The 109282-nt window shown below is 68.5% G+C and carries 105 protein-coding genes (2 of these 105 running past the window's edge); 56 read left to right on the top strand and 49 right to left on the bottom strand.

The features are described from left to right. The 17 genes from rsmH to AC1DSC_RS13360 all read left to right on the top strand — a co-directional run. Nucleotides 1-791: the 3' portion of a 16S rRNA (cytosine(1402)-N(4))-methyltransferase RsmH gene (rsmH, locus tag AC1DSC_RS13440; protein ID WP_018903640.1), read on the top strand. Its footprint begins 133 nt before the window's first position; the window shows 791 of its 924 coding nt (coding positions 134-924); its start codon lies off the left edge, out of view; its stop codon occupies nt 789-791. Between the two features lies 1 nt (nt 792). After that, nucleotides 793-1140: a cell division protein FtsL gene (gene ftsL, locus AC1DSC_RS13435; protein ID WP_012746062.1), complete on the top strand. Its 348-nt coding sequence runs from the start codon at nt 793-795 to the stop codon at nt 1138-1140. Then, nucleotides 1137-2885, top strand: a complete 1749-nt coding sequence (locus AC1DSC_RS13430) for a peptidoglycan D,D-transpeptidase FtsI family protein (protein WP_012746063.1) — start codon at nt 1137-1139, stop codon at nt 2883-2885. Before ftsL ends, AC1DSC_RS13430 begins: the two co-directional genes overlap by 4 nt. Before the next feature lie 2 nt (nt 2886-2887). Beyond that, nucleotides 2888-4450, top strand: a complete 1563-nt coding sequence (locus AC1DSC_RS13425) for a Mur ligase family protein (protein WP_018903639.1) — start codon at nt 2888-2890, stop codon at nt 4448-4450. Beyond that, nucleotides 4447-5877, top strand: coding sequence for a UDP-N-acetylmuramoyl-tripeptide--D-alanyl-D-alanine ligase (locus AC1DSC_RS13420; protein WP_028254045.1), 1431 nt, complete (start codon nt 4447-4449; stop codon nt 5875-5877). Before AC1DSC_RS13425 ends, AC1DSC_RS13420 begins: the two co-directional genes overlap by 4 nt. 15 nt (nt 5878-5892) lie before the next feature. Further along, nucleotides 5893-7071 (top strand): phospho-N-acetylmuramoyl-pentapeptide-transferase, encoded by a 1179-nt coding sequence (gene mraY, locus AC1DSC_RS13415; RefSeq protein ID WP_012746066.1) that lies wholly within the window; start codon nt 5893-5895, stop codon nt 7069-7071. A gap of 13 nt (nt 7072-7084) precedes the next feature. Further along, entirely contained in the window at nt 7085-9208 is a 2124-nt protein-coding gene (gene murD, locus AC1DSC_RS13410) for a UDP-N-acetylmuramoyl-L-alanine--D-glutamate ligase (RefSeq protein ID WP_012746067.1), read from the top strand. Next, nucleotides 9205-10503, top strand: a complete 1299-nt coding sequence (gene ftsW / locus AC1DSC_RS13405) for a putative lipid II flippase FtsW (RefSeq protein WP_012746068.1) — start codon at nt 9205-9207, stop codon at nt 10501-10503. Before murD ends, ftsW begins: the two co-directional genes overlap by 4 nt. Then, entirely contained in the window at nt 10500-11564 is a 1065-nt protein-coding gene (murG, locus tag AC1DSC_RS13400) for an undecaprenyldiphospho-muramoylpentapeptide beta-N-acetylglucosaminyltransferase (protein WP_018903637.1), read from the top strand. The genes ftsW and murG overlap by 4 nt, the downstream gene beginning before the upstream one ends. Beyond that, nucleotides 11561-13018, top strand: coding sequence for a UDP-N-acetylmuramate--L-alanine ligase (gene murC / locus AC1DSC_RS13395; RefSeq protein WP_436287286.1), 1458 nt, complete (start codon nt 11561-11563; stop codon nt 13016-13018). Before murG ends, murC begins: the two co-directional genes overlap by 4 nt. After that, nucleotides 13015-13986, top strand: coding sequence for a D-alanine--D-alanine ligase (locus AC1DSC_RS13390; protein WP_012746071.1), 972 nt, complete (start codon nt 13015-13017; stop codon nt 13984-13986). Before murC ends, AC1DSC_RS13390 begins: the two co-directional genes overlap by 4 nt. 2 nt (nt 13987-13988) lie before the next feature. Then, nucleotides 13989-14777 (top strand): cell division protein FtsQ/DivIB, encoded by a 789-nt coding sequence (locus AC1DSC_RS13385; protein WP_012746072.1) that lies wholly within the window; start codon nt 13989-13991, stop codon nt 14775-14777. A gap of 23 nt (nt 14778-14800) precedes the next feature. Then, nucleotides 14801-16030, top strand: coding sequence for a cell division protein FtsA (ftsA, locus tag AC1DSC_RS13380; RefSeq protein WP_007832444.1), 1230 nt, complete (start codon nt 14801-14803; stop codon nt 16028-16030). Nucleotides 16031-16198: 168 nt separating this feature from the next. Further along, nucleotides 16199-17419 (top strand): cell division protein FtsZ, encoded by a 1221-nt coding sequence (gene ftsZ, locus AC1DSC_RS13375; protein WP_012746073.1) that lies wholly within the window; start codon nt 16199-16201, stop codon nt 17417-17419. 205 nt (nt 17420-17624) lie between these two features. Further along, nucleotides 17625-18548 carry a UDP-3-O-acyl-N-acetylglucosamine deacetylase gene (gene lpxC, locus AC1DSC_RS13370; RefSeq protein WP_012746074.1) on the top strand — a complete coding sequence of 308 codons (924 nt, stop codon included), beginning with the start codon at nt 17625-17627 and terminating at the stop codon, nt 18546-18548. A 13-nt stretch (nt 18549-18561) separates the two neighbouring features. Then, nucleotides 18562-18738: a hypothetical protein gene (locus tag AC1DSC_RS13365; protein WP_018903635.1), complete on the top strand. Its 177-nt coding sequence runs from the start codon at nt 18562-18564 to the stop codon at nt 18736-18738. Nucleotides 18739-18809: 71 nt separating this feature from the next. Beyond that, a complete protein-coding gene (locus tag AC1DSC_RS13360) occupies nt 18810-19292 on the top strand; it encodes a hypothetical protein (protein ID WP_026283872.1) in 483 nt (160 codons plus the stop codon). Between the two features lie 12 nt (nt 19293-19304). Here the strand turns inward: AC1DSC_RS13360 and AC1DSC_RS13355 are convergent, their stop codons facing one another. After that, nucleotides 19305-20264 carry a LysR family transcriptional regulator gene (locus AC1DSC_RS13355; RefSeq protein ID WP_018903633.1) on the bottom strand — a complete coding sequence of 320 codons (960 nt, stop codon included), beginning with the start codon at nt 20262-20264 and terminating at the stop codon, nt 19305-19307. A 114-nt stretch (nt 20265-20378) separates the two neighbouring features. Here AC1DSC_RS13355 and AC1DSC_RS13350 point away from each other — a divergent pair, with 114 nt between their 5' ends. Continuing rightward, the gene (locus tag AC1DSC_RS13350; RefSeq protein ID WP_026283871.1) at nt 20379-21704 is read left to right on the top strand and encodes a serine hydroxymethyltransferase; all 1326 of its coding nucleotides are present in this window, start codon (nt 20379-20381) and stop codon (nt 21702-21704) included. Between the two features lies 1 nt (nt 21705). On the opposite strand, the gene ruvC is transcribed toward AC1DSC_RS13350, so the two are convergent. The 3 genes from ruvC to AC1DSC_RS13335 form a co-directional block, all read right to left on the bottom strand. Next, nucleotides 21706-22254, bottom strand: a complete 549-nt coding sequence (ruvC, locus tag AC1DSC_RS13345; RefSeq protein ID WP_018903631.1) for a crossover junction endodeoxyribonuclease RuvC — start codon at nt 22252-22254, stop codon at nt 21706-21708. Nucleotide 22255: 1 nt separating this feature from the next. Beyond that, nucleotides 22256-23245: a phosphatidate cytidylyltransferase gene (locus AC1DSC_RS13340; RefSeq protein WP_018903630.1), complete on the bottom strand. Its 990-nt coding sequence runs from the start codon at nt 23243-23245 to the stop codon at nt 22256-22258. 252 nt (nt 23246-23497) lie between these two features. After that, the gene (locus AC1DSC_RS13335) at nt 23498-24379 is read right to left on the bottom strand and encodes a 1-acyl-sn-glycerol-3-phosphate acyltransferase (RefSeq protein ID WP_026283870.1); all 882 of its coding nucleotides are present in this window, start codon (nt 24377-24379) and stop codon (nt 23498-23500) included. Between the two features lie 7 nt (nt 24380-24386). On the opposite strand from AC1DSC_RS13335, the gene AC1DSC_RS13330 reads away from it, so the two are divergent. Continuing rightward, complete coding sequence (locus tag AC1DSC_RS13330) at nt 24387-24824, top strand: ribosomal maturation YjgA family protein (protein WP_038106777.1); 438 nt, start codon at nt 24387-24389, stop codon at nt 24822-24824. On the opposite strand, the gene AC1DSC_RS13325 is transcribed toward AC1DSC_RS13330, so the two are convergent. From AC1DSC_RS13325 to AC1DSC_RS13305, 5 genes are all read right to left on the bottom strand, one after another. Continuing rightward, on the bottom strand, nt 24769-25512 hold the full coding sequence (locus AC1DSC_RS13325) for a transglycosylase domain-containing protein (RefSeq protein WP_012746083.1): 744 nt from the start codon (nt 25510-25512) through the stop codon (nt 24769-24771). The two genes, AC1DSC_RS13330 and AC1DSC_RS13325, sit on opposite strands and share 56 nt — an antisense overlap. Then, nucleotides 25509-26366 carry a shikimate dehydrogenase gene (gene aroE, locus AC1DSC_RS13320; RefSeq protein ID WP_012746084.1) on the bottom strand — a complete coding sequence of 286 codons (858 nt, stop codon included), beginning with the start codon at nt 26364-26366 and terminating at the stop codon, nt 25509-25511. Before aroE ends, AC1DSC_RS13325 begins: the two co-directional genes overlap by 4 nt. Before the next feature lie 21 nt (nt 26367-26387). Further along, on the bottom strand, nt 26388-27239 hold the full coding sequence (locus AC1DSC_RS13315) for an energy transducer TonB (protein ID WP_012746085.1): 852 nt from the start codon (nt 27237-27239) through the stop codon (nt 26388-26390). Between the two features lie 37 nt (nt 27240-27276). Next, entirely contained in the window at nt 27277-29337 is a 2061-nt protein-coding gene (locus AC1DSC_RS13310) for a ribonuclease catalytic domain-containing protein (RefSeq protein WP_012746086.1), read from the bottom strand. 64 nt (nt 29338-29401) lie between these two features. Continuing rightward, nucleotides 29402-29995, bottom strand: a complete 594-nt coding sequence (locus AC1DSC_RS13305; RefSeq protein WP_012746087.1) for a YqiA/YcfP family alpha/beta fold hydrolase — start codon at nt 29993-29995, stop codon at nt 29402-29404. Between the two features lie 299 nt (nt 29996-30294). Here AC1DSC_RS13305 and AC1DSC_RS13300 point away from each other — a divergent pair, with 299 nt between their 5' ends. The 6 genes from AC1DSC_RS13300 to AC1DSC_RS13275 all read left to right on the top strand — a co-directional run bounded on the left by AC1DSC_RS13300 (nt 30295) and on the right by AC1DSC_RS13275 (nt 37530). Beyond that, nucleotides 30295-31038 carry a response regulator transcription factor gene (locus tag AC1DSC_RS13300; RefSeq protein WP_012746088.1) on the top strand — a complete coding sequence of 248 codons (744 nt, stop codon included), beginning with the start codon at nt 30295-30297 and terminating at the stop codon, nt 31036-31038. Between the two features lie 5 nt (nt 31039-31043). Next, nucleotides 31044-32900, top strand: coding sequence for a sensor histidine kinase (locus AC1DSC_RS13295; RefSeq protein WP_230537743.1), 1857 nt, complete (start codon nt 31044-31046; stop codon nt 32898-32900). A gap of 32 nt (nt 32901-32932) precedes the next feature. Beyond that, a complete protein-coding gene (gene rodA, locus AC1DSC_RS13290; protein ID WP_012746090.1) occupies nt 32933-34087 on the top strand; it encodes a rod shape-determining protein RodA in 1155 nt (384 codons plus the stop codon). Between the two features lie 53 nt (nt 34088-34140). Then, nucleotides 34141-35601, top strand: a complete 1461-nt coding sequence (gene tldD, locus AC1DSC_RS13285) for a metalloprotease TldD (RefSeq protein WP_018903628.1) — start codon at nt 34141-34143, stop codon at nt 35599-35601. A 47-nt stretch (nt 35602-35648) separates the two neighbouring features. Next, entirely contained in the window at nt 35649-36185 is a 537-nt protein-coding gene (locus AC1DSC_RS13280) for a hypothetical protein (protein ID WP_012746092.1), read from the top strand. Nucleotides 36186-36411: 226 nt separating this feature from the next. Beyond that, the gene (locus tag AC1DSC_RS13275; protein ID WP_012746093.1) at nt 36412-37530 is read left to right on the top strand and encodes a 3-deoxy-7-phosphoheptulonate synthase; all 1119 of its coding nucleotides are present in this window, start codon (nt 36412-36414) and stop codon (nt 37528-37530) included. Between the two features lie 9 nt (nt 37531-37539). Here the strand turns inward: AC1DSC_RS13275 and AC1DSC_RS13270 are convergent, their stop codons facing one another. Together AC1DSC_RS13270 and mpl are read right to left on the bottom strand one after the other, a co-directional pair. Then, the gene (locus AC1DSC_RS13270) at nt 37540-38049 is read right to left on the bottom strand and encodes a cupin domain-containing protein (RefSeq protein WP_012746094.1); all 510 of its coding nucleotides are present in this window, start codon (nt 38047-38049) and stop codon (nt 37540-37542) included. Then, nucleotides 38046-39449 carry a UDP-N-acetylmuramate:L-alanyl-gamma-D-glutamyl-meso-diaminopimelate ligase gene (mpl, locus tag AC1DSC_RS13265; protein WP_018903627.1) on the bottom strand — a complete coding sequence of 468 codons (1404 nt, stop codon included), beginning with the start codon at nt 39447-39449 and terminating at the stop codon, nt 38046-38048. The genes AC1DSC_RS13270 and mpl overlap by 4 nt, the downstream gene beginning before the upstream one ends. 102 nt (nt 39450-39551) lie before the next feature. Here mpl and AC1DSC_RS13260 point away from each other — a divergent pair, with 102 nt between their 5' ends. The 7 genes from AC1DSC_RS13260 to AC1DSC_RS13230 all read left to right on the top strand — a co-directional run bounded on the left by AC1DSC_RS13260 (nt 39552) and on the right by AC1DSC_RS13230 (nt 45892). After that, nucleotides 39552-40151: a hypothetical protein gene (locus AC1DSC_RS13260; RefSeq protein ID WP_012746096.1), complete on the top strand. Its 600-nt coding sequence runs from the start codon at nt 39552-39554 to the stop codon at nt 40149-40151. Next, on the top strand, nt 40152-40700 hold the full coding sequence (locus AC1DSC_RS13255; RefSeq protein WP_012746097.1) for a TlpA family protein disulfide reductase: 549 nt from the start codon (nt 40152-40154) through the stop codon (nt 40698-40700). Between the two features lie 99 nt (nt 40701-40799). Next, on the top strand, nt 40800-41261 hold the full coding sequence (accB, locus tag AC1DSC_RS13250) for an acetyl-CoA carboxylase biotin carboxyl carrier protein (protein ID WP_012746098.1): 462 nt from the start codon (nt 40800-40802) through the stop codon (nt 41259-41261). Between the two features lie 2 nt (nt 41262-41263). Continuing rightward, the gene (gene accC, locus AC1DSC_RS13245) at nt 41264-42613 is read left to right on the top strand and encodes an acetyl-CoA carboxylase biotin carboxylase subunit (protein ID WP_012746099.1); all 1350 of its coding nucleotides are present in this window, start codon (nt 41264-41266) and stop codon (nt 42611-42613) included. A 16-nt stretch (nt 42614-42629) separates the two neighbouring features. After that, entirely contained in the window at nt 42630-43514 is an 885-nt protein-coding gene (prmA, locus tag AC1DSC_RS13240) for a 50S ribosomal protein L11 methyltransferase (protein ID WP_012746100.1), read from the top strand. Between the two features lie 73 nt (nt 43515-43587). Beyond that, nucleotides 43588-44931, top strand: a complete 1344-nt coding sequence (locus tag AC1DSC_RS13235; protein WP_012746101.1) for a zinc-ribbon and DUF3426 domain-containing protein — start codon at nt 43588-43590, stop codon at nt 44929-44931. A gap of 58 nt (nt 44932-44989) precedes the next feature. Continuing rightward, complete coding sequence (locus tag AC1DSC_RS13230) at nt 44990-45892, top strand: carbohydrate kinase family protein (RefSeq protein WP_012746102.1); 903 nt, start codon at nt 44990-44992, stop codon at nt 45890-45892. Between the two features lie 82 nt (nt 45893-45974). On the opposite strand, the gene AC1DSC_RS13225 is transcribed toward AC1DSC_RS13230, so the two are convergent. The 8 genes from AC1DSC_RS13225 to AC1DSC_RS13190 all read right to left on the bottom strand — a co-directional run bounded on the left by AC1DSC_RS13225 (nt 45975) and on the right by AC1DSC_RS13190 (nt 56293). Beyond that, nucleotides 45975-46499, bottom strand: a complete 525-nt coding sequence (locus AC1DSC_RS13225; RefSeq protein WP_012746103.1) for a histone H1-like DNA-binding protein — start codon at nt 46497-46499, stop codon at nt 45975-45977. Between the two features lie 200 nt (nt 46500-46699). Further along, nucleotides 46700-47875 carry a ribonucleotide-diphosphate reductase subunit beta gene (locus AC1DSC_RS13220; RefSeq protein WP_012746104.1) on the bottom strand — a complete coding sequence of 392 codons (1176 nt, stop codon included), beginning with the start codon at nt 47873-47875 and terminating at the stop codon, nt 46700-46702. Between the two features lie 178 nt (nt 47876-48053). Beyond that, nucleotides 48054-50969, bottom strand: coding sequence for a ribonucleoside-diphosphate reductase subunit alpha (locus AC1DSC_RS13215; protein WP_012746105.1), 2916 nt, complete (start codon nt 50967-50969; stop codon nt 48054-48056). Nucleotides 50970-51319: 350 nt separating this feature from the next. After that, nucleotides 51320-51928: a 1,6-anhydro-N-acetylmuramyl-L-alanine amidase AmpD gene (gene ampD, locus AC1DSC_RS13210; RefSeq protein WP_012746106.1), complete on the bottom strand. Its 609-nt coding sequence runs from the start codon at nt 51926-51928 to the stop codon at nt 51320-51322. Then, complete coding sequence (locus tag AC1DSC_RS13205) at nt 51915-53456, bottom strand: sigma-54-dependent transcriptional regulator (RefSeq protein ID WP_012746107.1); 1542 nt, start codon at nt 53454-53456, stop codon at nt 51915-51917. Before AC1DSC_RS13205 ends, ampD begins: the two co-directional genes overlap by 14 nt. A 25-nt stretch (nt 53457-53481) precedes the next feature. Further along, complete coding sequence (locus tag AC1DSC_RS13200) at nt 53482-55182, bottom strand: two-component system sensor histidine kinase NtrB (RefSeq protein ID WP_012746108.1); 1701 nt, start codon at nt 55180-55182, stop codon at nt 53482-53484. Nucleotides 55183-55223: 41 nt separating this feature from the next. Then, nucleotides 55224-55484, bottom strand: coding sequence for a PP0621 family protein (locus tag AC1DSC_RS13195; RefSeq protein WP_012746109.1), 261 nt, complete (start codon nt 55482-55484; stop codon nt 55224-55226). Further along, nucleotides 55481-56293, bottom strand: coding sequence for a cytochrome C assembly family protein (locus AC1DSC_RS13190; RefSeq protein WP_012746110.1), 813 nt, complete (start codon nt 56291-56293; stop codon nt 55481-55483). Before AC1DSC_RS13190 ends, AC1DSC_RS13195 begins: the two co-directional genes overlap by 4 nt. A gap of 98 nt (nt 56294-56391) precedes the next feature. On the opposite strand from AC1DSC_RS13190, the gene ffh reads away from it, so the two are divergent. Continuing rightward, nucleotides 56392-57780 (top strand): signal recognition particle protein, encoded by a 1389-nt coding sequence (gene ffh, locus AC1DSC_RS13185; RefSeq protein WP_012746111.1) that lies wholly within the window; start codon nt 56392-56394, stop codon nt 57778-57780. A 90-nt stretch (nt 57781-57870) separates the two neighbouring features. Here the strand turns inward: ffh and mdoH are convergent, their stop codons facing one another. From mdoH to AC1DSC_RS13150, 7 genes are all read right to left on the bottom strand, one after another. Beyond that, complete coding sequence (gene mdoH / locus AC1DSC_RS13180) at nt 57871-59886, bottom strand: glucans biosynthesis glucosyltransferase MdoH (RefSeq protein WP_012746112.1); 2016 nt, start codon at nt 59884-59886, stop codon at nt 57871-57873. Between the two features lie 7 nt (nt 59887-59893). Continuing rightward, a complete protein-coding gene (locus AC1DSC_RS13175; RefSeq protein ID WP_012746113.1) occupies nt 59894-60097 on the bottom strand; it encodes a hypothetical protein in 204 nt (67 codons plus the stop codon). Between the two features lie 193 nt (nt 60098-60290). Next, nucleotides 60291-61679: a sigma 54-interacting transcriptional regulator gene (locus AC1DSC_RS13170; protein WP_012746114.1), complete on the bottom strand. Its 1389-nt coding sequence runs from the start codon at nt 61677-61679 to the stop codon at nt 60291-60293. 34 nt (nt 61680-61713) lie between these two features. Then, complete coding sequence (locus AC1DSC_RS13165; RefSeq protein ID WP_230537741.1) at nt 61714-62325, bottom strand: hypothetical protein; 612 nt, start codon at nt 62323-62325, stop codon at nt 61714-61716. Nucleotides 62326-62443: 118 nt separating this feature from the next. After that, a complete protein-coding gene (locus AC1DSC_RS13160) occupies nt 62444-63871 on the bottom strand; it encodes a sensor histidine kinase (protein WP_012746116.1) in 1428 nt (475 codons plus the stop codon). Then, nucleotides 63871-65235 carry a tRNA (N6-isopentenyl adenosine(37)-C2)-methylthiotransferase MiaB gene (gene miaB / locus AC1DSC_RS13155; RefSeq protein WP_012746117.1) on the bottom strand — a complete coding sequence of 455 codons (1365 nt, stop codon included), beginning with the start codon at nt 65233-65235 and terminating at the stop codon, nt 63871-63873. The genes AC1DSC_RS13160 and miaB overlap by 1 nt, the downstream gene beginning before the upstream one ends. Nucleotides 65236-65329: 94 nt before the next feature. Then, nucleotides 65330-65725 carry a hypothetical protein gene (locus AC1DSC_RS13150; protein WP_230537739.1) on the bottom strand — a complete coding sequence of 132 codons (396 nt, stop codon included), beginning with the start codon at nt 65723-65725 and terminating at the stop codon, nt 65330-65332. Between the two features lie 324 nt (nt 65726-66049). On the opposite strand from AC1DSC_RS13150, the gene AC1DSC_RS13145 reads away from it, so the two are divergent. Together AC1DSC_RS13145 and AC1DSC_RS13140 are read left to right on the top strand one after the other, a co-directional pair. Beyond that, entirely contained in the window at nt 66050-67177 is a 1128-nt protein-coding gene (locus AC1DSC_RS13145) for an efflux RND transporter periplasmic adaptor subunit (RefSeq protein WP_018903624.1), read from the top strand. Then, the gene (locus tag AC1DSC_RS13140; RefSeq protein WP_012746120.1) at nt 67174-70344 is read left to right on the top strand and encodes an efflux RND transporter permease subunit; all 3171 of its coding nucleotides are present in this window, start codon (nt 67174-67176) and stop codon (nt 70342-70344) included. The genes AC1DSC_RS13145 and AC1DSC_RS13140 overlap by 4 nt, the downstream gene beginning before the upstream one ends. Here AC1DSC_RS13140 and AC1DSC_RS13135 read toward each other — a convergent pair. From AC1DSC_RS13135 to AC1DSC_RS13115, 5 genes are read right to left on the bottom strand one after another with little or no spacing between them, the layout of a single operon-like run. Next, complete coding sequence (locus tag AC1DSC_RS13135; RefSeq protein WP_018903623.1) at nt 70341-70988, bottom strand: histidine phosphatase family protein; 648 nt, start codon at nt 70986-70988, stop codon at nt 70341-70343. The genes AC1DSC_RS13140 and AC1DSC_RS13135 overlap by 4 nt on opposite strands. A 21-nt stretch (nt 70989-71009) precedes the next feature. Then, entirely contained in the window at nt 71010-71630 is a 621-nt protein-coding gene (locus AC1DSC_RS13130) for a DUF4136 domain-containing protein (protein WP_018903622.1), read from the bottom strand. A 46-nt stretch (nt 71631-71676) separates the two neighbouring features. Further along, nucleotides 71677-72606, bottom strand: a complete 930-nt coding sequence (gene ttcA / locus AC1DSC_RS13125; RefSeq protein WP_018903621.1) for a tRNA 2-thiocytidine(32) synthetase TtcA — start codon at nt 72604-72606, stop codon at nt 71677-71679. Nucleotides 72607-72663: 57 nt separating this feature from the next. Then, nucleotides 72664-73038 carry a dihydroneopterin aldolase gene (locus tag AC1DSC_RS13120; RefSeq protein WP_012746124.1) on the bottom strand — a complete coding sequence of 125 codons (375 nt, stop codon included), beginning with the start codon at nt 73036-73038 and terminating at the stop codon, nt 72664-72666. An 8-nt stretch (nt 73039-73046) separates the two neighbouring features. After that, nucleotides 73047-73835, bottom strand: coding sequence for an SDR family oxidoreductase (locus AC1DSC_RS13115; RefSeq protein ID WP_436287287.1), 789 nt, complete (start codon nt 73833-73835; stop codon nt 73047-73049). 59 nt (nt 73836-73894) lie between these two features. On the opposite strand from AC1DSC_RS13115, the gene AC1DSC_RS13110 reads away from it, so the two are divergent. Next, nucleotides 73895-74977 carry a class I SAM-dependent methyltransferase gene (locus tag AC1DSC_RS13110; RefSeq protein WP_012746126.1) on the top strand — a complete coding sequence of 361 codons (1083 nt, stop codon included), beginning with the start codon at nt 73895-73897 and terminating at the stop codon, nt 74975-74977. A gap of 59 nt (nt 74978-75036) precedes the next feature. Further along, entirely contained in the window at nt 75037-75900 is an 864-nt protein-coding gene (locus tag AC1DSC_RS13105; RefSeq protein ID WP_062363122.1) for a TauD/TfdA dioxygenase family protein, read from the top strand. A 30-nt stretch (nt 75901-75930) separates the two neighbouring features. Here AC1DSC_RS13105 and AC1DSC_RS13100 read toward each other — a convergent pair whose 3' ends face one another. Beyond that, a complete protein-coding gene (locus tag AC1DSC_RS13100) occupies nt 75931-76332 on the bottom strand; it encodes a DUF5329 family protein (RefSeq protein ID WP_018903616.1) in 402 nt (133 codons plus the stop codon). A gap of 105 nt (nt 76333-76437) precedes the next feature. Here AC1DSC_RS13100 and hisN point away from each other — a divergent pair, with 105 nt between their 5' ends. Genes hisN through AC1DSC_RS13085 form a run of 3 tightly spaced genes read left to right on the top strand, consistent with a single transcriptional unit; the run spans nt 76438 to nt 78410 of the window. Beyond that, a complete protein-coding gene (gene hisN, locus AC1DSC_RS13095) occupies nt 76438-77220 on the top strand; it encodes a histidinol-phosphatase (protein WP_278877402.1) in 783 nt (260 codons plus the stop codon). A 19-nt stretch (nt 77221-77239) separates the two neighbouring features. Further along, on the top strand, nt 77240-77434 hold the full coding sequence (locus AC1DSC_RS13090; RefSeq protein ID WP_012746130.1) for a DUF2905 domain-containing protein: 195 nt from the start codon (nt 77240-77242) through the stop codon (nt 77432-77434). 49 nt (nt 77435-77483) lie between these two features. Continuing rightward, complete coding sequence (locus tag AC1DSC_RS13085; protein WP_012746131.1) at nt 77484-78410, top strand: ROK family protein; 927 nt, start codon at nt 77484-77486, stop codon at nt 78408-78410. Here the strand turns inward: AC1DSC_RS13085 and AC1DSC_RS13080 are convergent. Beyond that, entirely contained in the window at nt 78383-79936 is a 1554-nt protein-coding gene (locus AC1DSC_RS13080; RefSeq protein WP_436287288.1) for an aminotransferase-like domain-containing protein, read from the bottom strand. The two genes, AC1DSC_RS13085 and AC1DSC_RS13080, sit on opposite strands and share 28 nt — an antisense overlap. A gap of 173 nt (nt 79937-80109) precedes the next feature. Here AC1DSC_RS13080 and AC1DSC_RS13075 point away from each other — a divergent pair, with 173 nt between their 5' ends. Further along, entirely contained in the window at nt 80110-80451 is a 342-nt protein-coding gene (locus AC1DSC_RS13075) for a hypothetical protein (RefSeq protein ID WP_018903613.1), read from the top strand. Nucleotides 80452-80463: 12 nt separating this feature from the next. Here AC1DSC_RS13075 and otsA read toward each other — a convergent pair whose 3' ends face one another. The 4 genes from otsA to AC1DSC_RS13055 form a co-directional block, all read right to left on the bottom strand. Then, nucleotides 80464-81849, bottom strand: a complete 1386-nt coding sequence (gene otsA / locus AC1DSC_RS13070) for an alpha,alpha-trehalose-phosphate synthase (UDP-forming) (RefSeq protein ID WP_018903612.1) — start codon at nt 81847-81849, stop codon at nt 80464-80466. Nucleotides 81850-81922: 73 nt separating this feature from the next. Next, entirely contained in the window at nt 81923-83845 is a 1923-nt protein-coding gene (locus tag AC1DSC_RS13065) for a glycoside hydrolase family 15 protein (RefSeq protein ID WP_307593759.1), read from the bottom strand. Then, complete coding sequence (gene otsB, locus AC1DSC_RS13060; protein WP_478131820.1) at nt 83842-84624, bottom strand: trehalose-phosphatase; 783 nt, start codon at nt 84622-84624, stop codon at nt 83842-83844. Before otsB ends, AC1DSC_RS13065 begins: the two co-directional genes overlap by 4 nt. Nucleotides 84625-84695: 71 nt before the next feature. Next, nucleotides 84696-85955 (bottom strand): multifunctional CCA addition/repair protein, encoded by a 1260-nt coding sequence (locus AC1DSC_RS13055; RefSeq protein ID WP_018903610.1) that lies wholly within the window; start codon nt 85953-85955, stop codon nt 84696-84698. A 161-nt stretch (nt 85956-86116) separates the two neighbouring features. Here AC1DSC_RS13055 and AC1DSC_RS13050 point away from each other — a divergent pair, with 161 nt between their 5' ends. Beyond that, the gene (locus AC1DSC_RS13050) at nt 86117-86842 is read left to right on the top strand and encodes an OmpW/AlkL family protein (RefSeq protein WP_012746138.1); all 726 of its coding nucleotides are present in this window, start codon (nt 86117-86119) and stop codon (nt 86840-86842) included. 24 nt (nt 86843-86866) lie between these two features. Here the strand turns inward: AC1DSC_RS13050 and AC1DSC_RS13045 are convergent, their stop codons facing one another. From AC1DSC_RS13045 to AC1DSC_RS13035, 3 genes are all read right to left on the bottom strand, one after another. Continuing rightward, nucleotides 86867-87550, bottom strand: coding sequence for a glutathione S-transferase family protein (locus AC1DSC_RS13045; protein ID WP_018903609.1), 684 nt, complete (start codon nt 87548-87550; stop codon nt 86867-86869). 95 nt (nt 87551-87645) lie between these two features. Next, nucleotides 87646-88215 carry an MgtC/SapB family protein gene (locus tag AC1DSC_RS13040; RefSeq protein WP_012746140.1) on the bottom strand — a complete coding sequence of 190 codons (570 nt, stop codon included), beginning with the start codon at nt 88213-88215 and terminating at the stop codon, nt 87646-87648. Nucleotide 88216: 1 nt separating this feature from the next. Then, nucleotides 88217-90220, bottom strand: a complete 2004-nt coding sequence (locus AC1DSC_RS13035) for a lytic transglycosylase domain-containing protein (protein WP_167313221.1) — start codon at nt 90218-90220, stop codon at nt 88217-88219. Nucleotides 90221-90256: 36 nt separating this feature from the next. On the opposite strand from AC1DSC_RS13035, the gene AC1DSC_RS13030 reads away from it, so the two are divergent. Further along, nucleotides 90257-90874 carry a 5-formyltetrahydrofolate cyclo-ligase gene (locus AC1DSC_RS13030; RefSeq protein WP_012746142.1) on the top strand — a complete coding sequence of 206 codons (618 nt, stop codon included), beginning with the start codon at nt 90257-90259 and terminating at the stop codon, nt 90872-90874. A 6-nt stretch (nt 90875-90880) separates the two neighbouring features. On the opposite strand, the gene AC1DSC_RS13025 is transcribed toward AC1DSC_RS13030, so the two are convergent. After that, a complete protein-coding gene (locus tag AC1DSC_RS13025) occupies nt 90881-91864 on the bottom strand; it encodes a LysR substrate-binding domain-containing protein (protein WP_012746143.1) in 984 nt (327 codons plus the stop codon). Nucleotides 91865-92029: 165 nt separating this feature from the next. On the opposite strand from AC1DSC_RS13025, the gene AC1DSC_RS13020 reads away from it, so the two are divergent. Further along, complete coding sequence (locus AC1DSC_RS13020) at nt 92030-92350, top strand: DUF2917 domain-containing protein (RefSeq protein WP_012746144.1); 321 nt, start codon at nt 92030-92032, stop codon at nt 92348-92350. Nucleotides 92351-92406: 56 nt separating this feature from the next. On the opposite strand, the gene AC1DSC_RS13015 is transcribed toward AC1DSC_RS13020, so the two are convergent. Then, nucleotides 92407-92811: a BLUF domain-containing protein gene (locus AC1DSC_RS13015; RefSeq protein ID WP_012746145.1), complete on the bottom strand. Its 405-nt coding sequence runs from the start codon at nt 92809-92811 to the stop codon at nt 92407-92409. Between the two features lie 168 nt (nt 92812-92979). On the opposite strand from AC1DSC_RS13015, the gene AC1DSC_RS13010 reads away from it, so the two are divergent. After that, nucleotides 92980-93672 carry a Crp/Fnr family transcriptional regulator gene (locus AC1DSC_RS13010; protein ID WP_012746146.1) on the top strand — a complete coding sequence of 231 codons (693 nt, stop codon included), beginning with the start codon at nt 92980-92982 and terminating at the stop codon, nt 93670-93672. A gap of 19 nt (nt 93673-93691) precedes the next feature. Here the strand turns inward: AC1DSC_RS13010 and AC1DSC_RS13005 are convergent, their stop codons facing one another. Next, nucleotides 93692-94546 carry a DUF6279 family lipoprotein gene (locus AC1DSC_RS13005; protein ID WP_230537737.1) on the bottom strand — a complete coding sequence of 285 codons (855 nt, stop codon included), beginning with the start codon at nt 94544-94546 and terminating at the stop codon, nt 93692-93694. 31 nt (nt 94547-94577) lie between these two features. Here AC1DSC_RS13005 and glmU point away from each other — a divergent pair, with 31 nt between their 5' ends. Further along, nucleotides 94578-96008: a bifunctional UDP-N-acetylglucosamine diphosphorylase/glucosamine-1-phosphate N-acetyltransferase GlmU gene (glmU, locus tag AC1DSC_RS13000; protein ID WP_369664227.1), complete on the top strand. Its 1431-nt coding sequence runs from the start codon at nt 94578-94580 to the stop codon at nt 96006-96008. Between the two features lie 24 nt (nt 96009-96032). Here glmU and AC1DSC_RS12995 read toward each other — a convergent pair whose 3' ends face one another. After that, entirely contained in the window at nt 96033-96518 is a 486-nt protein-coding gene (locus tag AC1DSC_RS12995) for an Lrp/AsnC family transcriptional regulator (protein WP_012746149.1), read from the bottom strand. 139 nt (nt 96519-96657) lie between these two features. On the opposite strand from AC1DSC_RS12995, the gene glmS reads away from it, so the two are divergent. The 6 genes from glmS (at nt 96658) to AC1DSC_RS12965 (ending at nt 102720) form a co-directional block, all read left to right on the top strand. Next, nucleotides 96658-98538: a glutamine--fructose-6-phosphate transaminase (isomerizing) gene (glmS, locus tag AC1DSC_RS12990; protein ID WP_018903607.1), complete on the top strand. Its 1881-nt coding sequence runs from the start codon at nt 96658-96660 to the stop codon at nt 98536-98538. 115 nt (nt 98539-98653) lie between these two features. Beyond that, nucleotides 98654-100249 (top strand): Fic family protein, encoded by a 1596-nt coding sequence (locus AC1DSC_RS12985; RefSeq protein ID WP_062363116.1) that lies wholly within the window; start codon nt 98654-98656, stop codon nt 100247-100249. A gap of 56 nt (nt 100250-100305) precedes the next feature. Beyond that, nucleotides 100306-101430, top strand: a complete 1125-nt coding sequence (locus tag AC1DSC_RS12980; RefSeq protein ID WP_012746152.1) for a 3-deoxy-7-phosphoheptulonate synthase — start codon at nt 100306-100308, stop codon at nt 101428-101430. 8 nt (nt 101431-101438) lie between these two features. Beyond that, nucleotides 101439-101795: a DUF2200 domain-containing protein gene (locus AC1DSC_RS12975; protein ID WP_062363113.1), complete on the top strand. Its 357-nt coding sequence runs from the start codon at nt 101439-101441 to the stop codon at nt 101793-101795. A gap of 60 nt (nt 101796-101855) precedes the next feature. Next, on the top strand, nt 101856-102341 hold the full coding sequence (locus AC1DSC_RS12970) for a GFA family protein (protein WP_012746154.1): 486 nt from the start codon (nt 101856-101858) through the stop codon (nt 102339-102341). A gap of 58 nt (nt 102342-102399) precedes the next feature. Further along, nucleotides 102400-102720: a DUF2845 domain-containing protein gene (locus AC1DSC_RS12965; protein WP_012746155.1), complete on the top strand. Its 321-nt coding sequence runs from the start codon at nt 102400-102402 to the stop codon at nt 102718-102720. Between the two features lie 47 nt (nt 102721-102767). On the opposite strand, the gene AC1DSC_RS12960 is transcribed toward AC1DSC_RS12965, so the two are convergent. Continuing rightward, nucleotides 102768-103058, bottom strand: a complete 291-nt coding sequence (locus AC1DSC_RS12960) for a DUF1330 domain-containing protein (protein ID WP_012746156.1) — start codon at nt 103056-103058, stop codon at nt 102768-102770. 56 nt (nt 103059-103114) lie between these two features. Beyond that, nucleotides 103115-103426 carry a hypothetical protein gene (locus AC1DSC_RS12955; protein WP_012746157.1) on the bottom strand — a complete coding sequence of 104 codons (312 nt, stop codon included), beginning with the start codon at nt 103424-103426 and terminating at the stop codon, nt 103115-103117. A 156-nt stretch (nt 103427-103582) separates the two neighbouring features. Here AC1DSC_RS12955 and AC1DSC_RS12950 point away from each other — a divergent pair, with 156 nt between their 5' ends. The 4 genes from AC1DSC_RS12950 (at nt 103583) to AC1DSC_RS12935 (ending at nt 107461) form a co-directional block, all read left to right on the top strand. Beyond that, entirely contained in the window at nt 103583-103861 is a 279-nt protein-coding gene (locus AC1DSC_RS12950; RefSeq protein ID WP_012746158.1) for a GIY-YIG nuclease family protein, read from the top strand. A gap of 101 nt (nt 103862-103962) precedes the next feature. Beyond that, a complete protein-coding gene (locus AC1DSC_RS12945) occupies nt 103963-105204 on the top strand; it encodes a 3-methyl-2-oxobutanoate dehydrogenase (2-methylpropanoyl-transferring) subunit alpha (RefSeq protein ID WP_012746159.1) in 1242 nt (413 codons plus the stop codon). Between the two features lie 4 nt (nt 105205-105208). After that, nucleotides 105209-106222 (top strand): alpha-ketoacid dehydrogenase subunit beta, encoded by a 1014-nt coding sequence (locus tag AC1DSC_RS12940; protein WP_012746160.1) that lies wholly within the window; start codon nt 105209-105211, stop codon nt 106220-106222. Continuing rightward, nucleotides 106223-107461 carry a dihydrolipoamide acetyltransferase family protein gene (locus tag AC1DSC_RS12935; RefSeq protein WP_012746161.1) on the top strand — a complete coding sequence of 413 codons (1239 nt, stop codon included), beginning with the start codon at nt 106223-106225 and terminating at the stop codon, nt 107459-107461. Between the two features lie 21 nt (nt 107462-107482). On the opposite strand, the gene AC1DSC_RS12930 is transcribed toward AC1DSC_RS12935, so the two are convergent. The 3 genes in view from AC1DSC_RS12930 to AC1DSC_RS12920 are tightly spaced (each overlapping or abutting the next) and all read right to left on the bottom strand, a layout consistent with a single transcriptional unit that may run on beyond the window. Continuing rightward, nucleotides 107483-107839: a (2Fe-2S) ferredoxin domain-containing protein gene (locus tag AC1DSC_RS12930; RefSeq protein ID WP_012746162.1), complete on the bottom strand. Its 357-nt coding sequence runs from the start codon at nt 107837-107839 to the stop codon at nt 107483-107485. Continuing rightward, a complete protein-coding gene (cobJ, locus tag AC1DSC_RS12925) occupies nt 107836-108819 on the bottom strand; it encodes a precorrin-3B C(17)-methyltransferase (RefSeq protein ID WP_012746163.1) in 984 nt (327 codons plus the stop codon). Before cobJ ends, AC1DSC_RS12930 begins: the two co-directional genes overlap by 4 nt. Next, nucleotides 108816-109282, bottom strand: partial view of a CbtA family protein gene (locus AC1DSC_RS12920; RefSeq protein WP_012746164.1) — the 3' portion only. The gene runs 325 nt beyond the window's last position; 467 of the gene's 792 nt are visible here — the last part of the coding sequence; the start codon falls outside the window, past its right edge — the gene reads right to left on this strand; the stop codon is at nt 108816-108818. Before AC1DSC_RS12920 ends, cobJ begins: the two co-directional genes overlap by 4 nt.

The following is a 109282-nucleotide window of genomic DNA, read 5'->3' as shown; positions in this document are numbered from 1 at the left end:
TCGCGCGGCTGGCACCGGAAGGCAGGCTGATCGCATTCGACAAGGATGCGGAAGCGGTGGCCGAAGCAGCGCGCATCTCGGATGCGCGTTTTTCCATCCGGCACCAGGGATTCCGTTCGCTGGGCGAATTGCCCGATGCCAGCGTGGCGGGTGTGCTGATGGACCTGGGCGTGAGTTCGCCGCAAATCGACAACCCGGTGCGCGGTTTCAGTTTTCGTTTCGACGGTCCGCTCGACATGCGCATGGACACCACGCGCGGCGAGAGCGTGGCCGATTGGCTGGCAACGGCCGAACTCCAGCAGATTGCAGAGGTGATCCGTGACTATGGCGAAGAACGGTTTGCTGTTCAGATTGCAAAGGCGATTGTTGCTCGCAGACAAGAACGGGGCGCAATTTCAACCACCACCGAACTGGCCGAGCTCGTGGCTGGCACGGTCAAAACCCGCGAGCCGGGCCAGAACCCTGCAACGCGCACATTTCAGGCTTTTCGGATTTTCATCAACGCCGAGCTTGAAGAGCTGCAACAGGCGCTAGAGGCGAGCCTTTCCGTGCTGCAACCCGGAGGCCGGCTCGCGGTGATCAGCTTCCATTCGCTGGAAGACCGCATCGTGAAGCAGTTCATCGCCAGGCACTCGAAGGAGGTGTACGACCGCCGTGCGCCCTTCGCCGCCCCGAAGGCCATGAAGCTGCGCGCGCTCGAGCGCATCAAGCCGTCCGACGCCGAAGTGCACGGCAACCCGCGCTCGCGCAGCGCGATCCTGCGCGTGGCCGAGCGCACCCAGGAAGTCTGACGTGGCGCGCCTGAACCTGCTCCTGCTGCTCGCGGTGGTCGCCTCCGCGCTCTACCTCGTGCACACGCAGTACCTGTCGCGCCAGCTCTACACCGAGCTCGACCGCACCCAGCAGGAAGCCCGGCGGCTCGAGCTCGACCACGACCGGCTGCAGGTGGAAAAGCGCGCGCAGGCCACGCCGCTGCGCGTGGAAAAGCTGGCCAAGGAGCAGCTGCAGATGCGCACCACCACGCCGGCCATCACGCAGTACGTGCGGCCCGACGGCACCGTGATTCCGGCCGTGGTGGCACCGCCGCCCGCGCCGCCCGCAACGCCGGCGCCCAAACCCGTCGCGAGGACCCAGCGATGAGCCGCCGCAGCGTCCGCTACACCACCAGCCCCTTGCTCGCGAGCAAGACGCCGGTCTGGCGCAGCAAGTTCATCGTCGCCGGCATCGCCTTCGGCTTCGTGGTGCTGGCGGGCCGGGCCGCCTACGTGCAGGTGTTCAACAACAGCTTCTTCCAGCGGCAGGGCGAAGTGCGCTTTGCGCGCACGCTCGAGCTGCCGGCCAACCGCGGGCGCATCCTCGACCGCAACGGCCTCATCCTGGCGTCCAGCGTGGTGGCGCCGAGCATCTGGGCCATTCCGGAAGACATCGAGCGCGACGACCCCGAGGTGCGCGCCAAGCTCAAGCAGGTGGCCAAGCTGCTCGAGATGCCGCAGAAGGACTTCGACAAGAAGCTCGAGGACGAGGACAAGACCTTCGTCTGGATCAAGCGCCAGGTCGACGAGCCGATTGCCAAGCAGATTGCCGCGCTCAACCTCAAGGGCATCTACCAGCGCAAGGAATACAAGCGCCAGTACCCCGAGGGCGAGGCCGCGGCGCACGTGGTGGGCTTCACCAACGTCGAGGACAACGGGCAGGAAGGCATCGAGCTTTCCTTCAACAAGGAACTGGCCGGCAAGGCCGGCTCGCGCCGCGTCATCAAGGACCGCCTGGGCCGCGTGGTCGAGGGCGTGGGCGAGCAGGTGCCGCCGGTCGACGGCAAGGACATCCAGCTCAGCGTCGACAGCAAGGTGCAGTTCTTCGCCTACCAGAAGCTGCGCGACGCCGTGACCGCGCGTCGTGCTAAGGCCGGCAGCGTGGTGGTGCTGGACGCGGTCACCGGCGAGGTGCTGGCACTGGCCAACTACCCGAGCTACGTGCCCGACAAGCGGCAGAACCTCACGGGCGAGCAGCTGCGCAACCGCGCGCTCACCGACACCTTCGAGCCCGGCTCGACCATGAAGCCGATCACCGTGGCCATGGCGCTGGAGGCCGGCCGCGTGAAGCCCTCGACGCTGATCGAGACCTCGCCCGGCCGCTTCCAGCTGGGCGGCTTCACCATCAGCGACACGCACAACTACGGCACGCTCACGGTCGAGGGCGTGATCCAGAAGTCCAGCAACGTGGGGGCGCTCAAGATCGCGCAGAAGATGACCCCGCACGAGATGTGGGACACCTACACCGCGCTCGGCTACGGCCAGAAGCCGCAGATCCAGTTCCCCGGCGCGGTCACGGGGCGCCTGCGCCCCTGGAAGACCTGGAAGCCCGTGGAGCAGGCCACCATGGCCTATGGCTACGGCCTGTCGGCGTCGCTCTTCCAGATGGCGCATTCGTACACCGCCTTCGCGCACGACGGCGCGATCATTCCGGTCACCATCCTCAAGAGCACCGAGTCGCCCGCGGGTGTGCGGGTGTTCTCGCCGTCGAACGCGCTGGCGGTGCGCAAGATGCTGCAGATGGCGGCAGGTCCGGGCGGCACCGGCACGCGCGCGCAGACCGTCGGCTATTCGGTCGGCGGCAAGTCGGGCACCGCGCACAAGCAGGTTGGCAAAGGTTACGCGAGCAACAAATATCGCGCGTGGTTCACCGGCATGGCACCGATCGAAAAGCCGCGCATCATCGTCGGCGTGATGATCGACGAGCCGAGCGACGGCCAGTACTTCGGCGGCGTGGCCGCCGCGCCCGTTTTCAGCGAGGTCGTGCAGCAGACCCTGCGCATGATGAACGTTCCGCCCGACCTCGCGGTCAAACCGCTGGTGGTGACGCAAGGCGTCGACGAGAGCTTCTGAGCATGCTGACACTCACTTCCCCTCAACTCGCCGCGCTCTGGCTCAAGGAGCGCGTGCAGGGTGCGCTGCATGCGGACAGCCGGCCGGTGGGCGCGGGCGACGGCTTCATTGCCTGGCCCGGCGCGGCCACCGACGGGCGCAGGCACGTGGCTTCGGCACTGGCGCAGGGCGCCGCGGCCTGCCTGGTCGAGCAGCAGGGCGCCGAGGCCTTCGGTTTCGATGGCGACGAGCGCATTGCAAGCTATCCGGGGCTCAAGGCCGCCACCGGCCCGATCGCATCGGCTTTCTACGACAACCCCTCGGCCGCGCTCGAAGTGCTGGCCGTGACCGGCACCAACGGCAAGACCTCCACCGCATGGTGGCTCGCCGAATCGCTTTCCACGCTGGCCGTGCCCGGCGGCGTTCGCGCGCCGCGGCTGGACGGCAGCGCCGAGCGCGGCGTGCCTTCGCCCTGTGCGGTGATGGGCACGCTGGGCATCGGCGTGCCGCCGGAGCTCGTCTACACCGGCCTCACCACGCCCGACCCGGTGATGATGCAGCGCGAGCTGCGCGCGCTGGTCGAGCGCGGCTTCGGCGCCTGCGCCATCGAGGCCTCGTCGATCGGCATCGCCGAACGCCGGCTCGACGGTGCGCGCATCGCGGTGGCGGTGTTCACCAATTTCACGCAGGACCATCTCGATTACCACGGCAGCATGGATGCCTACTGGCAGGCCAAGGCCGAGCTGTTCCGCTGGCCCGGGCTGCGCGCCGCGGTGATCAACATCGACGACGTGCATGGCGCGAGCCTGTGCGCGAACCTGCTCGAGGCCGGCATCGGTGCGCTCGACGTCTGGACCGTGTCGGCCGCCGGCGCGCCGGCGCGGCTCATGGCGCGCGACGTCGGCTACGACGCGCAGGGCCTGCGCTTCTCGGTGGCCGAGCACGACAACGATGCGGTGGAGCGCATGTCGACCGGCCTGATCGGCCAGTACAACGTGGCCAACCTGCTGGGCGTGCTCGGCACGCTGCGGGCCCTGGGGCTGTCGCTCGCGCAGGCCGTGGCGGCCTGCAGCAGGCTCACCAGCGTGCCGGGCCGCATGGAGCGCGTGGGCGCCGCCGATTCCAACGCGGCTGCGCCGCTGGCGGTGGTCGACTATGCCCACACGCCCGACGCCCTCGACAAGGCGCTGGCCGGCCTGCGCCCGCTTGCGCAGCAGCGCGGCGGCGCGCTCTGGTGCGTGTTCGGCTGCGGCGGCGACCGCGATCCGATCAAGCGCCCGATGATGGCCGCGGTGGCCGAGCGCCAGGCCGACCGCGTGGTCGTGACCAGCGACAACCCGCGCAGCGAGAACCCCGACGCGATCATCAGCCAGGTGCTGCTCGGCCTCGCGCGCCCCGAAGCGGCCCAGGTGCAGCCCGACCGCGCGGCCGCCATTGCCGACGCCATCGCGCAGGCCGCGCCGCAGGACGTGGTGCTGCTCGCCGGCAAGGGCCATGAAGCCTGGCAGGAAATCGCCGGCCAGCGCATACCGTTCTCGGACCGCATCCACGCGCTCGATGCGCTTTCGAAGCGGGGTGCCGCATGAGCCACTCGCCGATGATGTTCACGCTGGCCCAGGCGCAGCAATGGATTCCAGGCGCGCGCCTGGTGGGCGACGGCGCTACGGCCATTGCCCGCGTCCATACCGACACCCGCACGCTCGCGGATGGCGACCTGTTCGTGGCGCTCAAGGGCGAACGCTTCGACGCCAACGAATTCCTGGCCGATGCCAAGGCGCGCGGCGCCGTCGCCGCCATTGCACACGGCGGTCTCGAGGCGGCCGGCCTGGCGGGCCTCGAAGTGCCCGATTCGCTGGCCGCGCTCGGCGCGCTCGGCGCCGGCTGGCGCGCGCAGTTCGATCTGCCGCTGATCGCCGTGACCGGCAGCAACGGCAAGACCACCGTCACGCAGATGATCGCGGCCGTGCTGGTCGCCTTCAGGGGCGATCGCGCGCTCGCGACGGCCGGCAACTTCAACAACGAGATCGGCGTTCCACTGACTTTGCTGCGCCTGCGCGCGAAGCACCAGCATGCGGTGGTCGAGCTGGGCATGAACCATCCGGGCGAGATCGCGCGGCTCGCGGCCATTGCGCGTCCGACCGTCGCGCTGGTCAACAACGCGCAGCGCGAGCACCTGGAGTTCATGGCCACCGTGGAAGCGGTGGCGCTCGAGAACGGCGCGGTGTTTTCCTTCGTGCCGGAGGACGGCACCGCGGTGTTCCCGCACGGCGACGAATTCGCTCCTCTGTGGAACGACATGGCGCACGACGGCGCCACGCGCCGCTGCATGACCTTCGGCGAGCATGAAGACGCCGATATTTCTCTGGTGGGCGCCGAATGGCAGCAGGGCGCATGGCAGGTCCGCATCCGCACGCCGCTGGGCGACTTCGATGCGCAGTTGCACATCGCGGGCCGGCACAACGTCGTCAATGCGCTGGCGGCGACCGCGTGCGCGCTCGCTACCGGCATTCCGCCCGAGACCATTGCGCGCGGCCTCTCGGCCTTCGAACCGGTGAAGGGCCGCTCCAAGGCGAGCGCGGTGCTGCTGCCCGGCGGCCATTCGCTCACGCTGGTGGACGACAGCTACAACGCCAATCCCGATTCCGTGCGCGCGGCCATCGACGTGCTCGCGGCCTTGCCCGGTCCGCGCCTCCTGGTGCTCGGCGACATGGGCGAGGTCGGCAACCGCGCGCCCGAGTTCCATGCCGAGGTCGGCGACTGGGCGCGCCAGCGCGGCATCGAGGCCGTGTATGCGCTCGGCGCCGAAACCGCGCACAGCATCGCGGCCTTCGACGGCGGCGACAACGGCCGCCATTTCCCGGACATCGAGACGCTCGGCGCCGCGGTGCTGGCGCGGCTGCCCCAGGTGGGGAGCGTGCTCGTCAAGGGCTCGCGCTTCATGAAGATGGAGCGCGTGGTGCAGGCGATCGAGCAATCACGACAACAACAAAAGGAGGCCGGTCATGACGCATGAGCCGCGCGACACCACATGCTGATGAGCCTGGCCCAATGGCTGCAGACACTTTCGCCCGAGTTCGGGTTCTTGCGCGTTTTCCAGTACCTCACCTTCCGTGCGCTGATGGCTGCGCTGACGGCGCTGGTGGTCGGCCTGGTGGCCGGGCCCTATGTGATCCGCCGCCTGGCCGCGCTCAAGATCGGCCAGCCGGTGCGCGGCTATGGCATGGAAACGCACCTCACCAAGAGCGGCACGCCCACCATGGGCGGCGTGCTGGTGCTGTTCGCCATTGCCTTCGCCACGCTGATGTGGTTCGACCCCTCCAACCGCTTCGTGTGGATCGTGCTGTGGGTCACGCTGGGCTTCGGCGCCATCGGCTGGGTCGACGACTGGCGCAAGGTGGTGCGCAAGGACCCGGAGGGCATGCGCTCGCGCGAGAAGTATTTCTGGCAGTCGGTGGTGGGCCTGATCGCGGGCTTCTACCTGCTCTTCAGCATCTCGGAAAGTTCGAACTGGCGCGTGCTGCAGCTGTTCTTCGCCTGGGTGCAGTCGGGCTTCGACCTGGACTTTCCGCCCAAGATCAACCTGCTGGTGCCCTTCTTCAAGGAAGTGAGCTACCCGCTCGGCGGCATCGGCTTCGTGATCCTCACGTACCTGGTGATCGTGGGCGCGAGCAACGCGGTCAACCTGACCGACGGCCTGGACGGCCTGGCGATCATGCCGGTGGTGATGGTGGGTTCGGCACTGGGCGTGTTCGCCTACGTGACGGGCAGCGCGGTGTATTCCAAGTACCTGCTGTTTCCCAACATCCCGGGCTCGGGCGAGCTGCTGGTGTTCTGCTCGGCCATGGCCGGCGCAGGGCTCGCGTTCCTCTGGTTCAACACCCATCCGGCGCAGGTCTTCATGGGCGACGTGGGCGCGCTCGCGCTGGGCGGCGCGCTAGGCACCATCGCGGTCATCGTGCGCCAGGAGATCGTGTTCTTCATCATGGGCGGCATCTTCGTGGTCGAGGCGATCTCGGTGATGGCGCAGGTCATGTACTTCAAGTACACCAAGAAGCGCTACGGCGAGGGCCGCCGCGTGCTCAAGATGGCGCCGCTGCACCACCACTTCGAGAAGAGCGGCTGGCGCGAGACGCAGGTCGTGGTGCGCTTCTGGATCATCACGATGCTGCTGTGCCTCATCGGCCTGTCGACGCTGAAGCTGCGGTGAGAAGAAAAAACACATGCGGCACCTGAAAGACCTCCCCGTATTGATCCTCGGCCTCGGTGCGTCCGGGCTGGCGATGGCGCGCTGGTGCGCGCGCCACGGCGCGGTCGTCACGGTGGCCGACACGCGCGAGGCGCCGGCGCTGCTTGCGACGCTGCGGGCGGAATGGCCCGAGGTGGCGTTCATCGGCGGGCCGTTCTCGGCCGCGCTGGTCGAAGGCACGCCGATCCGCGCGGTGTACCGCTCGCCGGGCCTGTCGCCCGCCACCATCGCACCGGTCGTCGATGCGGCGCGGGCCGTGGGGCTCGCGGTCGGCGGCGAACTGGATCTGTTTGCGCGCGCGCTGCTGGACCTGCGGACCGTCGAGGTGCCGGTGGCCGAGGCGGCGCCTGAAGTGCCGGAAGACGAGCCTGCGGTGGAGGTGCCGGCGGAGCCCGTCGCGGAACCCGATGCGCAAGGCGAATTGCCGCTCGCTGGTGAGCCGGCGGAAGCTGCGGACGCCGCGGCACCGGAAGAGCCGGCAACGCCCGAGATGCCGCAAGCGGCCGAGCCCGTGGCCGATGCCGCTGCCGATGCGGCAGAAGCCGAGCCCGCACCGCCCGCCGCGCAGGCCGAAGCCATGCCGCGCGACCCGTCGCTGAGCGTTCCCGCCGCGCCGCCGCCAGGCGACGAGCAACAGCCAGCGCAGGAGCAGGCGCCGGCAGCCGAGACGCAGGACGCCGCCGAACCGGCACCCGCGCCCGCGTCCGCGCCTGCCACCGTGTCTCGCTTGCCGACCCCCGGCCAGCCCTACGTCCCCACGGCCGCCAGGGAGGCCGCCGAGTTCGTCGCCAAGATCGCCGAACTCTCCGCCACCAACCCGGCCTCCGCCGCAGTCGAGGAAGAAGACACGCCGCAGCTCAAGCTCGTGCCGATCGAGGAGCCGCCGGCGCCCAGGGGCTACACGCCCGCGGTGCTCGCCGTCACCGGCACCAACGGCAAGACTACCGTCACCGCGCTCACCGGCCAGCTGGTCGAGCGCGCGGGCAAGAGCGTGGCCGTGGCCGGCAACATCGGCCCGACGCTGCTCGACACCCTGGCCGCACACATCGATGCCGAGACGCTGCCCGATGTCTGGGTGCTCGAGCTCTCGAGCTTCCAGCTCGACGGCGTGCAGGGCTTCGAGCCGACTGCCGCCACCGTGCTCAACCTCACGCAGGACCATCTCGACTGGCATGGGGACATGCAGGCGTATGCATCGGCCAAGGCGCGCATCTTCGGCACGCAGGGCCTCATGGTGCTCAACCGCGACGACCCTGGCGTGATGGCCATGCTGCCCGCGCCCGTCAAGGTGAAGCTGCAGCGCCCGCAGGTCCGCGCCCATGTCACCTTCGGCGCGTCGATGCCGCTGCGTCCGGGCGACTACGGCATCGAGCGCGTCAACGGCATGGCCTGGCTGGTGCGCGCACTCGAGGCCGACGAAACGCAGAAGCGCAAGCGCGGCGCAGTGGTCGAGGAAGAAATCTTCCTGCAGCGCCTGCTGCCCGCCGACGTGCTGCGCATCCGCGGCCGCCACAACGCGATGAACGCGCTGGCGGCGCTCGCGCTGGCCAGCGCCGCCGGCTGCCCGCTCGGGCCGATGCTCTACGGCCTGCGCGAATACCGCGGCGAGCCGCACCGCGTGGAGCCAATCGCCATCGTCGATGAGGTCGAGTACTTCGACGACAGCAAGGGCACCAACGTCGGCGCAACGGTCGCCGCGCTCAACGGCCTGGGCGAAGACCGCCGCGTGGTTGTGATCCTCGGCGGCGAGGGCAAGGGCCAGGACTTCGAACCGCTGGCCGCGCCCGTCGCGCAGTACGCGCGCGCCGTGGTGCTGATCGGCCGCGATGCGCCGCTGATCGAGCAGGCGCTGGCCGCCACCGGCGCCTCGCTGATGCATGCGGGCTCGATGCAGGAGGCCGTCAAGCTGGCCGCCGCGCGCGCCAACCCCGGCGATGCCGTGCTGCTGTCGCCGGCCTGTGCGAGCTTCGACATGTTCAAGGACTACGAGCACCGCGCGGCCGTGTTCCGCGAGGCCGTGCAGGCGCTCGAGGACGAGCCTCGCATGGCCGGCCCGTCGTCGAACGATGCCGATTTTTCTTCGGGAGGTCCGGCTTGAACACCACGGCCGCAGGCGCCACGCCCAACGCGAAGACCAGCCGTTTCGGCGGCTGGTTCAGCCGCGCGCGCAGCGGCATCGACTCGCTGCCCGTGCACCTGCCGGTGCGGCTGGGCGGCGCCGGTGTCACGCAGACCAAGGCCGCGCCGATGCGCGTGCTCGGCTTCGACCAGGCGCTGGTCTGGGTCACGGTCGCGCTGCTCACCTGGGGCCTGGTGATGGTGTATTCGGCCTCCATCGCGCTGCCGGACAACCCGCGCTTCGCGCGTGCGGGCTACAGCGCATCTTTCTTCCTCACGCGGCATGCGGCCTCGGTGGTGTTCGCGTTCATTGCGGCGCTGCTGGCCTTCCAGATTCCCATGAAGACCTGGGAGCGCGCCGCGCCCTGGCTCTTCGTGGCCTCGCTGCTGCTGCTGGTGGCGGTGCTCATTCCGCACATCGGCATCAACGTCAACGGCGCGCGGCGCTGGCTGCCGCTGGGCTTCATGCGCTTCCAGCCGTCCGAGCTTGCCAAGCTCGCGATGGTGCTCTATGCCGCCAGCTACATGGTGCGCAAGATGGAGATCAAGGAGCGCTTCTTCCGCGCCGTGCTGCCGATGGGCGTGGCGGTGGTGGTGGTGGGCATGCTGGTGATGGCCGAGCCCGACATGGGCGCGTTCATGGTGATTGCCGTGATCGCCATGGGCATCCTGTTCCTGGGCGGCGTGAACGCACGCATGTTCTTCGTGATCGCGGCGCTGGTGGTGGTGGCCTTCGGCACCATCGTCGCCTCCAGCTCGTGGCGACGCGAGCGCATCTTCGCGTACCTCGATCCGTGGAGCGAGGAGCATGCGCTGGGCAAGGGCTACCAGCTGTCGCACTCGCTGATCGCCATCGGGCGCGGCGAGATCTTCGGCGTCGGGCTGGGCGGCAGCGTCGAGAAGCTGCACTGGCTGCCCGAGGCGCACACCGACTTCCTGCTCGCGGTGATCGGCGAGGAGTTCGGCCTGGTCGGCGTGTTGCTGATCATCGGCCTGTTCCTCTGGCTCACGCGCCGCATCATGCACATCGGCCGCCAGGCGATTGCGCTGGACCGCGTGTTCTCGGGCCTCGTGGCGCAGGGCGTGGGCGTGTGGATCGGCTTCCAGGCCTTCATCAACATGGGCGTGAACCTCGGCGCGCTGCCGACCAAGGGGCTCACCTTGCCGCTGATGAGCTTCGGCGGCTCGGCCATCCTGATGAACCTGGTGGCGCTGGCGGTGGTGCTGCGTATCGACTACGAGAATCGTGTGTTGATGCGGGGAGGCCGCATATGACCGGGCGCACCGCACTCGTCATGGCCGGCGGCACCGGCGGCCACATCTTTCCGGGGCTCGCGGTGGCCGAGGCGCTGCGCGAGCGCGGCTGGCGCGTGCACTGGCTGGGCGCGCCCGGCAGCATGGAAGAAAAGCTCGTGCCGCCGCGCGGCTTCGCCTTCGAGCCGGTGCAGTTCGGCGGCGTGCGCGGCAAGGGGCCGCTCACGCTGTTCCTGCTGCCGCTGCGGCTCCTGCGCGCGTTCTGGCAGAGCATCGGCGTGGTGCGCCGCGTGCAGCCCAACGTCGTCGTGGGCCTGGGCGGCTACATCACCTTTCCGGGCGGAATGATGAGCGTGCTGCTCAACAAGCCGCTGGTGCTGCATGAGCAGAACTCGGTGGCCGGCCTTGCCAACAAGGTGCTGGCGGGTGTGGCCGACCGCGTGTTCACGGCTTTCCCCAATGTGCTGAAGAAGGCGCAGTGGGTAGGTAATCCGCTGCGCGCGGCGTTCACCTCGCAGCCCGAACCGGCCGTGCGCTTCGCCGGCCGCAGCGGGCCGCTGCGTCTGCTGGTGGTTGGCGGCAGCCTGGGCGCCAAGGCACTCAACGCCGTGGTGCCGCAGGCGCTGGCGCGTATTGCGCCGGCCGTGCGCCCGCAGGTGCTGCACCAGAGCGGCGCCAAACAGATCGACGAACTGCGCGCCAACTACGCGGCAGCCGGCGTCGAGGGCGAACTCACGCCCTTCATCGAAGACACCGCGCAGGCCTACGCCGACGCCGACATCATCGTCGCGCGCGCCGGGGCCAGCACCGTAACAGAAATCGCGGCCGTCGGCGCAGCAGCGCTGTTCGTGCCTTTTCCCTCGGCGGTCGACGACCACCAGACCACCAACGCGCGCTTCCTCGTCGACGCGGGCGGCGGCTGGCTGGTGCAGCAGGCCGACCTCACTCCTGAATTGCTGGCTGATTTGCTACAGAAAACCGAGCGCACCGCGCTGATCGACAAGGCCGCCAAGGCCAAAACCATGCAGAAGACCGAAGCAGTGGAAGCGGTCGTCCGCGCCTGCGAGGAGCTTGCCAGATGAAGCACGCGATTCGTCACATCCATTTCGTGGGCATCGGCGGCTCGGGCATGAGCGGCATCGCCGAAGTGCTGTTCAACCTGGGCTACCGCATCACCGGCTCCGACCTGGCCGACAGCGCCACCTTGCGCCGGCTTGCCGGCCTGGGCATCGGTACCTTCGTGGGCCACGCCGCCGCGCACATCGACGGCGCGGATGCGGTGGTCACTTCCACCGCGGTGCAGTCGGACAACCCCGAGGTGCTGGCCGCGCGCGAGAAGCGCATTCCGGTGGTGCCGCGCGCGCTGATGCTGGCCGAGCTGATGCGCCTCAAGCAGGGCATCGCGATTGCGGGCACGCACGGCAAGACCACCACCACCAGCCTGATGGCGAGCGTGCTCGATGCGGCCGGGCTCGACCCGACCTTCGTGATCGGCGGGCGCCTGAACAGTGCCGGCGCCAATGCGCAGCTCGGCAGCGGCGACTACATCGTGGTGGAGGCCGACGAGTCGGACGCCTCGTTCCTGAACCTGCTGCCCGTCATGGCGGTGGTCACGAACATCGACGCCGACCACATGGAAACCTACGGGCACGACTTCGCGAAGCTCAAGAAGGCTTTCGTCGACTTCCTGCACCGCATGCCGTTCTATGGCGTGGCCATCCTGTGCACCGACGATCCGGCGGTGCGCGACATCGTGGCCGAAGTCACCTGCCCGGTGACGAGCTACGGCTTTGGCGAAGAGGCCCAGGTGCGCGCGATCGACGTGCGCGCAGTGGGCGGCCAGATGCACTTCACCGCGCAGCGGCGCAACGGCGTCACGCTGCCCGACCTGCCGATCGTGCTGAACCTGCCGGGCGAGCACAACGTGCGCAATGCGCTCTCGGTGATCGCGGTGGCGGTGGAACTCGGCATTCCCGACGAAGCGGTGCAGCGCGGCCTGGCCGGCTTCAAGGGCGTGGGCCGCCGCTTCCAGAGCTATGGCGAGGTGGCCGCGCAGGGCGAGCCGGCCGGCAGCTTCACCGTGATCGACGACTACGGCCACCACCCGGTCGAGATGGCCGCAACCATTGCCGCCGCACGCGGCGCGTTTCCGGGGCGACGGCTGGTGCTGGCCTTCCAGCCGCACCGCTACACCCGCACGCGCGACTGCTTCGAGGACTTCGTCAAGGTCATCGGCAATGCCGACGCGGTGCTGCTGGGCGAGGTCTATGCCGCGGGCGAGCCGCCCATCGTGGCGGCGGACGGCCGCACGCTGGCGCGCGCCCTGCGCGTGGCCGGCAAGGTGGAGCCGGTGTTCGTCGACGACATCGGCGCCATGCCGCAGGCCATCCTGGACAACGCGCGCGCCGGCGACGTGGTGCTTTGCATGGGCGCCGGCTCCATCGGCGCCGTGCCGGGCAAGGTGGTTGAAATTGCAGCCGCGGCATCGCTGCCGCAACAAACAACGCGCACCAGGCGCAAGGGGGAGGCATCATGAGCCTTCAGGATCCAAAGCAGTTCGGCAAGGTGGCCGTGCTGTTCGGCGGAAGCTCCGCCGAGCGCGAAATCTCGCTCCTGTCCGGCAACGGCGTGCTCGAGGCGCTGCGCTCGCGCGGCGTCGATGCGCATGCCTTCGATCCCGCCGAGCGCGACCTCGTCGAGCTGCGGCGCGAGGGCTTCGCGCGCTGCTTCATCGCGCTGCATGGCCGGCATGGCGAGGACGGCACGGTGCAGGGCGCGCTCGAGCTGCTCGGCATTCCCTATACCGGCTCGGGCGTGATGGCTTCGAGCGTGGCCATGGACAAGGTCATGACCAAGCGCATCTGGCAGGCCGACGGCCTGCCGACGCCCCGGTACGTGCGCCTGGCGTTCGACCAGCAAAGCCGCGAGCAGGTCCGCGCCGTGCCCGACGTTCTGGGCCTGCCGCTGATCGTGAAGCCGCCGCGCGAGGGCTCGTCGATCGGCGTGACCAAGGTCGAGGGCTATTCGCAGATGCAGGACGCGGTGACGCTGTCGGCCAGGTACGACGCCGACGTGCTGTGCGAGGAATTCATCGAAGGCGAGGAAGTGACTTGCGCCGTGCTCGGCCAGGGGCTCGACGCGCGCGCGCTGCCGGTGGTGCGCATTGCCGCACCCGAAGGCGCCTACGACTACCAGAACAAGTATTTCACCGACGACGTGAAGTACCACTGCCCGAGCGGGCTGCCCGAAGCCGAGGAGCACGAGATCCAGCGCATCACGCTGGCCGCGTACCACACGCTCGGCTGCCGCGGCTGGGGCCGCGCCGACGTGATGATCCGCGCGAGCGACCGCAAGCCCTTCCTGCTCGAGATGAACACCTCGCCCGGCATGACCAGCCATTCGCTGGTGCCCATGTCGGCGCGCGCATCGGGCATTGCCTACGAAGACCTGTGCCTGCGCGTGCTGGCCTCGGCTTCGCTGGATGCCGCGGGGGGAGCGCAATAGCCATGGCCGACAGCATTCCCGTGCCCTTCGACGTCAAGCTCATGAACATCGTCTCGAACCTGGCGTTCGTGGTGGTGGCGCTCATGCTGCTGGCGGCAGGCGCATGGTGGGTGCTGCGCCAGCCGTTCTTTCCCATCGGCGGCATCAAGGTCGACGGCGACGTGACGCACAACAACGCCGTGACGCTGCGCGCCAACGTCGCGCCGCAGCTCGCGGGCAACTTCTTCACCGTCGACCTGGCGCGTGCGCGGACGGCCTTCGAGTCGGTGCCGTGGGTGCGCAAGGCGGTGGTGCGGCGCGAGTTCCCGAACAAGCTGCGCGTGACGCTGACCGAGCAGGTGCCGGTGGCCAACTGGGGCGACGAGGCCGGCTCGAAGCTGATCAACGGCTTCGGCGAGGTGTTCGAAGCCAACGTGGCCGAGGTCGACGACCGGCTGCCGCGGCTCGACGGTCCGATCGAGCAGGCCGGGCAGGTGCTTGGCATGTACCGCGTGATTGCGCCGCTGTTCCCGCCCTACGACTTCAGCGTGGAAGAACTCACGCTGTCGAGCCGGGGCAGCTGGAAGGCGGTGCTGGACACCGGCGCCGAGATCGAGCTGGGCCGCGGCCAGGCCGAGGAAGTGACGGCCCGCACCCAGCGTTTCCTGAAGACCGTGACCCAGGTCGCGGGCCAATACCGTCGCACCGCGGCGGACGTCGAGGGGGCCGACCTGCGGCACAACGACGCCTATGCGCTGCGTCTTCGCGGCGTCACCACGGTCGTTGCCGACCCCAAGACCAAGAAGAAATAGATAGCGAATACCGAGGACATTCAATGCCCAAAGAATACAAAGACCTGGTTGTCGGACTCGACATCGGAACCGCCAAGGTGATGGTGGTCGTCGCCGAGGTGCTGCCCGGCGGCGAACTCAAGCTCGCGGGGCTCGGCATCGCGCCGAGCAACGGCCTCAAGCGCGGCGTGGTGGTGAACATCGACGCCACGGTGCAGAGCATCCAGCAGGCCTTGAAGGAGGCCGAGCTGATGGCCGACTGCAAGATCAGCCGCGTCTACACCGGCATCACCGGCAGCCACATCCGCGGCATCAATTCGAGCGGCATGGTGGCGGTGAAGGACAAGGAAGTCACGCCCGCCGACGTGGCCCGCGTGGTGGAGACCGCGCGCGCCATCAACATCTCGAGCGACCAGCGCCTGTTGCTGGTGGAGCCGCAGGAGTTCGTGATCGACGGCCAGGACGTGAAGGAGCCGATCGGCATGAGCGGCATGCGGCTGGAGGCCAAGGTGCACATCGTGACCGGCGCCCAGAGCGCGGCCGAGAACATCATCAAGTGCGTGCGCCGCTGCGGCCTCGAAGTTGACCAGCTGATGCTCAACCCGCTGGCCTCGAGCCAGGCGGTGCTGACCGAGGACGAGCGCGAGCTCGGCGTGGTGCTGGTGGACATCGGCGCGGGCACCACCGACGTGGCCATCTTCACCAACGGCGCGATCCGCCACACGGCGGTGATCCCGATCGCGGGCGACCTCATCACCAGCGACATCGCGATGGCGCTGCGCACGCCCACCAAGGACGCCGAAGACATCAAGGTCGAGAACGGCTACGCCAAGCAGCTCCTGGCCGATCCCGACACGCAGGTGGAAGTGCCCGGCCTGGGCGACCGCGGCCCGCGCATGCTGAGCAAGCAGGCGCTGGCCGGCGTGATCGAGCCGCGCATCGAGGAGATCTTCTCGCTGGTGCAGCAGGTGGTGCGCGAGTCGGGCTACGAAGAAGTGCTCTCTTCGGGCGTGGTGCTCACGGGCGGCAGCGCCGTGATGCCCGGCATGGTCGAGCTCGGCGAGGACATCTTCCTGAAGCCGGTGCGCCGCGGCATTCCGAAGTATTCGAGCGCGCTCTCCGACATGGTGGCGCAGCCGCGCGCGGCCACCGTGATGGGCCTGCTCGAGGAAGCGCGCTTCGCACGCATGCGCGGCTTCAAGGTGGCGCAGAAGAACGGGTCCGTAAAGACTGCGTTCGGACGTTTCAAGGACTTCATCGTGGGGAACTTCTGACCATGAACCACTCCCCACTCTGGCTCGCACGCGGCGGTCCGCCCTTGCATTTCAACGAGCGATGGCGGCGCACGGGTCCACCGCCGCGACGACAGCTTCGTTGAACTCGTCGAGAACCAGAAAAATTCATAGATACACAACGGCAACTGCAAATTCAAGGAGTTAGAAATGACCATCGAAATGATCGAAGTCGAAGAATTCAACCAGGGCACCCAGATCAAGGTGATCGGAGTCGGCGGCGGCGGCGGCAATGCCGTCGCGCACATGATGGAGCGTGGCGTGCAGGGCGTGCAGTTCGTCTGCGCCAACACCGACGCGCAGGCACTGCAGCGCAGCAACGCGCACAAGATCATCCAGCTGGGCACCAGCGGCCTCGGCGCGGGCAGCAAGCCCGACAAGGGCCGTGACGCGGCCGAAGCCGCGGTGGACGACATCCGCGCCGCCATCGACGGCGCGCACATGCTCTTCATCACGGCCGGCATGGGCGGCGGCACCGGCACCGGCGCGGCACCCGTGATTGCGCGCGTGGCCAAGGAAATGGGCATCCTCACCGTGGGCGTGGTGACCAAGCCCTTCGACTGGGAAGGCGGTCGCCGCATGACCAACGCCGACGCCGGCCTGGCCGAGCTCGAGGCCAACGTCGACTCGCTGATCGTGGTGCTCAATGAGAAGCTGCTCGACGTGCTGGGCGAGGACATCACACAGGACGAAGCTTTCGCGCACGCCAACGACGTGCTCAAGAACGCCGTCGGCGGCATCTCGGAAATCATCAACGAGTACGGCGGCGTGAACGTCGACTTCGAAGACGTGCGCACCGTGATGGGCGAGCCCGGCAAGGCCATGATGGGCACGGCGGCCGCTGCAGGCCCGGACCGCGCGCGCATCGCCGCCGAGCAGGCCGTGGCCTGCCCGCTGCTCGAAGGCATCGACCTCTCGGGCGCCAAGGGCGTGCTGGTGCTGGTGACCGCATCGAAGGGCTCGCTGAAGCTGAACGAGTCGAAGCTCGCGATGAACACCATCCGCGCTTATGCCTCGCCCGATGCGCACGTGATCTACGGCGCGGCCTACGACGAGAGCCTGGGCGACCAGATGCGCGTGACGGTGGTCGCCACCGGTCTCTCGCGCGCCGATGCGCGCCGCCAGGCCCCCACGCTCGAAGTGATCCGCACCGGCACCGACAACATCCCGTTCAACGTGCCCACGCTCGGCGCCGGCCATGCGGGCCACGCCGGCCACGGCGGCGGCAACCAGCCGAACTACGACGGCATGGCCGTTCCCAGCGTGTGGCGCACCAACCGCACCATGGCCGCGGCCAAGGTGGACGCGCTGTCGTCGGGCGGCATGGACGACTTCGAGATCCCGGCATTCCTGCGCCGTCAAGCCGATTGACGGCAGGGCAACCGAACGCAGAGGGCACGAAGGTTCGCAAGGGGTGCGGGGAAGACCTGAAAGGGACTTCTGCCGGCTCTAGGCGCTGCGTTCGCTTCGTGCCCCTTGCGTCCATCGCCGGCCGGTGGGCATAGAACCCATGTCTATCGCTGCCATAGCGAGGGGAATAGGGCGGCATGGCCGCCGCGCGCCTAAAATCTTCGGCGTGCTGCAACAACGAACCCTCAAGTCGATCAGCCGCGCCGTGGGCGTGGGGCTTCACAGCGGACAGCGCGTGGAGCTGACGCTGCGCCCCGCACCGGTGGACACCGGCATCGTGTTCCGGCGCGTCGACCTGCCCGAGCCGGTCGACATCCGCATGACCGCCGAAGCGGTGACCGACACGCGCCTGGCCTCCACCGTCTCGACCGGCGGCGCCAAGGTGCAGACGGTCGAGCACCTGATGTCGGCCTGCGCGGGCCTGGGCATCGACAACCTCTACATCGACATCACGGCCGACGAAGTGCCGATCCTCGACGGGTCGGCCTCGTCCTTCGTGTTCCTGCTGCAAAGCGCGGGCATCGAGCTGCAGAAGGCGCCGCGCCGCTTCATCCGCGTGACGCGCAAGGTCGAGGTGCGCGAGGGCGAGGGCGCCAACGAGAAGTGGGCGAGCCTGGAGCCCTACCACGGCTACAAGCTGAGCTTCGAGATCGACTTCGACCACCGCGTGGTCAATTCCACCGGCCAGCGCGTGGAGTTCGACCTCGGCACCGATTCCTACAGCCGCGACATCGCACGCGCGCGCACCTTCGGCTTCACCAAGGAAGTCGAATACATGCGCAGCAAGGGCCTCGCGCTCGGCGGCGGCCTGGACAACGCCATCGTGATGGACGACACCAAGGTGCTCAATGCCGGGGGCCTGCGCTACGACGACGAGTTCGTGAAGCACAAGATCCTCGACGCCATGGGCGACCTGTACATCATCGGCAAGCCGCTGCTCGCGGCCTACACCGCATTCCGCTCAGGCCACGCGCTCAACAACAAGCTGCTGCGCGAACTGCTGGCCCACAGCGATGCCTACGAGGTCGTCACCTTCGAAGACGAAAAGCGCGCACCGCGCGGCTTCGGCGAAGTGGCGCGGGCCTGGTAGGCCGCGTTCGGCAATGCTTCTCTTCCGCTGGGCCATCCTGCTGCTCCTGCTGGTGGCGGGCGTGTCGTTCGCGTTCTATGCGGGAACGGGCCAGGCCAAGTACCGGAGCTTCGGCTGGATCGTGCTCAAGTGGACGCTGCTCGCGGCCTTCGGCTTTTTTGCGGTGCTGATCGCCGAACGCGTGGTGTAGCTTTATTCCTCCCGCATTCGCATGTCCGGAAACGGCATGCCGGACGGAGGCGGCGGGCGCACGATGGCGCCATGAACACACACCCTGAACATTCCACGAGGAATCCGTTCGGCGTGCAGGACGCGCCGGACCCGGACGGTCCCGACGTGGACGCATTCGCCGACAGCATCGAACTGGGCGGCGGCGCCGACGACCCGAACGCGCAACGCTGGGGTACGGTCACCGAAGAGCTTCCCGACTCGATCGCGGGCGCGTGGTCGAGCCGATGGAACGGCGGCGCGGACCCGGCCATGCCAGGCGACACCGCACAGGACTGGAAGGAAGGCAAGGCGATGGCCAAGGTGGCCGGCGGCCGCTTCTACCTGCTGTTCGACTGGAACGGCGGCAAGCGCCAGGCCCTGCTCGACGTCCGGTACATCGGGCCCGACACACTGGTCGGCCGCTACATCAACCTGGGCAGCCCGGAGATCACGCGGCCCTGGGTCGGCCGGATCGTCGACAACCGGCGGATCGACGGACGCTGGACGAACGGGCGGCTGGATTTTCGAAGATAGTCCGCGGCCTCGTCAGTCGGCCGCCAGCCCCTGCAACGCCTGCACCTGCTGCGCCAGCAGCGGCCCCTTGCGGTGCGCGGGCACCAGCAGCATGAGCGTGTCGCCCAGTGCCTTCGGCCTTCCCCAGGGCGCATGCAGCCTGCCTTGCGCGAGCAGCGGCGCCACCAGCCGTTCGCGGCCCATGAGCACGCCTTCGCCGTCGAGCGCCGCCTGCAGCGCGAGGCTGTAGAGCGAGAAGTCGGGGCCGGCGGCCAGTGCATCGGCCTCGGCCGCGCTGGTGCCGGGGCGCGCGGCCTGCAGCCAGCGCGTCCAGTCGTCGTGCCACACGGTGTCGTGCAATCCGCCGCAGCGCGCCAGCACATCGACGAGGTCGTCGAGCGCGCGCGGGCGGCCGCTCGGCAGCGCCTGCTGCAGGCGCGGGCTGCACACCGGCACGAGCCGGTCGCGTGCGAGCACCATGCCCTGCGCGCCAACGGCGGTTTCGATGCGATCGCCGGCGCGTGCATAGAACAGGCCGAGGTCGAAGGGTTCGCGGCGGAAATTCGGCGGCTGCTCGAGCGCCGTCACGGACACCTGCACGTCGGGCAGCGCCGCCTTCAGCCGCGAAAGCCGCGGCGACAGCCACAGCTGCGCCATCGCCGGCAGGGCCGCCACCTGCAGCGTGCTGCGGCGCGCGGCGGTCTGCGTCTCGTGACGCAGCGCCTGCACTGCGAGGCCGAGCTGGTCGACCGCGGCGCTGAGCGCGGGCAGCGCGCGCCGTCCATGCGCGCTGAGGCGGATGCCCTGGCTATGGCGCTCGAACAGCGCACCGCCGGCCCAGGTCTCCAGCGCCTTGATCTGCTGCGCGACGGCGGCCGGCGTGACGAACAGCTCTTCGGCCGCGCGCGCGAAGCTGCCGTGGCGTGCCGCGGCCTCGAAGGCGCGGACGGCCGTGTGCGGGGGCAGGCGAGGGCGGGGTGGTGCGAGCGGCACGCGATGTGTGGAGCCCCAGTTTTTCTAGGGCTCGGGCCCAGATTATCCGTGTTGCCCGCACGGATGGCGCAGGCGACCATGCGGCCACCTGCCACTTCCAGCGAGATCCGCCGCATGCCTGCCGCCCTCCAACGCCGCTCCTGGGTTCCCGCCGCCAGCGAAGACCATGTGCTCGCGATCGCCGCCGATGCCGCTGCGCGCGATGCGCTGGGCATCGCCGCCGAGATCGAAAGGCTCGCCGACGACAACCACCGCATCCACGACCGCGAGGGCCTGAACCTCAACCCCGCCACCAACGTGATGAACCCGGCCGCCGAGGCGCTGCTGTCGCGCGGCCTGGGATCGCGGGCATCGCTCGGCTACCCGGGGGACAAGTACGAGGTGGGGCTGGAGGCCATCGAGCGCATCGAGGTCATCGCGGCCGAGCTGGCCGCCGAGGTGTTCGGCTCGAAGTTCGCCGAAGTGCGCGTGAGCTCCGGTGCGCTGTCGAACCTCTATGTGTTCATGGCGACCTGCCGGCCCGGCGACACGATCATTGCGCCGCCGCCGGCCATCGGCGGCCACGTCACGCACCATGCGGCCGGCGCGGCCGGGCTCTATGGATTGAAGACGGTACCCGCCCCGGTCGATGCCGACGGCTACACGGTCGACGTGGCCGCGCTCGCCAGGCTCGCACGCGAGGTGAAGCCGAAGCTCATCACCATCGGCGGCAGCCTGAATCTTTTTCCGCACCCGGTGCCTGCGATCCGCGAGGTCGCGGACAGCGTGGGCGCCAAACTGCTGTTCGACGCTGCGCACCTCTCGGGCATGGTGGCCGGCAAAGCCTGGCCGCAGCCGCTCGAGGAGGGCGCGCATGCGATCACCATGAGCACCTACAAGAGCCTCGGCGGACCGGCCGGCGGGCTGATCGTGTCGAACGATGCGGCGCTGATGGAGCGCATCGACGCCATTGCCTATCCCGGCCTCACGGCCAACTCCGATGCGGGCCGCACCGCGGCGCTGGCGCGCGGACTGCTCGACTGGAAGGTGCACGGCAGGGCCTACGCCGCGGCAATGCGCGAGACCGCGCAGGCGCTGGCACGCGCGCTCGATGCCGAGGGCTTGCCGGTGTTCGCGAAGGCGCGCGGCTTCACGCAGTCGCACCAGTTCGCGCTCGAGGCCGCGCACTGGGGCGGTGGGCAGCGCGCCGGGAAGAAACTGGCCGAGGGCGGCTTGCTGGCCTGCGGCATCGGCCTGCCGATCGCGCCGGTCGAAGGAGACATCAACGGCCTGCGCCTGGGCGTGCCGGAGATCGTGCGGCTGGGCTTCACGCCCGACGACATGCCGCAGCTTGCCTCGTGGATCGCGCGTGCGCTGGAGGGCGGCGGCGCATCGGTGGTGGCGGCCGAGGTGCGCGAGCACCGCACGCGGCTCGGCGGCCTGCGCTACATCGTGCGCTGAGTCAGCGCGAGCGTCCCTGCCGGTAGGTGCCGGCGTGCGTCTTCGACAGCTCGGCCGCCTCGGCCAGCCGCGCCATCGACCGGCCGACCTGCGCATGCGTGATGGCAATGCCCAGCGCGTCGGCGGCATCGGCGCCCGGCAGGCCCGGCAGGTCGAGCAGGCGCTTCACCATTTCCTGCACCTGCGCCTTGGCGGCCTGGCCGTGGCCCGCCACTGCCTTCTTCATCTGCAGCGCGGTGTATTCGGCCACGCTGAGATTGCTGTTGACCAGCGAGGTCACGCAGGCGCCGCGCGCCTGGCCCAGCAGCAGCGTCGACTGCGGATTGACGTTGACGAAGATGATCTCGACCGCCGAGGCATCGGGCTGGTAGCGCGCAGCGATTTCCGCGATGCCGTCGAACAGCACCTTGAGCCGCGCCGGCAGGTTGCCGCTGCCAAGGTGGCGCGTGCTGATGGTGCCGCTGGCCACGTAGCGCAGTGCATGGCCGTCCGAATCGACCACGCCGAAGCCGGTGGTCAGGAGGCCGGGATCGATGCCGAGAATGCGCATGTCAGAGGTTGAAGTACCAGCGGATCGAGTGAAAGAAGATCGGCGCCGCGAAGCACAGCGCATCGACGCGGTCGAGCAGGCCGTTGGCGCCGGTGACGCCCACGCCTTTCTTGCCCCAGTTGGGAATGCCGCGGTCGCGCTTGAGCGCCTTCATCACCAGGTGGCCCATGGAGCCCGCGATGCAGGCGATGACGGACACCGCCAGGGCCTGGCCGAACCTGAAGGGCGTGATGAACGAGAACAGCGCGCCCACGAGGCTGGCCACCCCGATGCCGATGCCCCAGCTGGTCCAGTTGAAGCTGCGGCTCACGTTGGGCGCGAAGGGCTTGCGCTGGGTGCGGCGCGAGATCACGTGCTGCACCAGCACCGAGGTCTGCACCACGAACACCAGGAAGAACACGAGAAAGGCGCTCTTGCCTTCGTAGCCCGGAAAGCTCAGCAGCAGCAGCGCGGGCACATGGCTCATGCCGTAGACGCAGACCATGATGCCCCACTGGAGCTTGGCGTTGCGCTCGAGAAAGTGGCTCGGGTCGTCGGCCAGCGCGCTCGCGACCGGGATCGCGAGGAAGACGTAGACCGGAATGAACACGGTGAACAGGTCGAAGCGCGCGGTGGCGACGAGCCAGAACTGGATCGGCAGCACGACGAAGAAGGCCAGGATCAGGCTGCGGTGGTCGCCGCGCCGCGTGGGCGAGAGCGTGATGAACTCGCGCAGCGCGAAGAAGGCGATGAGCGCGAACAGCACGGTGGCGACGGTCTCGCCCAGTGCCCAGCCGATCCAGAACACGATCACCATGAACCAGGTGGTGCCCAGCAGCTTGCGGTAGTGCGCAAGCTCGGCCTGCCAGGCGGCGTCGTGCACGGGGTTGCGCCGTTCCCTGAAGCTCAGCAGGAAGGCGGTGGTGCTCACGATCACGAGCAGGCCGAAGACGATGAGGAACAGGGCCGCGACCTGCTGGGTCGGGGTGAGGCTGCGCAGGAACTGGTTCATGTCAGTTTTCCTCCGCGCTGTTGTTGTTGGTGCTTGCGTTGCAGGCGCTCTTGTTCGGGGCGCGTGCACAGGCCACCGGGTACTCCCCTCCGCGAATGTCCCCCGGCCTGCGGCCTCCTCCTTTTATTTCGCTGCGGGGAGCACCCGATGCCCTGTGCACCTGGGCACGCTGTCGGTTCGCGGCTGATCAACCACCGCCCTGAACGGCAGGCCCTAAACACAACGCGGCACAAAGAAAGGCGAGGTTTCATTTCAGACATCGCGCAATGCAATCACCGCGGCACGGGCGCGATCGAGGAACGGCCGGCGCTCTTCGCCTTCCTCGACGCGGATCGGCGCGCCGAAGGTGACGGAGCACAGGATCGGCACCGGCACGATCTCGCCCTTGGGCATCACGCGCTGCACGTTGTCGATCCATGCCGGCACCAGCACCACCTCGGGAAACATCGTCGCGAGCGTGTAGAGGCCCGACTTGAACTTCTGCGGCTCTCCCGTGTGGCCGCGCGTGCCTTCGGGAAAGATGATGATCGAGTCGCCGCTGCGCAGTGCCTCGACCAGCGGCGCCAGCGGGTCGGAGGCGGGCGTGGGCGGCTCCGGCTCGACGGCTGGCGGTGCGACGGGCGGCGCGGCCGGTGGTGGCGGTGGCGGCGGAGCGGGAAGGTCGAGCCGGCCTTGCACTTCGTCGAAGGCTTCGGGGGTGATGTCGACGACAGGCGGTGCCATGGGCGCCAGCGGCAGCAGGGGCTCCATCGAGGGTTCGATGCGCTCGGGCTGCGGCGCGGTGGCGGCAGCTCGCACGGGCGGCGGGGGCGCTTCGGGTTCCGCCGGCGCTGCGGCAGGCGCGGCCGTCGCCGTCGCCGCGCGCTCCACATACACCGCGTTGAACACCTCGGTCGTGATCCAGCGCTTGACGGGCGTATTGGCCCAGTAGTCGCGCGCCGCAATCGGCCGCGTGATGCTGCGCAGTTCCTCGGGCAGGGCCGCCCAGATCATCACGAGGTCGGCGTGGCTCTGGTGGTTGGCGAAATAGATGCGCTGCTCGGCCTTTGGCGGGCAGCCGTACCAGCGCGCCTGGGCGCCGGTGAGCAACCGGACGATTCCCAACAACAACCAACCTGTGAGCTTTGCCAGCATGGGCGCGATGATACGGGGCATGCGATGGCGTTTCGATCCTCTTTCCCTGGTGTGGGCGGTGGCCCTGTTCCTTGTTCTCGTGCTGCTGGCCACTGTCGGCGCGCGCTGGGGCTGGCTGCGGAGCTTTTTCGGCGACGTGCTGGCCGTGGCGTGGGTCTACCTCGTCTTCAAGGCCTTCATCGCCGCGCGCCTGCTGCCACTGGCGCTGGCCGCGCTCGGCGTGGGCCTGGCGGTCGAATTGGGGCAGTTCCTGGCCTCGGCCTGGCACCTGCACATTCCGAACCGCGCGCTGCGCATCGTGCTCGGCAGCACGGCCGACGGGTGGGACGTGCTGGCCTATGCGATCGGCTTCGCAGCCGTGCTGGCCATGGAAGCGCTGCGCGAAGCCCTCAGGGCAGTTCGGCCGACGGCATCCGCGCCACGATCGTCGAGGCCCGTCCGCTGAGGTAGGACGAGCCGGTGCGGCGCTCGAAGAACTTGGGGCTCGGCAGCATCACGGCAAGGCGCGCGGCTTCGGCGGCGCTCAGGCGCGAGGCGGGCTTCCTGAAGTAGTACTGGGCCGCCGCCTCGGCGCCGAACACGCCTTCGCCCCATTCGACGTTGTTGAGGTAGATCTCGAGGATGCGCCGCTTGTCGAGCAGCACCTCGAGCGCCATCGCGAGCGCCAGTTCCTGGCCCTTGCGCAGCAGCGTGCGCTCGCCGGAGAGCAGCAGGTTCTTCGCAAGCTGCTGCGTGATGGTGGAGCCGCCGCGCAGCTGGACCGGCCGCACCGGTTTGCCGCGTGCGATGGCGCGAGCCGCACGCCGGGCCGCGAGTTCCTCGGCCTTGGCATTGCGCTGGCGCGCCCGCTCGATGGCTTCCCATTCCACGCCGTTGTGGTCGATGAAGTCGGCGTCTTCGCTCGCGATGACGGCGCGCTTGAGGTTGTCGCTGATCTGCGCGTAGGGCACCCATTCCTGGCGCCAGGCACCCTTGCGGCCCTGGTGGATGGCGATCTGCCAGGCTTCGCTGCGCTGGAACGCGGTGCTCTGCGGATCGATCACCGCCATGGCCGCGATGCGCCCCACGAAGAAAAGCTCCAGTGCCACGCCCGCCACCAGCAGGCAGGCCACCAGCCGCAGCAGCCGCTTCATCGGCCGGCGGCGAGCGAGGCGCGCAATTCGGCCAGCACCTGCGCGCCGGGCGGGCGCACGCCGCGCCAGATCTCGAAGGCCTCGGCCGCCTGTTCGACCAGCATGCCGAGCCCGTCGCGCGGCACCGCGCCGTGCGCTTCGGCCCAGGCCATGAAGCCGGCGGCCGCGGGGCCGTACATCAGGTCGACCGCGAGCGAGCCGGGGCGCAGCACCTGCGCGCGCACCGGCACCGCATCGCCCGCGAGGCTGGAGGCCGTGGCATTGACCACCACGTCGAAATTGCCGGACACTTCGTCGAGCGCCCAGGCTTCGAGTACCGCGCCGTGGCGCAGCGCCAATGCCGCATGGCGCTGCACCAGCGCCATGGCCTTGCCGACCGTGCGGTTGGCCACCACGATGCGCGCGGCGCCGGCGTCCAGCAGCGGCCCGAGCACGCCCGCCGCGGCGCCGCCCGCGCCGATCAGCAGCAGCTCGCGGCCCGCCAGCGGCACGGCGGCGTTGCGCACGATGTCGTTGACCAGCCCGATGCCGTCGGTGTTGTCGGCGTGGATGCTGCCGTCGGCTTCGAAGCGCAGCGTGTTCACCGCCTGCGCAAGCACGGCGCGCTCGCTGGTGTGCTGCGCGAGCGCAGCGGCGTCGAACTTGAAGGGCACGGTCACGTTGCAGCCGCGCGCCGTGTCGCCGCGCTCGGCGGCTTCGCGGCGGAAGGCGGCCACGCCTTCGGCAAAGGCGCCGACCGGAACGAGCCGGCGGCTGTAGTCCATCTGCTGGCCGCAGAGTTCGGCAAACCGGGCATGGATGCGCGGCGAGCGGCTGTGCTCGACCGGGTTGCCCATTACGCAGTACAGGTCCATGGCGCGTGGATTCGCTGTTGTCTATTGGGAGGAGAGCTCGATGGTCTCGTCGCGCGTGAACTTGAAGCGCGACTGCAGCACGATCTGGTCGGTCTCTTTTCGCATCGCATCGGTGAATTTGCCGAAGCTGCCGATGCTGTGCACGATGGCCTTGGCGCGGCGGTCGAGCACGACGTCGCCCGAGCTTTCGTCGACCACGGTGTCGAGGATCTTGCCGTCGTGGTTGATGGTGATCGTCATCTTGAGCTCGCCGTAGAGCTTCTTGCCGGCCGCCGTGGGGAAGTTCTCGGTGCCCCGCACTTCGATGCGCCGGCGCAGCGTGTCCACGTAGATGGCGTAGGCCGCCTCGCGCGTGGAAGGGCTCAGGTAGCGCTTCTTGGGGCGCGCGTTCTCTTCGTTCACGCGGCGCTCGATCTCGGCCAGCAGCTCCACCATCTGGCGGCGCTTTTCCTCGCGGGCCACGGCCTCCTTCGGGTCGCCCGAGGCGCGCGGGTCCGGCGCGGGCATGGCGGCCAGCTCGCGCTTGAGCTGCGCGAGCAGCTGCATCTGCTGGGCCTGCATGGCCTCGACCTGGCGCCGGGCCTCCTCGATCGAGTCGCCGACGGCGGTGAAGCTCGACGGCGGCAGCGGGCTGGTGGCGCGGCCGCGTTCGAGGTCGCCGCCGCCCGCGAGCGAGGTCTGGGCCATCACGCGGGCCCTGGCGTCGGGCTTGTCGTTGGTCTTGCTGTTGACCAGGATCACCTCGAGCGGTGTTTCGCTGAAGACCCGGTTGAATGATTCGGGATCGACGAAGCGCACCGCAAGAAGTGCGGCATGCGCGATGACCGACACGCCGAGTGCGATCTGCAGCGTGCTCAGATCCCTGAAGTTCATGGACGACGCTCCTTGGCGCGCATGGAGTGGCCGGTGCTCATGCCGGCGTGTTTTCCGGGGCCGCCTCGCTGTCGCTGAGGTCGACTGCAATGGCGATGGGGCCGGCGACTTCTTCCACTTCCTCGTCGCCGCCTTCCTCCTCGGCCGCGGCATCGGCCTTGGGCGCATCGAGGCGCTCGAGCACGGTGCCGTGCACGTCGAGCGCGATCTCGTCGATCTCGCCGAGCTTCACGCGCAGGCGCGCGCCGCGCTCCTGCTGGCCCGCCACCGGGAACACCAGCGGCAGGGTGTCCGCGCGCACCAGGGCACCGTTCGGAATGTCCTTGATGACGGTCGCCTCGAGCTCGGTGATGCCTTGCTGCTCCAGGTACTTGAGCGTCCAGAAGCGTTCCATGCCGCCCTGGTAGGCGTTGTAGGTTGCGTAGGCAGCATCGAAGCCCGAGAGAATGGAGAACAGGTCCGCATCCTTGGGCTTGAACGGCGCGGCCAGCGCGGCGGTCTTGCCGTGGCGCGCGGCGGCAATGATCTGCCACTGGTTCACGAGGTCGGTGTAGCGGCGCAGCGGCGAGGTGCTCCAGGCATAGCTCTTCACGCCCAGGCCCGCATGCGGCAAGGCCCGCGTGCCCATGCGCACCTTGATGCCGGGCGCCAGGCTGGCCTGGCTGCGGTAGAGCCCGGGCACGCCGAGTTCGCCGAGCCAGCCGCCCCAGCTGCTGTTGGCCAGGATCATGGCCTCGGACACGATCAGGTCGAGCGGTGCGCCGCGCTGGCGCGTGGTGATCTGCACCTGTTCGCTGCCGTTCGGTTCGCCGTCGTTGCCCACGAGGCGAAAGTTGTAGTCGGGCCGGTTGAAGTTCTCGGGCTTGCCGCGCACCACTTCGCGCTGGGCCTTCAGCTGCTTGGCGAGGCGGAACAGGAACGAGAGCGGCGCGCGCAGCTTCGCAGCGGCTTCGGGCGTGTTCTCGCTCGTGAACGAGGCGTCTTCGAGCCAGGGCTGCGTGACCACGGCGTCGAGCTGGTCGTGCCGCAGGTTGGCCACGATCGGCACGCGTTCGAGCTTCGTCTCGGTCGACTGCAGCTCGAGCGTGGTCTCGTCGAAGCGCGCGTAGAGCGACACCGCCGGCCGGTCGCCGCCTTCTAGCAGCGTGTAGGTGCTCACGACTTCGTCGGGCAGCATGGTGATCTTGTGGCCCGGCATGTAGACCGTGGACATGCGCGCGCGCGCCACCTGGTCGATGGCGCTGCCCGGGGTCAGCGCCAGGCCGGGCGCGGCAATGTGGATGCCGACCGTGACGGTGCCGCTGCCAAGGCCCTGCACCGACAGCGCGTCGTCGATTTCGGTGGTCTGCGAGTCGTCGATCGAGAACGCCTGCACGCCTTCGGCCAGCGGCAGGTCGTCCACGATGGGCGGCGCGGCGAGCGCCGGGAAGCCCGTGCCCTTGGGAAAATTCTCGAACAGGAAGCGCCGCCAGTGGAACTGGTAGGGCGAGTCGATGGCGCCGGCGCGTTCCAGCAGTTCGAGCGGCGGGCGCTGGGTGGCGCGCGCGGCGTCGACCACGGCCTTGTATTCGGGCGCGTTCTTGTCGGGCTTGAACAGGATCTTGTAGAGCTGCTCGCGGATCGGCTGCGGGCAGATGCCCTCGGCCAGCTGGGCGGCCCATTCGACGATCTGCGCCTGCACCACTTTCTTCTTCTCGATGGCGGCCAGCGCCTGCTGCAGGATCTCGGCCGGTGCCTTCTTGAAGCGCCCCTTGCCCGCGCGGCGGAAGTAGTGCGGCGCCTCGAACAGCGCGAACAGCGCCGCGGCCTGCTGCGCGAGCGTGGGCTTGTCGCTGAAATAGTCGGATGCGAGATCGGCAAAGCCGAATTCGCCCTCCGGCGCGAATTCCCAGGCCAGGTCGAGGTCCATCGTGGCCGCGAGCGCGCGCGCCTCGACGATCAGCTCGGCCGGGGCCGGCTTCTCGAAACGCAGAACGATGTTGGCGCCCTTGACCTTGACGCGCTTGCCGGTGTCGAGCTCGACCTGCGCCGATGCTTCGGCCTCCGACAGCACGCGGCCGCCGAGGTACTTGCCGGCTTCTTCAAACAATACAAACATGCCCGGATTGTCCCAGACTTGGGGACGCGCACGGGCCTGGCCGCTGCGCGATGCCTGCCGGGCCTCAGACGGGATTGATGAACGCGATCACGTCGTCGAGGTGGTTTTCCTCGAAATCGGACAGAGCATGGTCGCCGCCCTCGATCAGCTTGATGTTGCTGTCGGGATAGCGCGCCGAGGTTTCGTGCCAGTCGAGCGCTTCGTCGCCCTTGGCGATGATGGCCAGCACGCGCTCGGGGCGGGTGAGTGCGCCGACCTCCATGGTGCGCAACTCCTGGATGTATTCGGGCTTGAAATAGAAGTGCTCGGCCGGGTCGTGCCAGGCGGTCTGGTCGCCGATGTAGCGCGCCAGGTCGCGCGCCGGATGCACCGCCGGATTCAGCAGCACGGTGCGGCAGCGCGTCATGCCGGCCACGTAGGTGGCATAGAAGCCGCCGAGCGAGGAGCCCACCACGGCCATCGACTTGCGCGGCCAGTCCGCGATGCCCTTCATCACCATGTCGATGGCTTCGCGCGGCGAGGGCGGCAGTTGCGGACACCACCACTGCAGGTCGGGGTGCTCCCGGGCCACGCGCGCTGCCATCAGCCGCGCCTTGGTGGAGCGGGGCGAGGAGCGGAATCCGTGCAGGTACAACAGGTGAGTGGTTTGCGGGTCCATGCGGGGCGGAGACTGGAAGTGGTGCGGTCTACACAGCTCCCTGGAAGGAGCCGGTTGATTTTGCATGAGGACCGTGCGCCCGACGCGGTCCTCGGCGCACGAGGCTTCGATATGAGGGCTTACTGCACGGAGGTGTTGGTTTGCCACAGGGTCCATGGACGATGCCAAGAAGCAAAAAGTATTCAACCGGAGCGCGCGACCGGACTCGCAAGTCAACGCGAGTTTCAACGGCCCGCGCCGGTGTCCGCATCCCATGAAAACGGGAGGTCCGCCGGCCCTTTTGCGTTGCGCCGAAGCTTATGCTCAAGCCCATGAACATCGAGGCAACGGACACCGGGAAGACGCACCGCTGGGGCGTGCTCGTGGTCGAGGACGACAGCCGCGCGCGCGCCTTCTTCGAGGCGAGCGTGCAGCGCAGCGCCAGCCTTTTCTGGCTCGGAAGCGCCGGCACGGTGCACGAGGCATTGGCGTGGATGGCCCAGGCCACCATCATTCCCGACGTGCTGCTGGTCGATCTCGGCATGCCCGACGGCAGCGGGCTCGACGTGATCCGCGAGGCCGTGGCGCGCTTTCCGGGTTGCGAGCCGCTGGTGATCTCGGTCTTCGGCGACGAGGAAAACGTGCTGGCCAGCATCGAGGCCGGCGCCGTCGGCTACATCCACAAGGACGCCGCGCCGGAAGACATTGCGCAGACCATCGTCGAGATGAAGGCCGGCGCCTCGCCGATCTCGCCCATGATCGCGCGGCGCGTGCTGGCCAAGTACCGCAGCCTGCAGCTGGCCGGAACGCTCGCCGCCGCGCCGCCCGAGGCGGCCCTCGGCAACACCACCACGGCGCCCAGCCTGCTGTCCGCGCGCGAGCACGAGGTGCTGACCTTGATCGCGCGCGGTTTTTCCTATGCCGAGATCGCACGCCTCAAGGGCCTGAGCGTGCATACGGTGCAGACGCACATCAAGAATCTCTACGGCAAGCTGGCCGTGCACTCCAAGAGCGAGGCCGTGTTCGAGGCCACGCGCCTCGGCCTGCTGTCCCATCCGGGGTGAATCGCGTGGCCGGACGCATGTTCGGGCGGGCGGGCAGGGCTCTTGCCGCGCTGTGGCTCGCGGCAACTCTGCTGCTGGCAGCGCAGCCGGCGGCGGCCGCGGCGGCCGAGGGCACGATCGAACTGCGCCGCGGCACCGTGTGGACCACCGTCGACGGCGCCACGCACAAGGCGCCCGTCGAACTCTCCTACCACTGGGACCGCCAGCACGGCGGACGCCCCGGCTACGCGACCTTCGAGCTGCCGTTCACGCTCGACGCCGAGCCCGAGGTGCCCTGGGGCATCTTCGTTCCGCGCGCCGGCAGCGTTCTGGAGGTCTGGCTCAACGACGCGCTGCTGCAGGTCTATGGCGACCTCGCCAGCGGCAACGGGCCGGACTACGCCAAGGCGCCGCTCTACGTGCCGGTGCCGGGGCACCTGCTGAAGCCCGGCGAGAACCGCCTGCAGGTCCGCATACGCGCCGACAGCGCCCGCAGGGGCGGGCTGTCGCGCGTGACCATCGGGCCGGCGACACCGGTGCGCACCGATCTCTTCGAAAGCGCCTATGCCTGGCGCTTCACCGGCTCGGTGCTCCTGACCGCCTTCAGCCTGATCGTCGGCAGCATCGCGCTGGCGCTGTGGCTCACGCAGGTGGATGCCGCCGCCACCGGATGGCGCCGGCGCGACAGCCTCTATTTCTGGGCCGCGCTGGCCGAGTTCTGCTGGGCGATCCGCGTGGCCGACGGCGTGATCGCCGAACCGCCGCTGCCCTGGGGCGCCTGGGGCGTGCTCATGGCCACCTGCTATGCGGGCTGGGCCACGTCGGCCATGATGTTCTGCTACCACCTCGCGGGCTGGCACCGCCGCCCGCGCATGCGCTGGCTGCGCTGGCCGATGGCCGGCGTGGTGCCCGGAACCGTGGTGGCCACCGCCCTCGCGCTTCACCGCGAGGAGCCCTACTGGCTCACCGGCTGGCTCGCACTGGAGATCGGGTTCGTCGCGCTGTTCGTCGGCGCCTTTGCCGTGGCCACCATCCGGCGGCCGAACGTGGGCCGCCTGCTGGTGGCCGCCGCCGCGCTGGTGACGCTGGGCTTCGGCACCCGCGACTGGCTCGTGATCCGCCTGAGCGACGCCTACGGCGAGACCACCTGGGTGCGCTATTCCTCCGTGTTCTTCGGCATCGCGCTGCTCTTGATCGTGCTGCGGCGCTTCCATGCCGCGAGCGTGCAGGCGCGCGGCTCGGTCGCGGCCCTGGCCGAGCGCGTGGCGCAGCGCGAACGCGAACTCGCGTCCACCTTCGCCGCGCTCGAGCAGGTGGCGCGCGACCAGGCGCGCACCCACGAGCGCGAGCGCATCCTGCGCGACATGCACGACGGCGTGGGCTCGCACATCAGCTCGGCCATCCGTCAGCTGCAGTCGGGCCAGGCGAGCCCCGAGGAATTGCTGCGGACGCTGTGCGACTCGCTCGACCAGCTCAAGCTGGCGATCGACTCCATCCACCTGCCGCCGGGCGACGTCGGCGCGCTGCTGGCGGCGCTGCGCTACCGGCTGGAGCCGCGGCTGGCGGCCGCGGGCATCCAGTTCGAGTGGGCGGTGGACGAGGTGCCCGACGTGAAGCGGCTCGACGCGCAAGCCATGCGGCAATTGCAGTTCCTGCTGTTCGAGGCGATTTCCAACGTGCTGCAGCATGCCCAGGCCCGGACGCTCAGGATCGAGGCCGAAGCGCCGGCCGGCGCCGTGCAGCTGCGCGTGATCGACGACGGCCAGGGCTTCGACGCGCAGCAGGTGCCCAGGGCGCTGGCCGAGCGTGCCGCGGCCATCGGCGCACGGCTGGCGCTCGAAAGCCGACCGGGGCGCACGGTCGTTCAGCTCGGCTTCGCCTGAAATGCCCGGCGGGGCGCGGATAATCCGCCCCCATGTCCGCAGTGTTCAACCAGCCCTCCCTGGCGCGCCGGGTCGCGCCCATCTTCCAGGGCTTCGACGGCTTTCTGGCTTTTGCCGTGCTGCTGCTGGCCTTTGCCGGGCTGCTGACCATGTATTCGTCGGGCTACGACCATGGTTCGCGCTTTGCCGACCACGGCCGCAACATGCTGCTGGCCGGCTTCATCATGTTCGTGGTGGCCCAGGTGCCGCCGCAGCGGCTGATGATGTTCGCGGTGCCGCTCTACGCGACCGGGGTGGCGCTGCTGGTCGCGGTGGCGCTGTTCGGCATCACCAAGAAGGGCGCGCAGCGCTGGATCAACGTGGGCGTGGTGATCCAGCCGAGCGAAATCCTCAAGATCGCAATGCCGCTGATGCTGGCCTGGTGGTTCCAGCGCCGCGAGGGCCAGCTGCGGCCGCTCGACTTCGTGGTGGCCACGGTGCTGCTGGCGGTGCCGGTCGGGCTCATCATGAAGCAGCCCGACCTGGGCACCTCGCTGCTGGTGCTGGCGGCTGGCATGGCGGTGATCTTCTTTGCCGGGCTGCCCTGGAAGCTGATCGTGCCGCCGGTGGTGATCGGTGCCGTGGCGGTCACGCTGATCGTGGGCTTCGAATCGCAGCTGTGCGCCGACGGCGTCGACTGGCGCGTGCTGCACGACTACCAGAAGCAGCGCGTGTGCACGCTGCTCGACCCCAGCAAGGATCCGCTGGGCAAGGGCTTCCACATCATCCAGGGCATGATCGCCATCGGCTCGGGCGGGGTCGGCGGCAAGGGCTTCATGCAGGGCACGCAGACGCACCTCGAATTCATCCCCGAGCGCACCACCGACTTCATCTTTGCCGCCTATTCCGAGGAGTTCGGTCTGGTGGGCAACCTGTCGCTGATCGCAGCCTTCATCCTGCTGATCTTCCGCGGGCTGGCCATTGCCGCCGCGGCGCAGACCCTGTTCTCGCGCCTGCTGGCGGGCGCGGTCACGATGATTTTCTTCACCTATGCCTTCGTCAACATGGGCATGGTGAGCGGCATCCTGCCGGTGGTGGGCGTGCCGCTGCCGTTCATCAGCTATGGCGGCACCGCCATGGTCACGCTGGGGCTGGGGCTGGGCATCCTGATGTCGATCGCCCGGGCCCGAAAGCTCGCCCAGAACTAGCGCCAGTGCCCTTGGGCCCGGCACGGAAGAGGGCGGCTGCCTAGAATGGCGCCATGATCTCCCGCGAACCCACCATCGAGCGCCTCGCCACGGCGCAAAAGCTCCTGCTCACGCCCTTCGGCCTGGACGAATCGCACCTGAGCAAGGCCCTGGCCGAGATCACCGCGCACCGGGTGGACGACGCCGACCTGTACTTCCAGTACACGCGCAGCGAAGGCTGGAGCCTGGAAGAGGGCATCGTCAAGACCGGCAGCTTCAGCATCGACCAGGGCGTCGGCGTGCGCGCGGTCAGCGGCGAGAAGACGGCCTTTGCCTATTCGGACGACATCTCCGAGGCTTCGCTGCTCGACGCGGCCCGCACGGTGCGCTCCATTTCCTCGGCGGGCCGCACCGGCCGCGTGAAGACGGCCGCCCGCAAGATCGCCTCGAGCCGCTCGCTCTACAACGGCGTCGACCCCATTTCCACGCTCGACAGCACGGCCAAGGTCAAGCTGCTCGAAAAGGTCGAGAAGCTCGCGCGTTCGCGCGACCCGCGCGTGGCGCAGGTCATGGCGGGCCTGGCGAGCGAATACGACGTGGTGCTGGTGGCGCGCGCCGACGGCACGCTGGCGGCCGACGTGCGGCCGCTGGTGCGCCTGTCGGTCACCGTGATCGCCGAGCAGAACGGCCGGCGCGAGGTCGGCTCGGGCGGCGGCGGCGGGCGCTTCGGCCTGGCCTACTTCAACGACGCGCAGATCGCCGAATACGTCGACCAGGCCGTGAAGGCCGCGCTGACCAACCTCGATGCACGCCCGGCGCCTGCTGGCGAGATGACCGTGGTGCTCGGCTCCGGCTGGCCCGGCATCCTGCTGCACGAAGCCATCGGCCACGGCCTGGAAGGCGACTTCAACCGCAAGGGCTCGAGCGCGTTCTCGGGCCGCATCGGCCAGCGCGTGGCGGCCAAGGGCGTGACGGTGCTCGACGACGGCACCATTGCCGACCGCCGCGGCTCGCTGAACGTCGACGACGAAGGCAACGCGAGCCAGCGCAACGTGCTCATCGAGGACGGCATCCTCAAGGGCTACATCCAGGATTCGCTCAACGCGCGCCTCATGAAGGTCAAGCCCACGGGCAACGGCCGCCGCGAGAGCTACGCCCACGTGCCGATGCCGCGCATGACCAACACCTACATGCTCGGCGGCGACAAGGACCCGAAGGAAATCGTGGCCAGCATCAAGAAGGGCCTGTACGCCACCAACTTCGGCGGCGGGCAGGTCGACATCACGAGCGGCAAGTTCGTGTTCTCGGCCAGCGAGGCCTTCTGGGTCGAGAACGGCAAGATCCAGTACCCGGTCAAGGGCGCGACCATCGTGGGCAACGGCCCCGACGCGCTCACCCGCGTGACCATGATCGGCAACGACATGAAGCTCGATTCGGGCGTGGGCACCTGCGGCAAGGAAGGCCAGAGCGTGCCGGTCGGCGTCGGCCAGCCCACCCTGCGCATCGATGGTTTGACCGTAGGCGGAACGGCCTGAGGCCTTGCTAAGCTCCGCTCCTCGATTTTTACAAAGAGGAGCATTCGATGAAGAGGATCAGGATCAATTCGTCTGCGGCCCTGTGGGCCGCGGCTGCCGCAGTGGCACTCGCAACCGCAGGCTGCGCTTCGCGCGGCGGCTCGGGCGGCAGCCAGCCCGCGGCGGCACCCGCTGCCGCGCCGGCAGCACCGGCCCGCGGCGGCGCCAAGGCGGGCATGGATGCCCAGGGCAACGTGGTCGATTCCTCCAAGGTCGAAGCCGGCAGCGGCCGCACCGTCAAGGGCCTGAATGGCTACGAAGGCGAGATCACCGGCAACCCCGCGCGCAACAGCAGGTTCACGCGGCTGCAGATCGGCATGAGCGCCAAGCAGGTCACCGACCTGGCCGGTCCGCCGACCGACCAGGGCGCCTACGTCACGGGCAAGGCCTTCATTCCGTTCTATTTCGGCAGCGACCGCCACCGCTACGAGATGACCTACAAGGGCCAGGGCCGCCTGGTCTTCGCGGGCGGCGGCATGGGCGACTACTCCAGCGGCAACCTGATCTGGATCATCCACAACCCCAACGAATCCGGCTACCGCTGAGCCCTTTGGAGCCGGGCCTTTTTCCCGGCTCTTCGTTTTCCGTGCTACATTCCGCCCACATGTCCGCCCTCCGCGCTTATTTCTTTGCCTACTTTTGGTTCCCGGTTTCCGGCGGACGAGAGGCGAGCGCGTAAAGCAAACGAACACCCTCCCAAAACCGCCGGCGCCTCGAGCCCCGGCGGTTTTTTTATGCCCTGACGATATCCACTCCAACAAGGAAAGCACCATGAGCACGAACACTGCCCCCGCCAGCGACAGCTGGTATGCGAGCGTCGAAAAAACCAGCAAGACCGACGACGAACGCATCAAGGACATCAACGTGCTGCCCCCTCCCGAACACCTGATCCGCTTCTTCCCGATCCGCGGCACGCCGGTCGAGACGCTGATCGAAGGCACCCGCCGCAGCATCCACAACATCATGGCGGGCAAGGACGACCGACTGCTGGTGGTCATGGGCCCGTGCTCGATCCACGACCCGGCCGCGGCGCTTGAATACGCCCGCCGCCTCAAGGTGGAACGCGAAAAGTACGCCGGCACGCTCGAGATCGTGATGCGCGTGTACTTCGAGAAGCCGCGCACCACGGTCGGCTGGAAGGGCCTCATCAACGACCCGTACCTGGACGAGAGCTACCGCATCGACGAGGGCCTGCGCATGGCGCGCCAGCTGCTGATCGACATCAACCGGCTCGGCCTGCCGGCGGGCAGCGAGTTCCTCGACGTGATCTCGCCGCAGTACATCGGCGACCTGATCGCCTGGGGCGCGATCGGCGCGCGCACCACCGAAAGCCAGGTGCACCGCGAACTGGCCTCGGGCCTGTCGGCGCCCATCGGCTTCAAGAACGGCACCGACGGCAACATCCGCATCGCCACCGACGCCATCCAGGCGGCGGCGCGCGGCCACCACTTTCTCTCGGTGCACAAGAACGGCCAGGTCGCGATCGTGCAGACCAACGGCAACCGCGACTGCCACGTGATCCTGCGCGGCGGCAAGGCGCCCAACTACGACGCGGCCAGCGTCGAGGCCGCCTGCAAGGACCTCGAGGCCGCCAAGCTGCCGCCCACGCTGATGGTCGACTGCAGCCACGCCAACAGCTCCAAGCAGCACCAGAAGCAGATCGACGTGGCCAAGGACATCGCCGGCCAGATCGCCGGGGGTTCGAACCGCGTCTTCGGCGTGATGGTCGAAAGCCACCTGCAGGCCGGCGCGCAGAAGTTCACGCCGGGCAAGGACCAGCTCTCAGGCCTCGAATACGGCAAGAGCATCACCGACGCCTGCCTGGGCTGGGACGACTCGGTGCAGGTGCTGGACACCCTGTCGCAGGCGATCAAGCAGCGCCGGGGCTGAACAACAGGCTCAAAGCATCCCGGCCAGGTCCGGCCAGTGGTGCCGCATGGCGGCGGCTTCATCGCTGTCCGGCGGCACCAGGGAGAAGTCGGCGAAGTCGAAGCCGGGGCCGACCATGCAGGCGACCAGCGTGTAGTCGCCGCTCGCGTGGCCCTGGATCGGCCGGGCGGCCTGCCACTGGCCGGCCGGCACCACATGCTGGGGGCGCGTGCCGTGCGCATCGACCGGGCCCAGGCGCACATGGGCCGGCGCCGTGCGCAGCGCGGCATCGCAGGTCCAGAGCGCCAGCGGCACGCCTTCCAGGTGCACCCACACTTCGTCCGACAGCACCCGGTGCCAGCGCGAATGCTGGCCGGCCTCGAGCAGGAAGTAGATGCTGGTGAGCGCGCTGCGCGGCGTGCGGCCGTCAGTGGGAACGACGCTCGCCGCCGAGCGGAACACCTCGCTGTACCAGCCACCCTCGGGGTGGGGCTGCAGCTTCAGGCTCTCGATCAGCTCGCGGGCGCGCATGGCCGTCATGCTGCGCTGGCCGCGCGCAGCGCTGCAAGCAATTTGTCGTGCACGCCGCCGAAGCCGCCGTTGCTCATGCAGACAATGTGGTCGCCAGGCCGCGCCGCCGCGACGATCTGCGCCACCAGCGGTTCGATGGCGCCGGCCACCTGCGCGCGCTCGCCCATCGGGGCCAGGGCCGCGGCGGCGTCCCAGTCGAGGCCGGCCGTGTGGCAGAACGACAGGTCGGCCGCTTCCAGGCTCCACGGCAGCTGCGCCGCCATGACGCCCAGCTTCATCGTGTTGCTGCGCGGCTCGAAGGCCGCGAGGATGCGCTCGCCCTGCCGGCCGGCGTCGGCGAGCTTCTTGCGCAGCCCGTCGAGCGTGGTGCGGATGGCGGTGGGATGGTGGGCGAAATCGTCGTAGACGGTGATCGCGCCGCCGCTGCGCTCGACGCTGCCGCGCAGCTCCATGCGCCGGCGCACGTTCCTGAAGCCGCCGAGCGCGCGGGCCGCATCGGCCGGCGCCACGCCCACATGCTCTGCCGCCGCGATGGCGGCCAGCGCGTTCATCTGGTTGTGCAGGCCCGAGAGTTCCCACTCGACCCGGCCGACCGCCTCGCCCTGGCGCAGCACGTCGAAGGCGTCATGCGTGCCGCGGGCCTGCCATTCACCGCCGGCGCCGAAGCGCGCCAGTTCGCTCCAGCAGCCCTCTGCCAGCACGCGCTGCAGGCTTTCCTCGGTGGCGTTCACCACCAGCCGGCCGGTTCCCGGCACCGTGCGCACGAGGTGATGGAACTGGCGTTCGATCGCGGCCAGGTCGTCGAAGATGTCGGCGTGGTCGAACTCCAGGTTGTTGAGGACCGCGGTGCGCGGGCGGTAGTGCACGAACTTGCTGCGCTTGTCGAAGAAGGCCGTGTCGTACTCGTCGGCCTCGATGACGAAGGCCGAACCCTTGCCGAGCCGCGCCGAGACGCCGAAGTCCAGCGGCACCCCGCCCACAAGGAAGCCCGGCGCCTTGCCGCCCTGTTCGAGCACCCAGGCCAGCATCGAGGTGGTGGTCGTCTTGCCGTGGGTGCCGGCCACGGCCAGAACATGGCGGCCCTGCAGCACATGCTCGGCCAGCCACTGCGGTCCGCTGGTGTAGGGCCTGCCGGCGTCGAGGATGGCCTCCATCAGCGGAAACTTGGGCGCGCCGTCAGCCAGCCGGGCCCTCGAAACCACGTTGCCGACCACGAAGACGTCGGGCGAAAGCGCGAGCTGGTCCGCGCCGAAGCCCTCGATCAGGTCGATGCCGAGCGACCGGAGCTGGTCGCTCATGGGCGGGTACACGCCGGCGTCGCAGCCCGTGACCCGGTGGCCTGCCTCGCGTGCCAGGGCGGCCAATCCGCCCATGAACGTGCCGCAGATGCCAAGAATATGAATGTGCATCGGCCGATTCTAGGGAGGCGGCAAGCGGTGTCCGCGCTCCCGTCCTCGTCCCTTGTACTGATGTTTGTGCGAGGGGCGCCGTACTGCGGGCAAAATGTCCCGATGGACACGTCCACCAAGCGCGAGATTGCCGCCGCCGCAGCCCGCCTCGTCGTCGAGGAGGGGCTGGAGTACGGCCCGGCCAAGCGCCGGGCGCTGCGCGACCTGGGCCTGTCCTCGCGCACGGCGCTGCCGAACAACGACGAGGTGGAGGCCGAGGTGCGCGACTACATCGCGCTCTATTGCGCCGACACCCAGCCACAGGAACTGCGTGCGCTGCGGCTGCTCGCGCTCGAATGGATGGAGCGCATGGCGGCGTTCCGCCCGCATGTGGGCGGCGCGGTCTGGCACGGCACCGCCACGCGGTTGTCAGACATTTATATTCAATTGTTCTGCGATGATTCCAAGTCGGCCGAGATTGCCCTGATCGACCACCACGTGGACTACGAGCCGCGCATGGTCACCGGGTTTCACGGCGAGCAGGTGGAAGCGCTGAGCGTGCATGCCGCAAGCCGCGCATTGGGCGAGGAAATCGGGGTGCACCTGCTGGTGTACGACCTTGACGACCTGCGCGGCGCGCTCCGGCCCGACGCCCAGGGCCGCACGCCGCGTGGCGACCTCGCGGCGCTGCGGCGGCTGATCGAAAGTGAAAAGGACAAGTGAATGACTTCTTCGCCCACACGGCGAGGCCTCCTTTATGGCGGCGTGGCGGTCGCGGCCGCTGCGGCCGGACTGGGCGGCGCATGGTGGCGTGAGCGCGGCAGCAGCAGCCCGAAGGGCGAAGTGCTGGCCGCAAGCTTCTGGACGCAGCGCTTCGAGCGGCCCGAGGGCGGCGAACTGGTGTTTTCCGATTTGCGCGGCAAACCGCTGCTGCTCAACTTCTGGGCCACGTGGTGTCCGCCGTGCGTGGAAGAAATGCCGATGATCGACCGCTTCTTCCGCGAAAATGGTGCGAACGGCTGGCAAGTCGTTGGTTTGGCCATCGATCAGCCGAGCGCGGTGCGCAAGTTCCTGCAGAAGACGCCGGTCAGCTACCCCACGGGCCTGGCCGGCCTGCAGGGCACGGAGCTGGTCAAGAATCTCGGCAACACGGGCGGCGGGTTGCCGTTCACGCTGGTCCTGAACGGCACGGGCGAAGTGGCGGCCCGTAAAATGGGCAAGCTCGAAGCGGCCGACCTGGACGCTTGGCGGCGTGAACTGGTTCACGGTTAGAATCAGATACACACTCGGCATTAGCCGCCAATCGCTGAAAATCACCGATTTTCAGACAAGTTACATCCTATTGACCGGCAAAGTCGGCACTGGAGCTCCATGGATCTGCGCAAACTCAAGACACTGATCGATTTGGTGTCGGAATCCAATATTTCCGAACTGGAAATCACTGAAACCGAAGGCAAGGTTCGCATCGTCAAGGGCGGCGGCGCTGCCCCGGTGCAATATGTACAGACCGTGGCGGCTGCACCCGCTGCTGCTCCTGCCGCCGGCGCACCGGCAGCACCCGCGCTTCCCAGCGCCCCCGCACCTGAAGCGGCACCCGCCGGCCATGCGATCAAGTCGCCGATGGTGGGTACTTTCTACCGCTCTTCCAGCCCGGGTGCCCCGGCCTTCGTCGAGATCGGCAGCAAGGTCAACGAGGGCGACACGGTCTGCATCATCGAAGCGATGAAGATCCTCAACGAAATCGAAGCTGACAAGTCCGGCACGATCACCCAGATCCTCGGCGAAAACGGTCAGGCGGTCGAATACGGCCAGCCACTGTTCATCATCGAGTGACCATGTTCAAGAAGATCCTGGTTGCAAACCGGGGGGAAATCGCCCTCCGGATCCAGCGCGCCTGCAGCGAGCTCGGCATCAAGGCCGTGATGGTCTATTCCGAAGCCGACCGCGACGCAAAGTACGTCAAGCTTGCGCAGGAGGCCGTGTGCATCGGCCCGGCGCCCTCGTCGCTGAGCTATCTCAACATGCCGGCCATCATCTCGGCGGCCGAGGTGACCGACGCCGAGGCCATCCACCCCGGCTACGGCTTCCTGAGCGAGAACGCGAATTTCGCCGAGCGCGTGGAGCAGAGCGGTTTCCAGTTCATCGGCCCGACGCCTGAAAACATCCGTGTCATGGGCGACAAGGTCTCGGCCAAGCAGGCCATGATCAAGGCCGGCGTGCCGTGCGTGCCGGGCTCCGAGGGCGAGCTCTCGGACGACGCCACCACCAACAAGCGCATTGCCCGCGCCATCGGCTACCCGGTCATCATCAAGGCGGCCGGCGGCGGCGGTGGCCGCGGCATGCGCGTGGTGCACACCGAGGCCGCGCTGATCAACGCGATCCAGATGACCAAGGCGGAAGCCGGCGCTGCATTCAGCAATCCGGCCGTGTACATGGAGAAGTTTCTCCAGAACCCGCGCCACGTCGAGATCCAGATCCTGGCCGACAAGCACAAGAACGCGGTCTACCTGGGCGAGCGCGACTGCTCCATGCAGCGGCGCCACCAGAAGGTGATCGAGGAATCGCCGGCACCCGGCATCCCGCGCAAGCTGATCGAGAAGATCGGCGAGCGCTGCGCCGCGGCCTGCAAGAAGATCGGCTACCGAGGCGCCGGCACCTTCGAGTTCCTCTACGAGAACGGCGAGTTCTATTTCATCGAGATGAACACGCGCGTGCAGGTGGAGCACCCGGTGACCGAGTTCACCACCGGCATCGACATCGTGAAGACGCAGATCATGGTGGCGGCCGGCGAGAAGCTGCCGTTCACGCAGCGCCAGATCGAGATGCGCGGCCACGCCATCGAGTGCCGCATCAACGCCGAGGACGCCTGGAAGTTCACGCCGTCGCCGGGCCGCATCACCATGTGGCACCCGCCGGGCGGCCCTGGCGTGCGCGTCGATTCGCATGCGTACACCAACTACTTCGTGCCGCCCAACTACGACTCGATGATCGGCAAGATCATCGTCTACGGCGACACGCGCGAGCAGGCCATGGCGCGCATGCGCACGGCGCTGAACGAAACCGTGATCGAAGGCATCCAGACCAACATCCCGCTGCACCGCGAGCTGATGGTCGACGCCAAGTTCATGAGCGGCGGCACCAACATCCACTATCTGGAAGAGTGGCTGGCGGCGCACAAGCGCTGACCCACGAAACGACGCCATGTTCGAACTTCGCCTGATGGCGCCGGAAGACCGGGTCGAAACGGTCAGCGACGCGCTCGACGCACTCGATGCGCTGAGCGTGTCGGTGGAAGACGCCGATGCGCAGACCGATGCGGAGCAGGCGCTGTTCGGCGAGCCCGGCATGCCGCCGCCCAAGGAAGGCTGGCAGCGTTCGCGCGTGATTGCGCTGTTTGCCGATGAAGCGCTTGCGAAAGAGGCGGCGTCGGTGCTTGCGCTGCAGGACTTCTTCGAAGGCTGCGCGGTGCTCGGCGTGGCACCGGTGCCCGAGCAGGACTGGGTGCGGCTCACGCAATCGCAGTTCGCGCCGGTCGAGATCACGCCCGAATTCTGGATCGTGCCCACCTGGCATGAGCCGCCCGCGCAGGCAAGGCAGGTGATGCGGCTCGACCCGGGGCTGGCCTTTGGCACCGGCACCCATCCCACCACGCGCATGTGCCTGCGCTGGATCGCAAGGCAGGGTTCGTTCGCCGGCCAGCGCGTGCTCGACTACGGCTGCGGCTCCGGCATCCTGGCCATTGGCGCGGCGAAGTTCGGCGCGACCGACATCGATGCCGTCGACATCGACGAGGCGGCAGTGTCGTCGACCCGCCTCAACGCCGAAGCCAACGGCGTGCGCCTGAACGCCGGCCTGCCCGAAGCGGCCAAGGGCAACTACGGCACCGTGCTGGCCAACATCCTGGCCACGCCACTCAAGGTGCTTGCGCCACTGCTGCGCAGCCACGTGGCGCCCGGTGGATCGCTGGTGCTGGCCGGCATCCTCGAGCGCCAGGCCGACGAGCTGAAGGAAGCCTATGCGCCTTATGCCGCGCTCGAAGTCAGCGACAGCGAGGACGGCTGGATCCTCATGACGGCGCGCTGCTGAGGACGCACGCGCCTGCCGTTTCGCGTTTGATCCCACTGGCGCGGCGAGGGCCCAACCCTACAATCGCCCCGTCATGAGCCTCGTCACGCGCTGCCCCGCCTGTGCCACCACCTTCAAGGTGGTGCGCGACCAGCTTCGCATTTCGGATGGCTGGGTGCGCTGCGGACGCTGCAGTCACGTGTTCGACGCCACGCTCGACCTGCACGAGGCGCCCGATGGCCCGCCGGCCGCGAGCGCTGCGCCTCCCCCCGCGCCGGCACCCGCCGCGCCGACCGAGCCGCCGTCCTCCTCCGATGCGATCGAAGACGCGGATTTCTTCGACGACGAACCCGAGGATCGCGAACCGCCGGAGGCTGCGGCTTCCGAGGCCGAGCCGCCGCCAACACCGGAGCCCGTGCCTGCATCGGCACCTGTCTCCACGCCCGCGCCCACCTTCGCCTTGCCGGCGCACGGCATCGTCGCCGACGAGCTGTGGACCGACTTCGAAGCCAACGAGCCCGAATGGCGGCCGCCGGCGAGTTCGCTGCCGCCGTTTCCGAACATCGACCTGAATCTGGCGGCCCCGCCTTCGCCGCCGCCCCCGCCCGCACCGCCGTTGCCGGCCCTGCGCCTCAAGGCGCGCGAGATGGCGGCAACGGCCAGCGAGGAAGACGAAAAGCACGCGCCCGAACAAGACCGCGACCAGGTGCAGATGCAAAAGGCGCTGCGCCGGGCCCGCATCAAGTCGGCCAAGATTGCGAGCGCCAAGGCGCGCGACGAGCGCGCCGCCGCAAAGATGTCAGCCTCGATGGTGCGGGAGGCGAGCGAGCCCGAGCCGGGCCTGCTCCCTTCGCCTCTGCCGTCGGTCCGCGGCGATGCGGAAGATTCGGAGCGGCTTCCTTTTTCCGACGGCAACGAGAACTCGGGCCGTGACATTGCGGGTGTCTGGCAGCGGCCTGGGGTGCGGCGCTGGCTCTGGCTGCTGGCCGTGCTTGCCGTCCTGCTTCTGGTCGTGCAGGTCCTGCGCCACGAACGCGACGGCATCGTTGCGCGCCAGCCGAACCTGCGTCCCGCATTCGCGGGCCTGTGCCGCGTGACCGGCTGCGAGCTCACCGCGCTGCGGCAGATCGGCGACATCGTGATCGAGGGCGCGGCCTTCGCGCGCGAAAAAACCGGCAACAGCGACTACCGGCTCAGCTTCACGCTGCGCAATGGCGCGGCCGTTCCCCTGGCCATGCCGGCCATCGAGCTTTCGTTGCTCGACACGCAGGAGCGCGCCGTGGTGCGACGCGTGCTGATGGCGGCGGACTACGGCGCACCGGCGGTGCTTGCGGCGCGCTCCGACCAGGCGGCGTCATTGCCGATGAGCTTGTCGGCAGCGGAGGCGGCCGCGCTGCCGCCCATTGCAGGCTACCGCGTCGAAGCGTTCTATCCTTGAGGCCTGGCTCGCGCCCGCCTTTTCATTCATCCACCCATTCCTACCCAACGGCTCACCCATGGCAGCAGTGATTTGCGGTTCCCTCGCGTTCGACACCATCATGACCTTCGAGGGCCGGTTCGCCGACCAGATCCTTCCGGACCAGCTGCACATCCTCAATGTGTCGTTCCTCGTGCCGGGCCTGCGGCGCGACTTCGGCGGCTGTGCCGGCAACATCGCCTACAGCCTCAATGCGCTGGGCGGCACCGCACTGCCGATGGCCACCCTCGGCAGCGACGGCGCCGACTACCTGGAGCGCATGCGCATGCTGGGCATCAGCACCGAGTTCGTGCGCCAGCTCGACGACACCTTCACCGCGCAGGCGATGATCATGAACGACGTCGACAACAACCAGATCACCGCGTTCCACCCCGGTGCGATGCAGCAGGCGCACCTCACGAAGATTGCCGCGCGTGAAGACATCCGCGTCGGCATCATCGCGCCCGACGGCCGCGAGGCGATGCTGCAGCATGCGGAGCAGTTCGCCGCGGCCGGCATTCCGTTCGTGTTCGATCCGGGCCAGGGCCTGCCGATGTTCGACGGCGAGGCGCTCAAGCACTTCGTCGACCTGGCGAGCTGGGTCGTCGTCAACGACTACGAAGGCAAGATGCTGTCGCAGCGCACCGGCTGGAGCCTGGCCGAGATCTCGAAGCGCGTGCGCGGCCTGGTCGTCACGCTGGCGGCGGAAGGCTGCGAGGTCTGGATCGACGGCGAGCGCGAGCATGTGCCGGGCGTGACGCCGACGGCGGTGGTCGAGCCCACCGGTTGCGGCGATGCCTGGCGCGGCGCGCTCTTGTTCGGCCTCGAGAAGGAATGGCCGCTTGCGCAGTGCGCGGCGCTCGGCAACCGCATCGGCGCGCTCAAGATCGCGCAGCGCGGGCCGCAGAACTACCAGATCGACCTGAAGGCGCTGGGCCTCTGAGCTGCCCGCTGGCAGGCGCCCATAAAAAAAACCCGGCACCGTGAGGTGCCGGGTTTTTTGCCGTCAAGGCTGCTGAGCAGACTCAGGGCTTGCTGGCCGTCGGAAACGGCCAGGCTGCCTGGGGGTTCAGCGTCGTTTGCGCAGCAGGAGCAGGCGCTACGGCAGGAGCCTTGGCAGCCTTCTTGGCAGCAGGCTTCTTGGCAGCAGCGGCAGGCTTGGCAGCGGGCTTTTTCGCGGCTTTCTTGGCCGCAGCCTTTTTGGCAGGAGCCTTCTTGGCGGCAGCCTTCTTCGCAGGGGCCTTCTTGGCAGCGGCCTTCTTTGCCGGAGCCTTCTTCGCCGCCGCCTTCTTGGCAGGAGCCTTCTTCGCTGCGGCCTTCTTCGCCGGAGCCTTCTTGGCAGCGGCCTTCTTTGCCGGAGCTGCCTTCTTGGCGGCTACCTTCTTCGCAGGCGCCTTCTTGGCGGCTACCTTCTTCGCTGCGACCTTCTTGGCCGGAGCCTTCTTCGCAGCTACCTTCTTGGCGGGAGCCTTCTTAGCGGCCGCGACCTTCTTTGCCGGAGCCTTCTTTGCAGCGGCTTTCTTAGCCGGCGCTTTCTTTGCAGTTGCCATTTCTATTTCTCCTTGATCAAGTTGAAAAAATCAACCTATTGAAGCACTCCACGCACGTTGGTAGCGTGAAGCGATCCATGGCGTTGGAATCTGAGCTCCAGCACCATGAACACCTGAGCCCTCGTCCATGCCGCGCTCTTCGGCGCGATCGGTGGCAAGGGCAATTCTTGAATTCATTAATTCTTGTCGAAAGATTCGATTCAATCCCAGGAGAGCGCACCACCCGACTGGTATTCGATCACGCGGGTTTCGAAGAAATTGCGCTCTTTCTTCAGGTCAATCATTTCGCTCATCCAGGGGAACGGGTTTTCCTCGTTCGGGAAGAGCGTTTCGAGGCCGATCTGCTGCGCGCGCCGGTTGGCGATGTAGCGCAGGTAGCCCTTGAACATGGAGGCGTTCATGCCGAGCACGCCACGCGGCATGGTGTCTTCGGCGTATTTGTACTCGAGCTCGACGGCCTTCAGGAAGAGGGCCTTGATCTCGGCCTTGAACTCGGGGGTCCAGAGGCCGGGGTTCTCGAGCTTGAGCTGGTTGATCAGGTCGATGCCGAAATTGCAGTGCATCGACTCGTCGCGCAGGATGTACTGGTACTGCTCGGCGGCGCCGGTCATCTTGTTCTGGCGGCCGAGCGCAAGGATCTGCGTGAAGCCGACGTAGAAGAACAGGCCCTCCATCAGGCAGGCGAACACGATGAGCGACTTGAGCAGGGTCTGGTCGGTCTCGTGCGTGCCGGTCTTGAAGTTCGGGTCGCTGATGGCGTCGATGAACGGGATCAGGAACTGGTCCTTCTCGCGGATCGACGGCACTTCGTTGTAGGCGTTGAAGATCTCGCTCTCGTCCAGGCCGAGCGACTCGACGATGTACTGGTAGGCGTGCGTGTGGATCGCTTCCTCGAAGGCCTGGCGCAGCAGGAACTGGCGGCATTCGGGCGCCGTGATGTGGCGGTAGGTGCCCAGCACGATGTTGTTGGCGGCCAGCGAGTCGGCGGTCACGAAGAAGCCGAGGTTGCGCTTGACGATGCGGCGCTCGTCTTCGGTCAGGCCGTTCGGGTCTTTCCAGAGCGCGATGTCGCGCGTCATGTTCACTTCTTGCGGCATCCAGTGGTTGGCGCAGGTGGCGAGGTATTTTTCCCAGGCCCACTTGTACTTGAACGGCACCAGCTGGTTGACGTCGGTCTGGCCGTTGATGATGCGCTTGTCGGAAGCCTTGACGCGCTGCGCCGCGGCGGGTGCCACGGGCTGTTGTGCAATCGACGAAGTCGGAGCATCCACCGGTCGGCCTGCGGACAGGCCGCTGGTCGATGCGTGGTGTTGCTGCAATCCTTGTTGCATATCCTTTGATAAGGAGGGCTTGACTTCTTCGTCCCAGGTCAACATAGAAAAATCCAATGCTCAATTATCGGAGCAACGATGTGAGTTGCAAAGTGCTCGTTCACGTCGCGCTCCATTTATGTGGTTGTTATGTTGCTCTCATGCATCGCGCGATGTCAGTCGATGCCGTGATCGACTGAGGGTCCGCGCGTCGTGCATGCACCTCTCTCGCTTCACTCGCGCGTCATTGGCATGCTTCGCAAGTCGGATCGTCGACGCCGCAGAACGCGATGTCGGTGGCAGGCATTGCACTCATCTGCGCCTTCGCTGCGGCAGCTGCGGCTTCGAGTGCGCTCATGCCCGAAGAGGCATCGCTGCCCGACGACACCGCGTTGAGGCGGCCCGACTGCACGGTGGATTTCTCGGCGTGCGTCGCGCTCTGCGTGCGCAGGTAGTAGGTGGTCTTCAGGCCGCGCAGCCATGCGAGCTTGTAGGTGTCGTCGAGCTTCTTGCCCGATGCGCCGGCCATGTAGATGTTGAGCGACTGCGCCTGGTCGATCCACTTCTGGCGGCGCGCTGCGGCTTCGACCAGCCAGGTGGTCTCGACTTCGAACGCGGTGGCGTAGAGCGCCTTCACGTCCTGCGGCACGCGGTCGATCGGACGCAGCGAACCGTCGAAGTGCTTCAGGTCCATCACCATCACGTCGTCCCACAGGCCCAGGCGCTTCAGGTCGCGCACCAGGTAGTGGTTGATGACGGTGAATTCGCCCGACAGGTTCGACTTGACCGAGAGGTTGCCGAAGCAGGGCTCGATGGAAGCGTCGACGCCGATGATGTTCGAGATGGTCGCGGTCGGGGCGATGGCCACGCAGTTGGAATTGCGCATGCCGTCGGCCTTGATCTTCTGGCGCAGGGCCTCCCAGTCGAGCGTGGCCGAGCGGTCCACTTCGACGTAGCCGCCGCGGGCTTTTTCGAGCAGGTCGAGCGTGTCGATCGGAAGGATCCCCTTGTCCCACAGCGAGCCCTTGTAGCTCGAGTACTTGCCGCGTTCGCGGGCCAGCTCGGTCGAGGCCCAGTAGGCGTGGTAGCAGATGGCTTCCATCGACTCGTCGGCAAACTGCACGGCTTCCTGCGAAGCGTAGGGAATGCGCAGTTCGTACAGCGCGTCCTGGAAGCCCATCAGGCCCAGGCCGACCGGGCGGTGGCGCAGGTTCGAGTCGCGCGCCTTCTTCACGGCGTAGTAGTTGATGTCGATCACGTTGTCGAGCATGCGCATCGCGGTCGAGATGGTGCGCTTGAGCTTTTCCTGGTCGACCTTGCCGTCCTTCAGGTGCTGCAGCAGGTTCACCGAACCCAGGTTGCAGACGGCGGTTTCGGTGTCGCTGGTGTTCAGCGTGATCTCGGTGCACAGGTTCGACGAGTGCACCACGCCGGCGTGCTGCTGCGGCGAGCGCACGTTGCAGGCGTCCTTGAACGTGATCCAGGGATGGCCGGTCTCGAACAGCATCGTGAGCATCTTGCGCCACAGGTCCGAGGCCTGGATGGTGCGGGCAGGCTTGATCTCGCCGCGCGCGGCCTTTTCTTCGTAGGCGACATACGCCTTCTCGAAGTCGGCGCCGAACAGGTCGTGCAGGTCGGGCACGTTGGAGGGCGAGAACAGCGTCCAGGTGCCCTTTTCCATCACGCGGCGCATGAAGAGGTCGGGGATCCAGTTGGCGGTGTTCATGTCGTGCGTGCGGCGGCGGTCGTCGCCGGTGTTCTTGCGCAGTTCCAGGAACTCCTCGATGTCGAGGTGCCAGGTTTCCAGGTACGTGCAGACGGCGCCCTTGCGCTTGCCGCCCTGGTTCACGGCCACGGCCGTGTCGTTGACCACCTTGAGGAAGGGCACCACGCCCTGCGATTCGCCGTTGGTGCCCTTGATGTGGCTGCCGAGCGCGCGCACGCGGGTCCAGTCGTTGCCCAGGCCGCCCGCGAACTTGGAGAGCAGCGCGTTTTCCTTGATCGATTCGTAGATGCCGTCCAGGTCGTCGGGCACGGTGGTCAGGTAGCAGCTGGACAGCTGCGAGCGCAGCGTGCCGGCGTTGAACAGGGTGGGCGTGCTCGACATGAAGTCGAAGGACGACAGCACCTCGTAGAACTCGATGGCGCGGGCCTCGCGGTCGATTTCGCCGAGCGACAGGCCCATGGCCACGCGCATGAAGAAGGCCTGCGGCAGTTCGATGCGCGACTTGCGCACGTGCAGGAAGTAGCGGTCGTACAGCGTTTGCAGGCCGAGGTAGTCGAACTGGTTGTCGCGTTCGGCCTTGAGCGCGGCGCCCAGGCGCGGCAGGTCGTACTGCAGCAGCTTCTCGTCGAGCAGGTCGTTCTCGACGCCCTTCTTGATGAACTGCGGGAAGTAGTCGGCGTAGGCGGTGGCGCGCTCGGCGGGCATCACTTCGCGGCCGATGATCTCCTTGAAGATCGTGTGCAGCAGCAGGCGGGCGGTCGCGAAGGTGTAGTCGGGGTCTTTTTCGATCAGCGTGCGGGCCGCCAGGATCGAGGCCTTGTAGACCTCGTCGAGCGGCACGCCGTCGTACAGGTTGCGCATGGTCTCGGCGACGATCGGCGCGGCGGTGATGCTGTCGCCCAGGTTTTCGCAGGCCGATTCGATCAGGCCCTTGAGCTGGTTCAGGTCGAGCGCGACGCGTTCGCCGTTGTCCAGCACGTGCAGCGTGGGCGTGGCGGGTGCTTCCTGCTCGACCTGCTTGGAACGCTCTTGCGTGCGGCGCTCGCGGTAGAGCACGTAGGCGCGCGCGATCTCGTGGTGGCCGCCGCGCATCAGGCCGAGTTCGACCTGGTCCTGCACGTCTTCGATGTGGAAGGTGCCGCCGCCCGGACGCGAACGCACCATGGCGCGGATCACGCCTTGCGTGAGCGCGTCGACCGTTTCGCGCACGCTGGCCGAAGCCGCGCCCTGGGTGCCGTGCACGGCCAGGAAGGCTTTCATCATCGCGATGGCGATCTTGTTGGGTTCGAAGGGAACCACGGCGCCGTTGCGGCGGATGATCTGGTAGTGCGCGAGGTTCTGTCCGGCGGGCGAGCCAGCGGTGTCGCGCTGCTGCTGCGTGGGCGTGGAGGGAACGGCACGCGAGGTCGATGGGGTGTTCAGGGCTGTTTGCATTCGCTTCCTCTCGGTTGGCAATTCTTGTTGGATGGCAACGCCTTGGTTGGGCGTCGCGCCGGCGTTGTTGACCGGACGGAGGACACTATATCTAGGGTCTGAGGGGTGTACAACCCACTAGATGTAGCGTTTTCCAGTGGATACAACCCTGGTCGATATTTCTTTCGGCCTAGGTCACGGCCGTCGATGCCGCATGAATACTGGCCTATGTTGTCGCAACCCGCATGGGCCGTGGCTTGCAGGCCGATTTGGGCTTGCAGGGCGCATGGTTGCTGCATGCAGCGGCTGCAATTTTCTCATTGCTGCGCCGCGGGACCGGCGCATCGCGAGGCGCCGCGCGATTGAAAAAATTAGCGCTGCACCACCTGCGGAGGAAACATCTGTGGACTCCAGCCGAGGTGCCCGCGCAGCAATTGCCAATCGAAGCCGGCGCCGGGGTCCTGTTTTCGGCCTGGCGCAATGTGCTCGTGGCCGGCGATGTGCGCGATGGCGTAGTGCTGCGCGATGGCGGGGCAGAGGCTGGCCAGCGCCTCGTACTGTGCTTCTTCGAAGGGCTGGCCTTCGAGGCCTTCGAGCTCGATGCCGATGGAGTCGTCGTTGCAGTTCTCGCGGCCGCGCCACGACGACACGCCGGCATGCCAGGCGCGATCGTCGCAGCTCACGAACTGCCAGAGCTCGCCGTTGCGCCGCACATAGAAGTGCGAGGAAACCGCAAGGCCGCGGATCGACTGGAAGTAGGGGTGCGCGTCCCAGTCGAGCTGGTTGGTGAAGAGCTGCTGCACGGCCTCGCCGCCGTATTCGCCGGGCGGCAGGCTGATGGAGTGCAGCACGATCAGGTCGGTCTGCGCGCCCGCGGGCCGGGGCCCGAAATTCGGCGAGCGCAGCGCCTTGGCAAAGCGGTACCAGCCGGCGTGCCAGAGCCCGTCGTCGTTGCTTGCCGGTGCTTCAGTCGTCGGCATGGCTGGTGCTGCTGGCACCTTCGTCGCCGCCGGGCGTGGTGATGCCCAGCCGCGCGATGCGGTAGCGGATCTGGCGCAGGCTCATGCCGAGCCGCGCGGCGGCGGCCGTTCGATTGAAGCCGCTTTCGTGCAGCGCGCGCACGAGGATCTCGCGCTCCTGCTGATCGAGGTAGGCCTGCAGGTCCGAGGGGAGGGCGGGCGCCACAGGCTTGGATTCCGCGGCGGGCGCAGCGGCCGCCCGAGGCGCTTCGCCGCCGGCCGCGGCGGCAGAAGAGGGCGCGGGTTCGGCGATGGCCGTCTCGGCCGGTGCCTCGGCAGCCTCCGGCCGCGGCGCCATCAGGTCCAGGTGCAGTTCGTCGCCGTCGTTGAGCGCCACCGCGCGGTGCAGCAGGTTCTCGAGCTCCCGCACGTTGCCGTCGAGCCGGTGCTGGGCCAGGCGGCGCAGCAGTTCGGCGGAAAGATGCGGCACCGGCAGCCCGCCGTCCTGCGCAATGCGCGCGAGCAGCGCGGCGCAAAGCGCGGGCAGGTCCTCGCGCCGGTCGCGCAGCGCGGGTACCGCGATCTCGATCACGTTGAGCCGGTAGAACAGGTCCTGCCGGAAGCGGCCGGCCTGGACTTCGGCATGGAGATCCTTGTGGGTGGCGCTCACGATGCGCACGTCGACCGCGTCTTCCTGCGTCGAGCCGATGGAGCGCACGCTGCGCTCCTGGATCGCACGCAGCAGCTTGGACTGCATCGCCAGCGGCAGGTCGCCGATTTCGTCGAGAAAGAGCGTGCCGCCGCGCGCGGCCTGGAAGTAGCCGTCGCGGTCCTGCGACGAGCCGGTGTAGGAGCCCTTGCGGGCGCCGAAGAACTCGGCCTCGAGCAGGTTCTCGGGAATGGCGCCGCAGTTGACCGCGACGAAGGGGCCCTCGCTGCGCTGGCTGCAGGCATGCACGGCGCGCGCCACCAGTTCCTTGCCGGTGCCCGATTCGCCGCGCACCAGCACCGGCGCCATGCCGCGCGCCACCTTGGCGATGCGCGACTTGACCAGGCGCATCGGCTCCGAGTCGCCCACCAGCCGCTCGAGCGCGGCGACGCCGCTGTCCGGAACGGCCGGCGCGCCGGCGCGCAACGGGTCCGCGGGCGCCGCCTGCCAGGCCTTGGCCGGCGCTGCCTGCTGCGCCTGCACCGCGGACGCGACCACGGCGCGGAACTGCTTCAGGTCGACCGGCTTGGTCAGGTAGTCGAAGGCGCCGGCCTTCAGCGCCTCGACCGCGTTCTCGGCCGAGCCGTAGGCCGTCATCACCACGCAGCGCTCGCTGCGCTGGTTCTTCTGGATGCGGTGGATGATTTCCATGCCCTGTCCATCGGGCAGCCGCATGTCGGTGATCACCGCATCGAACTGCCCCGCCTCCAGGTGCTGCCAGGCTTCCGACACGCTGCCGGCGGCCTCGACGCGATAGCCTTCGCGCAGCAGGGTCAGTTCGTACAGCGTGCGCAGGTCGGGCTCGTCATCGATGACCAGGATGTTGGCCGGGCGCTGCATGGAGGGATGGGGAGTGCTCACAACGCTATTGTGTCAGCCGGTTTTCGCTCGGCGCAAAGCTGACGAAGAATTCATTGCCCTCGGGCCCCCCCGCCACCAGCGCGCGCCGCTCGTAGCCGATGGTGGCGCCGTGGCGCCGGCACAGCTCGCGGCACAGGAAGAGGCCGAGCCCGCTGGAGCGGCTCTCGGATGAGAAAAAAGGCTCGAACAGGTGGCGCTGCACCGCCGGCTCCAGCGGCGCGCCGTCGCTCCACACCTGCAGGCTGGGGCGGCCGGCGCTGCCGCGCTGCGTGGTGGTGACGACCTGGATCGCGCCCGCGCGGCTGCTCGCGTAGCGCGCTGCGTTGTCCAGCAGGTTCACGAGCAGGCGGCGCAGGTGCTCGACATCGAAGCGCACCTCGGCGTCGGCGGCGTCCAGCGCGATCAGCACGCCCTGGCGCTGCGTCTGGCGCACCCACTCTTCGGCCAGCGCCTGCACCGCGGGATCGAGCACGACCTGCTCGCCGAGCGAAAGCACGCGCTGCTGGCGTGCGCGCGAGACGTCGAGCACGTCGTCCACGATGCGTGCGAGCCGCTGCGCGTTGTGCTGCACCATGCTGGTCAGCTTGCGGTGCGCGGGGTCGGTGAGGTCTTCGTTGAGCAGCGCGCTGGCCTGCGTGATGGCCGCGAGCGGATTGCGGATCTCGTGCGCCACCGCGGCCGACATCCGGCCCATCGCGGCCAGCTTCTCGGTGCGGATGCGGGCCTCGAGTTCGCGCAGGTCCTGCAGGAACATCACGCAAAGGCTGTCGACGTGCCGGCTGCTGGTGGGCGTGAGCCGCGTGCGCACGCGCACCTCGCGCGCGGCGCCGCGCGCCTGCGCCACCGGAATTTCCTCGCTTTGCGGCGCGCGCCGCGCAAAGGTCTGGCGCGCCAGCGCAGCCAGCGCATGCCAGGCGGGCTGCGCATGCAGCGCGAACGGCAGGCCGAGCCGGGCCAGCCCCTGGCCGAGGATCGCGTCGGCCGCCGGATTGGCCGCATGCACCATGCCTTCGGCGTCGATCACCAGCACGCCTTCGCTCAGCGTCTCGATCACCAGGTCGTTGACTTGCGCCTGCATCTGCGCGCTGCTTCGGTTGCGCAGCGCGGTTTCTTCCTCGCGGGCCAGCCGGCGCGCCAGCTCGTGCGCCAGCAGGGCCACCACGAAGAGCCCGGTGCCGGTGAGCGCCGCCTGCACGAAGCGGGTGGAGGAATCGCCGGGCTGCTGCAGCAGCCAGTGCCAGCCGGCATCGGCGAGCAGCAGCAGCGTGACCGTGGCCGTGGTGCCCAGGCCCACGGTCACCGTGCCCAGCACCGCGCTCATGAGCACCGGCAGCGCGAACAGCGGCGTGTAGTTGATGCTGCCGCCCTGGAGCACCTGCAGCGCGGTGAAGGTGCCCAGGTCGATGCCGATGGTGAGGAACCACAGCATGCCGAAGGCGCGGATCGGCGGCGTGAAATGCGCGTAGCGGGCGCCCAGCCAGGTGGCAGCCAGGTAGCCGGCCGAAAGCGCCACGGCCAGCGGCTGCACCGTCTGGCCGAGCGCCATGGCCACGCCCTGCAGCAGCACGAGCACCAGCGCAACGAAGCAGCGCGCCGCCATGAAGCCGCGCCACAGCCGCAGCAGCGCGGCGCTTTCGCCGGGGCCCGGCTCGAGCGTGCTCCAGTCGGTGGCGGGTTCGCCGCGCGACCATGGGGAAGAACTCACGGATGCACCCTTGGCGCTGTGCTCATCGATGCCGCGCCCGCTCAGCCGCGCTCGGCGGCCTGGCGGTGCGCCGCGCTGCAGTAGACCGCGCCGCCCGGTCCCGCGATTGCATCGCTTGCAGGCAGGTGCAAGCCGCAATGGGCGCAGCGCAGCATGGCCTGCGGCGAAGCCGGCGCTGCGGGCGGGCGCCTGGCCGCGCGCGCCGCCTCTTCGCGCAGGGTCTCGCGCATTTCTTCCCGGCGGTTCTTGCGCCAGAGCCAGATCGCCACCCAGAGCACCGCGAGAACGAGCAGGTATTTCATGTCGCGCCGCGCGCCAGCACCACTTCGAGCACGAAACGCGAGCCCACATAGGCCAGCAGCAGCAGGGCGGAGCCGGCATACAGCACGCGCCGCGCCGTGCGGCCGCGCCATCCGAAGCGGACCCGGCCGATCAGCAGCACCGCGAAACTGATCCAGGCGAGCACCGAGAACACCGTCTTGTGGTCCCACTTCCAGCCGCGCACGCTCGCGCCGTACAGCGTTTCGCTGAACAGCAGGCCCGCGAGCAGCGTGGCGGAAAGCAGCACGAAGCCGGCCATCACGAAGCGGAAGGTGAGCCGCTCGAGCGTGAGCAGCGGCACGCCGCTCTGCGGCTCGGCGGCGGCAAGGCGGATCTGCTTTTCGGCCCGCGTGATCAGCCAGGCATGGACCACCGCAGCGCCGAACAGGCCGTACGAGGCAATGCCCAGCGCAAGGTGCAGCGGCAGCCAGGGCGATGCCGACACATGCAGCGGCGTGCCGGGAAAGAGAATGGCCAGCAGCACGGCGGCCGCGCCAAGCCAGGCCAGCGCGCGGCGCACCTTGAGCTGCGGGTACATGCGGCTTTCGACCGCGTAGACCGTGAGCACCAGCCAGGCCGTGACCGAAAGCGCCGGTGCAAAGCCGAATTTCGGCTGGCTGCCGACGAGGCCATGGCCCAGCACCGCGGCATGCAGAAGCCACGCCAGCCCGAGGGCCCACTGGGTGGCCTTGCGGCTCAGCCTGGCGCCCGCGGCAGCGGCAAATCCATAGGCAGCCGCGGTGGCGATGCCCAGCGCCACGGCAAGTGGGGAGGGGATCGCTAAAATCATTGCCGGAGTTTATCTCCCCCAGGCTTGCGCACTTCGCGTCGCGGCGCCAACCCCCCTTTCCAATGACCCGCCGCGGCGGGCAGCAAGGCATCTCCTTCATGGCCACCGCCCTCACAGAAAAGTTCTCCCGCCTCGTCAAGACGATGAGCGGCCAGGCGCGCATCACCGAAAGCAACGTGCAGGACATGCTGCGCGAAGTGCGCATGGCCCTGCTCGAAGCCGACGTGGCGCTGCCCGTGGTGCGCGATTTCGTCGCCCGCGTGAAGGAAAAGTCGCTCGGCCAGGAAGTGCTGGGCTCGCTCAAGCCGGGCCAGGCGCTGGTCGGCATCGTCAACCGCGAGCTCGCCGCCACCATGGGCGAGGGCGTGTCCGACATCAACCTGGCGGCGCAGCCGCCGGCCGTGATCCTCATGGCCGGCCTGCAGGGCGCGGGCAAGACCACCACCACCGCCAAGCTGGCCAAGCACCTGATCGAGAAGCGCAAGAAGAAAGTGCTCACGGTCTCCGGCGACGTCTACCGGCCCGCCGCCATCGAGCAGCTCAAGATGGTCACCAAGCAGGCCGGCGCCGAATGGTTCCCGAGCACGCCCGACCAGAAGCCGCTCGACATCGCACGCGCGGCGCTCGACCACGCCAAGCGCCACTTCTTCGACGTGCTGCTGGTCGACACCGCGGGCCGCCTGGCCATCGACGAAGTGCTGATGACCGAGATCAAGCAGCTGCACGGCGCGCTCGATCCGGTCGAGACGCTGTTCGTGGTCGACGCCATGCAGGGCCAGGATGCGATCAACACGGCCAAGGCCTTCAAGGAAGCGCTGCCGCTCACCGGCATCATCCTGACCAAGACCGACGGCGATTCGCGCGGCGGCGCGGCGCTGTCGGTGCGCCAGGTGACGGGCGTGCCGATCAAGTTCGCGGGCACCAGCGAGAAGATCGACGGCCTCGAGGTGTTCGACGCCGAGCGCCATGCGGGCCGCATCCTCGGCATGGGCGACATCGTCGCGCTGGTCGAGCAGGTCACGGCCGGCGTCGACGTGGCGGCGGCGCAGAAGCTCGCGGCCAAGGTCAAGAGCGGCGCGGGCTTCGACCTGAACGACTTCCTCGGTCAGTTGCAGCAGATGAAGCAGATGGGCGGCCTCTCGAGCCTGATGGACAAGCTGCCGCAGCAGATGGCCGCCAAGGCCACCGAGGCCGACATGACCCGCGCCGAGCGCGACATCCGCCGCAAGGAAGGCATCATCCAGAGCATGACGCCGCTGGAGCGCCGCAAGCCCGAGCTGCTCAAGGCCACGCGCAAGCGCCGCATCGCGGCCGGCGCGGGCGTGCAGGTTCAGGAAGTGAACCGCCTGCTCAACGAGTTCGAGCAGATGCAGGGCATGATGAAGAAGATGAAGGGCGGCGGCCTCATGAAGATGATGAAGAAGATGGGCGGCATGAAGGGGATGGGCGGGATGGGTGGGCCCGGTGGGCCGAAGCTGCCGTTCTAATTAAATAGAGCGATGGCTGCTGCTTCGGCAGCGCAATAAAAAAGCCGGCCTCGTGGCCGGCTTTCTTGTTTGCGGTGGAGCTTCAGCGCATCAGGCCGTTGCCAGCGCCGCAGGGCGCGCCAGGCGAAGCGCATGCATCCAGGCGCGGCGCAGCACGGCGGGCGAGCGCGATTCCTCGGGAATCAGCAGGAAGCCGCGGTCGCGCAGCGAGGTGCCCAGCGCGATCTGGCTGGTCAGCACCGTGAGCGGAATGGCCAGCAGCAGCGGCAGGCCCACCGGCATGAGCCAGATCAGCGCGCTCGGATCGATCATTGCGACACCCAGGGCCAGCGCGCCGACCACCACGCTCATGGGAGCGAGCTGCGACACGGCGACCTTCCACGGCACGGCAGCGGCTTCGCGCGGGGGCGACTTCCAGTCGAGCTTGATGCCGGTGAGGGCGACCAGCACGAACAGCGAATGGGCCAGCATGCGAACCGGCGCCTGCACGATGGCCAGGCCGCTTTCGAGCACCGAGCTCTTCACCAGGCCCCACAGGCCGCCGTACTGGCGCTGCTCGCCGCGCATCAGCACGGCCGCGATGCCGAGCACGCGGGGCAGGAACAGGAGGCACAGGGTCCAGACCCACAGGCCGGCCAGTTCCGCCGGCAGCACGCTCCAGCTGGAGATCAGGCTCGAGCCGCTCAGCCACAGCGCGGTGCCGAGCGTCAGGAATGCGAGCCACAGCGGCGCCGAGACGTAGGCCATGGTGCCGGTCACGAACATCGCGCGGTGCACCGGGTGGATGCCGGGCTCGGCCATCAGGCGGGCGTTCTGCAGGTTGCCCTGGCACCAGCGGCGGTCGCGCTGCAGTTCGGCCAAGAGGTCCGGCGGCTGCTGCTCGTAGCTGCCGACCAGGTCGGCGCAGAGCCACACGTTGTAGCCGGCGCGGCGCATCAGCGCAGCTTCGACGAAGTCGTGCGACATGATGCCGCCCGACATGCCGCCGGTGCCCTTGATGGGGGCCAGCGCGCAGTGCTTCATGAAGGGCTCGACGCGGATGATCGCGTTGTGGCCCCAGTAGTGCGATTCGCCCAGTTGCCAGAACTGCATGCCCAGCGTGAACAGGCGGCCCGTCACGCGGGAGGCGAATTGCTGCGCGCGGGCATGCAGCGTCACGTGGCCGATGGCCTGCGTGGCGGTCTGGATGATGCCGGCGGTCGGGTTGGCTTCCATCAGCTTGACCATCGAGGTCAGGCAGTCGCCGCTCATCACGGAGTCGGCGTCGAGCACGACCATGTAGCGGTAGTCCTTGCCCCAGCGGCGGCAGAAGTCGGCCACGTTGCCGGCCTTGCGGTGGGTGCGGCGGGTGCGCAGGCGGTAGTACACCTCGACCTGCGGCTGGTTGGGGCTGTCGGCCAGCGCGGCGCGCAGGTCTTCCCAGGCGGCGCGCTCGGCGGCGGCGGTTTCGGGCGAGTAGCTGTCGGACAGCACGAACACGTCGAACTGCTTGGCGTGGCCGGTGGCCGCGACCGATTCGCAGGTGGCGCGCAGGCCGGCGAACACGGTGGCCACGTCCTCGTTGCAGATCGGCATGATGATCGCGGTGCGTGCCTCGGGGTTCATCGGGTGGTGGGCCACCTGCTTGACCGAGAGCGCGTGCTTGTCGCCGCGCACCGAGACGTAGAAGCCCATGAGCGCGGTCACGAAGCCGGTGACGACCCAGCCCGAGAGCAGGCCGTACAGGCCGATCTGGCCGTATTCGAGCCAGACGTTGTCGTAGTCGGGTTGCACGCCGGCAAACAGCACGGACGCGATCACGGTGCTCAGCAGCGTGAGCGCCATGAAGGCGAAGCGGCGCTGGGCCGCGGCGCGCTGCCAGGGCTGCTTGGCCTGGGCGCCGGCTTCGGCGGTCTGGCTTTCCGGCTTGCCGCCGGCGCCGAGCTTGACCAGCAGGGCTGTGCCGATGCTGTTCCAGAAGCCGCGCCAGGGGCGGGGCGTCATGGAGCCGCGGTTGACCGGCGGAGCGGTCACGGAATTGGGATGGCGTTCTTCGCGCACCGGGCTGCGGTGCGAGAAGTCGGCTTCGGTCAGCACGTTCAGTTGGGAGAAGTCGTTCGGCTTCATGTGTGATTTACCAACGTTGCTTGTCGAGGGAAGGGGTGTCGCCAATGGCAGGAAAGCGCTTGATCACGCAATCCGGTTCGGCGCCGCCCGCGCTTGCGAGCGCGGCCACCGAATGACCGGCGGCACGGGGCCGCACGGGGGAAAACTGCTTTTGACGCAGGCCGTCGCGCTGCTGGCGCAGTGCGAAAGATGGGCTGGTGAGTGCTGTCATGCCTGTACAGGGGCAAACCCTGTGCCAGGCTGGAAAAATGCTTTCAGATCAACGACTTAGGGCGATCTGGATGCGGTTTTCGGGGTTGGGGCCGTCTGGAAGGCCCCGAAACCCCGGTTTTTGTCGCCGAATCCCGACAAGCCCGCGAGGCTGGTGGAAAATGGCCTTTTAAATCAACAACTTAGGGGCGTCGCTAGTCGGCGACAGGCTCATTGCCCGGAGCGACAGCGTCGGCCTTGAAGTGGCCCGGCGTGAGTTCGTGCTTCTGCAGCAGGCGGTAGAACTCGGTGCGGTTGCGGTCGGCCAGCCGGGCGGCGTCGGCCACGTTGCCGTCGGTCAGCTTGAGCAGCCCGACGAGGTAGTCGCGCTCGAAGCGCTGCTTGGCCTCGGCATAGGTCTGGACCTCGACCGTGGGCACGCGCAGCGCGCGCTGCACCAGCGCCAGCGGGATCAATGGCGAGCTCGACAGCGCGCAGACCTGTTCCACCACGTTGTAGAGCTGGCGCACATTGCCGGGCCAGGCCGCGGTGGCCAGCGCCTTGAGCGCCTCGGGCGCGAAGCCGGACAGCCGCTTGCCGTACTTGGTCGAGAGCTTCTGCAGGAAGTGGTTGGCCAGAAGCGGAATGTCCTCGCGCCGGGCCGACAGCGGCGGCAGCGTGAGCGTGACCACGTTGAGCCGGTAATAGAGGTCTTCGCGGAACTGGCCGGCTTCCATGGCCACGTCCAGGTCGCGGTGGGTGGCCGAGATGATGCGCACGTCGACCTCGATCGACTGGCTGGCACCCAGCGGGCGCACCGCGCGCTCCTGCAGCACGCGCAGCAGCTTGACCTGCAGGGCGGGCGGCATGTCCCCGATTTCGTCGAGCAGCAGCGTGCCGCCGTCGGCCTGCTGGAACAGGCCCTTGTGGTTGGCATGGGCGTCGGTGAAGGCGCCCTTCATGTGGCCGAACAGTTCGGATTCGAGCAGCGCCTCGGGGATGGCGCCGCAATTGACGGCCACGAAAGGCTTGTCGGCGCGCGCGCTGGCGCGGTGGATGGCGCGCGCCAGCAGTTCCTTGCCGGCGCCGCTGTCGCCGCGCAGCAGCACCGAGGCGTCCGACTTGGCGACCATGCGCGCCTCGGCCAGCAGCTCGGACATGCGGTTGCTGCGGCTCACGATCTCGGCGCGCCAGCTTTCGTCGCCGGCCTTGGCGGGCGTGCTGGCCGGTGCGCCCAGCGCCAGCGCCTGCGCGATCTTGTCGAGCAGTTCGCGGCCGTCGTAGGGCTTGGTGAGATAGGTGAACACGCCGCGCGCGGTGGCCTCGACCGCATCGGGAATGGTGCCGTGGGCGGTGAGCAGGATCACCGGCAGCGAGGGATGGCGCTTGCGAATCTCGTCGAACAGCTGGAGCCCGTCGCGGCCGGGCAGCCGCACGTCGCTGAGCACCAGCTGCGGGTGCTCGATCTCGAGCTGCGTGAGCGCGGTTTCGGCCGAGGTCACGGCCGTGACCTGGTAGCCGGCCGAACTCAGCCGCATCGAGAGCAGCCGCAGCATGTCCGGGTCGTCGTCGACCACCAGCAGGCGCGCGCCGGTCGTGCTCATCGATGGGGTTCCTTGGGCAATCGCCGGCTGCGGTTCATGGATTGGGCCTGGTGCCGCCGGGCGGAGGCAGGGTCGGCGGCGGCACGTTGTTGGGCCGCGCGAAGCTGCGCTCGATGGCGCGCAGCGCCTCGATGCGGTCGTTCAGCTGGTCGATGCGGCGCTGGCTTTCGCGCACCTGCTGCGCCTGCTTGTCGCGGTCGTCCTCGACGCGGCGCTGCTCCACGTAGCGCGCGGCCAGTGCGCGCGCCAGCGGCTGCAGCGGCTGCGCCTCGGGCGAGGGGTTGGAGATCACGCGCTGCATCAGGCCCAGCGCGCGCGCCAGGTCGGCCGGCACGCGGGTCTGTGCGAGCAGCAGCGCGAGCTGCATCTGGGCGGTGGGCGAATCGCCGGGATCGCCGGCGCGGGTGATTTCGGCGGCCAGCTCGGCGCCGCCCAGCGGGCGGACCTTGTCGGCATAGGCCAGCATGGCCGCGGCCGGGCCCTGGGTCATCAGCGTGAAGAGCGAGGCGGGCTGCGTGGCGGGCGCCTTGGGCTCGGCCTCGACCGGCATCACGCGCGGCACGGCGGGCGGCGGCGGCAGGGCCTCGGCCTCGGCGGGTGGTGCGGGCTGCGTCGCGCAGGCGGCCAGCAGCAGGACGAAAGGCATGGCCACCGCCCCGGACAGGGTCGAACTGCGGACGAACGGAAAAAGCATGGATTGAAGAAAAGGCAAGAGGCGGTGTTTGTTTTCAGGTGTGTGCCTGGGGGGCTTCACGGTGGGTTGTTCAGGCCGTGCGCGGCAGTTCGATGCGAAAGCGCGCGCCGGGCCCCTCTGGCAGCAGGGTGATGCGGCCCCCATGGGCAGCAATGTACTCCTGCACGATCGAAAGGCCGATGCCCGTGCCCTTGACGGCATGCTCGGGCTGGCGTTCGCCCCTGTAGAAAGGCTCGAAGATCCGGTCCCGGTCGCCCTCGGCAATACCCGGGCCGGCATCGTTGATATCGATGCACGCGGTGGTGGGCGTGCCCGACACCACGATCGAAATGACGCCGCCGCGCGCCGAATAGCGGATCGCGTTGGACAGCAGGTTGGCCACCGCCGTGCCGAGCTTGGCGCGGTCCACCGGGAGCGTGATCGACTCGCCCTCGGCATGGACGCGCAGGCCGTGGGCCTGCCACTGCAGGCGCTGCGCCTCGATCTGCTCTTCGACCAGCGGCAGCAGGTCGGTGCGTTCGCGGCGCAGTTCGCGCGCCTCGAAGGCGGCGGCGTTGAAGCGCAGCAGCGCCTCGATCTGGCCCTGCAGCGAAACGGTGTTCTGGTTCAGGATCTGCGCCACCTCGAGCTGCGCCGGATTGAGCGGACCCGTCACGCCGTCTTCCAGCAGCGAGACGCCTTCGCGCAGCGCCGCCAGCGGCGTCTTGAGTTCGTGCGAGACGTGGCGCAGGAAGCGTGCCTTGTCGGCATCGAGCTCGGTCAGGCGCAGGCGCAGCCACTCGAGCTGCTGCGACAGGCGCCGCACGTCGGCCGGGCCGCGGATGTCGATCGGCTCGTCGAGCCGGTTCTGGCCGAGCCCGACGATGGCGTGCTCCAGCCGCTTGAAAGGACGCGCGAGCCAGATGCCGAAAGCCAGCGCCAGCGACACCGCCAGGATGCTGGCGGCCACCACTTCGCGCATCAGCCGGCGGCGCGCGTTCTCGATGCGCTTGGCCAGCGCGTCGTTCTGCATTTCGATCAGGAACTGGGCCTGCTGCGCCAGATTCGTGTTCAGCGAATCGAGCTCGCGGAACTGCATGGCCATGCCGCTTTCGCGCGAGAGCGCGCTGTCGGCGCTACCGCTCATGAGCCCCTCGATCACGCCGAGCTGGGCGCGCCACAGCTCGATGCCCGACGGCGCGAGGCCGTTCCGCTCGAGCCGTTCGAGCACCTGGTGCGCTTCGCGCGCGGCATCGTCGAAGCGGCGGCGCAGCACGGCGTCGTTCAGCACCAGCGACTGGCGCCCGGCGCGCTCCATGGCGGCACTGCGCTCGGCCAGCGACTGGGCCGCGCCCGAGAGCCGCAACGCGCGGGCCGCCGCATCGCGGCTCTGGGTCATGAGCGCGTCGTACTGGAACACCGAGCGCAGCGCCACGCCCACCAGCAGGGCGGTGATCAGCAGGAACGCGAAAAGCAGGAGCTGCTGGAACGAGCCCCGTCTGGACGGCCGCTTCGCCATCAGGCGGCGAGCGCGGCGGGAACCGGCACCGTCGACGATTCGCGCGTGGCCACCTCGCCGCGCAGCGTGTAGGCCAGCGAGCGCGTGATGCGCAGGTCGGCCATCTGCCCGACCAGGCGCGCGTCGCCTTCGAAGTTGACCACGCGGTTGCAGGCGGTGCGGCCCATCAGTTCGTTCGCATCCTTGCGGGAAGCCCCCTCGACCAGCACGCACTGCGTGGTGCCGACCAGCGCATCGCCGAAGCGGCGCACGTTGCCGTCGATCACGCGCTGCAGCGTCTGCAGGCGAGCCAGCTTCACCGCATGGGGCGTGTCGTCCTGCAGCGCCGCGGCGGGCGTGCCGGGGCGCGGGCTGAAGATGAAGCTGAAGCTGTTGTCGAACTGGCAGTCGTCGATCAGCTTCATCATCTTGGCGAAGTCTTCGTCGGTCTCGCCCGGGAAGCCGACGATGAAGTCGCTGGAGAGCGCGAGTTCGGGCCGGATGGCGCGCAACTTGCGCACCGTGCTCTTGTATTCCATGGCGGTGTAGCCGCGCTTCATGGCCATCAGGATGCGGTCGCTGCCGTGCTGCACCGGCAGGTGCAGGTGGCTCACCAGCTGCGGCACCTTGGCATAGGCCTCGATCAGCCGCGGCGTGAACTCGTTGGGGTGGCTGGTGGTGTAGCGGATGCGCTCGATGCCCGGAATCTCGGCGACGTATTCGATGAGCAGCGCGAAGTCGGCGATCTCGGCCGTGTCTCCCATGCGGCCGCGGTAGGCGTTCACGTTCTGCCCCAGCAGCGTGACTTCGCGCACGCCCTGGTCGGCCAGGCCGGCGATCTCCACCAGCACGTCGTCCAGCGGACGGTTCACTTCCTCGCCGCGGGTGTAAGGCACCACGCAGTAGCTGCAGTACTTGGAGCAGCCTTCCATGATCGAGACGAACGCCGTGGCGCCGTCGACGCGCGCGGGCGGCAGGTGGTCGAACTTCTCGATCTCGGGAAAGCTGATGTCGACCTGGGGCCGGTCCAGCCGCTCGCGGTCGTTCAGCATCTCGGGCAGGCGGTGCAGCGTCTGCGGGCCGAACACGATGTCGACGTAGGGGGCGCGCGCGATGATGGCCTCGCCCTCCTGGCTCGCCACGCAGCCGCCCACGCCGATCTTCACGCCCTTGGCCTTCAGGTGCTTCACGCGGCCGAGGTCGCTGAACACCTTCTCCTGCGCCTTCTCGCGCACCGAGCAGGTGTTGAACAGGATCAGGTCGGCCTCGTCCACGTTCTGCGTCGGCTCGTAGCCCTGGGCGGCGTGCAGCACGTCGGCCATCTTGTCCGAGTCGTACTCGTTCATCTGGCAGCCGAAGGTCTTGATAAATACTTTTTTGCTCATGGGGTGCTTTCCTGGCCCTTCCCGCCGGGAAGGCCGATGCAGGGCGCTTGCGTCGTCCTGCGGCGCGGCGGGCGCGGCCCGCCGGCCTCTTTATTTATTGCGTGTTGACGGTGTCGTTCGAAGTGAACGGCCAGATGTTCAGGAAGGGCTTGTTCAGCGATTCGCGGCTGGCCGTGGCCTCGCCCGGCGTGAGGATCCACACCTCGCGCAGCAGGCCGGCGGCATCGCGCGTGTAGTTCACCAGGTATTTCTGGCCGACGATGCCGCCCGCCATCACCAGCATGTTCTGTTCGCTGCGGATGCGGGCGCCGGGCGCCAGGCGGTCGACCTGGCCGTCGAGCTCGACATCGGGCGCATTGATCACCATGAACTTGCCGCGCAGCGTGCCGACCGGGAAAGTGCGCCCGCCCACCAGCGATTCGTTCTGGGTCTGCGGCCGCGGCACTTCGGACTGGGCTGCGGCGCCGATGGAAAAAAGGCTCGCAGCCACTGTGCAAAGCGCTATGAAAGTGAGAGCATTCGTGGGTTTCTTGCAGCGGTTCATGGGGTATATCCAGAGGCTGTGGAGCGGCGATTTTAGCGGCGGGGTGAAATCATCCCTGGCGCCTGCCACAGCGGGTTGTACATGGGCCCTGGCATTGCGGCTTTACTTATCTTTACGGCACTCACGGACACTGCGAGTCGACGGCTGCTCCAATAGCCGCTGTCAGCCCAAAGTGCACAAGAACCCATGAAGAAAAAAATCGTCCTCGCTCTTGCAGGTGTGTTGATCGTAGCCGTCGCGGGATGGTGGTGGAGCGGGTCGGGCGATCGCATGGCGGCAAAGAACGCCAGGCCAGCCGCCGCCGGTGGCGCCCCCGCAGACGGCGCGCCGGCCGCGCTCGTCACGCTTGCCACCGCCGAGCGGCAGGACGTGCCGGTCACGGTGCAGGTCAACGGCAGCGTGGTGTCGCTCAACAGTGTCGATCTGCGGCCGCAGGTGACCAACACCGTGGCGGCGGTGCACGTGAAGGAAGGGCAGTTCGTCAAGGAGGGCCAGCTGCTCTTCACGCTCGACGACCGCAACGACCAGGCCAACCTGGCCCGCGCCCGCGCCCAGCAAAAGCGCGACGAAGCCACCCTGGCCGACCTCGAGCGCCAATACAAGCGCAGCCAGGAACTGCTGGCGCAGAACTTCATTTCCAAGAGCGCCACGGACGCCACGCTGTCGCAGCTGGAAGCGCAGCGCGCCGCGGTGGCGGCCGACCGCGCCGCGGTGCAATCGGCGCAGGTGGCGCTGGGCTACGCCACGCTGCGCGCGCCCATTGCGGGGCGCATCGGGGCCGTGAACATCTATCCCGGCACGCTGGTGCAGCCGACGCTGTCGCTGGTCACCATCACGCAGCTCGATCCCATCGCGGTGAGCTTCCCGGTGCCGGAGGCCAACCTGCAGGACCTGCTGGCGGCGGCGCGCAGCCGGGCCAAGGTGGAGGCGCTGGTCGTCGGACGCCGCGAGCCGCTCAGCGGCGTGCTCAATTTCGTCGACAACACGGTCGATCCGCAGATCGGCACGGTGCGCGCCAAGGCGGTGTTCGACAACGCCGACCAGAGCCTCTGGCCGGGCCAGTTCGTCGGCACCCGGATCACGGTTCGCACGCTCTCCGGCGCCACGGTGGTGCCGGCCGCGGCGCTCATGATGCTGTCCGAGGGCACTTCGCTCTACGTGGTCGACCAGGCCATGAATGCCAAGCGCCGCAAGGTGCAGGTGCTCCACACCTTCGGCACCAAGGTGGCGGTGAGCGGCGTCGAGCCGGGCGAGCAGGTGGTCATCGAGGGCAGCCAGAACGTGCGCCCGGGCGGCAAGGTCAGGGCCGATAAAAAGGCCGCGCCGGCCGGTACCTCCGGCGTCACGCCGGGCAGTGCGGCCTCCTCGGACACCCAGGCTCCCCGGGAACGCGCATGAACATCTCGGAGCTGTGCATCCGTCGTCCCGCGATGACGGTGCTGTTGTCCGCGGCGGCGGTGGTGGCGGGCATCTTTGCCTACTTCAGCATCCCGGTGGCCGCGCTGCCGAGCTACAACACGCCGGTCATCAACGTGAACGCCCAGCTGCCGGGCGCGAGCCCGGACACCATGGCTTCGTCGGTGGCGCTGCCGCTGGAGAAGCAGTTCTCGACCATTCCGGGCCTGCAGACCATCAGCTCGGTCAACACCCAGGGCGTGAGCTCGATCACGCTGGAATTCGTGAGCAGCCGCGACATCGATGCCGCCGCGGTCGACGTGCAGGCCGCGCTGCTGCGCGCCCAGCGACAGCTGCCGCAGGAACTGACGCAGCTGCCTTCGTACCGCAAGGTCAATCCGGCCGACGCGCCGGTGCTGTTCATCGCGCTGATCTCGCCGTCGATGAATCCGGCCGAGCTCAACGACTACGCCGAGAACCTGATCTCGCCCACGCTTTCCACCATCGACGGCGTGGCGCAGGTGGGCGTGTACGGTCGCAAGGCCTTTGCGGTGCGCATCAAGGCCAATGCCGACCTGCTCAATGCGCGCAACATCACGCTCGACGAGCTGGCCAAGGCAGTGAATTCGGCCAACGCCAACACGCCCGTCGGCGTGCTCGACGGGCCGCGCCAGACGCTCACCATCCAGGCCAACCGGCAGCTCACGAGGGCGGAAGATTTCGCCAAGCTGATCGTCGGGCAGCGCAACGGCGCGCCGGTGCGGCTGGACGAAGTGGCCACCATCGAGGACAGCTTCGAATCGGTCAAGACCGCCAGCAGCTTCAACGGCCAGAGCTCCATCTCGCTGGCCGTGCAGCGCCAGCCCAACGCCAACACCGTGCAGGTGGTGGATGCGGTGCGCGCACTCATTCCGCGCTTCAAGGCGGAGCTGCCGCAATCGGTCGAGATCCACATGGTGAACGACCGCTCGCTGTCCATCCGCGAAGCCGTGCACGACGTGCAGCTCACGCTGCTGGGCACCGTCGCGCTGGTGGTGCTGGTAATCTTCCTGTTCCTGCACCGGCTGGTGGCCACGCTGATTCCGGCGGCCACCATTCCCATTTCGCTGATCGGCGCGGTGGCGCTGCTCTATGCCTTCGGCTACAGCCTGGACAACGTCTCGCTGCTGGGCATCACGCTGGCCGTGGGGCTGGTGGTGGACGATGCGATCGTGGTGCTCGAGAACATCATGCGCTACGTCGAGAAAGGCATGGAGCCGATGGCCGCGGCGCTGCGCGGCGCGCGCGAGGTGGGCTTCACCATCATCTCGATCTCGATCTCGCTGGTGGCGGTGTTCATTCCCATCTTCTTCATGCCGGGCGTGATCGGCCTGCTGTTCCATGAGTTCGCGGTGGTGGTGGCGCTGGCGGTGCTGGTGTCGGCCATCGTGTCGCTCACGCTGGTGCCGATGCTCGCGAGCCGGCTGCTCAAGCACGTGCCGCGCAAGGATGGCGCGCTCGACCACGAGGAAGAGCACCCCGAGCCCGGCACCGCCGTGGGACGCGCCTTCGAGCGCGGCTACCGCTGGGTGCATGCGAACTACATGCGGACGCTCGACTGGACGCTCGCGCACCGCAAGCTGATGCTGCTGTTGGCCGGCGGCACCTTCGTCGTCACGGCCTGGCTGTTCGTCTCCATTCCGAAGGGCTTCTTCCCCGAGGAGGACATCGGGCAGATCCAGATCACCACCGAAGCGGCCGAGGACATTTCCTTCACCGCCATGAACGCGCTGCAGGAACGCGTGGCCGCTTCGCTGCAGGCCGATCCGAGCGTGGCCTACGTGAGCTCGTTCGTCGGCGTGGGCGGTCCCACCGCCACGCAGAACTCCGGCCGCCTGTTCGCGGTGCTCAAGCCGCGCAGCCAGCGTCCCAAGATGGCCGCGGTGCTCGAATCGCTGCGCCAGCGCTTCCGCGAGATCCCGGGCATCGCGGTCTACATGCAGCCGGTGCAGAACCTGCGCCTGGGCGGCCGCCAGAGCAAGGCGCGCTTCCAGTACACGCTGCAGAGCGTCAATGCGGGCGAGATGGTGCCCTGGGCCACGCGGCTCATGGAGCGCATGCGCGCCGATCCGGCCTTCCGCGACGTCACCAGCGATTCGCAGAACCGCGGCCTGCAGGCCACGCTGGAGATCGACCGCGACAAGGCCGGCGTGCTCGGCGTGGCCGTGGGCGACCTGCGCACCGCGCTCTACAACGCGTACGGCGACCGGCAGATCGGCAGCATCTACGGCGCGAGCAACACCTACCAGGTGATTCTCTCGGCCGCCGACAACGACCGGCAGTTCGAGGACGACGTGTCGCGCCTGTCGGTGCGCAGCACCAGCGGCCGGCTGGTGCCGCTGTCGGCCTTCTCGACCGTCAAGCGCACCGTGGGGCCCACCTCGGTCAACCACCAGGGGCAGCTGCAGGCGGTGACGGTGTCGTTCAACCTCGCGCCCGACGTGCCGCTGGGCAACGCGACCGCGAAGATCGACCAGTTCAAGGAAGAGCTGAAGATGCCGCAGTCGATCATCACCACCTACGGCGGCGATGCCGCGGTGTTCCAGAGCTCGCAGGCCAGCCAGGCCGTGCTGCTGGTGCTGGCCGTGCTCGTGATCTACGTCCTGCTGGGCGTGCTGTACGAAAGCTACATCCACCCGCTGACCATCCTGGCCGGGCTGCCGTCGGCGGCCGTGGGCGCCTTGCTCTCGCTCAAGATCTTCGGCTTCGACCTGACGCTGATCGCGACCATCGGCATCCTGCTCCTGATCGGCATCGTGAAGAAGAACGCGATCATGATGATCGACTTCGCCCTTGATGCGCAGCGCACCGAGGGCATGAAGCCGGTCGATGCGATCCGCGAGGCCTGCCGGCTGCGCTTCCGCCCGATCCTCATGACCACGCTGGCCGCGCTGATGGGCGCGCTGCCGCTCGCATTGGGCCTGGGCGCCGGCGCCGAGCTGCGCCAGCCGCTGGGCGTGGCGGTGGTGGGCGGGCTGATCTTCTCGCAGGTGATCACGCTCTACATCACGCCCGCGATCTACCTCGCGCTCGACCGCTACAGCGGCACCGGGCCGATGGTCGACCTGCCGGGCGAGGCCAAGGCCGAGGCTGGTGGCGGTGCCGCGGGGCACGCGGCCTCGCACGCCTAGGTTGTGGTCTCGTCGAGAACGTCGTCGTCCGCCGCCAGGTGGGCGGTATCGCTCCAGCCCACGAGGCTGAAGCCCTCGGGCGTCCACAGCATGCGGTTGATGGCGGCGTTCCCGAGCTGCCAGGTGCGCGGCGCCTGCAGCTCCTGGCGCGTGGCGGCGCGGTAGAGCACGTCCATCACGCCGCCGTGCGCCACCAGCGTCACCAGCTGGCCCGGATGGCGCGCGGCCAGCTTCGATGCGACGCGCGTCACCCGCTCGCGGAAGACCAGCAGGCTCTCGCCGCCCTCGGGCTGGAATTCGGGATCGCGCTCGCGCCAGCGCCGGGCCTGGTCGGGCAGGGTGGACTCGATCTCGGCAAAGCTCATGCCCTCGAAGCGGCCGAAGGCGCGTTCGCGCAGGCCGGGCTCGGGCTGCACCGTGAGGCCGTGGGGCCTGGCGATCTCCTGCGCGGTCTGCCAGGCGCGCGACAGGTCGCTGGCGTAGATCGCGCCGATGTCTTCGTGCGCCAGCGCCTGCCCGACGCGCCGGGCCTGCCAGAGCCCGGTGTCGTTGAGCCCGATGTCGAGCTGGCCCTGGATGCGCGTGTCGACGTTCCAGGCGGTTTCGCCATGGCGAACGGCAATCAGGCGGGTGGCTTCTTCCATCTGCTGGATTCTAGGAGCGCGTCATTTCTTCTTTGCGGCGGACAGCTCGATGTTCACCCGGCGCTCGCCCTGCGGCGGATTCGGAAAGCCCTGCAGCGCCGCCTCGAACATCACCGGCAGGATGGTCGCGCTGACGTTGTACGGGCCCTCGTTGCGGGCCCGCGTTTCGTAGACCACGCGGTTCGTGCCGATGTCGCGCAGCACGATGCTCACTTCGCGCTCGTACCAGGGATTGGCCGCGGGTGGCATGAAGGCCGGGCCGCCGTACCAGCCGCCGCCGTACCACCGGCGTGCATAGCCGGGATAGCCGTAGCCATAGCCCCAGGGGCCGTCGAAGAGCCATGGATCGGCCCAGGGCGAGAGGCCGGCCGCGACGCGTGCGCCGATCTGCGCGCTGTACTGCGGCCTGGCGTCGTCGCGGCGCAGGCCGACCTTGTCGAGCGCGGCGGCGGCCATGGCCTCGAGCGATTCCTGCCGGGCGAGGTCGGCCTGCTGCGACGGCAGGCGCTCGAAGCGGTAGCTGGCGCCCGGCGCCACGGTGGCGAGCGACGAGAAGCTTTTCACATCGCTGTCGACCACCCAGGAGGTGGCGCAGCCGCTCAGGCTTGCTATCAGAAGAAGAGCTGAAAACGCACGTTTCATGAGGATCTCCGGGCTCCGCGGCCCAAAATTCCCCTGGGTTGCCCGCTCAGCCCTGAAGGATGCGCAGGGCTGCAGGTGCCTGGGAGAGCAGGTCAAAGGAGGGCGTGTCGAAGGCCTTGTCGCCGTCTTCGTCGGCCACGCCGGTCGCCTTCAGACCCTTGAAGTCGTGCTGCGTTCCGTCGAGCAGGTGCGAGGGCACCACGTTCTGCAGCGCGGTGAACATGTTCTCCACGCGGCCGGGGTGCTTCCTGTCCCACTCGCGCAGCATTTCGCCGACCTGCTTGCGCTGCAGGTTTTCCTGGCTGCCGCAGAGCGTGCACGGAATGATCGGGAATTCGCGGTGCTGGGCCCAGCGCACCAGGTCTTTCTCGGCCACGTAGGCGAGCGGGCGGATCACGATGTGCTTGCCGTCGTCGCTCACCAGCTTGGGCGGCATGCTCTTGAGCTTGCCCGCGAAGAACATGTTGAGGAAGAAGGTCTGCAGCATGTCGTCGCGGTGGTGGCCGAGCGCGACCTTGGTGGCGCCCAGTTCGTCCGCCACGCGGTACAGGATGCCGCGGCGCAGCCGGCTGCACAGGCCGCAGGTGGTCTTGCCCTCGGGGATCACGCGCTTGACGATGCTGTAGGTGTCCTGGTTCTCGATGTGGAAGTCCACGCCGAGCTCGCTCAGGTATCTGGGCAGCACCTCTTCGGGGAAGCCGGGCTGCTTCTGGTCGAGGTTGACCGCGACGATGTCGAAGTGGATCGGTGCGCGGGCCCTGAGCTTGAGCAGGATGTCCAGCATGGCGTAGCTGTCCTTCCCGCCCGAGACGCACACCATGACCTTGTCGCCCTCCTCGATCATGTTGTAGTCGACGATGGCGCGGCCGACTTCGCGGCACAGGCGCTTCTCGAGCTTGTGCGTTTCGCGCTCGATCTTCAGGGAATTGGTGGCGGCGCCGGCGACGGGCGCCTCGTCGATCCAGACGGCGTTCATGGGTGGGCTGCTTCGGTCAGGCAAATCGGGGGGAGGAGGGCCCGATTTTGCCTCGGTTCACCATTCCCCGGCTTCCATGCGGATAGCCACCTCGCAGTCGTCGAAGATCTCGAGCTTGGCGATCTTCACCCGCACGCCGACCACGCCGGGCAGCTGCAGCAGGCGCTGCGCGAGCTTGCCGATGAGCGTTTCGAGCAGGTTCACATGCTCGGCCGTGCACTCGTCGATGATGATGCGGCGCACCTTGCGGTAGTCCAGCACGTGGTAGATGTCGTCGTCCTTCGGCAGCAGCGGCTGCGCGCCCAGGTGCAGCTCGGCATCGACCTGGATCGGCTGCGGGGCCGTCTTTTCCTGGTCGAGGATGCCCAGGTTGGCGTCGAAGCGCAGCCCCTGCAGGGTGAGTGTCTGGCGGCCGATCGGGTTGGAGGGCATGGTGGGGCTCACATCAGCGAGAAGTCGCGGTCGAATTTCATGAGGTGCTGGCCGCCGTCCACCACGAGCGTGGTGCCGGTGATCGAGTTGTTCTCCAGCGCGAACTTCACCGTGGCCGCCACGTCGGCCGGCGTGGAAGAGCGGCCCAGCGGCGAGAGCGTGTGCAGCTTCGAGAACCGGTCTTCGTCGAGCATGTGGCTGGGCAGCGTGAGGCCGGGCGCCACGCCCACCACCCGCACGCGCGGCGCCAGCGCCAGGGCCAGCATGGGCGTGGCGGCCTCGAGTGCGGCCTTGGAGAGCGTGTAGCTCAGGAAGTCGGGGTTCGGGTTCCAGAGCTTCTGGTCGAGCATGTGCACGACGGCGCCCTGCGCGTCGCCGCGCAGCGCCAGGTGGTCGTGCAGCGCCTGCGCCAGCATGATGGCCGCACCGGTGTTGCTGCGCGCATGGCGCTCCATGAGCGCGTAGCTGAAGCTCGCGGCGTCGTCGTGTTCGAAGAGCGCTGCGCTGTGGACCACCGCATCGACGCTGCCGAAGTGCGCCGCCACGCGCGGCAGCAGGGCGCGGGTGGCGCCTTCGTCGAGCAGGTCGGCCTCGAAAGGCGCCGAAGTGCCCGACAGGGCCGCGCAATCGGCCGCGGTTTGCTCGGCCTCCCCGCGCGAGCTGCGGTAGTGCACCGCCACCTGCCAGCCGCCGGCGGCCAGCGCCAGCGCGATCTCGCGCCCCAGCCGGCGGCCGGCACCCGTGACGAGGACGGTGCGGCGGGCTGGCGTAACAAGAGGAAGGGGCGCTGTGCTCATGCGGGCAGAGAAGGGAGAATCGGCGGGTGACGACAAAAACGACGACAAACAGTTTACCCATGGCCCTCGACATCCTGATTGCCCGTTCGGTGGAACGGGCGGGCGGATGGATCGGCTTCGACCGCTTCATGGCGCTGGCCCTGTATGCGCCGGGGCTGGGCTACTACGCCAACAGCTCGGCCAAGTTCGGCCACATGCCGTCGTCGGGCAGCGACTTCGTGACGGCGCCGGAGCTCACGCCCATGTTCGGGCAGGCGCTCGCGGCGCAGGTGGCCGAGGCGCTGGAGAAGACCGGCACCGACACGGTCTGGGAGTTCGGCGCCGGCACGGGCGCGCTTGCCGTGCAGCTGCTGCATGCGCTCGACGAGATCGGCCGCGGCGACGTGCGCTACCGCATCGTCGACCTGTCCGGCACCTTGCGCGAGCGCCAGCAGCAGGCGCTGGCGCGCTACACAGACCGCGTCGAATGGCTCGGCGAGCTACCGGAGGCGATGCAGGGCGTGGTGGTCGGCAACGAGGTGCTCGACGCGATGCCGGTGCAGCTCTTGGCCCGCGTGGGCGGCCAGTGGTTCGAGCGCGGCGTGGTGCGCAACGTGCGCGCCGACGGCTGGGCCTGGGCCGACCGCGAGACCGCGCTGCGGCCGCCGTTCGAGGTGCCCGGCGAGCACGACTACCTGACCGAGATCCATCCGCAGGCCGAGGCCTTCGTCGCGACCCTGGCGGACCGCCTGAAGAGCGGCGCGGCCTTCTTCATCGACTATGGTTTTCCGGAGCGCGAGTACTACCACCCGCAGCGCCACATGGGCACCGTGATGTGCCACCGCGCGCACCAGGCCGACGGCGATCCGCTGTCGGATGTGGGCTACAAGGACATCACGGCGCACGTCAATTTCACCGGCATCGCGCTCGCGGGGCAGGAGGCCGGGCTCGAGGTGCTGGGCTACACCAGCCAGGCGAGGTTCCTGCTGAACTGCGGGCTGCTCGAGCGGATGGGGCAGGGCAGCACGGCAGAAAGAGGCATGGCGGCTCGGCTCGTCCATGAGCATGAGATGGGGGAGCTGTTCAAGGTGGTGGGGTTTGCGGTGGGGGAGGGGTGGGAGGCGATGGGGTTTGCTGAAGGGGATCGGAGTCATACGCTCTGACATAAGCAACCAACAAAGATTTCGTTGAGAACCCCCTCACTAAAACCTACATTGGCGCAATGACCGCCCCCCAGCACTTCGAAGTGCGCCCCTTCAACGCCCCCGTGGGCGCAGAAATCGTCGGCCTCGACATCTCGAAGCCCATCAACGACGAAGACTTCGCGCGCATCCACCGCGCGCATCTGGACCACCACGTGCTGGTGTTCCGCAACCAGCAGATCACTCCGGCCGAGCACATCGAATTCAGCCGCCGCTTCGGCCCGCTCGAGATCCATGTGCTGCACCAGTTCCATCTGAAGAACCATCCCGAGATCCTGATCGTCTCCAACATCAAGGAGAACGGCGAGCCCATCGGCCTGGGGGACGCGGGCGTCTATTGGCATTCGGACATCTCGTACAAGCCCCAGCCCAGCCTGGGTTCGCTGCTGCATGCGCAGGAGCTGCCGAGCGAAGGCGGCGACACGCTCTTTGCCGACCAGCATCTTGCGTGGGAAACGCTCTCGCCCGAGCTGCAGCAGCGCATCCTGCCGCTCAAGGCCGAGCACAGCTACCTTGCCAAGTACGAGGCGCTGCGCGCAAAGAACCCTTGGCGGCCCAAGCTCTCGCAGGAGCAGATCGACCAGGTCGCGCCCGCCGTGCAGCCGGTGGTGCGCACGCATCCCGAGACCGGCCGCAAGGCGCTGTTCGTCAGCGAGCATTTCACGACGCGCATCGTCGGCCTGCCGCCGCAGGAGAGCGACGCGCTGCTGGCCGAGCTGTTCGCGCACAGCGTGAAGCCGCAGTTCGTGTACCGCCACCAATGGGCGCCGCACGACCTGGTGTTCTGGGACAACCGCTCGCTGATGCACCTGGCGGCCGGCACGCCGGATCATCTGCGGCGCCGCCTCAATCGCACCACCATCGTGGGCGACACGCCCTTCTGATGGCTTCTTCCTTGGCCCGATGCAGCCGGGTCAACCGGCGCCAGGCTTGCCGCTGCCGCCGCCCTGGCGCAGCGTGCGCAATTCGGCGTTGAGGAATTCGTTGGCGTCCCGCATCGAGCCGTTCGGCATCTTGATCTTGTAGGGCTTGCCCGTCATCTCCGAGCGGGAGGCGCAGCGGTCGATGAAATCTTCCGCCGTGGTGATCTCGTCTTTGAAGTGGTCGAACTTGGCCTGCATGTGCTTGGCGGCATCGGCGGCGTTGTGCTCGTCGCCGTTGCGCATGAAGGTCATCGTCGTCATCTTCGAGACGCGCAGGATCAGCGTGTCGATGAGCTTTTGCTCCGACACGGAAGGGGTGGCCTGGGCCAGCGCGGCCGCAAGGCCGAGCACCAGCGCCAACAGGGCGCGACGCGGAAGTTGAAATGAAGCCATGTGGTCGATGTGGCAATTTCCGGACCATGCTAGGGCGGTGGCCCCATGCGTGTCAAACCGGGCCCGGCTCGGGTCTAATCGCAGTTTTGGCACGCTTGGTTTCCCATGAGCTCTTCCGCCCCCGATCTGCTGTCGATCGCGCATTTACTGGCCGATGCCGCCGCCGCGCAGTCGATGCGCTATTTCCGCACGCCGCTGGACATCATCACCAAGGCCGACGAGAGCCCCGTGACGCTGGCGGACCGCGCCGCCGAGACGGCCATGCGCGAGATCCTTGCCGTGCGCGCCGCCGCGGACGGCATCTTCGGCGAGGAGCACGGCCTCGAGCGGCTCGACGCCGAGCGCGTCTGGGTGCTCGACCCGATCGACGGCACGCGCAGCTTCATCACCGGATCGCCGCTGTGGGGCACGCTGATCGGCGTGCTGCGGGGCTCGCGCGTGGTGCTGGGCATGATCGACATGCCGGTGCTCAAGGAGCGCTGGGTCGGCCAGGCCGGCCAGGGCGCGACGCGCGACGGCCAGCCGGTGCACGCGAGCAGCTGTACCGAGGTGGCCAAGGCGCGCATCGTCACCACCTCGCCCGACATCTTTGCGCCGGCCGACTGGCAGGCCTTCGACCGGCTGAGCCGGCAGTGCGCGATGCGGCGCTTCGGCGGCGACTGCTACGGCTATGCGCAGCTCGCGGGCGGCACCATCGACCTCGTGGTGGAAACCGGCCTGCAGCCCTACGACTACCTGGGCCCGGCGGGCGTGATCGAGGCCGCCGGCGGCGTCATCACCGACTGGCAGGGCCAGCCGCTGGGGCTGGAGTCCGATGGCCGGGTGATTGCGGCCGCAACGCCCGAACTCCACAGGCAGGCGATGGCCATCCTCGCGGCCAGGGCTTGAACCGGCCTAGACTGTTCCCATGATCCGCTGGCTGATCGTCGTCGTCCTTGCCCTGGTGCTCATGAGCGGCCTCACGGCCTGGCTGCGCCGGTTTGGCTTCGGGCGGCTGCCTGGCGATTTCGAATTCCGCGCCTTCGGCCGCGAATGGCAGCTGCCGATCTCGAGCACCCTGGTGCTCAGCATGATCGCGGCGCTGGTGGCGCGCTTCGTCTAGCGCCGTTGTTGATGAACCCGTCCTGAGACCCAGAGAGAAGAACCACGCGATGAGAGCCTGCGTTGACATCGGCGGCACCAAGGTGGCCGTGAGCCTTTCCCCTTCGAGCGATGCGCCGCTGGCCGGCCGCCGCAGCGAGCCGACCGCCAAGACCGGCGACAACGACGCCGTGGCGGTGCAGATCATGCGCATGATCGACGAGGTCTGCGCCGAGCAGGGCATCGCGCCGGCCGACATCGACCGCGTGGGCGTCTCGTCCACCGGCCCCTTCGAGCTGCGCGACGGCATGGTGGAGCTGGCCACGCCCAATATCTGCGGCGGCATTGCGGGCCCGGCGCGCGGCCTGCCCAACAACTGGATGACGGCGATCATCGAAGCCCCGCTGGCCCGGCGCTTTGGCCGCGTGCGGGTCGAGAACGACGCCGTGGCCGCGCTCGAGGCCGAGCGCCACTGGGGCGCGCTGCAGGGCCTGGACCACTGCGCCTACGTCACCTGGAGCACCGGCGTGGGCGTGGGCCTGTGCGTGGACGGCCGTGCGCTGCGCGGCAAGAACGGCAATGCCGGCCATGCGGGCCACAGCTTCGTGGTGGACGACGCCAGCGGTGCGCTCTGCGGCTGCGGCAACCTCGGCGACGTGGAGGCGCTGGTGGCGGGCAACTCCATCGCGCGCCGCTTCGGGCAGCCCGCGCCCGACCTGTTCGCGGCCGCCTCGGACGGCGAGCCGCATGCCGTCGAGATCGTCGATGCGCTGTGCCGCGTGATGGGCCGCATGATCTACAACCTGATTGCCACGCTCGACCTCCAGCGCATCAGCCTGGGCGGCAGCGTGTTCTGGCACCACCGCGACTTCCTGCTGCCGCGGCTGCAGGCGCAGGTCGACGGCAAGCTCAAGCCGCTCACGCGCGGCGTGCTGCTGGTGCCCGCGGGGCTTGGCGAAAAGGTCGGCGACTACGCCGCCCTGGCACTGCTCGACTGAAGCCGGCGCGCCCCGGGCGGCCGTGCGGGAACGGCGAGCGATGCCGGCCGAACCGATAGCGGCGCCGCAGCCGCGCCGGCATCACCGCGGCCCATCAGCGTCTCGACGATCTGGCCGAGGCGGCGCAGGCCCGTGTCGACCGCCTCGCCGTACGGCCAGCCGCAGTTGATGCGCAGGTAGTGGTCGAAGCGCGAGGAGTTGGAGAACAGCGTGCCGGGCGCCACCACGATGCGCTCCGCGAGCGCCGCATCGAAGACCCGCGATGACGACAGGCGCTCGGGCAGCTCGACCCACAGCTGCAGCCCGCCGGGCGGCAGGTTGATGCGCGTGCCCGCCGGAAAGTAGCCGGCGATCGCATCGGCGGTCTGCTCGCGCTGCGTCTTCAGGCAGGTGCGCAGATGGCGCAGGTGGCGGTCGTAGGCGCCGGTGGCCATGAACAGGCCGGCGCCGCTTTGCGAGAGCCCTTCGTTGTTGCGGGTCTGCGCGTACTTGAGCATCTCCACCCGCGCATGCCAGCGGCCGGCCGTGATCCAGCCCAGGCGCAGGCCGGGCGCGAGGATCTTGTGCAGCGAGGCGCAGTGGATCACGTTGCCGCCGGTGTCCCAGGACTTGAGCGCGCGCGGCGGCGTCGGGGCGTCGACCAGCTCGCTGTAGGTGTCGTCCTCGATCAGCGGAATCGCGTGCCGCTCGCACAGCTGCGCGAGCCGCGCCTTGTGGGCGTCGGGCATCACGCTGCCCAGCGGGTTCTGCAGGTGCGGCACCACCACCACGGCCTTGATGTTGTCGTAGGTGCGGATCGCGAGCTCCAGCGCTTCGATCGAGAGGCCGGTCTGCGGGCTGGTCGGGATCTCCAGCGCGCGCATGCCCAGGCTCTCGAGCACCTGCAGCAGGCCGTAGAAGGTGGGCGACTCCACCGCCACCGTGTCGCCCGGCTGCGCCACCGCACGCAGCGCGAGGTTGAGCGCCTCGATGCAGCCGTTGGTGACCAGGATGTCTTCCGGCGAGATCGCCATGCCCACGCGCAGGCTGCGCTGCGCGAGCACCTCGCGGAACTGGCGGTGGCCCTTGAGCGGCGCCGCAATCGTCAGCATGTCGGGCTGCTGGCGCAGCATGCGCGTCATCGCATTGCGCAGCGCCTCGGCCGGATACAGCTCGGGTGCGCCGCGCGCGATGGAAAAGTTGAGCTTCTCGGGAAGCTGCCGGCGGCGCGCCACGAAGTCCGACACCTTGGCGTGGATGCCCACGTACTGCGCCGGGTCGGGCGGCACGCCGGCCGGGGGCTCCTCCATCGGCGCGATGGCGAGGCGCCGCGGCCGGCGCACGAAGTAGCCCGAGCGGTCGCGCGCCTCGACCCAGCCGTCGCTTTCCATCGTGCGGCACAGCTGCAGCGCGGTCGACAGGCTGATGCCGTGCAGGCGCATGAGGCTGCGCAGCGAGGGCAGCTTGTCGCCCTGCTTGAGCGAGCCGGTGTGGATCGCGTCCACGTAGTGCGCTGAGAGCTGGCGGTAGAGCGGTAGCGAATCCATGGCCTCGATGCTCCCCCTGTCGCGCATCCAAAAACAGATGCAGTTGCGAAGGAAAACGACCATAACAGATGCGCCGCGGCCACCGCTGTTCCGGTGCGAATCGCCTGGGTGTGTGCCTGTTTTATGGGCGCCCGAATTCCTACGATGGGCACATCCACTCCAGAAGGCGCGCCATGTCCCCCACCACCCTCGACCGACTGCCCGATACCGTCGTCCTGCAACCGGGCGAGGCCTTGCGCGCGGCGCTCGACCCCGCCACCTGGCTCGAGATGCTGGAGGGCCGCGCGCTGCTCGTGTCGCCGCCCTCATGGTTCGGCGACACCGTGTTCACCGCCAAGACCGTGCTGAACGAGGGCGACGTGCATCGCCTGGAACGCGGCGGCTGGATCGAACTGTCGGCGCTGGCGCCGGTGCGGCTGCGCGTGCATGCGCAGGCACGGCAGCAGACAGCGGCGGTTCGGCCCGCGGAGCCCCGGCCGGTGATGCGGCTGGTGCGGCTTCTGACCGGAAGCTGAGCGGTCGGCTTCCTAGCGCTGGCTTGCGGCGTGGCGCAGCGCCTCCAGGAAGCTGCGCCGCCACCAGTGGATGTCCTGCTCGCGGATGCGCGACAGCAGCTTCTGGTGCCGCTCGCGCCGCTCCTCGAGCGGCATCTGCAGCGCCTGCTGCACCGTTTCGGCCGTGCCGTGCGTGTCGTAGGGGTTCACCAGCAGTGCTTCCTTCAGCTGCTCGGCCGCGCCGGCAAAGCGCGACAGCACCAGCACGCCCGGGTCGGCCGGGTCCTGCGCCGCGATGTATTCCTTGGCGACCAGGTTCATGCCGTCGCGCAGCGGCGTCACCAGCCCGACCGCGGCCGCGCGGCACAGCCCCGGCACACGCTTGCGCGCCACCATGCGGTGGATGTAGCGCACCGGCATCCAGTCGAGCTCGCCGTAGTCGCCGTTGATGGCACCGCACAGCGCTTCGAGCTCGCGCCGGATGTCGCCGTAGGCATCGACCGTCTCGCGCGTGGGCGAGGCGATCTGGATCAGCGTGGCGCTGCGGCGATTCTCGGGGTAGTTGGCGAGCAGCTCGCGGAAGGCGCGCACGCGCTGGGGAATGCCCTTGGAGTAGTCGAGCCGGTCGATGCCCAAGAGCAGCCGGCGCTGGGAATACTCGCGCTTCATGGTCTCGAACATGTCGCGCGATTCCTTCGCGTGCGTGAGCGCCGCGAATTCGTCGACGTCGATGCCGATCGGAAAGGCGCTGCAGCGCACCGTCTGGCCGTAGGCGCGGTACATCTCGTCGCCCAGGTATTCGCCATGCGCCTCGTTGCGCACGTAGTGTTCGAAATGCTGCACGTCCTGCTGCGCCTGGAAGCCGATCAGGTCGTAGGCGAACAGCGAGCGCATGAGCCACTCGTGCTGCGGAACGGCCGCGATGATGATCTGCGGCGGCAGCGGAATGTGCAGGAAGAAGCCGATGCGCTGCCTGCAGCCCATGCCGCGCAGCTCGGCCGCGAGCGGCATCAGGTGGTAGTCGTGGATCCAGATGATGTCGTCATCCTTCAGCAGCGGCTTGAGCTTGCGCGCGAACAGCTGGTTCACGCGCCGGTAGCCGCCGATGAAGCCGGCTTCGAAGTGGGCGAGGTCGAGGCGGTTGTGGAACACCGGCCACAGCACGTCGTTGCTGTAGCCCAGGTAGTAGCTGTCGTGGTCCTCGCGGCCGAGGTCGATGGTGGCCAGCGTGACCTTGCCGGCCTGCAGCATGTGCAGCTCGCCTTCGCCCGTGGGGCCGTTCTCGACGATCTGGCCGCTCCAGCCGAACCACATGCCACCGCTTTGCTGCAGGCTCTCGCCGAGCGCCACGGCCAGGCCGCCCGCGGCAGGCTTGCGCGGGTCGGCCACGCGGTTGGAGACGACAACGAGGCGACTCATTGGTGCACCCCTGGCGCTGCGCGCCTCCCCGCCAAGCGGGGGCGAGCTTGCTTGGGGCGGCCCGGCGCGGCGCTCATATGCACGAGTCCCACGGCGCCGACAGCCGCACAGCGGCATTGATGATGCCGACCATCGAGTAGGTCTGCGGAAAGTTGCCCCACATCTCGCCCGTGACCGGGTGCGTGTCTTCCGACAGCAGGCCGAGCGGGTTGCGCGCCGCCAGCATGGTCTCGAAGATCTGGCGCGCCTCGGCCTTGCGGCCGATCTTGGCGAGCGCGTCGATGCGCCAGAAGGTGCAGATGTTGAAGGCGGTCTCGGGCTTGCCGAAGTCGTCGGCCGCCTCGTAGCGGCGCATGTACGGGCCGTCGCAGAGCGACTTTTCCATGGCGTCGACAGTCGAGATGAAGCGCGGGTCGCGCGCGTCGATCAACCCCACCTCCACCATCAGCAGGATGCTGGCGTCCAGTTCATGGCCGCCGAAGCTTTCGGCAAAGGCCTGGCGCTCCTCGCACCACGACTTGGCCAGAATCTCTTCTTTCATGCGCGCGGCGTGGCCGTGCCAGTAGGCGGCGCGTTCGGGCAGCGCCAGCGCGCGCGCGATCTTGGCGAGCCGGTCGCAGGCGGCCCAGCTCATGAGCGCGGAGCTGGTGTGCACGCGGGCGCGGGTGCGCAGCTCCCACATGCCCGCATCGGGCGTGCCGTAGACGCGGATCGCCTGCTCGCCCACGGCCTCGAGGTGCGGAAACTCGGCCCGGCCCGCGCGCGCGAGCAGCCGGTGGTCGTGGAAGGCCTGCGCCGCGCCGAGCACGATGTTGCCGTAGACGTCGTGCTGGAAGTGCTCCTGCGCCTGGTTGCCCACGCGCACCGGCCCCATGCCGCGGTAGCCCGCGAGGTTCTCGACCATCGACTCGGGCAGCTCGCGCTCCAGACCGATGCCGTACAGCGGCTGGATGTGCTCGCCGTGCGAGCCGATCACCACGTTGCCGAGCCAGCGCAGGTAGTCTTCCATGGTGCCCACCTCGCTCAGCGAATTGAGCGCGCGCACCACGAAGAAGGCATCGCGCAGCCAGCAGTAGCGGTAGTCCCAGTTGCGCTGGCTGCCCGGCGCCTCGGGAATGCTGGTGGTCATGGCGGCGACGATGGCGCCGGTGTCCTCGTAGAGCGAGAGCTTGAGCGTGATGGCCGCGCGGATCACCGCGTCCTGGTATTCGAACGGAATCGCGAGCCGCTTGCTCCAGGTGCGCCAGTAGGAAATGGTCTCCTGCTCGAAGCTGCGCGCGGTGTCGGCAATGCCGTCGAGCAGGGTTTCGTCGACGCCGAACATGAAGTTGTATTCGCGCGAGATCACGAAGGGCTGGCGCGAAAGGATGTGCGAGATCGATGCGTCGGTGTTGAGCCGCAGTGTCACGTCGGGCCCCACGTAGCGGATGTGGTTGCTGCCGCGCGTGACCTCCAGCGGCCCCGAGGCGCCCCACTGGAAGCGCGGATCGAGCGCCACGCGGATGCGCGGCGCGCCGGCAATCGGCCGCACGCGGCGCACCATCATCAGCGGCCGGAAGTAGCGCGAGCGGCTGTAGAAGCGCGGCGCGAAGTCGGTGATCTCGATGCCCTGGCCGGCGCTGTCGAACAGCTGCGTGCGCAGCACCGCGGTATTGGGTTCGTACCACTGCTTGCTCGAGGCGAAGTCCTCGATCTCGATGGCCCAGGCGCCGGCCTCCTCGCCCGGGTGCAGCAGCGCGTTGAAGACCGGGTCGCCGTCGAAGCGCGGCAGGCAGCACCACACGGCGCGCCCGCGTGCATCGATGAGCGCGCTGTAGGCGCAGTTGCCGATCACGCCCACGTTGAGCGAGGGTTCGGCCGGCGGCCCGAAGCCGCGCGGCGCACCGGAAGCCGCAACGCGCGGGTCGACCGGCGCCTGGTCGGCGGGCCCGGCTGCCCCGGAAATGGACAGGCCCGCGCGGTCCTCGGGTGCTTTCGACAATTGCAGCTCGCTCATCCATCGCTCCTCGGGGATTCGTTTTTCTTGTGGGCCGGCGCGGCCAGCTGGTCGCGCAGCTGCACCAGCCATTCGAACACCGCGCGCGGCGATTCGAGCCGGTGCAGCGCCAGGCTCGGGCCCGAGCCGACCTTGATGCCAACGCCGCCGCGCGGCTGCACCACCGCGAAGCCGCTCTCGTCGGTGGTGTCGTCGCCGGCAAAGACCGGCAGGCGCCCGGCGAACGGCGCCTCCGTCATGAAGGCCTCGATGGCGATGCCCTTGTTGACCCCGGTGGGCTTGACCTCGAACACGAACTTGCCGTGCAGCAGCTCGAGCAGCGGCCGGCCCGCAATGGCGCGCGACATGGCGTCGCGGCACACGGCCTCCAGCTGCGGTGCGAGCCGGTAGTGCAGCGCAATGGCTGCGTGCTTGCGCTCGACCAGCAGGCCTTCATGCACGCGGGCCAGCTCGTTGGCGATGTCCAGGATGGGCGCGAGATCGGGCGCGTGCTGCTCCTGCATGCGGCCCTGCGCGTCGCGCCGCTGCACGCCGTGCTCGCCCGCGGCGGGCAGGCGCAGCGGCGCGAGGAAGCGGTCGATGGCATCGATCTGGCGGCCCGACACCACGGCCAGCGCGCCGCCGAGCTGGTCGCGCAGGTCTTCGAGCAGGCCCTCCAGGGCGGGAGGAATCTCGATCGCCTCGGGGGTGGGTGCGAGCGCGACCAGCGTGCCGTCGAAGTCGAGAAAGAGGGCGGTATCTCGGCCCAACGGAGGCGGCGACTGGGAGGACATTGGCATTGGTGAAAACCATAGCACGGACCCGGCCATTCCCGTGTCGGCCAAAGTCGGACGTATGCGGCGGCGGAGCTTCAGCCCGGCAAGGCGGCCACCGCCTCCACGCGTGCGCGGTGGATCGCCTCGCCGATCTGCGGCCCGGCGGCGCCGGATTGCTGCGCCGCGCGCGCCACGGCCTCGGTGGGCACGCCCGCGGCGGTGGCGAGCACGGCAAGCAGCCGCTCGCGCTGCGGATAGGGCCGGTCCTCGAAGCCGAGCCGGCCGCGCGCATCGCATTCGCAGGCCAGCAGCACGTCGGCAAAGCGCGCCGGCTTGCGAAACGCATCGCAGCGCTCCAGCAGGCGCACCAGCGCCGCGGCCGCGAGTTCGCCGCTGCGGTGGATGTTGCCGTGTTCGCGCGCCACCACCTCGGCGAGCTCGCGGATCTCGACCGGCACGCGCCAGCGGTCGCACACCGCGTGCAGCAGTTCGGCGCTGCGCTTCTCGTGGCCGATGTGGCGCGGCAGCAGCCCAGGCTCGGTCGTGCCCTTGCCGAGGTCATGCATCAGGCAGGCGAAGCGCACCGGCAGCGAGGCCTCGAGCCTGGCGCTGGTGTCGATGACCATCATCAGGTGCACGCCGCAGTCGACTTCGGGGTGGTGGGCCTCGGGCTGCGGCACGCCCCAGAGCCGGTCGACCTCCGGCAGCAGCACCGCCAGCGCGCCGCAGGCACGCAGCACCTCGAACATGCGCGACGGGCGGGTTTCCATCAGCCCGCGCGAGAGCTCCTGCCAGACGCGCTCGGGCACCAGCGCATCGGCTTCGCCGGCTTGGACCATCTCGCGCATCAGCGCCATGGTCTCGGGCGCCACCGAGAAATCGTCGAAGCGGGCCGCAAAGCGCGCCACCCGCAGGATGCGCACCGGGTCTTCGCGAAAGGCGTCCGTGACGTGCCGCAGCAGCTTTTGCTCGAGGTCGCGCCGGCCATGGAAGGGGTCGGCGAGCTTGCCGGCGTCGGGCTCGAAGCGGCCGTCGGTGCCCACGAATTCGGCAGGCAGCGCGATCGCGTTGACCGTGAGGTCGCGCCGCGCCAGGTCCTGCTCGAGCGTGACGTCGGGCGAGGCGTGCACGGTGAAGCCGCGATAGCCGGGCGCGCTCTTGCGCTCGGTGCGGGCCAGCGCGTATTCCTCGCGGGTCTGCGGATGCAGGAACACCGGAAAGTCGCGCCCCACGGGCAGGTAGCCGCGCGCCGCCATTTCCTCGGGCGTGGCGCCCACCACCAGCCAGTCGTGGTCCGACACCGGCCGCCCCAGCAGCCGGTCGCGCAGCGCGCCGCCGACGAGATAGGTTTTCATGCGCCCAGTGTAGGGATTACTCCAGTTGGAAAAAATAGAACGACCGTTCGATAATTTTCAGGCGAACCGCAGGATCGTTCGCCGATTTGCCCGAAAGGTAGCCGCTGTCGCAGTGGAGGCCGCGCGCTGCAGATTTTTAAACCAAAAGGAGTAATCACGTCATGAAGAAAACAATGCTTGCGCTGACCGCAGTGGGCGCGCTGGCGTCCGGAAGCGCGTGGGCGCAGAACGCTGGAGACTGGGTGGTCGGCGCGGGTTGGCTTCATTTTGCGCCGCAGGACTCGAGCAAGCCGCTCACGCTGACGGCGCCGGTGCGCAGCGTGCTGGCGGGGTCGGGCGCATCGATCAGCGATTCGGACACGCTGGGCTTGAGCGCGGTCTATTTCGTCGACAGCCACTGGGCTGTCGAGGGCGTGTTCGGCATTCCGCCGAAGTTCAAGCTCAACGGCACCGGCACGCTGGGCCGCGTGGGCGAGCTGGGCCAAGCGCGCCAGTGGAGCCCCACCATTCTTGGCAAGTACTACTTCAACGAGGGCAACGCGGCCCTCCGCCCGTTCGTGGGCCTGGGCGCGACCTATGTCTGGTACAGCGACATCGAGCTGACGCCGGGGCTGCAGGGCGCGCTGGGCAGCCAGCTGCGCCAGCGGCCGCTCTCCACCTCGACCACCGCCAAGCTCGACAGCTCGTTCGCGCCCGTGCTCAATGCCGGCGTGGCCTACCAGATCGACAAGCACTGGGGCGTGTCGTTCTCGGTCTCCTACATTCCGCTGAAGACCAAGGCCAAGCTCACGACCACCACGATCACCGGGCTGCCGATTGCCACCAGCGAGGCCAGGCTCAAGCTGAACCCGATCGTGACCTACCTCTCGGCGACCTACCGCTTCTGAGGCGGCGGGATTCTTCGAGGAGCCTCAGCGCGCCGTGCGGTAGGGCTCGTTGAACGCCACGAAGTCCTTCTCGGCCAGGGCATCGTCGATCCATGCCTTGACGCCGGGGAGCGCCTGCACGCGCTCGATGTAGGCGCTGATGGCCGGCGGCACCGGCAGGCCGTAGGTCTTGATGCGCGTGCCCACCGGCGCGAAGTAGCTGTCGGCAATGCTGAAGCCGCCGAACAGCAGCGGGCCGCCGTGGGCATCGAGCAGGCCGCTCCACATCTGCACGATGCGGTCGAGGTCGGCCTGCAGGGCGGGGTTGTCCTTCAGGAGCCGTGCGCCGACCTCGGCGAGCGAGGCCTCGATGTTCATGGGACAGAGGCTGCGCAGCTTGCCGAAGCCCGCATGCATCTCGGCGCAGATGCTGCGCGCGCGGGCCCGCTCGGCCGCGGCGCGGGGCCACAGCTGCTTCTCGGGAAAGGTCTCGGCCAGGTATTCGGCAATGGCGAGCGTGTCCCACACCACCAGCTCGCCGTCCACCAGCGCCGGCACCTCGGCCACCGGGTTGATCGCGCCCATGGTCTTCTTGAAGTGCGAGTCGGGCGCGAAGGAGTCGAAGCGGACCTTCACCTCTTCGAACGGGATGCCGGCCTGCTTCATGAGCACCCAGGGCCGCATGGACCAGGACGAGTAGTTCTTGTTGCCGATGTAGAGCTTGCGCATGGTGCGATCCTGCGGTTGGGATGAGAGAGAAAAACCTTCGATGCTAGCCGGGCCGCATCCGCCAATTGATGCCGAAATGCGGCCGGATTGATGCGCTACCGCGGCTGCTCGTCTTCAGGCGAGGCGATCACGCGCGGCGCCGCGCCGGCCTGGTCTTTTTCTTCGCCGTGCGGCGGCCCGACCATGCGCTCGACCAGGTCCACCAGCCGCGGCACCAGCGCGAGCACGGCCAGCGCCAGCAATGCGCTCAGGATGGCGGTGACTTCGCGGCCGAGGCCGCAGGCCATGCCGATGGCGGCCGTCATCCACAGCCCGGCGGCGGTGGTGAGGCCCTGCACATGGTGCTCGTCCTTGCCGCGCTTGAGGATGGTGCCGGCGCAGAGAAAGCCCACGCCCGCCACCAGGCCCTGGATCACCCGGCTCATGTCGGCCGGCTCGATGCCCGTCTGCTGCGGAATCAGCACGAACAGCGCCGAGCCGATGGCCACCAGCATGTGGGTGCGCACGCCCGCCGCCTTGCCCTGCTGCTCGCGCTCGAAGCCGAGCATGAACCCGATCACGGCCGCGAGCATCAGCCGAACGACGATGCGCGTGAGCTGCGCGGCGTCGCCCACGTCCGAGAATTCGGCCGCTACGGTGTCGAGCACCTGGCCGCCCCAGCTCATGTCAGGGGAGATCCTTGTTGGGTTCGGGTTCTGCCGCGTCGCGCGGGCCCACGCGGCCCAGGCGCTCCTTCAGCGACTGCGGCCGCCCGCTGATCAGCGCGGCGTAGTTGGTGGTGTTGGCCAGCACCTTCTTCACGTAGTCGCGCGTTTCGCCGAAGGGCACGTTCTCGGCCCAGATCGCGGCTTCCATCACCGGGCCGTTGCGCCAGCTGCGCGGCCGTCCCGGGCCGGCGTTGTAGGCGGCCGCGGCCAGCGCCATGGAGCCGTCGAAGTCGTCGAGCGCGAGCTTCAGGTAGTTGGTGCCGATGGTGATGTTGGTTTCATGGTCGTTGATCTGCCCGGGCGTGAAGCCGGCCAGGCCGATCTTGCGTGCGGTCCAGCGCGCGGTGGCGGGCATGACCTGCATCAGGCCCGAGGCGCCGACGCCCGAGCGCGCGTCCATGATGAAGCGGCTTTCCTGGCGGATCAGGCCGTAGACGTAGGCCGGGTCCAGGCCGATGTCCTGGCTCTTGCGCAGCACCGTGTCGTGGAAGGGCATGGGGAAGCGCTGCTCGACATCGATCACGCCCTTGGTGCGCTCGCTGGTGTTGATGCAGCGGTCCCAGACCTCGCGCTGGCAGGCGAAGTCGGCCGCGGCCAGCAGCGCGCGGTCGTCCATGCCGCCCTTGTCGTGCAGGTTGGTGGCGTAGTTCCATTCGCGCGTGCCCTCGGAGCGCAGGCCGATCGCAATGGCGTAGAGCGCGCGGTTGAGCGCGATGTTGCTGCGCGCGGCGTTCTTTTCTTCGGGCGTGAGCGGCGCCGGGCGCGTGGGCACCACGGTGCGCTGGCCGAGTTCCTCCAGCGCCAGCATCTCGTAGAAGCCGCGCGTGCCCGCAATGCTCTGGTAGAGCTCGCGTGCCTGCGCGCGGCGGTCGTCGCCGCCCGCCGCGCTGAGTGCGCGCGCCTTCCAGTAGACCCAGGTCGGCTCCAGCTGCGCCGTTTCGCTCATGGCGTTGATGGCGGGCGCCACCTCTTTCCATTGGCCGTTGCGCAGCGCGGCGCGCACGCGCCAGCCGAGCATGTCGTCGGTCAGGTCGCCGTTCTTCGTGACGTTGGCAAAGTAGCTGCCGGCCAGCGGCGAGAGCTTGCTCGCGGCCTGGCGGCCGATGGTGCCCCAGAGCCAGTTGCGCTCCTCGGCCGAAAGCATCGGGCCCCATTTGCTGTCGAGCTGGGTGGCGGCCTGCTCCGGGTCGGCCATGGCGATCTTGATGAGCGCCAGCACCACCAGCTCCTTGCGCGACTTGGCGGCCACGAAGGCGCGGCCGGCCAGGAACTTGGCCGCGCTGGCGTTGAGCTCCTCGAACAGCGGCAGCGCATCGGGCGCGGCAATGGTCACGGCGCCGCGCGCGGCCTGCGGGCGGTTGGTCTCCATGGCCAGGCGCGCCTTCGTCCAGGCATCGTTGGGCGACAGCAGGCGGGCCGCGACCAGGCGGTCGGCCGCGGTGAGGCAGCCGTCGTCCGCCTCTTTCTGCGCGAACCAGTTGCGGCGCACCTCGTTGGCCTGGGCCTGCGTGGCGCTGCCCGATTGCAGGGCCTCGACCAGGATCGCGTAGCAGCGCACCTGCGGATCGTCGCCCATGCGAAAGCCCGCCAGCGCGGCGGAAAAGCCGTCCCAGTCGCGGCGCTGGCCCAGCAGCAGCAGCCAGTCGTTGCGCAGCCGGTCTTCCTGGTAGGTGCCGGGGTAGCGGGCGAAGAAGTCCTGCACTTCGTTCGGCGCGGCTTCCTGCAGGCGGGCCTTGAGTTCCCAGTAGGCGGCCCAGGGTTCGAGCGCATGGCCGCGCGCCTGCGGCAGCAGGGCCGCGAGCCGGCCCTTGTCGCCGCGCTGGAAGGCCTGCTTCATCTGGACCAGGACGTCGTCGTTGCTGTTGGCCTGGGCGGCGGCGGGCTGCTGCGAAAGCAGTGCGGCGGCAGCCAGGACGGCGGAAAAAACCAGCGCGGACGCTGTATTGCGCGGGCGATGCCGCATGGGTGCCAAAATGCTTGGGAACTGCATCGGGGGATTATGGACAAGTCAAAGGATGCCGACACCTCGGCGACCACGAGTTTTCTCAAGGATCAGGTGAGAAAAGCACTGATCGAGCAGCGCCTGGCGATGCCCGACCGGCTCGCCAAGGCCGACCTGCTGCAGCGCGTGATGCGGATCTGGCTGGTGGGCCGGCCCGACACCGTGATCGGCGCCTACTGGCCGATCAAGGGCGAGTTCGATCCGCTGCCCGCGCTGCACCGCTGGAAGGAAGACGGCGAGCTGATCGACGAGCCGCAGCGCCGCCGCATCGGCTTGCCGGTGATGAACAAGGTCCACAAGACGCTGACCTTCCATGCCTGGTACCCGGGCTGCCAGATGGAAGAAGACGCCTACGGCATTCCCAAGCCCAAGGACACCGAGCTGATCGTGCCCACGCTGCTGTTCGTGCCCTGCGTGGGCTACAGCGCCGGCGGCTACCGGCTGGGCTACGGCGGCGGCTTCTACGACCGCACGCTGGCGGCGCTGGAGCCGCGCCCGTTCACGGTGGGGCTGGGCTTCACCAACGGTTTCCTCGAAGACTTCGAGCCCGAGGCGCACGATTTGCCGCTGGACGCGATCCTCAACGACAACGGCGTGGTCTGGCCAACCAGCTGAAGGGGCTCAGTCGATGTTGTCGACGGTGTCCGGATCGGGCACCTCGCCGATGGTCTCGCGCGTGGTGATGGCCTGCACCTGCAGCCAGTCCCAGAAGGCCTTGATCTCGGGCCGCAGCGCATTGCGCGGCCCGGCAATGAGCCAGTAGCCCATCGGCGAATCCATGCGGTGCTGCGGCAGCACCTCCACCAGGTCGCCGTTGGCCAGGCTTTCGGCGATGAGCGAGCTGCGCGCCAGCGTCACGCCCTGGCCGGTGAGCGCGGCCTGCACCATCTGGTAGGCGTAGTTGAAATAGAGCCAGCGCCTGGGCTGCGCGCGTTCCAGGCCGTTGACCTCGAACCAGCGCCGCCAGGTCAGCCATTCGAGGTGCGTGCGGTGCGCGTCGCCGGCCTCGATCAGCGTGAAGCCGGTGATGTCGGCGGGCGTCTTGATGGGCGGGCTGCTCTTGAGCAGCCAGGGGCTCGCCACGGGCGTGAGCGTTTCGCCGAACAGGCGCACGGCGTTGGGCGGCATGACCTCGCGCGTGCCGTAGCGCAGCGCGATGTCGACGTCCGCCACCTCCAGGTCGACCGCCACGTCGCTGGCGTCGATGCGGATGTCGATCTCGGGGTTGTCGCGCTGGAAGGCCTCGAGCCGCGGGATCAGCCACATCGATGCGAAAGACGCAAAGGTGGTGAGCGACACGCTCTTGCGCCCCGCGCTCTGGCGGATCTGGCGCACGGCCGTGTCGATGCGCGGCAGCGACTGCTGCACCGCAAGCAGCAGCTGCGCCCCCGCGCTCGTGAGCTCCACCGCCCGCGTGTGGCGCAGGAACAGCGCCACGCCCACTTCTTCCTCGAGCGACTGGATCTGGCGGCTCACGGCGGACTGGGTGAGCGCCATTTCTTCGGCGGCGGCGCGGAAGTTGAGATGGCGCGCCACCGCCTCGAAGGCGCGCAGGTGCCCCGCGGAAATGGGGCGGGAGCGCAGATGGGTTTGCGAATGCTGCATGGATGGGGGTGTGGGCGGCATCGGAGCATTGATGCGGATTCGGAATCAGTAGGCTACCTCGTTTTCATTGGACTGCCAACGCCATGGAAACGATCATTCATTCCCGAACTGCGCTATTGCCTCTGTCTTGTCATCGCAATTCGGCAACGCCCAAGGAGTTTCATCATGTCCACCGCCGTCTGCACCACCCAATCGCTTGCTTCCCTGCCGTCTTCCACCCGCACCGCTTCGGCCGTTCCGCCGGCCGTGCGCCGCGGCGCCTGGCAGATCGCGCCCGGCGAGGCGATGAGCCTGAAGGCGCGGTCGGCCAGCGTGCTGCGGGTCAAGCAGGGCCGGGTCTGGGTCACGCCGGACGCCACGTCCGCCAGCGCCAGCGAAGACCTGGTGCTGGCCCCGGGCGAATCGCTGAACGTGGCCGCGGGCCAGCGCATCGTCATGGAAGCATGGGACGGCTACGGTGCCACTTACTCGTGGGACCAAGCCTGAGCGCTGCTCGACCTCCCATGGACGCAAAGGGCGGCTTCGGCCGCCTTTTTCTTTTTTCAGCCGTTGATGTCGAAGCTGGGGCGCAGGGCCAGGAAGTGCGCCAACGCGGCTTCGCCGTCCAGCGCACGGATGCCGGCCATGAGGTCGGGCCCTTCGCTTTCGGCCAGGCCCATGCCAAAGCCGCTGTAGCGGCGTGACGCAAGCGGGCCGCGGCGGAAAATCTTGATGTCGGTGTGCCGGCGGTCCTGTTCGATGCGGCGCATCAGCGTCTCCACCGCCCCATGCGGGCCTTCGAGGTGCTGGCAGAAGCGCATGCCGTCGAAGACGAGCAGGCCGGTGATGCCGTACTGGGCATTGCGTGCGCGGGCCAGGGTCACGATCGAGCCCACGGTGGCCGGCGGCAGGTCCGGCGTGAGCATGCTGCAATAGAAGACTTCGTGGAGAGCTTGCTTTTCTGTCATGCGTTCGGAAGCGGAAGGCGTGCGAAGTGTATGAATCTCCCGGGCCCCGCGAAATGTCAAAAGACACAGGTCCGAAGCCTATAGTGGCGCGTGAAATTCGAGGACCATGCATCCCCCGCCTCGCCCCCTGCGGGCCCCCACCCCTGCGAGCGCTGCGCGCTGCGAAAGATGGAAGCCTTCCTGCCGGTGGCGCCGCAACAGCTCGAAGCCATCGCATCCTTCAGGGCCGGCTCCCGCCGCGTCGCCGCCGGCGCCACCATCATCGACGAGCACCGGCCGAGCGCCGAGCTGTTCACGCTCTATGCCGGATGGGCCTTTCGCTACAAGACGCTGAGCGACGGCCGGCGCCAGATACTGAGCTTTCTGCTGCCCGGCGACTTCATCGGCCTGCAGGACGAGTTTGCCGACGGCCACACGCACGGCGTGGAGGCCGCGAGCGAGGCCACGCTCTGCGTGTTTCCGCGCGGCCGGCTCTGGGAGCTGTTCCATGCCCAGCCGAAGCTCGGTTACGACATCACCTGGCTGGCCGCGCGCGAGGAAAAGCTGGTCGACGACAACCTGGTCACCACGGGCCGCCGCAACGCGGCCGAGCGCGTGGCCATGCTGCTGATGCACCTGTACCGCCGGGCCCAGCGCGTGGGCATGGTGCGCGACGGCTGGGTCGAGTTTCCGTTCAGCCAGCAGCACCTGGCCGATGCACTGGGGCTGTCGCTGGTGCATACCAACAAGACGCTGCGCCGGCTGCAGAGCCTGGGGCTCTACAAGCTCGACGCCGGCTGGCTGCGCATCCTGGAGCCTCGCGCGCTCGAGGCGCTGGGAGACTACTTCGAGCGCCCGATGCGGCCGACGCCGCTGATCTAGCAGCTGCCCGGCGACCGTGCTAGCGCGCGGCCACCAGCTGCCGCAGGTCGTCGTGGTAGGCCTGCAGCCGGCGCACCGCCTGCTCCCGCTGGGCGGCGCTGGCGGTGTTGTGCAGCGCGGCCAGGTTGCGGCAGCCTTCCTGCAGCAGGGCCTGCTGGTGATCGTGCCAGGGGCCGGGCGGCGGCTCGGCGATGCGCATCACGTAGGCATGGATGGCCGCGCGCGCCTCGGCCGCGGAGGGTTTGGCGGCATTGAAGCCGCGCAAGAGCTGCAGCGCCTCCTGCTGGCGCTGGCGGCGCTCGGCATCGGCCAGCCGCGGATCGAACACCGATTGCGCCACCTGCCGCCGCAGCAGCTCGCGCTGCTCCGGGCTCAGCCGGCCATAGAAATCCTCCAGCCGGTCGAGGAAGCGGTCGTAGCGCTTCTCCTGCACATCGGCGGCGCTGCGTTCGAGCCATTCCTTGCGATAGTCGGCATTGTTCTTCGCGTACTTGCGCTCGAGCTGCTGCAGCTGCGCCGCGGTCAGGCTCAATGCCAGCTCGGTGCCCGCCGGCTCGGCGCGCTCGGCGACCGCCAGCAGGCGCTCGCGGATCTGGTCCGCCATGCGGCAGGCCTGGGCCGCGGTCACGTCGTGCGGCGCCAGGGCCTGGGCTTCCTGCAGCAGGCTGGCAATGCGCGGCAGCTCGTTCTGGCGGTGCCAGGTCAGCAGCTGTGCGAGCTCGTCGCGCACCTTGGGCGTCTGCGCGCCGTCGAAATCGAGGTAGGTGTCGAGCCACCAGTAGCTCACCTCGGGCAGGTTGTTGTAGGCCAGCCTGACCGTGCTGCAGCCCGCGAGCGCGGCCGCCGCCAGCAGCGCGCCGATAATCCGCGCCAACTTGGCGCAACGCATTCGGGTAGAAAGAAGCATGAATCAGATTCCGCAAGACAACCAGGGACCGGTCGACGTCGTCATCATGGCGGCCGGCAAGGGCACGCGCATGAAAAGCAGGCTGCCCAAAGTGTTGCACCGTTTGGCCGGACGCGCGCTGCTCTGGCACGTGACCGATACCGCCGCGCGCATCGGCGCGCGCCACGTGGTGGTGGTGACCGGCCACGGCGCGGCCGAGGTCGAGGCCGCCATGGCCGGCAACGCCATCGGCGCCGCCTTGCAGTTTGCGCGGCAGGAGCCGCAGCTGGGCACCGGCCACGCGGTGCAGCAGGCGGCGCCGCTCCTGCCCGACGACGGCACGGTGCTGGTGCTGTCGGGCGACGTGCCGCTGATCGGCGAGGACACGCTGCGCGCGCTGATCGCCGCCAGCGGCGGCCGGCGGCTCGCGCTGCTGACCATCGAGTTCTACGATCCCACCGGCTACGGGCGCATCGTGCGTGCCGAAGGGCAGGCGGGCGGCGAGGTCAAGGCCATCGTCGAGCAGAAGGACGCGACCGAGGCGCAGCGCGGCATCCGCGAGATCTACAGCGGTGTGATGGCCGTGCCCGCCGCGCTGCTCAAGGGCTGGCTCTCGCGGCTGGACAACCGCAACGCCCAGGGCGAGTACTACCTCACCGACATCGTCAAGCTGGCCGCGGCCGACGGCGTGCCCGTGGTCGCGCATGTCATCGACGATGCGCTCCAGGTCGCCGGCATCAACAGCCCCGCGCAGCTGGCGGCGCTGGAGCGCGCCTGGCAGCTGCGGCAGGCCGAAGCGCTGATGGCGCAAGGCGTGCGGCTGGCCGATCCCGCGCGCTTCGACCTGCGCGGCGCGCTGGCCTGCGAGGCCGACGTCGAGATCGACGTCAACTGCGTGTTCGAAGGTTCGGTGTTCCTGGGCGAGGGCGTGCGCGTCGGCGCCAATTGCGTGATTGCCAATGCGCGCATCGAGGCCGGTGCGGTGATCCATCCCTTCACCCACATCGACGGCGAGAAGGCCGGCGTGACCGTGGGCGAAAGGGCGCTGGTCGGCCCCTTCGCGCGGCTGCGGCCGGGCGCGCAGCTGGGCGCCGAGGTGCACATCGGCAACTTCGTCGAGGTCAAGAACTCGACCCTGGCCGAGGGCGCCAAGGCCAATCACCTGGCCTACCTGGGCGATGCCAGCGTGGGCCGACGCGTCAATTACGGCGCGGGCAGCATCACGGCCAACTACGACGGCGCCAACAAGCACCGCACCGTCATCGAGGACGACGTGCACGTGGGCAGCAACTGCGTGCTGGTGGCGCCGGTCACCATTGGCGCGGGCGGCACCATCGGCGGCGGCTCGACGGTGAACAAGTCGACCGAGCCCGGCGCGCTCACGGTGGCGCGCGGCAAGCAGGTCAGTTTTGCGAACTGGAAGCGGCCGCAGAAGCAGCCGAAGGCCTGATCGAAGGGCGCCTGCCGTGGCGCCTCAGGGCGTGAGCGGCACCCTGGGATCGAACTTCGCGCGCTTCAGGCTGAAGAAGGCCTTGACGTTGCGCACATTGCCGTCGGCCGTGAACAGGCGCTGCGCCAGGGCGCTGTAGTCCGGCATGTCGCGCGCCGCCACCACCAGCACGAAGTCCGGCCCCGGCGAGACGCGCCAGCATTGCTGCACGGCGTCGTCGGCGATCACGCGGGCCTCGAAGGCATCGAGGGCCGCGGCGTCCTGCCGGTCCAGCGAAATCTCGACCACCGCCTGCAGGCCGTGGCCCAGCACCGCCGCAAGCCGGTCGGGCGAGAGCAGTGCGACCTGGCGCTCGATCAGCCGCTCCTGCCGCAGGCGTTGCACGCGGCGCAGGCAGGTGGGCGGCGAGATGCCGACCTCGGCGGCCAGCCGCTGGTTGGTCTGCGAGGCATCGCGCTGGAGCGCGTCGAGCAGGCGGAGGTCTATTGCATCGGGGGAAAATGGTTCCATATTCAATGGGATTATGGAATAAAAATCCAACTACCTGAGTCGATGAAAGAAAAGTTCGAAATCCATCGAATTTCGACCGCATATTTTTTCATCCGCTTCCTACCATCGAGCCTCTTCTCCAGATTAAAGGCAGCTCACCATGTGCGGCATCGTCGGCGCAGCGTCCCATCGCAACATCGTTCCGGTCCTGGTCCAGGGCCTGCAAAGGCTCGAATACCGCGGCTACGACTCCTGCGGCGTGGCGGTCCATGCGGGCGGCCTCACGCGGGCGCGCACCACCTCGCGCGTGGCGGACCTCGTCACGCAGGTGCGCGAAGACCATGTCGAAGGCCTGACCGGCATCGCCCACACGCGCTGGGCCACGCACGGCGCGCCTGCCGTGCACAACGCCCATCCGCACTTCAGCCACGGCCCGGGCGCCGACGCGCAGGGCGCGCGGCCAGGCCGCATCGCGCTGGTGCACAACGGCATCATCGAAAACCACGAAACCCTGCGCGCGGCGCTCGAGGCCAAGGGCTACGTGTTCGAGAGCCAGACCGACACCGAGGTCATCGCCCACCTCGTCGACAGCCTCTACGACGGCGACCTGTTCGAGGCCGTGAAGGCCGCGGTGCTGCAGCTGCACGGCGCCTATGCCATTGCCGTGATGTGCCGCGACGAGCCGCAGCGCGTGGTGGGTGCGCGCGCCGGCTCGCCGCTGATCCTGGGCGCGGGCAAGGAGGGCGGCGAGAACTTCCTCGCGAGCGACGCCATGGCGCTGGCCGGCGTGACCGACCAGATCGTCTATCTCGAGGAAGGCGACGTGGTCGACCTGCAGCCCGGCAAGTACTGGATCGTCGACCGCCACCACAAGCCCGTGCAGCGCCAGGTGCGCACCGTGCAGGCGCACAGCGGCGCGGCCGAGCTCGGCCCGTACCGCCACTACATGCAGAAGGAGATCTTCGAGCAGCCGCGCGCCATCGGCGACACGCTCGAGGGCGTGGCCGGCATCGTGCCCGAGCTGTTCGACGGCGTCGGGCAGGACGGCGCCACCGGTGCCAGCGCGCACCGCGTGTTCAAGGACATCGACAAGATCCTCATCCTGGCCTGCGGCACCAGCTACTACAGCGGCTGCACCGCCAAGTACTGGCTCGAGAGCATCGCGAAGATCTCGACGCAGGTCGAGATCGCGAGCGAATACCGCTACCGCGATTCGGTGCCCGATCCGAAGACGCTGGTGGTCACCATCAGCCAATCGGGCGAAACGGCCGACACGCTGGCCGCCTTGAAGCATGCGCGCTCGCTTGGCATGGAACAGACGCTGACCATCTGCAACGTGGCCACCAGCGCCATGGTGCGCGAATGCAAGCTGGCCTACATCACGCGCGCCGGGGTGGAAATTGGCGTGGCCTCGACCAAGGCCTTCACCACGCAGCTGGCCGGCCTGTTCCTGCTGACGCTCGCCATCGCGCAGACCAAGGGGCGCCTGAGCGAAGCCGACGAGGCGCGCTACCTGAAGGAGATGCGGCACCTGCCCGTCGCGCTGCAATCGGTGCTCGCGCTCGAGCCGCAGATCATCGGCTGGGCCGAAGACTTCGCGCGCAAGGACAACGCGCTGTTCCTCGGCCGCGGCCTGCACTATCCGATCGCGCTCGAAGGCGCGCTCAAGCTCAAGGAAGTGACCTACATCCACGCCGAGGCGTACGCCGCCGGCGAACTCAAGCACGGCCCGCTCGCGCTGGTGACCAGCGAGATGCCCGTGGTGGCCGTGGCGCCCAACGACACCCTGCTCGAAAAGCTCAAGAGCAACCTGCAGGAAGTGCGCGCGCGCGGCGGCGTGCTCTACGTGCTGGCCGACGGCGACACCAGGATCAAGGGCAGCGAAGGCCTGCACGTGATCCGCATGCCCGAGCACTACGGCGCGCTCTCGCCGCTGCTGCACGTGGTGCCGCTGCAGTTGCTGGCCTACCACACGGCCTGCGCGCGCGGCACCGATGTCGACAAGCCGCGCAACCTGGCAAAGAGCGTGACGGTGGAGTGAGTGTGGGCTTTGCAAGATAGTCTAGCAATGAATTTGCAATAAAATCTAGCAATCAACTGGCAAAAGAACCTGGCAATCGACTACCAGCTGCCGCCAGCAAAGCGAGACCCTGCACATGGCAACTCCCGTCGCCGTTCGTACAGCCACCCCGGCGCAGCGGCGGCTCGCCACCGCCCTGGAAGCACTGCGGACCTTGCAGGAGCAAGGCCGGAGTGTCTTCAATACGGGCGAGTTCTCTCGCGCGGATCGCGAAGCGTTGGTGGGCGCGGGGTTTCTCCAGCCGGTGATCCAGGGTTGGTACATGTCCGCCAGCCCTTCCGCCAAGGCTGGTGACACGACGCCGTGGATCGCGGGGATGAAGGACTTCATTGCCGCCTACTGCAACGCCCGATTCGGCTCCGACTGGTGCGTGTCGGCGGAATATTCGCTGAAACTGCACGCCGGGACGACCTTGCTGCCCAAGCAGGTCGTCGTGCATGCGCCACTGGGCAAGAACGGCGTGCTCGACTTGCCGAACGGGTTCTCGCTCATGGACTACCAGGCGAGGGATTTTCCAGCGGCCGACCGGCGCGACAGCGTCGGCAATCTCCGTACGATGACACTGGCCCAGGCGCTCCTGAAAGTGCCGGAGAACTTCTTCAGGGCCTCCGCCGAGGACGCGCAAGTCGCGCTGCTGTCCATCAGCGACGCGTCCGAGCTGAGCCGCGTGCTTGCGGAAGGCAACCACGGCACGGTTGCCGGCCGCCTCGCCGGTGCGTTCCGCGCGGTGGGCCGGGACGCGATCGCGGATGACATCGTCGGTTTCATGCGGGCCTTGGGCAATCAGGTCACCGAGGCCAATCCATTCGAAACCCCTCTGCGAATTGTTCCGGGCGACCGCATCGAGTCCCCCTATGTTTCCAGATTGCGGCTCATGTGGGCCTCGATGCGCGACGATGCGGCGAGCGCCTTCCCGCTGAAGGAGCCGGGCCGGCCTGACGACGTTGCCGCATACATGCGCGCGGTCGAAGACGCCTATGTCACCGATGCCTATCACTCGCTGTCCATCGAAGGCTACAGAGTCACGCCGGAACTGATTCGCCGCGTCGCGAACGGAGACTGGAACGAGGACATCCACGAGCAGGACCACCAATCCCGGGATGCGATGGCGGCGCACGGCTATTGGCTTGCGCACAACGAGGTCAAGGCGTCCATCCAGAGTATCTTCGCGGGCGCGAACGCCGGGAACGTTCTCAAGGGCGACCACGGTGCCTGGTTCCGGGCGATGTTCTCGCCCAGCGTGACCGCAGGCCTCCTCGCGGCATCGGATCTCGCGGGCTACCGGGGCCATCAGGTCTACATCCGCAACGCGCAGCACGTGCCGCCCCCGCGCGAAGCGGTGCGCGAGATGATGCCGGTCCTGTTCGAGCTGTTGCGCGACGAGCCCTCGGCCGCCGTGCGCGCGGTGCTGGGCCATTTCATGTTCGTCTTCATTCATCCATACATGGACGGCAATGGGCGGCTCGGGCGCTTCCTCATGAACGCCATGCTGGCCTCGGGCGGGTTCCCCTGGACGGTGTTGCGCCTCGAAGATCGCGATCGCTATATGGCCGCGCTGAACTCAGCAAGCGGCCAGGGCGACATCAAGCCCTTTGCGGCATTCATTGCACAGAGCCTGGGTGCGGCCAGCGGGGCGCAGGCCCGTTCGCCGCGAAGCGACCCGCGCGGTTAAGGTACTTGTGGAAGAGGACAATCCGCCAAGCTCCGTTCGAAACCACAGCCACCACCATGCCCCGCCTCGACGACCCCCTCCACGATGCCGAGATCGGCTCCCGCGACAGCACGCTCGACACCACCCGCATCGACGACGTGCGCATCGGCGCGGTCCGTCCGCTCATCACCCCTGCCTTGCTGCAGGAGCGCGTGCCCGTGCGCGACAACACGCTGGCGCTGGTCGAAGGCAGCCGCGCGGCCATCGCCGACGTGCTGCACGGCCGCGACGACCGGCTGGTCGTGGTGGTTGGGCCATGCTCCATCCATGACCACGACCAGGCCATCGAATACGCGCAGCGCCTGAAGACCGTCGCCGACTCGCTGCAGGACGACCTCCTGATCGTGATGCGCGCCTATTTCGAGAAGCCGCGCACCACCGTGGGCTGGAAGGGCTACATCAACGACCCGCACCTGGACGGCAGCTTCGCGATCAACGAAGGGCTGGAGCGCGCGCGGCGCCTGCTGCTCGAGCTGACCACGCTGGGCCTGCCGACCGGCACCGAGTTCCTCGACCTGCTGAGCCCGCAGTTCATTGCCGACCTGATCGCCTGGGGTGCCATCGGCGCCCGCACCACCGAGAGCCAGAGCCATCGGCAGCTGGCGTCGGGCCTGAGCTGCCCGGTGGGCTTCAAGAACGGCACCGACGGCAGCGTGAAGGTTGCGGCCGACGCGATCCTCGCAGCGCGTGCGCCGCATGCCTTCATGGGCATGACCAAGATGGGCATGGCGGCGATCTTCGAGACGCGCGGCAACGACGACTGCCATGTGATCCTGCGCGGCGGCAAGGCGCCCAACTATTCGGCCGCGGATGTGGCTTCGAGCTGCGAGGCGCTGCTGGCGAACGGCCTGCGGCCGCAGGTGATGATCGACGTGTCGCACGGCAACAGCAGCAAGCAGCACCAGCGGCAGATCGTAGTCGCCGAAGACGTGGCGGCGCAGATCGCGGCCGGCGAGCGGCGCATCACGGGCCTCATGATCGAGAGCCATCTCGAGGAAGGCCGGCAGGACCTGAAGCCCGGCGCGGCGCTGAAGCACGGCGTCTCGATCACCGATGCCTGCATCGGCTTTGCCCAGACGGTGCCGGTGCTCGAGGGCCTGGCGTCGGCGGTCAAGGCAAGGCGGCGCCTGCCGAAGGCTTGAGAGCGGCCATGCCTCAGCATCGAATTTTCGCGATGGCGTTTGCGAAGGTCTATCCGATGTACGTCCAGAAGGCCGAACGCAAGAACCGGACGAAGGAAGAAGTGGATCAGATCATTCGCTGGCTGACCGGCTATGACCAGGCGGGCCTCGCGCGGCAGATCGAACAGGGGAAGGATTTCGAGGCCTTCTTTGCGGAGGCTCCGGCCATGAATCCGAACAGCGCATTGATCAAGGGCGTGGTCTGCGGCGTCCGCGTCGAGGAAGTCGACGATCCGCTGATGCAGAAGATCCGCTACCTGGACAAGCTGGTCGACGAGCTCGCGAAGGGCAGGAAGATGGAGAAGATCCTCCGGCAGCAGGACTGACTGCCAGGCATTGCATCCCATGGCACCTTATCCGCGGCATTGGCACAGGAGGCGATCGGCGTGACGACTCGACGTGATGGAGGGTGCCTGTGCGGGGCCGTGCGCTTCGTCGCCCTGGGCGAGCCCATGCGCACCTTGCAATGCCACTGCAGGTTCTGCCAGCGGGTGACGGGTTCGACCTCATACGCGGAGTCGATGTATCCGGTGGACGCGGTCCAGTTCTCGGGCGAGCCGATGGCAAGGTACTCGCACAAATCGGAAAGCAGTTCGAGGCAGGTGCATGTCCACTTCTGCCCCCGATGCGGCACCACGCTCACGCTCACGTTCGAGCGCTGGCCCGAGTACCGCGGGATCTCTCGCGGGGCGTTCGATGACCCGAATTCCGTGTCGATCAGCTCGCACATCTGGACCAGCTCGGCGCAGACGGGCGTCGTGCTTCCTGCCGGGATCGACTGCTTCCAGTTTGCCCGCGCGGACCTGGCCGGCTTGCCGCAGGCGCCTGCGCGCTTCGATGCACCGCGCATGGCGCGCACGGACAATGCCTGAGCTTCTCTCAAAAAGTTCTCACCCCCACCACTGGAGCCTTTGGCTCGCGGCGGCGTTCATGGCCATCCTTGTTCCGTCCGCCGAAGCTTCCCAGTCGATGGGCTGCAACGGTTCGCTCGTGGGCAAGGGCGATTCGCCCGTGTCGCTGCTTCAGAAATGCGGCGAGCCGATCTATCGCCAGAGCGTCTGCGTGCCGATGCTGCAGCTCGGCTGGATCGTGACGCCCTACCGCGCGGGCAGTCCCCAGGCGATTCTTGCGAACCAGTGCGTTCCCATGGAGGAATGGACATACGACCGCGGTCGCGGTGCATTCCTTGGCGTCGTGCGCATCTACAACGGCGCAATCGAATCCGTGCGCGACGGCGAGCGCAGCCGGTGAAAGCCAGGGCACCGGACATGCCCTGAGAGCCCGATCCCCTGGATGTCTCAGACCCCTTCGATGATCCGCAGGTCCCGTTCCGCGCCGTCGCCCAGCGCGTCAAGCGCGGCCTGGTAGTCGGGGCTGTCGTGCACGGCCCTGGCCTGCTCGACGCTGTCGAACTCGATCAGCACGGTGCGTTGGGACAGGCCGAACTCGTAGACCTCGGCGGGCAGGCCGCGCGCAAGAAAGCGGCCGCCGCCGGCGGTGATGGCCGGGCCGGCCAGTTTTGCGTAGGCCGCGAGTTTGTCGGCGTCGTTGACGGCACGGTACGCGCTGACCCAGTAGGCTTTTGCCATGGTGATTTCTTCTCTGTCTGTTGCTGAGCGCGCAATATAGCTCGCCCGCTGCGCCCTCAGTCCCACGCAGGAAGTTCGTGCAGCGCATCGTTGGGGTGGCCCACGACGTCGACGCCGGTGATGCCGGCGCCGCCCGGCAGGAGCTGGACATCGCAAACCACCTCCCAGGCATGGCTTTCGGTGCGCCGTGCAAGGCACACTTCCTCGCCGGCGGCGAGGAGCTCCACGCATTCGCCGATGCCGATGCGCCGTGCCGCGCCAAGCGCGAATTCGGTCGAGCCGAACTCCTGCTCCACCACCGGGTGAATCGCGACGAGATCGATCTTTCCGTCGCTGAAGTGAACAGCGGTAATTGCATGCTGGGCCATGTTCAACCTCCATTCGTGGAGAGCCCGACAGCGTTCCGGCAACCGCCGTGGGCGTGGGCTCGGCCACCCACTGTACGCCCGCAAATGCGCGTTCCCCTCGCCGCTTTGCCAAAGCCGACTCCAGCGAAGGGCGGCTGCGGCTGCACAATCCGCGCCATGCCCCGATCCCTGCCCGACCCCGATCCCGTGCCCTACTGGCTCTATCTCCTGGAGTGCGAAGGCGGCGTGTACTACGCAGGGATCGCGCTCGACGTGGAGCAGCGCTTCTTCCAGCATGTGTTCGGACTCGGCGCCAAGTTCACGCGCGCGCGTCCTCCGCTGCGCGTGCTTGCAGCGCGCGCCTATCCCGACAAGGGCGCCGCGCTGCGGGCGGAGATCAGGGTCAAGGCATTGCCCCGTGCGCGCAAGCTCGCTTTCTTCGACGCCGAGGACTGACGCGCCCGCAAGAAAAAATACGCGCTTGACCGGCTGCGCTCCCGCCTGAAATTCGCTAGGCTTTGCTGGCGAGCGATTCCATCGAGCGCGGAGACAACGCGATGAGCCAGGGCGTATCTCTTCGTCTGCATGTGCCGGAGCCCACCGGGCGGCCGGGGCATGAGACGGACTTTTCCTATCTCCACCTGTCGCGCGCCGGCGAGGTGCGAAAACCCCCGGTCGACGCGTCGCCGGCCGACACCAGCGACCTGGCCTACACACTGGTGCGCGTGCTCGACGACGAGGGCCGCGCAGTCGGCCCGTGGGCGCCCGAGGCCGACCCCGAGCTGCTGCGCCGCGGCCTGCGCGCGATGATGAAGACACGCGCCTTCGACGCCCGCATGCTGATCGCGCAGCGGCAGAAAAAAATATCGTTCTACATCCAGTGCCTTGGCGAAGAGGCCATTGCCACCGGCCACGCGCTGGTGCTGCAGCAGGGCGACATGTGCTTTCCCACCTACCGCCAGCAGGGCCTGCTGCTGGCGCGCGACGACGTGACGCTGCTCGAGCTGATCTGCGAGCTGATGTCCAACGAGCGCGATCCGCTCAAGGGACGGCAGCTGCCGGTGTGCTATTCGATGAAGCGGGCCGGCTTCTTCTCGATCTCGGGCAACCTGGCCACGCAGTTCATCCAGGCGGTGGGCTGGGGCATGGCCTCGGCGATCAAGGGCGACACGCGCATTGCCTCGGGATGGATCGGCGACGGCGCCACCGCCGAGTCGGACTTCCACACGGCGCTGACCTTCGCGCACGTGTACCGCGCGCCGGTGATCCTCAACGTGGTCAACAACCAGTGGGCGATCTCGACCTTCCAGGCGATTGCCGGCGGCGAGGCCACCACCTTCGCGGCGCGGGGCGTGGGCTGCGGCATCGCATCGCTGCGCGTCGACGGCAACGACTTTCTCGCGGTGCTGGCGGCCTCGCGCTGGGCCGCCGAGCGCGCCCGCAGCAACCTCGGGCCGACGCTGATCGAATGGGTGACCTATCGCGCCGGCGCGCACTCGACCTCGGACGATCCCTCGCGCTACCGTCCGGCCGACGACTGGGCGCATTTTCCGCTGGGCGATCCGATCCCGCGCCTGGCGCAGCACCTGAGGTCCATCGGCGCCTGGTCGCAGCAGGAGCACGAGCAGACGCAGGCCGACCTGGAGGCGCAGGTGAACACCGCGCTGAAGGAGGCCGAGCGCTTCGGCTCCATGGCCGACGGCCACGTCGCCGGCGCCGCGACCATGTTCGAGGACGTCTACAAGGAAATGCCCGAGCACCTGAAGCGGCAGCGCGAGCAGCTCGCGTCCGAGGGCTGACGCCATGGCCTCGATGACCATGATCCAGGCCCTGCGCTCCGCCATGGACGTGATGCTCGAGCGCGACGACAACGTGATCATCTATGGCCAGGACGTGGGCTACTTCGGCGGCGTGTTCCGCTGCACCGAAGGCCTGCAGGCCAAGTACGGCCGCTCGCGCGTGTTCGATGCGCCGATCAACGAGGGCGGCATCGTCGGCTCGGCCATCGGCATGGGCGCCTACGGCCTGCGCCCGGTGGTGGAAGTGCAGTTTGCCGACTACGTCTATCCGGCCTACGACCAGATCGTGTCCGAGGCGGCGCGCCTGCGCTACCGCTCGGCCGGCGACTTCACCGCGCCGATCACCATCCGCATGCCCTGCGGCGGCGGCATCTACGGCGGCCAGACGCACAGCCAGAGTCCCGAGGCGCTGTTCACGCACGTCTGCGGGCTGCGCACGGTGATGCCTTCCAATCCGCGCGATGCCAAGGGCCTCCTGATCGCCTCGATCGAGAACGACGACCCCGTCATCTTCCTGGAGCCCAAGCGGCTGTACAACGGCCCCTTCGACGGCCACCACGAGCGGCCGCTGGTGTCGTGGTCGGCGCATCCGCTCGGCGAGGTGCCCGAGGGCTACTACACGGTGCCGCTGGAGTCGGCCACCGTGTTCCGCCCCGGCGCCGACCTGACGGTGATCAGCTACGGCACCATGGTGTTCGTCTCGGAAGCGGCCGCACGCGAGACCGGCATCGATGCCGAGATCATCGACCTGCGCAGCCTGTGGCCGCTGGACCTGGAGACGCTGGTCGCCTCGGTGAAGAAGACCGGCCGCTGCGTGATCGTGCACGAGGCCACGCGCACCAACGGCTTCGGCGCCGAGCTGGTGGCACTGGTGCAGGAGCATTGCTTCCACCACCTGGAGGCGCCGATCGAGCGCGTGGCCGGCTGGGACACGCCCTATCCGCATGCGCAGGAGTGGGCCTACTTTCCGGGGCCGGCGCGCGTCGGCGCGGCGATGCGCCGCGTCATGGAGAACTGAATGGCCACGCATGCAATCAAGGTGCCGGACCTTGGCGAAGGCATTGCCGAGGTGGAGCTGGTGGCGTGGCGCGTGCAGCCCGGCGACACGGTGGCGGAAGACCAGGTGCTGGCCGACGTGATGACCGACAAGGCCACCGTCGAGATTCCCTCGCCGGTCGCGGGCCGGGTGCTCGCGCTCGGCGGCGAAGTGGGGCAGCAGCTCGCGGTGGGCGCGGAGCTGATACGGATCGACGTGGAGGCGCAGGGTGAGGCGGTGCAGGTGCCGGCCGCGCACGCACGCGCGTCCGCGCCCGTGCCGGCACCTGCACCGGCGGTAGCAGCTGCGGCGACATCCGCTCCGGCCGTGCGCATATCCTCATCGGCCGGCAAGCCGCTCGCCGCACCCGCGGTGCGCCATCGCGCCGCGGTGCTCGGCATCGATCTGCAGCAGGTGCCGGGCAGCGCCGCGGACGGCCGCATCCTGCACGAGGACCTCGACGCCTGGCTGCTCCGCAGGCAGGGCGCGCAGGCGCCGGGCCCGCCGCGTTACGCGGAGCGCCACGACGAGGAGGCCGTGCCCGTGACCGGCGTGCGCCGCCGCATCGCGCAGCGCATGCAGGATGCGATGCGCCGCATCCCGCACTTCACCTACGTCGAGGAAGTCGACGTGACCGAGTTGGAGCTGCTGCGCGCGCGGCTCAACGAACGCTGGGGCAGCGAGCGGGCGCACCTGACGCTGCTGCCGCTGCTGGTGCGCGCCATCGTGCTGGCGGTGCCGCGCTTTCCGCAGGTCAATGCCCGCTTCGACGACGAGACCGGCGTGCTCACGCGCCACGGCGCAGTGCATGCCGGCATCGCGACCCAGACCGCCGTGGGCCTCATGGTGCCGGTACTGCGCCACGCCGAAGCGCGCGACCCCTGGTCCAGCGCAACCGAGATCGCGCGCCTGGCCGAGGCCGCGCGCGCGGGCCGCGCCACGCGCGACGAGCTGAGCGGCTCGACCATTACCGTCACCAGCCTCGGCGCGCTGGGCGGCATCGCGTCCACGCCGATCATCAATGCGCCCGAGGCGGCGATCGTCGGCGTCAACCGCATCGTGCAGCGCCCGGTGATGAAGGATGGCGCCGTGGTCGCGCGCCGCATGATGAACCTGTCATCCTCCTTCGACCACCGCGTGGTCGACGGCCAGCTGGCGGCCGAGTTCGTGCAGGCCGTGCGCGCCTCGCTCGAATGCCCGGCGCTGCTCTTTGTCGAATAGCCGGCGTGCGACTGCAGCGCCTCAGGCGGCCGTGTCTGGCGCGAGGCCCGGTCCCTGGTGGAACACCAGGTCTTCCACCACCACGCCGCCCACCAGGTGCTGCGACAGGATGCGGTCCATGTTCTCCGGCGTGACGTTGTAGTACCAGGTGCCGTCGGGCTGCACGCACATCACCGGCCCGCCCTTGCAGGCCGCGAAGCAGCCGACGCGGCTGCGCTTGACGCGCAGTGCACCCTCGTTCAGGCCCGCGGCCTTGAACTTGTCGCCCAGGCTGTCGAACAGGTCCTGCGAGGCGCCGTCGGGGCTGCAGCGCGGTCCCGTGCAGACCAGCAGGTGGCGCTTGTAGCCGCCGATCTTGGGCTTGACCACCTCGCTCATTCCTGCGTCTCCTCGAGCGGCGCGGCCGCGGGGCTTTCTTCTTCCTCGGCCGGTGCGGCCAGCACGGCCTCGATGTAATCGACGGGCAGGCGGTGCTGCGCCGCCAGCGCGGCGGCGCTCGCGCCTTCGGCATGGTCGGCGCGCAGGTTGGCCATCCAGCCCAGCAGGCCGGTCGACAGCGAGCGGCCTGGCTTCTCGCCGCTGCGCGTGTTGCCGCCATCGTCCAGGTCGTACTTGTTGGCATAGCCGCGCGGCGTGACCATGAGGCCGTGCTGCACGAAGGTGTGGCTGTTGCCGATGAGCACCGTCGTCAGCATGCCGATGTCGCACTCGCTCATGTGGGCAAGCGTGGTGAACTCGATGCGCTCGCGCCGGCGGTAGGCCGACTTGACCACCGCCACCGGCGTGTCCGGCCGCCGGTGCCGCAGGAAGAGCTGCTGCGCCTGCACGATCTGCTGGGTGCGCCGCCCGCTCTTCGGGTTGTAGAGAGCCACCACGAAGTCGGCCGCCGCCACCGCGTCGAGCCGCCGCGCGATCACGGGCCAGGGCGTGAGCAGGTCGCTCAGCGAGATCGAGCAGAAGTCGTGCGTGAGCGGCGCGCCCACCAGCGCCGCGCAGGCGTTGATGGCCGACGCGCCGGGCACCACCTCGACGGCGATGTCGGAGTCCGGCGTCCAGCCGGCCTGGAACAGCACCTCGTAGGTCGGGCCGGCCATGCCGTAGACGCCGGCATCGCCGCTGGAGATCAGCGCCACCTTCTTGCCCTCGCGGGCACATTCGAGCGCATTGACCGCGCGGTCGAGCTCCTCGGTCATGCCCTTGCGGATCACTTCCTTGCCCTCGAGCAGGTCGGCCACCAGCTTGATGTAGGTGCTGTAGCCGACCACCACGTCGGCTTCGGCGATCGCGGCCAGCGCGCGGCCCGTCATGTGGTCGTGGTGGCCGGGCCCGATGCCGACCAATGAAATCTTGCCGCTCATGGATTCACCTCCAGTGCCGGCGCGGTGCGCGAATTGCCGAACGCAGCGGCCAGCACCGGCCGCAGCCAGCGCTCGAAGGCCAGGCCGCAGGCCACGCCCGTCGAGGCCCAGAAGCTCAGCGAGATCCAGGTGGTCACCCAGATGAAGCGCGCATCGAGCGTCCGCAGCGCGGCCTGTGCCTCGGGCCCGAAGCCCGCGAAAGGATCGCCTGCGGCCTGCGGCGCACCCACCACGAAAGGCAGCGCGAGCCAGGCCGCAGCCGCGGGCCAGCGCAAGGCACTGCGCAGGCCCGCGAGCGAGATGCAGGCCAGCGCCGCGCCGGCTGCGGCCAGCACCCACCAGCCCTGGCGCGAACCCAGCCGGGCCGCATCCATGCCGGGGATCTCGGCCGGCAGCCCGAGCGACGGCCAGAAGTGAAAGCTCAGCCAGCCGGCGGCAGACACCAGCAGCGCCAGCGGCAGCG

The sequence above is a fragment of the Variovorax sp. 01N425 genome (assembly GCF_056399465.1).
This window is presented reverse-complemented; position numbering and strand designations above follow the sequence as displayed.

What these genes read in the sequence shown, in the direction of transcription:
- AC1DSC_RS13430 (WP_012746063.1), top strand. Translation starts at nt 1,137, where the DNA reads ATGAGCCGCCGCAGCGTCCGCTACACCACCAGCCCCTTGCTCGCGAGC.
- AC1DSC_RS13425 (WP_018903639.1), top strand. Translation starts at nt 2,888, where the DNA reads ATGCTGACACTCACTTCCCCTCAACTCGCCGCGCTCTGGCTCAAGGAG.
- AC1DSC_RS13420 (WP_028254045.1), top strand. Translation starts at nt 4,447, where the DNA reads ATGAGCCACTCGCCGATGATGTTCACGCTGGCCCAGGCGCAGCAATGG.
- mraY (WP_012746066.1), top strand. Translation starts at nt 5,893, where the DNA reads ATGCTGATGAGCCTGGCCCAATGGCTGCAGACACTTTCGCCCGAGTTC.
- murD (WP_012746067.1), top strand. Translation starts at nt 7,085, where the DNA reads ATGCGGCACCTGAAAGACCTCCCCGTATTGATCCTCGGCCTCGGTGCG.
- murG (WP_018903637.1), top strand. Translation starts at nt 10,500, where the DNA reads ATGACCGGGCGCACCGCACTCGTCATGGCCGGCGGCACCGGCGGCCAC.
- murC (WP_436287286.1), top strand. Translation starts at nt 11,561, where the DNA reads ATGAAGCACGCGATTCGTCACATCCATTTCGTGGGCATCGGCGGCTCG.
- AC1DSC_RS13390 (WP_012746071.1), top strand. Translation starts at nt 13,015, where the DNA reads ATGAGCCTTCAGGATCCAAAGCAGTTCGGCAAGGTGGCCGTGCTGTTC.
- AC1DSC_RS13385 (WP_012746072.1), top strand. Translation starts at nt 13,989, where the DNA reads ATGGCCGACAGCATTCCCGTGCCCTTCGACGTCAAGCTCATGAACATC.
- ftsA (WP_007832444.1), top strand. Translation starts at nt 14,801, where the DNA reads ATGCCCAAAGAATACAAAGACCTGGTTGTCGGACTCGACATCGGAACC.
- ftsZ (WP_012746073.1), top strand. Translation starts at nt 16,199, where the DNA reads ATGACCATCGAAATGATCGAAGTCGAAGAATTCAACCAGGGCACCCAG.
- AC1DSC_RS13365 (WP_018903635.1), top strand. Translation starts at nt 18,562, where the DNA reads ATGCTTCTCTTCCGCTGGGCCATCCTGCTGCTCCTGCTGGTGGCGGGC.
- AC1DSC_RS13360 (WP_026283872.1), top strand. Translation starts at nt 18,810, where the DNA reads ATGAACACACACCCTGAACATTCCACGAGGAATCCGTTCGGCGTGCAG.
- AC1DSC_RS13350 (WP_026283871.1), top strand. Translation starts at nt 20,379, where the DNA reads ATGCCTGCCGCCCTCCAACGCCGCTCCTGGGTTCCCGCCGCCAGCGAA.
- ruvC (WP_018903631.1), bottom strand. Translation starts at nt 22,254, where the DNA reads ATGCGCATTCTCGGCATCGATCCCGGCCTCCTGACCACCGGCTTCGGC.
- AC1DSC_RS13340 (WP_018903630.1), bottom strand. Translation starts at nt 23,245, where the DNA reads ATGAACCAGTTCCTGCGCAGCCTCACCCCGACCCAGCAGGTCGCGGCC.
- AC1DSC_RS13335 (WP_026283870.1), bottom strand. Translation starts at nt 24,379, where the DNA reads ATGCTGGCAAAGCTCACAGGTTGGTTGTTGTTGGGAATCGTCCGGTTG.
- AC1DSC_RS13330 (WP_038106777.1), top strand. Translation starts at nt 24,387, where the DNA reads ATGATACGGGGCATGCGATGGCGTTTCGATCCTCTTTCCCTGGTGTGG.
- AC1DSC_RS13325 (WP_012746083.1), bottom strand. Translation starts at nt 25,512, where the DNA reads ATGAAGCGGCTGCTGCGGCTGGTGGCCTGCCTGCTGGTGGCGGGCGTG.
- aroE (WP_012746084.1), bottom strand. Translation starts at nt 26,366, where the DNA reads ATGGACCTGTACTGCGTAATGGGCAACCCGGTCGAGCACAGCCGCTCG.
- AC1DSC_RS13315 (WP_012746085.1), bottom strand. Translation starts at nt 27,239, where the DNA reads ATGAACTTCAGGGATCTGAGCACGCTGCAGATCGCACTCGGCGTGTCG.
- AC1DSC_RS13310 (WP_012746086.1), bottom strand. Translation starts at nt 29,337, where the DNA reads ATGTTTGTATTGTTTGAAGAAGCCGGCAAGTACCTCGGCGGCCGCGTG.
- AC1DSC_RS13305 (WP_012746087.1), bottom strand. Translation starts at nt 29,995, where the DNA reads ATGGACCCGCAAACCACTCACCTGTTGTACCTGCACGGATTCCGCTCC.
- AC1DSC_RS13300 (WP_012746088.1), top strand. Translation starts at nt 30,295, where the DNA reads ATGCTCAAGCCCATGAACATCGAGGCAACGGACACCGGGAAGACGCAC.
- rodA (WP_012746090.1), top strand. Translation starts at nt 32,933, where the DNA reads ATGTCCGCAGTGTTCAACCAGCCCTCCCTGGCGCGCCGGGTCGCGCCC.
- tldD (WP_018903628.1), top strand. Translation starts at nt 34,141, where the DNA reads ATGATCTCCCGCGAACCCACCATCGAGCGCCTCGCCACGGCGCAAAAG.
- AC1DSC_RS13280 (WP_012746092.1), top strand. Translation starts at nt 35,649, where the DNA reads ATGAAGAGGATCAGGATCAATTCGTCTGCGGCCCTGTGGGCCGCGGCT.
- AC1DSC_RS13275 (WP_012746093.1), top strand. Translation starts at nt 36,412, where the DNA reads ATGAGCACGAACACTGCCCCCGCCAGCGACAGCTGGTATGCGAGCGTC.
- AC1DSC_RS13270 (WP_012746094.1), bottom strand. Translation starts at nt 38,049, where the DNA reads ATGACGGCCATGCGCGCCCGCGAGCTGATCGAGAGCCTGAAGCTGCAG.
- mpl (WP_018903627.1), bottom strand. Translation starts at nt 39,449, where the DNA reads ATGCACATTCATATTCTTGGCATCTGCGGCACGTTCATGGGCGGATTG.
- AC1DSC_RS13260 (WP_012746096.1), top strand. Translation starts at nt 39,552, where the DNA reads ATGGACACGTCCACCAAGCGCGAGATTGCCGCCGCCGCAGCCCGCCTC.
- AC1DSC_RS13255 (WP_012746097.1), top strand. Translation starts at nt 40,152, where the DNA reads ATGACTTCTTCGCCCACACGGCGAGGCCTCCTTTATGGCGGCGTGGCG.
- accB (WP_012746098.1), top strand. Translation starts at nt 40,800, where the DNA reads ATGGATCTGCGCAAACTCAAGACACTGATCGATTTGGTGTCGGAATCC.
- accC (WP_012746099.1), top strand. Translation starts at nt 41,264, where the DNA reads ATGTTCAAGAAGATCCTGGTTGCAAACCGGGGGGAAATCGCCCTCCGG.
- prmA (WP_012746100.1), top strand. Translation starts at nt 42,630, where the DNA reads ATGTTCGAACTTCGCCTGATGGCGCCGGAAGACCGGGTCGAAACGGTC.
- AC1DSC_RS13235 (WP_012746101.1), top strand. Translation starts at nt 43,588, where the DNA reads ATGAGCCTCGTCACGCGCTGCCCCGCCTGTGCCACCACCTTCAAGGTG.
- AC1DSC_RS13230 (WP_012746102.1), top strand. Translation starts at nt 44,990, where the DNA reads ATGGCAGCAGTGATTTGCGGTTCCCTCGCGTTCGACACCATCATGACC.
- AC1DSC_RS13225 (WP_012746103.1), bottom strand. Translation starts at nt 46,499, where the DNA reads ATGGCAACTGCAAAGAAAGCGCCGGCTAAGAAAGCCGCTGCAAAGAAG.
- AC1DSC_RS13220 (WP_012746104.1), bottom strand. Translation starts at nt 47,875, where the DNA reads ATGTTGACCTGGGACGAAGAAGTCAAGCCCTCCTTATCAAAGGATATG.
- AC1DSC_RS13215 (WP_012746105.1), bottom strand. Translation starts at nt 50,969, where the DNA reads ATGCAAACAGCCCTGAACACCCCATCGACCTCGCGTGCCGTTCCCTCC.
- ampD (WP_012746106.1), bottom strand. Translation starts at nt 51,928, where the DNA reads ATGCCGACGACTGAAGCACCGGCAAGCAACGACGACGGGCTCTGGCAC.
- AC1DSC_RS13205 (WP_012746107.1), bottom strand. Translation starts at nt 53,456, where the DNA reads ATGCAGCGCCCGGCCAACATCCTGGTCATCGATGACGAGCCCGACCTG.
- AC1DSC_RS13195 (WP_012746109.1), bottom strand. Translation starts at nt 55,484, where the DNA reads ATGAAATACCTGCTCGTTCTCGCGGTGCTCTGGGTGGCGATCTGGCTC.
- AC1DSC_RS13190 (WP_012746110.1), bottom strand. Translation starts at nt 56,293, where the DNA reads ATGATTTTAGCGATCCCCTCCCCACTTGCCGTGGCGCTGGGCATCGCC.
- ffh (WP_012746111.1), top strand. Translation starts at nt 56,392, where the DNA reads ATGGCCACCGCCCTCACAGAAAAGTTCTCCCGCCTCGTCAAGACGATG.
- mdoH (WP_012746112.1), bottom strand. Translation starts at nt 59,886, where the DNA reads ATGAAGCCGAACGACTTCTCCCAACTGAACGTGCTGACCGAAGCCGAC.
- AC1DSC_RS13175 (WP_012746113.1), bottom strand. Translation starts at nt 60,097, where the DNA reads ATGACAGCACTCACCAGCCCATCTTTCGCACTGCGCCAGCAGCGCGAC.
- AC1DSC_RS13170 (WP_012746114.1), bottom strand. Translation starts at nt 61,679, where the DNA reads ATGAGCACGACCGGCGCGCGCCTGCTGGTGGTCGACGACGACCCGGAC.
- AC1DSC_RS13165 (WP_230537741.1), bottom strand. Translation starts at nt 62,325, where the DNA reads ATGCCTTTCGTCCTGCTGCTGGCCGCCTGCGCGACGCAGCCCGCACCA.
- AC1DSC_RS13160 (WP_012746116.1), bottom strand. Translation starts at nt 63,871, where the DNA reads ATGGCGAAGCGGCCGTCCAGACGGGGCTCGTTCCAGCAGCTCCTGCTT.
- miaB (WP_012746117.1), bottom strand. Translation starts at nt 65,235, where the DNA reads ATGAGCAAAAAAGTATTTATCAAGACCTTCGGCTGCCAGATGAACGAG.
- AC1DSC_RS13145 (WP_018903624.1), top strand. Translation starts at nt 66,050, where the DNA reads ATGGCGGCAAAGAACGCCAGGCCAGCCGCCGCCGGTGGCGCCCCCGCA.
- AC1DSC_RS13140 (WP_012746120.1), top strand. Translation starts at nt 67,174, where the DNA reads ATGAACATCTCGGAGCTGTGCATCCGTCGTCCCGCGATGACGGTGCTG.
- AC1DSC_RS13135 (WP_018903623.1), bottom strand. Translation starts at nt 70,988, where the DNA reads ATGGAAGAAGCCACCCGCCTGATTGCCGTTCGCCATGGCGAAACCGCC.
- AC1DSC_RS13130 (WP_018903622.1), bottom strand. Translation starts at nt 71,630, where the DNA reads ATGAAACGTGCGTTTTCAGCTCTTCTTCTGATAGCAAGCCTGAGCGGC.
- ttcA (WP_018903621.1), bottom strand. Translation starts at nt 72,606, where the DNA reads ATGAACGCCGTCTGGATCGACGAGGCGCCCGTCGCCGGCGCCGCCACC.
- AC1DSC_RS13120 (WP_012746124.1), bottom strand. Translation starts at nt 73,038, where the DNA reads ATGCCCTCCAACCCGATCGGCCGCCAGACACTCACCCTGCAGGGGCTG.
- AC1DSC_RS13115 (WP_436287287.1), bottom strand. Translation starts at nt 73,835, where the DNA reads ATGAGCACAGCGCCCCTTCCTCTTGTTACGCCAGCCCGCCGCACCGTC.
- AC1DSC_RS13110 (WP_012746126.1), top strand. Translation starts at nt 73,895, where the DNA reads ATGGCCCTCGACATCCTGATTGCCCGTTCGGTGGAACGGGCGGGCGGA.
- AC1DSC_RS13105 (WP_062363122.1), top strand. Translation starts at nt 75,037, where the DNA reads ATGACCGCCCCCCAGCACTTCGAAGTGCGCCCCTTCAACGCCCCCGTG.
- AC1DSC_RS13100 (WP_018903616.1), bottom strand. Translation starts at nt 76,332, where the DNA reads ATGGCTTCATTTCAACTTCCGCGTCGCGCCCTGTTGGCGCTGGTGCTC.
- hisN (WP_278877402.1), top strand. Translation starts at nt 76,438, where the DNA reads ATGAGCTCTTCCGCCCCCGATCTGCTGTCGATCGCGCATTTACTGGCC.
- AC1DSC_RS13090 (WP_012746130.1), top strand. Translation starts at nt 77,240, where the DNA reads ATGATCCGCTGGCTGATCGTCGTCGTCCTTGCCCTGGTGCTCATGAGC.
- AC1DSC_RS13085 (WP_012746131.1), top strand. Translation starts at nt 77,484, where the DNA reads ATGAGAGCCTGCGTTGACATCGGCGGCACCAAGGTGGCCGTGAGCCTT.
- AC1DSC_RS13080 (WP_436287288.1), bottom strand. Translation starts at nt 79,936, where the DNA reads ATGGATTCGCTACCGCTCTACCGCCAGCTCTCAGCGCACTACGTGGAC.
- AC1DSC_RS13075 (WP_018903613.1), top strand. Translation starts at nt 80,110, where the DNA reads ATGTCCCCCACCACCCTCGACCGACTGCCCGATACCGTCGTCCTGCAA.
- otsA (WP_018903612.1), bottom strand. Translation starts at nt 81,849, where the DNA reads ATGAGTCGCCTCGTTGTCGTCTCCAACCGCGTGGCCGACCCGCGCAAG.
- AC1DSC_RS13065 (WP_307593759.1), bottom strand. Translation starts at nt 83,845, where the DNA reads ATGAGCGAGCTGCAATTGTCGAAAGCACCCGAGGACCGCGCGGGCCTG.
- otsB (WP_478131820.1), bottom strand. Translation starts at nt 84,624, where the DNA reads ATGCCAATGTCCTCCCAGTCGCCGCCTCCGTTGGGCCGAGATACCGCC.
- AC1DSC_RS13055 (WP_018903610.1), bottom strand. Translation starts at nt 85,955, where the DNA reads ATGAAAACCTATCTCGTCGGCGGCGCGCTGCGCGACCGGCTGCTGGGG.
- AC1DSC_RS13050 (WP_012746138.1), top strand. Translation starts at nt 86,117, where the DNA reads ATGAAGAAAACAATGCTTGCGCTGACCGCAGTGGGCGCGCTGGCGTCC.
- AC1DSC_RS13045 (WP_018903609.1), bottom strand. Translation starts at nt 87,550, where the DNA reads ATGCGCAAGCTCTACATCGGCAACAAGAACTACTCGTCCTGGTCCATG.
- AC1DSC_RS13040 (WP_012746140.1), bottom strand. Translation starts at nt 88,215, where the DNA reads ATGAGCTGGGGCGGCCAGGTGCTCGACACCGTAGCGGCCGAATTCTCG.
- AC1DSC_RS13035 (WP_167313221.1), bottom strand. Translation starts at nt 90,220, where the DNA reads ATGCGGCATCGCCCGCGCAATACAGCGTCCGCGCTGGTTTTTTCCGCC.
- AC1DSC_RS13030 (WP_012746142.1), top strand. Translation starts at nt 90,257, where the DNA reads ATGGACAAGTCAAAGGATGCCGACACCTCGGCGACCACGAGTTTTCTC.
- AC1DSC_RS13025 (WP_012746143.1), bottom strand. Translation starts at nt 91,864, where the DNA reads ATGCAGCATTCGCAAACCCATCTGCGCTCCCGCCCCATTTCCGCGGGG.
- AC1DSC_RS13020 (WP_012746144.1), top strand. Translation starts at nt 92,030, where the DNA reads ATGTCCACCGCCGTCTGCACCACCCAATCGCTTGCTTCCCTGCCGTCT.
- AC1DSC_RS13015 (WP_012746145.1), bottom strand. Translation starts at nt 92,811, where the DNA reads ATGACAGAAAAGCAAGCTCTCCACGAAGTCTTCTATTGCAGCATGCTC.
- AC1DSC_RS13010 (WP_012746146.1), top strand. Translation starts at nt 92,980, where the DNA reads ATGGAAGCCTTCCTGCCGGTGGCGCCGCAACAGCTCGAAGCCATCGCA.
- glmU (WP_369664227.1), top strand. Translation starts at nt 94,578, where the DNA reads ATGAATCAGATTCCGCAAGACAACCAGGGACCGGTCGACGTCGTCATC.
- AC1DSC_RS12995 (WP_012746149.1), bottom strand. Translation starts at nt 96,518, where the DNA reads ATGGAACCATTTTCCCCCGATGCAATAGACCTCCGCCTGCTCGACGCG.
- glmS (WP_018903607.1), top strand. Translation starts at nt 96,658, where the DNA reads ATGTGCGGCATCGTCGGCGCAGCGTCCCATCGCAACATCGTTCCGGTC.
- AC1DSC_RS12985 (WP_062363116.1), top strand. Translation starts at nt 98,654, where the DNA reads ATGGCAACTCCCGTCGCCGTTCGTACAGCCACCCCGGCGCAGCGGCGG.
- AC1DSC_RS12980 (WP_012746152.1), top strand. Translation starts at nt 100,306, where the DNA reads ATGCCCCGCCTCGACGACCCCCTCCACGATGCCGAGATCGGCTCCCGC.
- AC1DSC_RS12975 (WP_062363113.1), top strand. Translation starts at nt 101,439, where the DNA reads ATGCCTCAGCATCGAATTTTCGCGATGGCGTTTGCGAAGGTCTATCCG.
- AC1DSC_RS12965 (WP_012746155.1), top strand. Translation starts at nt 102,400, where the DNA reads ATGGCCATCCTTGTTCCGTCCGCCGAAGCTTCCCAGTCGATGGGCTGC.
- AC1DSC_RS12960 (WP_012746156.1), bottom strand. Translation starts at nt 103,058, where the DNA reads ATGGCAAAAGCCTACTGGGTCAGCGCGTACCGTGCCGTCAACGACGCC.
- AC1DSC_RS12955 (WP_012746157.1), bottom strand. Translation starts at nt 103,426, where the DNA reads ATGGCCCAGCATGCAATTACCGCTGTTCACTTCAGCGACGGAAAGATC.
- AC1DSC_RS12950 (WP_012746158.1), top strand. Translation starts at nt 103,583, where the DNA reads ATGCCCCGATCCCTGCCCGACCCCGATCCCGTGCCCTACTGGCTCTAT.
- AC1DSC_RS12945 (WP_012746159.1), top strand. Translation starts at nt 103,963, where the DNA reads ATGAGCCAGGGCGTATCTCTTCGTCTGCATGTGCCGGAGCCCACCGGG.
- AC1DSC_RS12940 (WP_012746160.1), top strand. Translation starts at nt 105,209, where the DNA reads ATGGCCTCGATGACCATGATCCAGGCCCTGCGCTCCGCCATGGACGTG.
- AC1DSC_RS12935 (WP_012746161.1), top strand. Translation starts at nt 106,223, where the DNA reads ATGGCCACGCATGCAATCAAGGTGCCGGACCTTGGCGAAGGCATTGCC.
- AC1DSC_RS12930 (WP_012746162.1), bottom strand. Translation starts at nt 107,839, where the DNA reads ATGAGCGAGGTGGTCAAGCCCAAGATCGGCGGCTACAAGCGCCACCTG.
- cobJ (WP_012746163.1), bottom strand. Translation starts at nt 108,819, where the DNA reads ATGAGCGGCAAGATTTCATTGGTCGGCATCGGGCCCGGCCACCACGAC.